Raw genomic sequence first — 110,647 nt, 5'->3', positions numbered from 1 at the left:
AGTCACTCATGGCCGGGCGCCTTTGGTAAAGGGGTGCCAGCCGAGGCGGAGGGCGTTGAGGACGACGACGACGGACGAGGCCGACATGGCGACCGCGGCAAGGAAGGGATTGACGAGGCCGGCAATGGCGATGGGCAGGGCAATGGCGTTGTAAAGCAGCGCCAGGACGAGGTTTTGCTTCACCAGTTTGCGGGCTTCGCGGGCGACCGAGATGGTCTGGGGGACGGCCATCAAGTCATTGCGCAGAAAGACGAAATCGGCGGCATTGCGGCCGATGTCGACGGCGCTGGCGGGGGCCATGGAGACATGGGCGCGGACCATGGCGGGCGTGTCGTTGAGCCCGTCGCCGACCATCAGGACGTGGTGGTTTTCGGTTTCGAGTTCGGTGATGCGATGGAGTTTTTGATCGGGCAGCAGGCCGCCGCGGCCGGAAATGCCAAGTTTTTCGGCGAGTTTTGCGACGATCTCGGGACGGTCACCGGAGAGCACTTCGAGGTGGTTATTGGTTAGCAGACTGTTAGCACTGAGCGCCGCATTGGGGCGCAAATCGTCCTCAAAGGCGAAGGCGGCGAGGATCTTGCCGTTCACCGAGAAAATCGTACCGGAATTTTCGGTTTCCGGCCCCGACCAGCCGGGGCGACCGAGGCGGTAGGTTTGGCCATTGAGATGGGCTTCAATGCCGAGGCCAGCATGTTCGACCGGATTGAGCCAAATGGGTGGAGTGTCGTTGGCGAAGGCGCGGGCAATGGCGATGGAATAGGGGTGGCGCGAGCGGGCGGCGAGACTGGCGGCGAGGGCGATGTCAGCGCTGCTGCCTGAAAGGGCGGTGGGGGTGGCGAGGCCGGTGGTGAGCGTGCCGGTCTTGTCGAAGACTACGGTGTCGACATCGGCGAGTCGTTCGAGGGCGGAGCCGTCTTTGACCATGACGCCGGCTTCGAAGAGGCGGCGGGCGGCGACGACCTGTACCATGGGCACGGCGAGGCCGAGGGCGCAGGGGCAGGTGATGATGAGAACGGCGATGGCGACGGTGGTGGCGTTGTGAAGGTCGCCGTTGAAGAGCATCCAGCCGATGAAGGCCAGGGCGGCGGCAAGGTGGACGACGGGCGAATACCAGGCGGCGGCGCGATCGGCGATGCGGCGATAGCGGTTGCGGGTGGATTCGGCGTCGTCGAGCAATTGCACGAGGCGGTGGAGGGTGGAGCCCCGTTCGTCGGCGGTGGTCTTGAGGGTCAGGGGGCCCGAAAGATTGAGGGCGCCGGCGGGGACGGTTTGGCCGGGGCCGACGGGTTCGGCAAGGCTTTCGCCGGTGAGGAGGCTCCGGTCGAGACTGCTTTCGCCGGTCAGAATATGGCCATCGAGGGGAATGCGTTCGCCTGATGCGACGGAGATGGTGCTGCCGGTGGCGATATCGGCGAGGGGCAGATAGGCGGGGCCGGTGGGGCCATCGAGCACCAGGGCGCCGGCGGGGGCGAGGCGAGCAAGGCTTTTTACGGCGGTACGGGCGCGCTCGCGCATGGCGTGGTCCAGGGTGCGGCCGATGAGGAGGAAGAAAATCAGCGAAGCGACGGCGTCGTAATAGACGCGGTCGCCGGAATAGATGGTGTCGTAGAGACTGAGGGCGAAGGCGAGGGCGATGCCCACGGTGATCGGCACGTCCATATTGGTGCGGCCGGAGCGCAGCGCCGTCCAGGCGGACTGGTAGAAGGTGCGGCCGGAATAGAGGAGCGCAGGCAGGGTGAGGCCGGCGCAAATCCAGTGCAGGAGATCGCGCGTTGCCGCATCGGCGCCGGACCAGACTGAGCCCGAGAACATCATGATGTTCATCGAGCAGAAGGCGGCGACGGCGAGGGCGCGGATGAGCGCGGAAAGGCCGGCATCCTTGCCGGCTTCTTCGAGCGAGAAGAGGTTGGGCTCGTAGCCGAGGTCCACCATGCGGCGAACCATGGGCGGGGTGGTTGCTCCATCGTCGCGCCAGCGGACGGTGACGCGCTTGCTCGAAAGATTGACGCGGGAGGAGACGACCTCCGGCATGGCGTCGAGCGCGGTTTCGATGGTGCGGATGCAGGCGCCGCAATGAATGGCGGGCACGGAAAATTCGGACTGGCGGAGATTGTCGCCAAGGGGGCGGCTGGCGAGGCGTACTTCGTTGGCGGATGGGCCGCGATTGGGGCCGCCAGCAAGGGCTTCGGCGAAAGCGGGGGGTGGGGCGCAGCAGGTCATGGGAGGACGCTTTCTGCGGGAGCGTTTTGGCGCGCGAGGGGCATCGGCCGTTGGGGGGCGGGGAGAGGGGAGAGTGTGGGGATGGCGGTGGCAGGCGCAGGGGGACGGGTGGGAGCGGAGATGGGCGTATTTACTTTGAGCTTTGCCAATCCCATCGCGTCATTCCCGCGAAGGCGGAATCGCTTCGCGCGAAAACGGAGATTCCCGGCTTCGCGGGAATGGCACCGTGTGTTTTGAGGGGTCCCAAAGGTCTGAGGTCAATAGCGCCAGCGGAGGTGGACGCAGGGGCGGAGACGGGGGTGGGCGCGTTTACCTTGAGCTTCGCTATTCCCACCGCGTCATTCCCGCGAAAGCGGGAATCTCTCTGCGCGGAAACGGAGAATCCCGCTTTCGCGGGAATGGCACCGTGTGTTTTGAGGGGCCCAAAAAGCCTGAGGTCAATAGCGCCTGCGGGGGTGGATGCAGGGGCGGAGATGGGGGTGGGCGTGTCTACATTGAGCTTTGCAATTCCCACCGCGTCATTCCCGCGAAAGCGGGAATCTCTTCGTGCGAAAGCGGAGATTCCTGTCTTCGCGGGGATGGCACCGCGTGTTTTGGGGGCCCCAAAAAGCCTGAGGTCAATAGCGCCTGCGGAGGTGGATGTGGGGGCGGGGATGGGGGTGGGCGTGTTTACCTTGAGCTTCGCTATTCCCACAGCGTCATTCCCGCGAAAGCGGGAATCTCTCTGCGCGGAAACGGAGATTCCCGCTTTCGCGGGAATGACACCGTGTGTTTTGAGGGGGCCCAAAAGCCCGAAGCCAACAGCGCCTGCGGAGGTGGATGCAGGGGCGGAGATGGGGGTGGGCGTCTTTGCTCTGAGCTTTGGTATTCCCACCGCGTCATTCCCGCGAAAGCGGGAATCTCTTCGTGCGAAAACGGAGATTCCCGCGTTCGCGGGAATGGCACCGTGTGTTCTGAGGGGGCCCAAAAGCCCGAAGCCAATAGCGCCTACGGAGGTGGATGCAGGGGCGAAGACGACGGTGCGGGCCGGCGTTGCAAAACTGCCCTTGGGCTTGACCCGAAGGCCAGCCTCCCAGCACGCGGAAGCCCCCAACACTCGCGCGTTGGCCCTCGGGGCAAGCCCAAGGGCAGTTTTGTTGTTGCTTGTGTCCGGTGTCATGCCGGCTTGGAAACGGAGGTCCTCGCTGGCGCGGGGATGACACCGTGGATGGCGGAGGCCCCAGCCGAGCTGCTCCACCTGCGCGGCCAGGGATTCCCGCTTTCGCGGGAATGACGTGGTGCGCGGGGAGAGGGTTGGGTGCCCGGTCATGGGACTATTCCCCCCTGACGGCCATGTAGGCGTGCCGGTGGCGTGGCCGAGGAGGGGGAAGATGACGATGAGCGCGAGAAAACCCGTGGCAAGGCTCAGGAGCACGAGACCGACGACGAGGGCGGCCCAGATCAGGGTGGCGGGGATGTTGTTGGTGACGAAGGAGAGCGACAGGGCCATGGCGGTGAAAGCATCGCGGTGGCGGTCGAGCACCAGCGGAATGGAGAAGGCGCCGATGGCGAAGGCGAAGGCGGCAAAGAGGCCCCCGACCGCCGTGCCTACGAGGAGCAGCGACAGGCCGGGAGCAGTGGTGAGCAGCATTTGCGGAATCTGGTCAAAGCCCGGAAAGGGGCGCCAGCCGAAGAAGAGCGCATAGAGCAGCACGGCGGCGCGAACCCAGACCAGCATGAGGGTCATGAGCACGGCGCCGACGAAGAAAAGATGCATGCCGCCGCGCGGGAAGAGCATGGCGCGGAGGGAGATTTTCTTGCCGGCCGAGAGGCTGCGGCTTTTGACATAGAGGCCGGTGGCCAGCAGCGGGCCGACGACGAGGAAGCCGGCGAGGGCGGGGAAAAGGATCTGGGCCCAGCCATAGAGGAACATGGCGTAGATGATGGCGTAGGAAACCAGGGTCACGCCGAGGCCGATGGCAAGGCTCGGGAGCGGATTGGTCCAGAGATCGCGCCAGCCGGCGGCGAGCCAGGCGAAGGGGGCGCTCGCGGGCAAGTGGCGGTTATGGTCGACGGCGCGGGGGATGGCCGGTTCGTGCGGGGGAAGGATGTCGACGGTGTGGGTCATGGCTCTTCCGATCTGGTCAGCAGCCCGATTTGGCGGCGCGAAAATGGTCTGGTGTGCCGTCGGGCGCCTTGAGGTGGGCGACGCAGGCGGGTTGGGAGGTGAAGGCGACGTAGACGAGGTGGGCGTTGGCGAGGAGCAGCACGGCCACGATGGCAAGGCCGGTGATCCAGCCCAGCGGCAGGCGCCGCCGGGTTGGGGTTTGGCTCATCGTATCGGGGCCGGACGTGCTCATGGCGTTGCGGTCCTCAGGTCGAGGACATAGAGGGCCAGCATGCGGATCTGGGCCGTCGACAGGCGGCCCTCCCAGGCGGGCATCGTGCCCTGGCGGCCGTTGTAGATCGACTGGCGGATGGTCGAGCGGTCGCCGGCATAGGTCCAGAAGGTGTCGGTGAGGTTTGGCGCGCCCGACTCGACCATGCCTGCAGCGTCTTCGCCGTGGCAGCCGGCGCAGTTGTTGAGGAAGAGGTCATTGGCGGCCAGGCGCTGGTCTTCGGGCAGGGCCGGTCCGGCGCTGATCGAAACGAGGTAGTCGGCCAGCTGCGAAATTTCTTCGCCGGCCAGCATCTGGTCCTTGCCGAAGGCGAGCATCTGCGCAAAGCGCGTTTCGGGATGGTTGGCATTGATGCCGACGCGAATGGTTTCGGCGACGGTGTCTGGATCCGAACCCCACATCATCGGGGCCTCGGCGATATTGGGATAGCCGACATTGCCGGTGGCCGAGGGGCCGTGGCAGGCGGCGCAATTGTCGACGAAGAGCGCGGGGCCGGCCGAGCGCACGACATTCATGATGGCTTCGTCGGCCTGGAGGGCGGCGAGGTCCTCGGTCGCGAGACGATCAGCCCAGACGGCGCGTTCGGCATTGGCTTCGGCCAGGGTCTGTTGCACGGCCTGATGCTGGTCGGCACCGAGCAGGCCGCGGAAATAGCCGTTGATGCCCGGCCAGGAGGGCATGAGCACGGTCCAAACGAGGCCGAACAGGGCCATGGTGATGAGGAAGGCCCAGAGCAGTTTTGGAACCGGGGTGTTGAGTTCCTTGATGCCGTTCCATTCGTGGCCGGTGGTCAGCTGGCCCGAAAATTCGTCGCGTTCCTTCAGCGCCATGGCCGATCCTCCTCTTCGAGCACGGGCATTTTTGCCGCTTCGTCAAAGCCCTTCTTGTTGGAGGGCCAATAGGTCCAGGCAAGGCAGATGGCGCTGAGGCCGAGGAGGTAGAAGAGACCGAAGGATTTGGCGAAGCCGACAACAGCTTCATGATCGAAAGGCATTATTCCACCTCTGCGGTTTCAGACGTGTGGGCGACGTCGGTGAGGGTGCCGAGCATTTGCAGGTATGCGACGAGCGCATCCATGTCGGTGAGGGGACCGGTGCGACCATCGAAGGTGCGGATATTGGTGGCCTCGCCGTAGCGTTCGGCGACGCCTGATGCTTCCGGGCTATCGGGATTGGCCTGGCCATAGGCGTCCTGGGCGGCGAACTGGATCTGCTCGTCGGTATAGGGCACCCCGACCGCCCGCATGGCGCGGAGGTGATCGCCGAGGTCTTCGGTTTTCAGTTGGTCACGCAGCAGCCAGCGATAGGCGGGCATGACGGATTCGGGGACCACGTCGCGCGGATTGTTCATGTGGGTGACGTGCCAGGCGTCGGAATATTTATTGCCGAGGCGGGCGAGGTCGGGGCCGGTGCGCTTGGAGCCCCAGAGCTGGGGGTGGTCGTAGCTCGACTCGACGGCCAGCGAATAGGGACCGTAGCGATCGACTTCGTCGCGCAGGGTCCGGATCATCTGGCTGTGGCAGGCATAGCACCCTTCGCGCAGGTAGATATTGCGGCCGGCAACTTCGAGAGGGGTGTAGACGCGCATGTCCTCGGCCTTCTCCACCGTCTCGTCGATGGTGAAGAGGGGGCGATCTCGATGAGGCCGCCGATGGAGGCGACGATGACGATGAAGGCGACGAGGCCGATGGCGCTGCGTTCGAGACGATAGTGGAAACCAAACATCGGATTACTCTCCAGCCTGCATGACGGGTTCGGCGGGCAGATCACCCCTGGCTTCGGGCGCCATGCCGATGGCGGGCATGCGGATGGTCATGATGACGTTGAAAAGGGCGGTAAGGGCGCCGAGGAGGAACAGGAGGCCACCGAAGGCGCGGGCGATGTAGTAGGGATGCATGGCTACGAGGCTGTCGATGAACGAGTAGCTCAGCGTTCCCGTCTCGTCATAGGTGCGCCACATCAGGCCCTGGATGACGCCCGAATTCCACATGGCGAAGACGTAGATGACGGTGCCGGAGAGGGCGAGCCAGAAGTGCACTTCCACCAGCTTCTGCGAGTAGATGCGCTCGCGCTTGAACATGGAGGGAACCAGCGAATAGAGCGAGCCGAAGGTGATCATGGCGACCCAGCCGAGCGCGCCGGCATGGACGTGGCCCACGGTCCAGTCGGTATAGTGGCTGAGGGAGTTCACCGCGCGGATGGCCATGAACGAGCCTTCAAACGTGGTGATGCCGTAAAAGATCGCGGCAAGGGCCATGAAGCGCAGCACGGCGTCGTCGCGCACCTTGTGCCAGGCGCCGTTGAGGGTGAGGAGGGCATTGCCGGCCGAGGCCCAGCTTGGCACCAGGAGCACGACAGAGAAGGCCATGCCGAGGGTTTGCACCCAATGGGGGAGGGCCGTGTAATGCAGGTGGTGCGAGCCCGCCCACATATACATGAAGGTGATGCCCCAGAAGGAGATGATCGACATCCGATAGGAGAAGATCGGGCGGCCGGCGCGCTTGGGGAGATAGTAGTACATCATGCCCAGGAAGCCCGCGGTGAGGAAGAAGGCCACGGCATTGTGGCCGTACCACCATTGGGTCATGGCATCCTGAACGCCGGCGAAGAGCGAGTAGGACTTGGCCGAGCCGAAGGAGACAGGGACGGCGAGGTTGTTGACGATGTGCAGGATCGCCACGACCAGGATGAAGGCCATGTAGTACCAGTTGGCCACATAGATATGCGGCTCTTTCCGGCGGGCGAGGGTGCGCATGTAGATGAAGAAGTAGACGACCCAGACGACGACCAGCCAGATATCGGCATACCATTCGGGCTCGGCATATTCCTTGGACTGGGTGAGGCCCATGAGGTAGCCGCTGGCGGCGATGATGCAGAAGAGATTGTAGCCGATCAGCACGAACCAGGGGCTCAGCGCATCGGGGAGGCGCGCGCGGGTGGTGCGCTGCAGGACGTGCAGCGAGGTGGCGATGAGGGCATTGCCGCCAAAGCCGAAGATGACGCCCGAGGTGTGGATGGGGCGCAGGCGCCCCCAGCTGAGCCAGGAGACGTCAAAGGTCATTTCGGGCCAGGCGAGGAGAGCGGCGACCCAGAAGCCGGCGCCCATGCCGACGACGCCCCAGATCAGCGTCAGGATGAGGCCGGTGCGGGTGGGGGCGTCATAATATTCGGAGAGGCGTTCGGGGGAGGGCTCGGGCAGGTCGAGCTGGCGGATGGCGCCGAAGGTCAGGGCCAAGGAGATGCCGAAGACGATCCAGCCGTGAATGCCGAGGAGGTCGTGGCGACCGGCGATGGCCATGGCGAGGCCGAGCACCACCATGGTTCCCAGAATGACGAGTGCGCCTGTGCGCTCGCCGCGAGTGAAGTCTGCCAGCATTGATTGAAACCCCCAACCGGTTTGCCGCGCGGAAAGCCGCACTCCTGTGCCTAGCGGATGGGCGCGGGGCTTCTTTGATCTGGGTCAAACAAGGGGCGGGAAATCTGCGTAAACCCACCGAGTTTGCGCGAGCGACAAACCCGGCGGAGTTTGCGCGGCGACAAAGTGCGTGTGGCAGGAGGGGGACTAGGGTCCGACCATGCCGGGGCTCGCCGTCGTCCCGGGACACTGATTTTGTCTGGCGGCGCGGAGAGGCAAATGGGCGAAGAAACCCTTCCCTTCATCGATGTGCGCGAGATCACCCCGCGCGAGCGGCATCCCAAGATCTTTTCCATGGCCAATGGCCTGGCCGTGGGCGACAGCTTTGTGATCATCAACGATCACGATCCGCGCCCGCTGCACTATCAATTGCAGGCCGAATATCCCGGTCAGTTCTCCTGGACCTATCTCGAAACCGGTCCGGAAGTCTGGCGCGTGCAGCTGGGCCGCGCCGAGGCGGCCTGAGGGTCGAATGAGCCGGTCGGTCGAGCGGCCGGCTTCGTTCTCCAGGGAGCGATCAAGATGCAGATGGCGACGATATCACGGTGGACCCTTGCCTATTTTGGCTGCGCGCTGGTGGCGCTGGTAGCCGCGCTGGCTTTGTTGGTGAGCGGGTTCGGATTTCCGAGTGATGGTCTTGCGGCGCCGCGGACGCTGATCGTGGTGCATCTGCTGGCCATTGGCTGGCTGACGCTGCTGATGCTCGGCGCGCTGTTTCAGTTTTTGCCGGTGCTGGTGGGGCGGGAACTGGCGCATGCGCGGCTGACACCGCTGGCGCTGGTTCTGGTGGTGTCGGGGCTGTTGTTTCTCCTGTCGGGATTTGCCGGGCTCGATGGGTGGGATGGTTTTGCCAGCGAAATGCTTCCCGTTGGCGGCTTGCTGCTGATTTCGGGGTTTGGGGTTGCCGCATTCGTGCTGTTTGCGACGCTGTTGCGGGCCGAGACATTGCCGCTGCCGGCGGCGTTCGTCGCGGTAGCGCTGATGAGCGTCCTGGTGACGGCGCTGATCGGGGAGACGCTGGCGGGGGCGCTTGCCGGATTGGTGGGGGGCGAATTCTCGGTGGCGCTGGTGACCCATGGGGTGTCGCTGCATGCCGGGTTCGGGCTTGGTGGCTGGCTGACGCTGGCGGCCATGGGGGTCAGCTATCGGCTGGTGTCGATGTTTCTCATTGCGCCCGAGCGCAAGGGCGCCTGGCCCATGCTGGTCTTCGGTTCGGCATTTGTGGCGCTGGCGGGGCTCTGCATGGCGCTGGGCCTCTTGCTCGCGCTCAACACTTCCTTGCCGATCGTCCTGGTGGTGGCCGGTATTGCGGCTGCGGTGACCGTGGTGGCCTATCTGGGCGATATTGCCGTTCTCTACCGGGCGCGGCGACGCAAGGCGGTGGAACTGCATATGCTCTCGGCGCTGGGGGCTTTCGGGATGCTGGCGCTGGGTGCGGTGATGCTGGGTTTTGGGCTGTGGCAGGGGACCGAGGCGGCAATCGGGGCGGCGGTCTATGTGCTGGTGCTGGGCTGGCTTTCCGGGCTCGGGCTTGCCATGCTCTACAAGATCATTCCGTTTCTCACCTGGCTTGAATGCTTTGCGCCGGTGATGGGACGAAAGCCGACGCCGCGGGTGCAGGATCTGGTGGCCGAGGGGCGGGCGCGGATCTGGTTCGGCGTCTATTTCGCGGCGATCGTCGTCGGTGCGCTGGCGCTCCTGGCGGAAATGCCGCTGGCGACGCGCGCCGCCATGGGGCTGCAATTGGTATCGGTCCTATTCTTGATCGGTCAGTTTTACCGGGCGCGGCGGCTCATCGACCTGCCTTCGCCATGGCAGGGACAGGAAAGGCCGCGCCTCTTCCTGCCCGCACGGGAACCAAGGAGATTTATATGAGCGATGCTCTCGAACTCGATGTCCGGCCGATCCTCAGAAATGGCGGGGAGCCGTTTGGCGCCATCATGGCGGCAGTCAATAGTCTGGCGCCCGGGCAGAGTTTCAAGCTGTTTGCGACCTTCAAGCCGGTACCGCTGTTTCGGGTGATGGAGACGAAGGGCTTTGGCTATGAGGCAAGCCCGCTTGAGGATGGTGACTGGCAGGTGGTTTTTACCCCTGTCGGCGAGGCCGAAAGGGCAGCCTTGTCCTCGCCCGAAAATCCCGACAGCTGGGGCGACCCGACGCACTATCTCGACTGCACCGATCTTGATGCGCCCCAGCCCATGGTCGAAATTCTGGGGCGTCTCGAAACCATGGATGAGGGGCACGTGCTGTTTGCGCTATTGGGGCGGGAGCCGGTGTTCCTGTTCCCCGAATTGCAGGCCCGCGGCCATGCATGGGTGGGGGATTTTGACGAGACGGGTGATGCCTATCGGCTGATGGTGCGGGTGGGTGTGCGGAAATGAGTTTTCCCCCGACCATGGAGCTCGAAGCCGACATAAGGGCGGCGCTGCGCACGGTGATCGATCCGGAGCTGGGCCACAATATCGTCGATCTGGGCCTGATCTATGACATCGAGATCAGGCGCGATGGCGTTGTCGAGGTGATCATGACCACGACGACGCGCTTTTGTCCCGCGACGGGGTTCATTCGCGAGGCGGTGGAGGCCTGCGTCAGCGCGGTGCCGGGGGTGAAGGAGGTGAACGTGGAGCTGACCTATGATCCGCCCTGGGGCGCAGAGCGGATGTCGCCGGAGATTGCGAGGCGGTTTTAGGGGGCAGAGGGAAGGCCCCCTCACCCGACGCTACGCGTCGACCTCTCCCCCAGAGGGGAGGTGGGAGGTTGCCAAGTCGCGGAGCGACACCTCTTCCTTGGCGGGAATGAGGGGGCCCTGAGGTTCATTCCGGCCTTGGCTTGCGCTTGGTCAGCAGGATCGGCGCGTATTCCAGCACATAGAGACCGAAGGCGAGCATCCAGCAGAGGCCGCTGAGGGAAACCAGTGTCATGTAGTGGTCTGGGGCGAGCGTTGCCAGCGGGCGCAGGATGGCGCCGAGGAGCAGGCAGAGATAGCTGAGGCCGGTCGTCATAGAGGCGGTCAACGGTGTGCCGGTGTGGCCGCGCGTAGCGCGGCTCATCACCGCCAGGGTCATGAGGCCGATGCCGCCCACGGTGAAAACGTGCAGAGCCGAGATGGGGTCGAAGAGACCAAAGGGCACGAGCGCGATGATGAAAAAGCCCAGCGGCACGAAGGCATAGGCGAAGTGGAGCACGAGGACCAGGCGCTCGGCCGATGTCTGCCAGCCCTGCCAGCGGGCGAGGCGGATGGTGTTGAGGACGCCGGCGACGAGCGCGGCTGCCGAGGTGGCGGGATGATCGGGGATGGAGACCCAAGCCGCAAGGGCGAGGCAGGCGACGACGAGGCTCAGCGTATCGAAATGATTGTAGGGCGTGGGCAGCGTCTTGGCTTCGCGCTTGGCCAGCCAGTTGCGGGTAAAACTCGGGATGATGCGGCCGCCGATAATGCCGATGAGCATGATGAAAGCGGCGACGGCCAGGCGATTGGCAAGGCCTGGATCTTCGGCCTTGAGCACGAGGACGTGGTAGCCGGCATTGGCCGAGGCCAGGGCGGCGACGGCGGCGAGAATTTTGAGGTCGCGCCATTTGCGGCCGGCGATGATTTCTCTTGCGCAGATGACGAGAAGAAGCGGCAGGAAGAGCGCATCGATCGCGACGGCGAGGGTGATGTCGATCATGTCGGGCGCAATGAGTGCGGCGCGGCCGGCGAGCCAGACGGCAAACAGCAGCGCGAGCGGCGCGCCGGAGACGGGCAGGCGCCCGGTCCAATTGGGAATGGCGGTGAGGAGAAAGCCGGCAAGGGCGGCGGTGCTGTAGCCAAAGAGCATTTCATGGGCGTGCCAGGCCGGACCACCATAAAGGCCGCCGATGGGCAGGTCGGCCATGAGGGCGAGAATCCAGAGTGCCATGGCCAGGACGGCCCAGACACCCGCCGCGAGAAAGAAGGGGCGGAAGCCGTAGGAGAGCAGGACCGGGCCGCTATGGGCGAGGCCGCGCGGCACCGGCTTGCGGCGGGGGAGCGTATCTTGGGTCATGAGGCACCTTTTGGGATTGTGCCGGGGGTAACGCGATAGCGCGAGCATGTCCTTGCGGTGGCGCAAGGAGTTTTGGCGGGCGCGACCCGTTGCGTCGCGTTTTCGACGTGATACCCGCACCCTCATTCCCTCCCCACAAGGGGAGAGAGTTCACTCCGACCACTCATATCTCCACGGTGTCAGTCCCGCGAAAGCGGGAAACTCCTTGCACAGAAACAGAGATTCCCGCTTTCGCGGGAATGACACCGTGGAGGGGGTGCGTGGTAAAGGCGATACTGGATGGCTGCCCCTAGCTCTCTCGCCCAGCCCCTTCGGCCAGGGCCTGCAGGCGTTCCTTGTCGCGGACCAGCAGTTTCTGGCGGCCGCCTTTGACGATGCCCTGGCTTTCCCAGGCGCTGAAGAGGCGCGAGACGGTGTGGAGCGTGGTGCCGGTCATTTCGGCGACGTCCTGGCGGGTCAGCGGGAAGTCTATGCGGGTGCCTTCTTCCTCGCGGCGGCCGGCCTGTTCGATGAGGCGCAGGACGGCGTGAGCGACGCGGCGTTCGACTTCTTCGGTCGACATTTCGCGGATGCGGGTATGGGCTTCCTGGAGGCGCTGGCCGATGGTGCGCATGGCATTGACGGCGAGGTGCGGGTTCTGTTCGACCACGCTCCCCCAGACATCGTTGGGCCAGGAGAGGACGACGCTTTCGGCGGCGGCAATCGGGGTGCCGGGATAGTCGTCGCGCTGCAGGGCCTGGGCGAAGCCAAAAATGTCGCCGGGATGGACGACGCGGACGATGATCTGCTGGCCCTCGGAGGTGACCTGGGTGACCTTGAGGCGGCCATGGAGGAGGAGGAAGAACTGGGTCGCCTTCTGGCCCTGTTCGAAGACGGCCTCGCCAACCGGAACGCGCCGCGTGCTGGCGCGGGCGAGGAGCTGATCGAGGTCAGTGTCGCTCATGCGCGCAAAGAGCGGCAGCGCGCGCACCAGGCTGCGGTCGACGTCGGCCAAAACCGTTACCCCAATCGTTTTTGCTAGCTTGGCTTTTAGCGCAAAAACGACGGGGTGAATATCCGCCAATCGGCCGCAGGCGGGGTTTCAAAATCCGAGCCGGCCCCAGAAATTTTCGTACCAGGCCGGCCGGCGAACCAGGCGGAAGCCGAGATTGTCGGGGGGCAGGCCGACCGAGCAGCCGCCGCTTTTGGCGTCGCGGATGAAATAGCTCATCGAGGCACGATGCTTGCCTTCGAGCACGCGGATAGTGCAGGCGGGCTGTTCGCTGAGGATTTTGCCCGCGATATCGACGTGGACGCGGCGGTGGCAGGTGTCGGTCCATTCCCAGACATTGCTGCCCATATCGGCCAGGCCATATTCGTTTTCGCCATAGGTGCCCACGGGTTTGGGCGTGGGATCGGCGGCAGCCTGGCGCTCGGCTTCCTTGCGATAGTCGGCGAGCCAGCGCAGGGCGGGGTTGCTGGCATCGTCGATATTGAGGGCGTCATCGGTAAAGCGGCTGCCGGCGGCATAGGCCCATTCGGCATCGGTGGGCAGGGTCCAGGCCTGGCCGGTCTTGTCGCTGAGCCAGGCGGCATAGGCGGTGGCGTCGCCGAAATGGACGCCGGTGACGGGGATATTGCCCTTGCCCTGATTGCGCGGTTCGGCCGCCTCGCAGGCGCCGTCGGCAACGCAGAGGGCGTAGTCGGCTGCGGTTACCTGATATTTCATCATGGTCAGGGGCGCGGGGATGGCTGTGTCGGCCAAGGGGGCGTCGACGGGATTGCCGTCGATGAAGAAGTGGCCTTCGACGCGGTAGGTGACCTGGCCCGGCGGCAGGGTGACGGTCTGTGGGGCAATGCTCGCTCCGGCCCAGGGCATGGGCGGCAGGGGCAGGGTCTGAAGGGCAATGGCGCCGAGGGCGAGTGCCAGGAGGGTGGCGGGAAGAGCGATCCCGACCGTGTCTTTGGGCTTGTGGGCGAGGGCAGTCATGTCTGCCTCCAGGAGTTATTGGCTTATGTGCCAATGTGCTGGTGGTTGTCGCACCCCCACCCTTGATCCCTCCCCACAAGGGTGGGGAGACGATGGAGCCGCGGCGACTGATGCTTGCGCATCCCTCCCCTTGATGGGGAGGGATGAGGGTGGGCGGGGCCAAGAGGCAGGCGCCAATGGCCCCATTCGATCAGATCGGGCTTGGAGCCAGCACGCCGGTCATCAGGTCGTCGTTCCATTCGCCTTCGACCACGAAGTGGCCGGCCGCGCCGAGTTCGAAGGCCTCGATCAGGTTGTGGTTCACATAGGCGTAGACGCCGGGCTGGTGGAAGGTATAGACCGCCGCGCCTGCCGTGCCGCCGGGGATGAACCACGTTTCCTGATCGACATCAGGCGGGGTGTGGAACTTGCCCGTGGGCCAGACGAAGTCGCCGTGACCGCCGATCAGGTGGGGCCGCGTGTCGCGGTTGGCCTGCGAGTGGACGATCAGCACGGTTTCCCCGACATTGGCCTTGAGGGCATTGTCGCCAGTCAAAGCTCCAACCTTGCCGTTGAAGACCACGTGGCTCGGCAGCAGGGTGCGCATGACCTCGAGCGTATCGGCATAGCCATCCCCGATGCTCTCATAGGTCTTGTAATTGCCGTCTGCGTCCCGGGGGACATAGAAATCCTGCTCGCCCACATAGTAGACCCGGTCATAGGCGATCGGGTTGCCCTTGGGGTCCTTGAGGCCCTCGCGTGGCAAGACCATGATGGCGCCGTTCATGCCCGAGGTGACGTGCCAGGGCACCATGCCTTCCGGGGCGCAGTGATAGACGAAGACGCCGGCCTTGGTGGCCTTGAAGCGCAGCACCGCCTTTTTCGCCCGGATTGACATTGGTCAGCTTGGCGCCGCCCAGAGCACCGGTTGCCGCGTGGAAGTCGATATTGTGCGGCATCAGGTTGGTGTCGGGGTTGATCAGGGTCAGTTCGACATAGTCGTCCTGATGCACCACCATCAGCGGACCGGGCACCGAGCCATTGAAGGTCATGGCCCAGATTTCGACGCCGTCTTCGACCGCGTGCTTCTTCTCCTCGATCACCATGGTGAATTCGACGATTTTCGGCGCGCCGGGGGCGGTCTGCTCATGGGCATGCACGAAAGGCGGCGTGACGAGTTCGACTTTCACGCGTTCGAGCGCGCTGAGATCGACTGGTGCCACTGCGGCTGCTGCTTCCTGGGCGGTCGCGGCGAGCATGGTCGCCAATTGCGCCGTCGCCCCGACGGTCGCTGCGCCGACAAGTAGAGCGCGCCGCGAAAGAAGGTTTGCTTGAGCCATTTTCTTCTCCTGGACCCGGCACGATTATTTCTGTGCCTTCGTGAAGGAAACTATTCTGGCCCGCGCAAGACTTCCTTGATCTAGAACAAATGGCCGTTGATTTGCAAAAGTATGACTGTTTTGTCATTGTTTGACTTGGCGCAAAGAGGGCGGCACTTGCGGCCGGGCCTTGCGCGATGCCCGGCGGGGGCGAAAAGTGCGTTTCCTTTTTTGGACGGAATTGGTCGCGCATGCCTTGGCGCGGCGCGGCTGGCGCTTTAGGAAGCGGGGCCATGAAAATTCCAGCCTTTCTCGCCCGCCTTGTGCCCCATCTCGTTGCCGTCAGTCCGGTTGAACGGTTGCGTGCGGCCGCGGGGGCCTGTCTGGGCATTCTGGTGGTCGGGATCATCGGGCGGCTGGCTCTGCCGGCTTCGGCGGCGCCGTTGCTGATTGCGCCGCTCGGAGCCTCGGCCGTGCTGCTTTTTGCGGTGCCGGCAAGTCCCCTGGCGCAGCCCTGGTCGATCATCGGGGGCAATGGGATTGCCGCGGTTGTGGGGGTCTTGGCGGCCATGCTCGTGCCGGACCAGAGCGTGGCGGCCGCATTGGCGCTGGGGGTGAGCATTGGCCTGCTGCTCACGTTCAAGTGCCTGCATCCGCCAAGCGGGGCCGTGGCGCTGACCGCCGTTCTGGGTGGGCCGGCGATTCATGACCTGGGGTTTTTCTATGTGCTCTGGCCGGTGCTGGCCGGGTCATTTGCACTGCTCGTGGCGGCCATCGGCTACAATCGGCTGACCGGCAAGGTCTATCCGCATCGGGCGCAGGTGCATGCGCCGGTCGCCTCGGCGGGGCAGGCGGGTGGGCTTGGTGTGACGGTCGATGATCTCACTATGGCCATTCGCGAGCGCGACGAGGTGGTGCCGGTTGATCCGGAAGATCTCGAAGAGGTGTTGCAGCGGGCAGAAGTGCTGGCGTTCAACCGTCGTTCGGGCGGGGTGATCGCGTCGGCCGTGATGTCGCAGAATGTCGCCAGTGTCATGCCGGGTACGTCGCTGCGGATTGCGCTCAAGCTGCTGCGGACCAATGGCGTCAAAGCGCTGCCGGTGGTGGACGCGGAGCGGCGCGTGGTGGGGATCGTCACGCAGACCGATCTCCTCGACAAGGCGGACTGGGGGCCCTCGGCGACCGGTTCGGGCCTGGGCTGGCGCCTGCGTTCCATCGGCAATTCGGACCGGCCGCTGCGCGGCAAGGTGCGCGACGTGATGACGAGCGATGTGCGCTCGGTGCCGGTGACGACGCCGATCGCGCGGGTGGTGCAGGTCATGGCCGAGACGGGGCACCATCACGTGCCGGTGGTCGATGTTGCGGGCAAGCTTGCCGGCATGGTGACGCAGTCGGACGTCGTGGCGGCGCTGTTCCATGTCAACCAGGCGGAACTGGCGCGTACGGCCTAAGTCTGGCTCTGCGACACTGCGCGCCTTGCTTCTTGGACGAGCAAGGCGTAGCTGAAACCCCATATCGGGGAGACGTCATGCCCAATCGCATGCGCCAGATCGGACGAGAAGTGGGCGCCGCCATTGCGGTTCTGGCGCTCTATATGCTCGTGCTGCTGGCGCCGCTGCATCAGTCCTCCGGACTGCAGCGCGAACTGGCACGGCTCGGCTTTGAATCGAGCGTCTCCTGGTCGGTCTGTACGTCAGTGGCCAATCCGGTTCGTGGCGACAGCGAGACGCCGACGGCGGCAAAATGCCCGCTGACGGGCGCAGGCAAAACCCAATTTGTGGCTGTGTTGCCGCCGTTGGCCCAGCCGCCGCTGGTGCGGGATGCCGATCCCGTTCAGTTTCAGGCCAATGCTCATTCCGGTCTTGCCAAGCCGATGGAGCATCCGGGGCAGCCGCGCGGGCCGCCTCGCGCCGCCTGATCCACGGATCTCCTCTTCAGGCCGCCTTGCGGCATCCATCTCCATTGCTTTTCGAGGACACGAAATGACGCTTCGTCTTTCCGCCATCGCCCTTGCCTTCACGGCACTTTTTGCTCCCGCCCTGCCAACTCTCGCGCAGGATGCCCATACCGCGCACCAGGCCGAAGTGGTCGTGCTGGGCTCGATCGAAATCACCGGCGCCTTTACCCGCGCCACTTTGCCCAACGCCCCGGTCGGCGGTGGTTTCCTGACCATCACCAACAAGGGTGCGGAAGTTGATCGGTTGGTTTCGGTCAGCACCGATATCGCCAAGGAAGCCCAGATCCATGAAATGGCCATGGAAGGCGATGTCATGAAGATGCGGCAGCTCAAGGATGGGCTCGAATTGCCGGCCGGCGAAACCGTGGCGCTGGAGCCGGGTGGCCTGCACCTGATGTTCATGGGCCTTGCCGGTGCGATCGTCGAAGGCGATGTGGTTCCAGTGACGCTGACCTTTGAAAAGGCGGGTACCGTGACCGTGGATCTCGTCGCCGGCGCGACCGCGGCCGATGCGCCGGCGCATGGTGCACATGGGGACAAGGCGAGCCATGAGTAATCTCGGACGCCTGCGTGCCGTTCTCTGGGCACTGGTTGCGGTTGCCGGGCTCGGCGCTGCCGGGCTCTATACCTATTCGGCAACGCGCCCCAGCGTGGCGCAAAACCTCGGCGACGGCGACTATCAGCTGACGACGGCCAGCGGGGAAGCGTTCACCCGGCAGAGTTTTGCCGGGGCGCCTTCCATGCTGTTCTTCGGCTTTACCCATTGCCCGGAAGTGTGCCCGACTTCCCTTGCCGAAATGACCTCATGGTACGAGGCGCTGGGCGATGAGGCCAAGGATCTGAAGGCCTATTTCGTGACGGTCGATCCCGAGCGCGATACGGCCGAGATCATTGCCGACTATGTCTCGTGGACGGGGCGCGTCACCGGGATCACCGGCACGCCGGAAGAGATCGAAAAGGCGGCAAAGGCTTGGGCGATCTACTACCAGAAGGTGGCGCTTGAAGACGGGGACTACACGATGGACCATACGGCTTCGATTTTCCTGCTCAATAGCGAGGGGAATTTTGAGGGGACGATTGCCTATCGTGAGGATAGCGCCACGGCCTTGGCCAAGCTGCGGAAGTTGCTGGCTGAGGGGTAGGGATACACCGGGTAATGGCGATGGAGGGGTGGGCCTAGTGAGTGGGGCTCCACCCCCTCCCAACCTCCCCCATCTAGGGGGAGGTGAAGGGACAGTGGGATTGGCGGGACTGTGCGAGGCGTGAAGTTCGCTCTCGTCAATCACCGGCCGTCATCCCGGCGAAGGCCGGGATCCATCTTGAGATCTCTGGATGGGCCTCGGCCTTCGCCGGGGTGACATTCGGTGAGTGGGAATGGCTCACTTCCGTTTACGGCGAAACCGCACCCACCCTCTCCTGCAGTCCTGCCTTGGCCAAGCCGCCGATGTATTTGTTCAAAAGGTCCGGATGCATGAAGCGCAGGCTGTCGCGGATGGTTGCGAGGTCAATGCCGGGGCGGCCGGCGCGGAATTTGTCGAGGGCGGCGGTGGCGGCGGTCATGTCGCCGAGGGCGGCATAGTAGCTGGCGAGATCGCGGAACGGCCAGCTGAGGCCCGGACGTTCGGCGATGGCTCGGCTCGCGAACTCGACGGCCTCCTGTGGGCGGTCTGCGGCGAAATGGGCCAGAGCCGTTCCGAACAGCATGTTGAAGGCAAAGGGGTCCATGGGGCTGAGGCGGAGCGAAGCCTGGAAGGCCTTTATCGCGTCGTCGGGCCGGCCGAGATAGACGAGGCCATAGCCCTTTCGCAGCCAGGCCCAGGCGTGGTTGGGGTCCAGCACCAGGGCGCGTTCGGCGAGGTCCTTGGCGCGGACGACATCGCCGCCGGTCTGCATGATGGCCGAGGCCAGGGCGGTCATGGCTGTGGGATTGCCGATGGCGGTTTCCGAGGCGCGTTCGATGGCCTTTTGTGCCTCGCGGCGCTCGCCGGGAATGTCGTCGGTCCAATTGTAGGCGATCTGCTGGCCGTGGGCCCAACCGACCAGCGCGGCAGCAAGGCCGTAATTGGGTTCGAGTGTGAGCGCCTGTTGCAGGAGGACTATGGCCTCGCGATTGGCCGCGGGCTGGTGGGCCCAGAGCTGGGGCATGGCGCGCATGACGAGGTCATAAGCCGCCAGCGTGTCCGGGCGCTTGGAGAGGGCTCGCTCGATCTCGGCCTGACGGATGGAGGGCTGGATGGCGCTGGCAACGAGCGCGGCCATATTGTCCTGGAGGTCGAAGAGATCTTCGACCGAGCCATTGACCTTGTCGGACCAGATGTGATTGCCGCTTTCGGTTTCGACCAATTGGGCTGTGATGCGCACCTTGTCGCCGACGCGGCGCACGCTGCCTTCGACGACGTAGCGCACGCCCAGTTCCCGCCCCACCTGACGCACGTCCAGCGCTCGGCCCTTGTAGGAAAAGGCGGAATTGCGGGCGATGACGAAGAAATCGCGGATGCGCGCCAGGGTGGCGGTGATTTCTTCGACCACGGCATCGGCGAAATAGGTCTGGTCGGCCTCGCCCGAGAGATTGTCGAAGGGAAGGACGACCACCGATGGCCGGCTCGACGGGGCGACGATGGGCGCCTCGTCTTTCTTGGGCAGGGCTTTTGTCGCCCCGCTCGGGTGCCAGACATAGAGATGCACGGTGCGGGGGATGTTCTTGAGAATGGTGGGGCCGATATCGGTGAAGATCAGATCGGTCTGACCGCCGAGATAGGCGTGCATCCATTTGGTCACGGCCATGCCGCCGGGCGGGGAAATGCCCTGCACCCGGACGGCGAGATTGACGCCATTGCCGAAGAGATCGTCGCCATGGACCAGGACGTCGGCCATGACGATGCCGGCGCGCACCTGCAGCACTTCGCCCCCCGGCACCTTGATCTGGCGCTGGTGGAGATCGCGCTGCGCGTCGGCGACCCAATCGAGTGCCGTCAGGGCGCTGCTGAACTCGGCGAGGAAGCCGTCGCCCATGGTTTTGAAGATGGTGCCGCCGCGATCGCCGATGTCCTTGGTGAAGTAGCCATAGGTCTGGCGGACTAGCCGGACGGTCTTGGGCTCATCATGCTGGACGAGCCGGGAGAAGCCGACGACGTCGACCGAGACTATGGGGACCAGACGACGCTCGGACTTCACCATGAACGTGTGCTTTCGCAGGGACGATCAAATCTAGCAGTTCCTGACGTTGAGCACGAGATCAAGCTGTTGCCCAAAGTGGTTTTTTGGCGCTCTACTTGAGATGGGCAAGTATAGGGGCGGACGGGCGGCATGGGAGCCTATATTCTGGTCATCGACCAGGGCCCGACGTCTAGCCGTGCCGTGATTTTCGATGCCGCGCAGAATATCGTGGGCATGGGGCGAATGGATTTCACCCAGCACCAGCCCGCGCCCGGCTGGGTGGAGCATGTGCCCGAGGAAATCTGGGCGACCTGTCTCTGGGCCTGCAAGACGGCCTTGCGCAAGGCGGGGATCACGGCGGCAGATCTCGCCGGGATCAGCATTACCAATCAGCGCGAGACCACCGTGGTCTGGGACCGCAAGACCGGCAAGGCCATCCATAATGCGATCGTCTGGCGGGACATACGGGCCGGTGATACCTGCCAGCGCCTGCGCGAGAAACGGCCGGAAGCGGACAAGCTGGTGCGGCGCCGGTCGGGGCTGATGCTGGCGCCCTATTTTTCGGCGCCCAAGGTCAAGTGGATCCTCGACCATGTGAAGGGCGCGCGGCAGCGGGCGCGGCGGGGCGAACTGGCCTTTGGTACGGTGGACAGCTGGCTGATCTGGCGGCTGACCGGGGGCAGGGTGCATGCGACCGATGCCACCAATGCCAGCCGGACGCTGTTTTATGATCTCAAGTCCGGCGACTGGCATGAGGATCTCATCGAGCTTTTCGACGTGCCAGCGTCGATGCTGCCGCGCGTCTTGGACAGTGCTGATGATTTCGGGCTGACGGAGCCGAGCGTGCTCGGAGCCGCTGTGCCCATCCATGGGGTCGTGGGGGACCAGCAGGCGGCCCTGATCGGGCAGGGGTGTTTTGCGCCGGGCATGGCGAAATCGACCTATGGGACGAGCTGCTTCGCCCTGCTCAATACGGGCAGTATCTGCGTCAAATCCCGGCATCGGCTGCTGACGACGGTGGCTTATCGCCTGGGCGGCAAGACCACCTATGCGCTTGAGGGGGTCATCTTCACCATTGGCGGGGCGCTGCAATGGCTGCGCGATGACCTGGAGATCATTCGGGATTGGCCGGAGGCCGATGCGCTGGCGGCTGTTTCCGATCCCGATGAAGACGTCTATCTCGTGCCGGCCTTTTCAGGGCTTGGGGCGCCGTGGTGGGACAATGAGGCGCGTGGGACGCTCGTGGGCCTGACGCGCAATAGCCGCAGGGCGGAGCTGGTGCGGGCGGCACTGGAGGCGGTGGGGTATCAATCGCGCGACATGTTCGAGGCGATGCGGCGCGATCTCAAACTGGAGCAGGCCATGGTGCTGCGCGTCGATGGCGGCATGGTGGCCTCGGATTGGACCATGCAGTTCCTGGCCGATATTTTGGACCTGCCGGTCGATTGCACACGCGTGCCCGAAGTGACGGCGCTGGGGGCGGCGTGGCTGACGGCGTGGAAGACCGGGCTCTGGCCCGAGGCGGATAGTTTTGGGGCGCGGCGGGACTTCCACCAGGAGTTTCTGCCGCGGATGGCACCGGCCCTGCGCAAGCGCAAACTCAGGGGCTGGCGCGGGGCGCTCGACAAGGCGCTTACCGGGGCGGTCGCATTCGAAAAGGCGCGGCGGCCCTTCGGCTAGGCGCCTGGGGAGGGCAACCGATTACTCGGAGGTCGTGTCCTTGCCGTAGTATTTTTCGCCCAGGACGATGCGTTCGCGGCCGGTCGAGACGCGGTGCTCGTTGGTATCGCGCAGCGAATAGACGCAGCCGCAATATTCCTGCTGATAGAATTCTTCGCGCTTGGAAATCTCGATCATGCGGGCGGAGCCGCCACCCTTGCGCCAGTTGTAGTCCCAGTAGGAGAGGCCTTCATAAGGCGCGACGGCGCGTTTGCCGCTCTCGTTGATCTGGGCCATGTTCTTCCAGCGCGAAATGCCGAGCGAGCTCGTCATCACCGGGAAACCGTGTTCATGGGCGTAGAGCGCGGTGCGCTCGAAACGCATGTCGAAGCACATGGTGCAACGGATGCCGCGCTCGGGCTCATGCTCCATGCCTTTGGCGCGCGCGAACCAGTTGTCGCGGTCGTAATCGGCGTCGATGAACGGCACATTGTTCTTCTCGGCAAAGCGGACATTCTCGTCCTTGCGCAGCAGATATTCGCGCTTGGGGTGAATGTTCGGATTGTAGAAGAAGATCGTATATTCGACGCCCGAGGCCAGCATTGCCTCCATCACCTCGCCCGAACAGGGGGCGCAGCAGGAATGGAGCAGCACTTTCTTCTCGCCGGTGGGGGGCGTCAGGACGGGACGTTCGAATTCTTCGCTCATGAGCGGGTCATTAGCAAAAGCTGGGCAGGATTTCCAGTTTTTCAGAGCGTGCTGGCGTCACTCTTGCGTTCACAAACACAGGCTGTCACCCCGGCGCAGGCCGGGGTCCAACTCGAGATCTCAGGATGGGCCCCGGCCTGCGCCGGGGTGACATCGAGGATGTGGTGAGTGTGGTGCTATCCCTCAACCGGCTCGGGCACAATCGTCGCTACAATAGACGCATCCAGTGCCTCATAGTCTGCCAGACCAATCGTGGCGTAGAGTTCGGCGCGGGTCTGCATTTCGGGGACCATGGCCTTGGTCGAACCGTCCGCCGCGATAGTGGCGTAGAGCTTTTCCTGGGCCTTGTTGGCGACGCGCAGGGATGAGACCGGCCAGATGACCATGCGGTAGCCCATGTCTTCAAACTCGGAAGCGGTGAAGAAGGGCGTCTTGCCGAATTCGGTCATGTTGGCGAGGAGCGGCACGCCGGGCATGCGGCGGGCGAATTCGCGGAACATTTCGGCCGTGTTCAGCGCTTCTGGAAAAATCGCATCCGCGCCGGCTTCCATATACATTTTCGCGCGAGCCACGGCGCCGTCCATGCCTTCGCTGGCGGCGGCATCGGTGCGAGCAACGATGTAGAGATGACGGCGGGCCTTTGCCGCAGCGTTGACCTTGGCGGCCATGTCGTGGGCCGTCGCCAGCTTTTTATCGTTGAGGTGGCCGCACTTCTTGGGCAGCAACTGGTCTTCAAGATGCACGGCACCGGCGCCGGCCTCTTCAAAGGCGCGGACCATGTGCATGACATTGAGCGCTTCGCCATAACCGGTATCGCCATCAACCAGCACCGGCAGTCCGGAGGCGCGCGCCACCTGCTTGATGAAGAAGGAAACTTCATCGACCGTGATGATGCCAAGATCCGGCAGCCCCATGGACGCGGTCATGGCAGCGCCCGAAAGATAGAGCGCTTCAAAGCCGGCCGCCTTGGCCTGTAGCGAGGCCATGCCATTGTGGGCGCCGGGCAGGCGCAAAATGCCGCCGCGCTCGATCAGCGACCGGAAGCGCAGGCCAGCGGGTTCGTTCGGCAGGTCCGAGGAGAGAAGATAGGGCATGACGAGAAATCCTTGGGTTTAGCGCTGATCGATCGGCACGAAGCTGAGATCGTCGGGGCCGGTATAGTTGGCCGAAGGGCGGATGATCTTGTTGTCCTGGCGCTGCTCGATGACATGGGCCGACCAGCCCGAAGTGCGCGCGATGACGAAGAGCGGGGTGAACATGGAAGTCGGCACGCCCATGACGTGGTAGGAGACGGCGCTGAACCAATCGAGATTGGGGAACATCTTTTTCGCATCCATCATCGTGGATTCGATGCGCTCGGCGATGTCGAACATCTTGGTCGAGCCAGCTTCTTTGGACAGCTCTTCGGAGACGGTTTTGATGACCTCGTTGCGCGGATCGGACACCGTGTAGACGGGGTGACCGAAGCCGATGATGACTTCCTTGTTTTCGACGCGCTGGCGAATGTCGGCCTCGGCTTCGTCGGGCGTTGCGTAGCGCTTCTGGATATCGAAGGCGACTTCATTGGCGCCGCCATGCTTTGGGCCGCGCAGGGCGCCGATGGCACCGGCAAGGGCGGAATAAATGTCCGAACCCGTTCCGGCGATGACGCGGGCGGTGAAGGTGGACGCGTTGAATTCGTGCTCGGCGTAAAGGATCAGCGAGACGTGCATGGCCTTTACGTGGCTCGGGCTTGGCGCCTTGCCGTGCAGCAGGTGCAGGAAGTGGCCGCCAACGGAATCGTCTTCGGTTTCGACCTCGATGCGGCGGCCGTTCTGGGAGAAATGATACCAGTAGAGCAGCATGGAGCCCTGGCTGGCGATCAGCCGATCGGCAATGTCGCGGGCGCCGGAATGGTTGTGGTCGTGGCTTTCGGGGAGGATGCAGCCGAGGGCGGAAACGCCTGAGCGCAGCACATCCATGGGATGGGTGGCGGCGGGTAAAAGTTCGAGCGACTGGCGGACGGCGGCGGGGAGGCCGCGGAGCGATTTCAGCTTGGTCTTGTAGGCGGCAAGTTCGGGGCGAGTGGGCAGCGTGCCATGGACGAGGAGATGGGCGACTTCCTCAAATTCGCAATTGCGCGCCAGGTCCAGGATATCGTAGCCGCGATAGTGCAGGTCATTGCCGCTGCGACCGACGGTACAAAGCGCCGTATTGCCGGCGACGACGCCCGACAGGGCCACGGATTTCTTGGGCTTGAATTCGGCCATGCAGAGCTCTCCCGGCAGTTTCTGTCAACAGATTTTTGTATTTTGATCTATCTGCGGGAGACTTTGCCCCAAATGGCATCAATGTGTCGACAGAAAAGTGGAGATGGTGGCTTGCCCATGATCGTAAGATTACTTTTGGTCGTCACCAGCGGGCTTGTCCCGGTGGTCCCCAGCGGAAGCGAGATGGATTGCCGGGACAAGCCCGGCAACGACGACAGGCGGGAGATCGGGGCACGCCCTCGTGCTTCGAGGCTTTGCCGTGCAAAGCACCTCAGCATGAGGGCTACTGGGCGAGAAGCTGGTTGAAACAAAAGAGGCGGCCCGGAGGCCGCCTCTGTAGTTTGGCTTGTCGCTTTAGGCCCGCAGGGCCTTGGCGGCGTTGACGAGGTTGACCAGCGAAGCTTTCACTTCCGGCCAGCCGCGGGTTTTCAGGCCGCAGTCCGGATTAACCCAGAGTTGGTCGGCCGGAATGCCTTCGGCGGCCTTGTGCATCAGGACCTCCATATCGGCCTGATCCGGCACGCGGGGGGAATGGATGTCCCAGACGCCCGGCCCGATTTCGTTGGGGTACTTGAAGTCGCGGAAGGCTTCGAGCAGTTCCATGGCCGAGCGCGAGGTTTCGATGGAGATCACGTCGGCATCCATCTCGGCGATGGCGGGCATGATGTCGTTGAATTCGGCATAGCACATATGGGTGTGGATCTGCGTGTCGTCCTCGACGCCTGAAGCGGAGAGGCGGAAGCAGTCGACGGCCCAGCGCAGGTAGGCGTCCCAATCGCGCTGGCGCAGCGGCAGGCCTTCGCGCAAAGCCGGCTCATCGATCTGGATGATGCCGATCCCGGCCTTTTCGAGGTCAACCACTTCATCGCGGATGGCTAGGCCGATCTGGCGGCAGGTTTCCGAACGCGGCTGGTCGACGCGCACAAAACTCCACTGCAGGATTGTCACCGGGCCGGTGAGCATGCCCTTCATCGGCCTGTCGGTGAGCGAGGCGGCAAAAGCCGACCAGCGCACGGTCATGGCCGAAGGACGCGACACGTCGCCGAAGATGACAGGCGGTTTGACGCAGCGCGAGCCATAAGACTGGACCCAGCCGTTTTTGGTGAAGGCAAAACCGTCGAGCTGTTCGCCAAAATATTCGACCATGTCATTGCGTTCGAATTCGCCGTGCACGAGCACGTCGAGGCCGATCTCTTCCTGGATGCGGATGGTGTTTTCCGTTTCCTTTTCGAGGAAGGCGTCATAGCCGGCGGCATCGAGCAGGCCCTTCTTATAGGCTGCGCGGGCCTCGCGGACTTCCTTGGTCTGGGGGAAGGAGCCGATGGTGGTGGTGGGGTAGGAAGGCAGGTTGAAGCGGGCGCGCTGCTTGTCGCGGCGGGCGAGGAAGCCCGAGACGCGATCGAGATTGATCGCTTCGGCCGAGCGGGCCTTTACTGCTGCCTTGTGGATGCGCGGCGAGGCCTTGTGGGCGGCAGCGGCAGCGGCCGAGGCGTCGAAGGCGAGCTTGGCGGCGCCACGGCCCTGCTTCTGGGCAAGGGTCAGGGCGGCGATTTCGTTCAGCTTCTGCTTGGCGAAGGCCAGCCAGGATTTCAGTTCGGCATCGAGATTGGTTTCGCCATCGAGATCGACGGGGCTGTGGAGCAGCGAGCAGGAGGGGGCGATTTCGAGACGATCCGGACCGAGCTTGTCCCAGGCGCGGGCGACAAAGCTGAAGGCCGTGTCGAGATTGGTGCGCCAGATATTGCGGCCATCGACGACGCCGACCGAGAGAACCTTGTCGCCGGGGAGGACGGCGAGCACGGCATCGAGCTGTTCGGGCGCGCGGACGAGGTCGATATGGAGACCGGCAACCGGCAGGGTGGCGGCGAGTTCGGTATTGTCGAGCAGGGCGCCGAAATAGGTGGTGAGCAGCAGTTTGGGGCCGGCCTTGCCGAGCGTGGCATAAGCCTTCTTGAAGGCAGATTTCTGCTTGTCGGAGAGGTCGAGGACGAGGACGGGCTCGTCGATCTGCACCCACTGGGCGCCGGCAGCGGCGAGCTGACGGAGGAGATCGGCATAGACCGGGATCAGCTGGTCGATCAGGTCGAGCGTGTCGAGGCCTTCGTCCTTGGCCTTGGCGAGGCTGAGGAAGGTAATGGGGCCGACGATAACCGGACGGGTGTCGATGCCGAGGGCCTTGGCTTCATTGTAATGGGCGAGCGGCTTTGCGGCATTGAGCGCAAAGGTCTGGCCGGCGTGCAGCTCGGGCACGATGAAGTGGTAATTGGTGTCGAACCACTTGGTCATCTCCATGGCCGGAGCTGCGGCGGTACCGCGGGCCATGCCGAAATAGAGCTGGTCGGGGTCGGTGATATCGGCGAAGCGCGGCGGAATGGCGCCGACGAGGACCGACGTGTCGAGGACGTGGTCGTAATAGGCGAAATCGTTCGAGGGGATGACTTCGATGCCGGCGTCCTGCTGCAGCTTCCAGTGGCGGGCGCGCAGGTCCTTGGCGACGGCATGGAGAGCGGCGGCGTCGATATCGCCCTTCCAATAGCTTTCCTGAGCCTTCTTGAGTTCACGGTGGAGGCCGACGCGGGGGAAACCGAGATTGGCTGAACGGGTCATGGTTTGGTCCAATGCGACAGGGGCGCGAGCCGGCGCGTGCATGCACGGCGCGGTTCAGGCGCTGGGATGAGGGATTGCGTCCGGCTTGAGTCAGTGCGGACGGATCGGTTGGTTTGGGGGAGCTGACCTCGCGGTCAGCGTCGCATTCGGAAGTGCTGCGAAAAACTCATCGACATGTCCTCTGACCGATCCACCCGATCGGCTGAAAGCGGAATATTCACGTCCATGGTAGGTCTCCTGGCTCGCGGATCGAACCGGGTATTCGCCTTCCCAACCCCTTGGGGCCAGTGGACTTTTGAACACCCGTCTCCGCCAACAGTTGCGGGGGCAGCTCCGGACTAGACCAGGGCCACACCGGATTCCCTGTTATCCCCTCGCGGGGACCATGGACAGGATGAGGATGGCGCAGCGGATGACATAAGTCAATAAGGATATAAAGATGTCTTTATATGAATTTTGCGATGTGAGGCGGAAAATTGGGATGGCTTGCTCCGGGCGCCGTGGCGGTGCCCGACCTGTCCGGAGCATGCGCAACCTTCAGGTCAGCTTCCTTGCCCGAGAGTTCATGCTGGCGCGCGTTCCTTTCACCTTGGGGCCATCTTGAGGAAAGGTGCAGGGGCCTAGCTTGTCTCTCGTCAACACAACACACGGAGACACCAAATGAAGAAGATTTTTGCTCTGATCCTCGCCACTGTCATGGTTGCCGGCGTTGCCGCCCCGTCCTTCGCCGCCACCCCCGATCACTGCTCGTTCACCGACAAGACGCTCTGCGTGACCGAGTCGCTGTCCCCCACCACTGGCGATTGATCGCAAACCTTTGGGCGCCGTCCTCCGCGGTCCCCGTGTGGTGAGTGCCCCGGGCTTCGGCCTGGGGGCTCATTACCCAGAACAAAGAAAAGGGACGCTCAACGGGCGTCCCTTTCTGTGTCTATAGGCAGCCCGTTTTCCTGCTTGTCCGCAAAGGGCGTCGCCCTTACCTGTGCCCGTGGAGGGCAAGGCATGCGGATTGCAGTGACAGGAACGCATGGCGTGGGCAAAACCACGCTGGTGGAAGATTTTGTGGCGGCGCGGCGTGATGCCCTGCTGGTGCCGGAACCCTATTGGCTGATGGCTGAGGAGGGAGTGCCATTCGCCGACGGCCCAACCAGCGCCGATCTCGAAGTTCAGTTGGAGAGAAGCTGCGCGCTGATCCTGTCGGAGGCTGAGGAGCCGGTGATCGTCTTCGATCGCAGCCCGATCGACTTCCTCGCCTATCTTGAGGTGGTCAGCGAAGCCGAGGGTTTTGAGTGGTTTCCCACCGGCAAGCTGCTTACGCGGATCGAAAGGGCCCTGGCGCGGCTCGACCTTCTGGTCTTCGTGCCGCTGATGCAGCCGGACGATATTGCGGTGGCGATCGAATATCCGGCCCTGCGCAAGAAGGTCGATGCGCGGCTCAAGGCGATTATCCGCAAGGACGAGTTGGGTCTTTTTGCAGAAGGGCCACGCGTGCTGGAAATCTCCGGCCCGCGTGACCTGCGTTTGGAGCGCCTACTGGCGCTAGTCTAGAGCGACTTAGAAATTCCAGTCTTCGTCTTCAGTGGCGATAGCCTTGCCGATGACGTAGCTCGAGCCTGAGCCCGAGAAGAAGTCGTGGTTTTCGTCGGCGTTGGGCGACAATGCGGAAAGAATGGCCGCGTTGACCTTGCAGGCTTCGGGCGGGAAGAGGGCTTCGTAGCCGAGGTTCATCAGCGCCTTGTTGGCGTTGTAGTGCAGGAATTTTTTGACGTCTTCGGCCAGGCCGACGCCGTCATAGAGGTCCTCGGTGTAGCGCGCTTCGTTGTCGTAAAGCTCGAGAAGGAGATCGAAGGCAAAGTCCTTGATTTCCTGCTTGCGGGCTTCGGGCAGGCGTTCCACCTCGCGCTGGAACTTGTAGCCGATATAATAGCCGTGCACGGCCTCGTCGCGGATGATGAGGCGGATGAGGTCGGCGGTATTGGTGAGCTTGGCGCGGCTCGACCAGTACATGGGCAGGTAGAAGCCCGAATAGAACAGGAAGCTTTCGAGGAAGACCGAGGCGATCTTTTTCTTCAGCGAATCCCCGCTGTCATATTGCTGCATGATCAGCGTCGCCTTCTGCTGCAGGAAGGTGTTTTCCTCACTCCAGCGATAGGCGTCGTCGACGTCGGGCGTCGAGCACAGGGTCGAGAAGATCGACGAATAGGAGCGGGCATGCACCGCTTCCATGAAGGAGATGTTCGACAGAACCGCTTCTTCGTGGGGCGTTGCCACATCGGCCATGAGGCGGATGGAGCCGACACCATTCTGGATGGTGTCGAGCAGGGTGAGGCCGGTGAAGACGCGGATGGTCAGCTTCTGTTCGACCGGTGTCAGCGTCGCCCAGGACGGAATGTCATTGCTGAGCGGCACCTTTTCGGGCAGCCAGAAATTTGAGGTCAGGCGGTTCCAGACCTCGAGGTCCTTGTCGTCCTGAATGCGGTTCCAGTTGATGGCGCGCACGCGGTTGAGCGGCCGGAATTGCATATTCATCGGTTTGGCAGCCTTCTTGTCAGAGCGCGCAGGAGACACAGCCCTGCACCTCCGTGCCTTCAAGCGCCAACTGACGCAGGCGGATGTAATAGATGGTCTTGATGCCCTTCTTCCAGGCGTAAATCTGCGCCTTGTTGATATCGCGGGTGGTCGCGGTATCGCGGAAGAACAGGGTCAGCGACAGGCCCTGGTCGACGTGCTGGGTGGCCGCCGCATAGGTGTCGATGATCTTTTCCGGGCCGATCTCGTAGGCATCCTGGTAGTAGTCCAGGTTGTCATTGGTCATGAAGGCAGCCGGATAGTAGACGCGGCCGATCTTGCCTTCCTTGCGGATCTCGATCTTGGACACGATCGGGTGGATCGAGGAGGTCGAGTGGTTGATGTAGGAGATCGAGCCGGTCGGCGGCACGGCCTGCAGGTTCTGGTTGTACATGCCGTGAGCCATGACCAGGTCCTTGAGCTCCAGCCAGTCTTCGCGGGTCGGGATGTGGATCCCGGCCGTTTCGAAGAGGCCCAAAACCTTCTCGGTCGCCGGCTTCCATTCTTGCTGGATGTATTTGTCGAAATATTCGCCATTGGCATATTTCGACTTTTCAAAGCCCTTGAAAGTCTCGCCGCGCTCGGTGGCGATCAGGTTCGAGGCACGGATGGCGTGATAGGTCACCGTGTAGAAGTACATATTGGTGAAATCGACGCCTTCTTCCGAACCGTAGAAGATGCGTTCGCGGGCGAGATAACCATGCAGGTTCATCGCGCCGAGGCCGATGGCATGGCTGTCGTCATTGCCCTTGGCGATCGAGGGGACGGACGAGATATTGCTCATGTCCGACACGGCGGTCAGGGCGCGGATCGAGGTCTCGATGGTCTTGCCGAAGTCGGAAGAGTCCATGGCGGCAGCGATGTTGAGCGAGCCGAGATTGCAGGAAATATCCTTGCCCATCTTGGTGTAGCTGAGATCTTCGCTGAACTCGCTGGCTTCGCTGACCTGCAGGATTTCCGAGCAGAGGTTGGACATAGTGATGCGGCCGTCGATCGGGTTGGCCTTGTTCACCGTGTCTTCGAACATGATGTAGGGATAGCCGGATTCGAACTGGATCTCGGCGATCACCTGGAAGAATTCGCGGGCCTTGATCTTCTTCTTGCGAATGCGGCCGTCTTCGACCATTTCGCGGTACTTTTCGGTGACCGAGATTTCGCTGAACGGCACGCCATAGACGTTCTGCACGTCATAGGGCGAGAACAGGTACATGTCCTCGTTGTTCTTGGCCAATTCGAAGGTGATGTCGGGGATCACGACGCCGAGCGACAGGGTCTTGATGCGGATCTTTTCGTCGGCATTTTCGCGCTTGGTATCGAGGAAGCGCATGATGTCGGGGTGGTGGGCATTGAGATAGACCGCACCCGCGCCCTGACGTGCGCCGAGCTGGTTGGCATAGGAGAAGGAGTCTTCCAGAAGCTTCATCACCGGGATGACGCCGGAAGACTGGTTCTCGATATGCTTGATGGGCGCGCCCATTTCGCGAAGGTTGGTGAGGCTGAGGGCCACGCCGCCGCCGCGCTTTGAAAGCTGCAGGGCGGAGTTAATCGAGCGGCCGATCGACTCCATATTGTCTTCGATGCGCAAGAGGAAGCACGAGACGAGCTCGCCGCGCTGGGCCTTGCCGGCATTGAGGAAGGTCGGGGTCGCAGGCTGGAAGCGGCCGGCCATGATTTCGTCGACGAGGTCGCGGGCAAGCTGTTCATTGCCGCGGGCGAGCGTCATCGCCACCATGCAGACGCGATCTTCGTAGCGCTCGAGATAGCGCTTACCGTCGAAGGTTTTCAGCGTGTAGCTGGTGTAATATTTGAACGCGCCCAAAAAGGTCGGGAAGCGGAACTTCTTGTCATAGGCGTGATCATAGAGATCGCGGATGAAATTGAACGAATACTGATCGAGCACCGTGCGCTCATAGTATCCTTCAACGCTGAGATATTCGAGCTTCTCCCGCAGGTTATGGAAGAAGACCGTGTTCTGGTTGACGTGCTGCAGGAAGTACTGGTGTGCAGCCTGCTTGTCCTTGTCGAACTGAATCTTGCCGGCCTCGTCATAGAGGTTCAGCATCGCGTTGAGCGCGTGATAGTCCAGGCTCTGGTCCTGGACCTGACCCTTGGAGGCGGGGCGATCTTCCGTGCGGTCTAGTGTGAGCGTGTCCAAAACCGTTCGAGTCCTTGTTTGACGTTTTCTACGTCCTCTTCCGTGCCGAGAAGCTCGAAGCGGTAGAGGAGAGGCACGGCGCATTTCTGGCTGACGATCGTGCCCGCCTCGCCATAAGCTGCGCCAAAATTGGTGTTTCCGGCCGCAATCACACCGCGGATGAGATTGCGATTGGCCGGATTGTTCAAAAAGTGGATGACAGGCTTGGGTACGGCACCCTTGCCGCCACCGCCGCCATAGGTGGGAACCACGAGAACGAAGGGTTCATCCACTTGCGGCGGCTCGCTGCCGGCATCAACCGGCAGCCTTACGCTTGAAAGCCCCAGTTTCTTGACGAAACGGTGGGTGTTTTCCGAGGTGCTGGAATAATAGACGATCTGGCCCATGTCCGCATCCTCATTGGTCGCGCGGGGGAACCGCGCGACGTCTTCGCTCAGGCGAGGCTGCCGATCATGTCGGGGCGGAAACCAGCCCAGTGCTGATCACCGGCGACCACGACCGGCACCTGGCGGTAGCCCATTTCCTCGACGCGCGCATAGGCGTCGGCGTCTTCGGAAATATCGACCACCGTATAATCAATGCCCTTTCGGTCGAGCGCACGCGTGGTTGCGGTGCACTGGACGCAGGCAGGCTTGGAATAGACGGTGATAGTCATCGGATCCTCACGAGGGATGGTTCTAAAAACGGGGTTCAACGCTTTAAAACTACTGCAAACGCGCGCCGGTCTGTCGCCAGATATAACGGTTTCGACCGGCCTTGGGCTCCATCCCATTCTTTCGAATCGAACAAGCCCTGAACGCTATATGTAGTATGCGGCACCAATCCTTACTGCAAGGTATATGGTTTGTGTCAGGTCTGTCATCAATGCTTGACAGACCAATTGTGATCAAAAAATGCCGGAATTTAGCGTTTTTTAAGCCTGTCAGATTCGCCCGGCTTTCCGCACGCCCTCGTTGTCAGAAATCGTTCAAATTTGCCTCTTGTGGAAAATGCTGGGGACGTTCTCAGGCCCGCAAAGGGATTCGTCGTGGAGATATAGGGGGATAGGCTGGGGCGAGGCTTTGTCCCCATCAAACACACTTTCTTAACCGCGCCCGCCGGTGCCTTCGCAACCATGCTTTTTGCAAACCATTCCTACTTGCAACTTTTTCGCGTGCCGTTACATTGAGTGAAAATGCAAATCATTCGCAACAAGGATTACTCGATGCTTTTCGGTACACGGCGTCAGGCCCTCTCGACGCTTCTGGTTATGGGCCTTTCGATCGCGCTTCCCTCTCTTCCCGCCGCTGCCCAGGACAAGTTCAAGGCCGTCACCAGTTTTACCGTCATCGCCGATATCGCGCAGAATGTTGCGGGTGACGCTGCCGTGGTTGAATCCATCACCAAGGCCGGCGCGGAGATTCACAATTACCAGCCGACCCCGGGCGATATTCAGCGCGCGCAGGGTGCCGATCTCGTTCTCTATAATGGGCTCAATCTCGAACTCTGGTTCGAGCGCTTCTTTGCCAATCTGCGCGATGTGCCGAGCGCCGTGGTTTCCGACGGCATCGACCCGATGGGGATTGCCGAGGGGCCGTATCAGGGCAAGCCCAATCCCCATGCCTGGATGTCGCCCAGCATCGCGATGATCTATGTCGACAACATCCGCGACGCTTTCGTCGAACATGATCCGGCCAATGCGGAAACCTACAAGGCCAATGCCGAGGCCTATAAAGCCAAGATTTCGGCCATGATCGAACCGATCCAGGCTGAGCTGGCCGCGGTGCCCGAGGACAAGCGCTGGCTCGTCACTTCGGAAGGCGCTTTTTCGTACCTTGCCCGCGATTTCGGCCTGAAGGAGCTTTACCTCTGGCCGATCAATGCCGACCAGCAGGGCACGCCGCAGCAAGTGCGAAAAGTGATCGACGCCATGCGCGAGAACCAGATCGGCGTCATCTTCTCGGAAAGCACCATTTCCCCCGCCCCGGCCGAACAGGTCGCCCGCGAGACCGGCGCCAAATATGGCGGCGTGCTCTATGTGGACTCCTTGACGGAGGCCGATGGCCCGGTGCCAACTTATATCGACCTGCTTCGCGTTACCTCCGAAACCATCGCCAAAGGCCTTACGGAATGAATGCCCCACTTCGCCATGCCGAGGTTGAGACCGGCACTGGCATCGCCGTGTCAGGCGCCACGGTCACCTATCGCAATGGCCTGACCGCCATTCGCGACGCGAGCTTTGCCATTCCCACTGGCACCATTGCGGCGCTGGTGGGGGTCAATGGCTCGGGCAAGTCGACCCTGTTCAAGGCCATTATGGGCTTTGTGCGCCTCGCCCGTGGCGAGATCACTGTGCTCGGCATGCCGGTGGCGCAGGCGCTCAAGAAAAACCTCGTTGCCTATGTGCCGCAATCCGAAGAGGTCGACTGGAATTTTCCGGTTCTGGTCGAAGACGTCGTGATGATGGGGCGCTATGGCCATATGGGCATGCTGCGCATCCCGAAGAAAGCCGACCACGATGCAGTTGAAGCCGCGCTGAAGCGCGTCAATATGAGCGAATTCCGCAAACGTCAGATCGGCGAACTTTCAGGCGGGCAGAAGAAGCGCGTCTTTCTTGCGCGGGCTTTGGCGCAGGATGGCCGCGTCATTCTTCTCGACGAGCCTTTTACCGGTGTCGATGTGAAGACCGAGGACCAGATCATTGCCCTTTTGCGCGAGCTGCGCGACGAGGGCAGGGTGATGCTGGTCTCCACCCACAATCTCGGCTCGGTCCCCGAATTCTGCGATCGCACCATTCTGATCAAGGGCACGGTGCTGGCCTATGGGCCGACCGAAGAGACCTTTACGCAGGACAATCTCGAAAAGGCCTTTGGCGGCGTGCTCAGGCATTTTGTGATCAATCACGCGCCCAATGGCGAGCATTCCGGCGTCGGCGTCTTCACCGATGATGAGCGTCCGCTGCTGTTCGAAGGGGGCAAGGCGCGACGCCATCCGCCAGACGAGAGACAAGAGGAGCAGCAATAATGGACCTGCTGCTCGAACCCTTTTCCTATGGCTATATGACCAATGCCATGTGGGTCTCGGCCCTTGTCGGCGGGGTCTGCGCCTTTCTCTCCTGCTATCTGATGCTCAAAGGCTGGTCGCTGATCGGCGACGCGCTGAGCCATTCCATCGTGCCGGGTGTGGCCGGCGCCTATATGCTGGGCCTGCCTTTTGCGCTCGGCGCCTTCTTCTCCGGCGGTCTCGCCGCGGCGGCCATGCTGTTTCTCAATCAGCGCACCAAATTGAAGGAAGACGCCATTATTGGGCTGATTTTTTCGGCCTTCTTCGGGCTGGGGCTGTTCATGGTGTCGGTGTCGCCGGTCTCGGTGAATATCCAGACAATCGTGTTGGGCAATATTCTCGCCATCACACCGGAAGACACGCTGCAGCTTGCCATTATCGGCTTCGTGTCGCTGGCGATCCTGCTCGCCAAGTGGAAGGACCTGATGGTCACCTTCTTTGACGAGAACCATGCGCGTTCCATCGGGTTGAAGCCCACGGTACTGCGCGCCGTGTTCTTCGTGCTGCTTTCGGCTTCGACGGTTGCCGCCATGCAGACGGTCGGCGCCTTCCTCGTCATCTGCCTCGTCGTTACCCCGGGCGCCACGGCCTATCTCCTTACGGACCGTTTTCCGCGACTGCTGACGATCGCGGTTGCCATTGGTTCGATCACGAGCTTTGTCGGCGCTTATGTCAGCTATTTCCTCGATGGCGCGACGGGCGGCATCATCGTCGTGTTGCAGACGGCGCTCTTCCTTCTCGCCTTCTTCCTTGCGCCAAAGCATGGCCTGCTGGCGGCCCGCCGTCGCGCGGCTGAAGCCCTGGAGGCAACGGAATGAACCTCTGGGATTTTCTCATTCTCCCCTTCCAGTTCGAGTTCATGAACAATGCGCTCATCATCTCGGCCTTGGTGGCCGTGCCGATGGCGCTGCTCTCATGCTTTCTGGTGCTGAAAGGCTGGTCGCTGATGGGCGACGCCATTTCCCATGCCGTGTTCCCCGGCGTGGTCATCGCCTACATGGTGGGCATTCCCCTTGCCGTGGGAGCCTTCGTCGCCGGCATGTTCTCCGCCATCGCCACCGGCTTTTTGAAGGACAATAGCCGCATCAAGCAGGATACGGTGATGGGCGTGGTGTTTTCCGGCATGTTTGGTCTGGGGCTGGTGCTTTATGTGAAGATCCAGTCGGACGTGCATCTCGACCACATCCTGTTCGGTGACATGCTCGGGGTCGGGATGGCCGATATCATGCAGGCACTGGTCATTGCGGTGGTTATCGCGGGGATTATCGGGATCAAGTGGAAGGACTTCCTGTTGCACGCCTTCGATCCCGGACAGGCGCGGGCGGTGGGGCTGCGGGTCAATCTGTTGCACTATGGGCTTCTGGCGATGATTTCCCTGACCATCGTTGGCGCCCTGCAGGCTGTGGGGATCATCCTCTCCATCGCCATGCTGATCGCCCCCGGGGCCATTGCCTTCCTCCTCACAAGGCGGTTTTCGACCATGTTGGTGCTGGCGACGGTGATTGCGCTCGTGGGCTCGCTGCTCGGGGTCTACCTGTCCTTCTTCATGGACAGTGCGCCGGCGCCCACGATTGTGCTGCTGCTGACGATCGTGTTCGTCGTGGCGTTTATCTACTCGACCGGGAAAGCCGCGCGAGTGGAGAGTCAGGAGATGGCTTAGCCAGAGGCCTCTCCGGCGCTGCACCAATAGCCCTCATGGTGAGGTGCGCCGCAGAGCGGCGCCTCGAACCACGAGGGCGTGGCACCAAAACATCAGAGCACGCCCCGTCCTTTGAGGCTTTGCTCCGCAAAGCACCTCAGGATGAGGGCTACTGATGCGGTCGTCAGTCTATCGCCTCGATGCCCAGCTTCCGCATGCGCTCCACCCCATCCTTCATCGCCTGAAGCTGCTCGGGCGGGTGGCCCACCCAGGCCTCGACCTCGCCGGCAATCCGCAATGGCTGCTGGCTGCGATAGGATTTGGTCGGATTGCCCGGAAATTTCTTGTCGGTGAGATTGGGATCGTCGACGAACTCGCCCGTTGGCTCGACGATATAGATGCGCTGCCGGCCTTCGCCCGCGGCAAGCTCGGCGCCCCAGATGGCGGCGTCGAGTGTGGCGGCAAAGTAGATCCAGGAGGCAGGCTTGCCCTGCCCGAAATTGGAGTTGTAGCCGGGCGAGAGAAGATCGCCGGTTTTGAGATCGGCGCGGGTGCCGTGGTAGTAGATCATCGCAAGCTCCCTTGGCTCGGTGGGAGTGCTGGTATAGTGCAGCGCACCGGGCTTGAAGCAAGCCCCTTGCGCTCCATATGTAAGAGGTGCGGGGCGGCCTTACTCCCCGTGGAACCTGCATTTCCCATGATCGGCCAGAATGTCGATGACCTTGCAGGTCTCGACGCGCCCATGCGAGCAGCCTTCAACCATCCGCTCCAGCTCGTGCTGCAAGGCCGTCAAGCTGGCGATCTTGAGCTTCACATCGGCAAGATGTTTGCTGGCTATGGCATCGGCATCTTCGCAGGAGACGTTGGGCTGGTCCTGCAATGAGAGTAGCGTGCGGATTTCGTCGATCTCGAAACCGAGCTCGCGCGAGTGGCGGATAAAGGTCAGCCGTTCGAGATCGCCTTCGTCATAGCTGCGGCGATTGCCCTCGGTGCGCGGTGGAGAGGGCAGGAGGCCGATCTGTTCGTAATAGCGAATGGTGGGCACCTTCACCCCGCTCGCCTGTGACACATTGCCAATGGTGATGCCCTGCTGCATTTTGTGCTTGCTCCTCTAGTCACTAGAGGATGTACGCCGGTCCCGACAAAAATCAAGGAGCCGAAAGATGAACGCCCAGGAGACAAGCACACGCTTCCGTGTCGAAGGCATGGACTGTGCAGGCTGTGCCAGCAAGATCGACACTGCCGTGCGGCGTCTGCCTGGCGTCGAGGACGTCTCTGTCTCTGTGGTCGCCGGCACCATGACCGTTGGCCACAAGGGTGCCGATCTCGCCCAGGTGCAGCAGAAGGTGACAGATCTCGGCTATCGCATCGCGCCCTTGACCAGCGGCGCGCCGAAGGCAAACGATGCGCTTGAAGGCATGCACGGACATGATCACGGTCACCATGATGGTCCCTGGTGGCAGACGGCCAAGGCGCAGCTGACCATTCTCTGCGGCCTTGCTGTTGCCGCCGCCTTCGCGCTCGAAGCTTTCATCCCGGCCTGGCACGATGAGCTCTTCATTCTCGCCATGCTGGTGGGTCTGATCCCCATCGGGCGCCGCGCCATGCAGGGCGCCAGGAACGGTAGCCCCTTTTCCATCGAAACGCTGATGACAGTGGCAGCCGTCGGCGCCGTCTTCATCAATGCGGTGGAAGAGGCTGCCATCGTGGTGTTGCTCTTCCTCATTGGCGAACTGCTCGAAGGCATCGCTACCGGCCGCGCCCGCGCCAGTATCAAGGCGCTTGCCGATCTCGTACCTCGCCGGGCGCAGCGTGAGATCGAGGGCAAGATCAGTGAGGTCGATGCGGCCGACCTTGCCGTTGGCGACATTGTGCTCGTTCGCCCCGGAGACCGGATTCCGGCCGATGGCGTGGTGCTGTCCGGCGAAGGCGCGGTGGACGAAGCGCCGGTCACCGGGGAGTCCGTGCCGAAGCACAAGGGACCGGAAGACCAGGTCTATGCTGGTACCGTCAATCAGGATGGCGCCCTGCGTGTGCGCGTCACCGCCGCTGCGGCCGACAATACTATTGCCCGCATCGTCTCGCTGGTCGAAGAGGCTCAGGAATCCAAGGCTCCGACCGAGCGCTTCATCGATCGCTTCTCAAAATACTACACGCCCGGCGTGCTGCTGGTCGGCGCTCTCGTCGCCATCCTGCCGCCACTCGTGAGCGGCGCGTCCTGGGATGAATGGATCTACAAGGGTCTCGCCATTCTCCTCATCGGCTGCCCCTGCGCGCTGGTTATTTCAACGCCGGCCGCCATTGCCGCGGCGCTTTCGGCTGGCGCTCGCCAGGGCCTGCTCATGAAGGGGGGCGTGGTTTTGGAACAGTTGGGCAAGATCAACATGGTCGCGCTCGACAAGACCGGCACGCTGACCGAGGGGCGTCCGCAGGTGACCGACATCGTTGCCGTGGACCGGAGCGAAGCCGAAGTGCTGCGTCTCGCGGCCGCGCTTGAGGTTGGCTCGAGCCATCCGCTGGCCAAGGCCATCCTCGCCAGGGCGAAAGAAGCCGGCATCGAGCCCATCGCCTCCAGCAATGCCGGCGCCCTTGGCGGCAAGGGCATTATCGGTACGCTCGATGGCACGCTGCTCTTCCTCGGCTCGCCCAAGGCTGCGGCGGCGCGGACACCGCTTGGCGAAGAGCTGACCACGCGGATCGGCGCGCTCAATGACGAAGGCAAGACCGTCTCGGTTCTCATCGCCGGCGGCAAGGTTGCTGGTGCCATCGCCATGCGCGATGAACCGCGCGACGACGCGCGAGCCGGCCTTGCTGCGCTCAAGGCGCTTGGCGCTGATATTGTCATGCTCACGGGCGACAATGTCCGCACCGCAAAGGCCATTGGCGCCGATCTCGGCATCAAGGTGAATGCCGAACTGCTGCCTGAAGACAAGCAGCGCATCGTCACCGGTCTGAAGGCCGAGGGGAAGGTGGTCGCCAAGGTTGGTGATGGCATCAATGATGCGCCGGCCCTGGCTGCGGCCGATATCGGCATTGCCATGGGCGGCGGCACGGATGTGGCGCTGGAGACGGCCGATGCGGCGGTGCTGCATGGACGGGTGATGGACGTTGCCAATCTGATCCGCATCTCGCGGGCGGCGATGTCGAACATCTGGCAGAACATCACCATCGCGCTGGGCCTGAAGGCGGTGTTTTTGGTGACGACCATTTTGGGCGTTACCGGATTGTGGCCGGCGATTCTGGCGGATACCGGGGCGACGCTGCTGGTGACGGCCAATGCGCTGCGGCTTTTGGCGTGGAAGGGGCAGCGATAACGCCCGCATACCCGCACCCTTGATCCTTCTCCCTAAGATCGCTCCACTGGAGCGATCTTGCCTCCGGCATGGCTCGAAGCCCACAAGGGGGAGGGAGACGATGGAGCTGGGAGATCGAGGCAAGCGCCTCCCTCCCCCTTGTGGGGAGGGAATGAGGGTGGGGGTTAGCCCGCCTTGTAGCGCACCTTGCCCTCGCCCGCGGGGGCTTCGACAATGGCAAAGCCGTTTGGACCCAGCGTCAGGGCCTTGCCTTCGAGATTGGCATTGTGGCTGACCGGTTCGAGTGTGGTTTCGGTCTTGCTCAGCGTGACCACCAGTTCTTCGGCCGAAAGATTGAAGACGCAGATAAGGTCCTTGTTGCCGGCCGAGCGGCGGAAGGCGAGGACGGGTTCGTCGGTCTTGAAGAAGTCGATCGAGCCGGTCAGCAGCGCCGGATGCGATTTGCGCCAGGCGATGAATTTGCGGAAGAAATTCAGCGACGATTCCGGATCGGCATTTTGCGCATCGACGCTGAGAGCGAGATGCGCGGGCTTTACCGGCAGCCAGGGCGTCGTGGTCGAGAAACCGGCATAGGGTAGATTGGCCTGCCAGGGCATGGGGGTGCGGCAGCCGTCGCGGCCCTTGTCTTCGGGCCAGAAGCGCATGCCGCGCGGGTCGGTCAGTTCTTCAAAGAGGATATCGGCTTCGGGCAGGCCCAGCTCCTCACCCTGATAGAGGCCGACCGAACCCTTTATCGTCATGACCAAAGCTGCCGCCTGACGCGAGAGATCGGCCGGCGAGGCGCTGAAGCTGGCCCAGCGGGTCATGGGGCGGATGACGTCGTGGTTGGAAAAGCTCCAGCAGGGCCAGCCGGTTTCATCTTCCGAGAAGAAGCGGGCGACCTTTGAGCGGAAATGCTCGGCGCTGAATTTGGGACCGAGGAAATCGAAGGAATAGCACATGTGCAGCAGGTCCTTGCCGGACGTGTACTGCTTCATGAGTTCGAGGCCGCGCTCGTCGTCGCCCACTTCACCAACGGTGGTGGCGCCGGGATAGGCGTCCATCATCTTGCGCACGCGCTTGAGCCAGGCCACGTTCTCCGGCTGGCTCTTGGAGAACCTGTGGCTCTGCATGTCATAGGGGTTCACCGCCGGCTTGCCCTTGAGGGATTTTAGCGGCGGGTTCGAGCGCAGTTGTGCGTCATGGAAATAGTAATTGACCGTATCGAGTCGGAAGCCATCGAGCCCACGATCGAGCCAGAAGCGCATGACCTCGAGCACGGCTTCCTGCACGGCCGGATTATGAAAATTGAGGTCCGGCTGCGAGGTGAGGAAATTGTGGAGGTAATATTGCTTGCGGGCGGTGTGCCATTCCCAGGCCGAGCCGCCGAAGACGGACAGCCAGTTGTTCGGTGGGGACCCATCGGGCTTGGCATCGGCCCAGACGTACCAATCGGCCTTGGAATTGTCGCGGGAGAAGCAGGATTCGCGGAACCAGGGATGCTGGTCGGAGGTATGGCTGACGACCTGGTCCATGATGACTTTTAGGCCCAGAGCATGGGCCCGTTCCATCAGCTGGTCAAAATCCTGCAGCGAGCCGAAGAGCGGATCGACCTGCATATAGTCGGAAACGTCATAGCCCATATCGGCCTGGGGCGACTGGGTGATGGGAGAAAGCCAGATGCAATCGACGCCGAGGCTGGCAATATGGTCGAGCCGGTCGAGGATGCCGGGCAGGTCGCCGACGCCATCGCCATTGCTGTCCTGAAACGAACGCGGATAGACCTGATAGATCACTCCGCCGCGCCACCATTCGGTCATCGTCTTGCTCCTTGCGAGGCCTGGGGGCCAAATCAATCAGAGGCTATCGGGTTCTGGTGGAACTGTTAATCGGGGTCTCATGCAGTTTGGTGCAAGGCGGACATGCCTGGAGGGATTATGAGCGTAGTTACCACTGGTCTGCTCATCGATCATGACGAAGTGCTGAGCAGTCTCGTTGATCTCTTCGAGAGCGAATGGGCCGATTGGTACAATCCGCGCGGTGCTTCGGCGCGGGCGGATCTGACCGAGCGGCTGGAGCGGAACCGGCTGCCGCTGGGGATCGTGGCTTTTGTCGATGGGACGCTGGCGGGGACGTGTGCCCTGACGGTCAGTTCGGGTGGGTTGACGGAGCGGTCGCCCTGGCTGGGCGGGCTGCTGGTGGAGCCAAAATTGCGGCGACAGGGTGTTGGATTGGCATTGCTGGAGCGGGCAAAAGTCGAGGCGCGACGGCTGGGGTTTGCGCGGCTGCATGCGCTGACGGCGGAGGCGCGGGAACTCTTTGAAAGAGATGGCTGGCGGCTGGCGGAGAATGTTGAGATGGGCGGGGTGTGGCACGGCATTTATGTGACGGCGCTCTGAGAAGTGAGGAAAGAGGTGCGGGGGCGCTTTCTCCTGTCGAACTTCCCGGTCGCCGTTCGTCGCCGTAGCAACACGAGGAGATTGTCATGACCTATGTTTTGCGCGCTGCCGATCGGCCGGTTTCGCCTAGCCGGACTATCCGCTTTGAAGGCGGCAGCTATGGTACGCCGATTTCGTTCTTTTCGGTCGACAACGAGCCGGGGCAGGGGCCGGGGCTGCATATTCATCCCTATCCCGAGACCTGGATCGTCAAGCGCGGACGGGCGCTGGTCGTAGCTGGGGAGGAGACGTTTGAGCTCGGCGCGGGCGATATCGCCATCGCGCCGGCCAATGTGCCGCACAAGTTTACCAATATGGGGCCCGATCGCCTGGAGATTGTTTGCATCCATGCCGCGGGAGAGATGGTGCAGGAGGATTTGGAGTAGGGGTGGCAGGCTGGGTGCGACACCCTGCCCTTGACGGGGAGGGAAGGGGAGGGGTGCTCACACACTCAGAAATCGTGGCTCCCGCACCCCCTCCCATCCTCCCCCGTCAAGGGGGAGGTGCCGGGCCGGTGCGTAGGCCGACGCGGGAGTTCTTAAACCACTGCCGAGATCAGCGGTTCGCCGGCAAAATGCCGTTCGAGATTGGCCACCAGCAGCGCGCCCATGGCGTCACGGGTCTGGTTGGTGGCACTGCCCTGGTGGGGGGAGAGAACGACATTGTCGAGGCCGAGCAGGGCTTCGGGAACCTGTGGTTCTTTCTCGAACACGTCCAAAGCCGCGCCGCCGAGGCCGCCGTTTTGCAGGAGTTCGACCATGGCGGGCTCGTCGACCAGGGTGCCGCGGGCGACGTTGACCAGCATGCCCTTGGGGCCGAGGGCTTCGAGGACTTTTCGCGAGACGATCCGCTCGGTGCCCTTGCCGCCGGGGGCGATGATGACGAGCCAATCGCTGTCGCGGGCCATGTCTTCGAGATTGTTGTAGTAGATATAGGGCACAGAGGGCTGCTGATGGCGGCCGTAATAGACGACGCGCATCTTCATGGCCTGGGCGCGGGTGGCGATTTCCTTGCCGATGCGGCCGAGGCCCAGAATGCCGACGGTCTTGCCGGTCAGTTCGGAGAAGAGGCCGAAATTATTGCCTGGCCATTTGCCTTGGCGCACGAACTGGTCGCCCTGCGGAATGCGGCGGGCGAGGGAAATCATCAGGCCGATGGTGATTTCGGCGACGGCATCGTTGAGCACGTCGGGCGTATTGGTGACGCGGATGTTGCGCGCCTTGGCCGTTGCCGTGTCGATATTATCGTAGCCGACACCGAAGCTGGCGATGATTTCGAGATTGGGCAGCTTCTCCATCAGCGGCTTCTGCACGCCGGAGCCGGCGTGGGCGCGGATGCGGGCGCCGTTAACGGCAAGCCAGGCATCCTTGTCGGCGATCTCGTGCAGCTTGTGGACGGTGTAGCGCTCGGCAAGGGCTTTTTCGCAGGAGGCCAGAAGCGGGCCGGTCTGCAGAATCTCGATGGTCATGGGAATTTCCTCTCTCGGGCTTGAGACTAGCCGCTGAGGCGGGAGAGGCAAGGCGGGATGAGCACAAATCGTCCCGCGCGAATGAGAGCATTTTGTGCGGGCCCAGCGCAAGGCTGACCTGCACTAAAAAGCGGCACCTCATGGCTTTGATCGTCTGGACGGCAGCGACCAATTGTGTAGCAATGGTTTGGCGATGGGAAAGCCGTATCAAACCTGCGAAGAGTAATGGGCGAAAACACGCCGTTTGACGAAATGTACAATGCGGATGGATCTGTCCGCGAACCTTACCGCGCCCTCAGCGAATGGCTGGGTGAACAGCCCGAAAAGGGGCTGGCGCTGATGCAGGCCGACGCGGAGGCGATCTTCCGAAAACTCGGCATCACCTTTGCCGTCTATGGTTCGGAAGAGGGCACCGAGAAGGTCATTCCCTTCGATGTCATTCCGCGCATCATTGCCGCCAACGAATGGCGCAAGCTGTCGCGGGGTATCGAGCAGCGGGTCAAGGCGCTCAATGCTTTCCTCTATGACATCTATCACCGCCAGGAGATTTTGAAGGCCGGGCGGATTCCGGAAAAGCTCATCCTCAACAATGCGGCCTTCTGTCCGCAGATGATGGGGCTGGAGCCGGCGCGGGGTGTTTATGCGCATATCATCGGCGTCGATATCGTGCGGGTGGGGCCGGACGAATTCTATGTGCTGGAGGACAACCTCCGTACCCCTTCGGGCGTCTCCTATATGCTGGAGGACCGCGAGGCGATGATGATGCTGGCGCCGGACCTGTTCCAGCGGAGCAAGGTCGCGCCCGTAGAAACTTATCCCGAAAACCTGCGGCGGACGCTCGAAAGCGTGGCGCCGGCAGGGGCGGGGCGCAATCCGGTGATCGCAGTGCTGACGCCGGGTATTTATAACTCCGCCTACTTTGAGCACTCGTTCCTGGCCGACCAGATGGGTGCGCAGCTTTGCGAGGGGCAGGATCTCTTCGTCGATGGCGGCAAGGTCTATATGCGGACGACGACGGGGCCGGAGCGGGTCGATGTCATCTATCGCCGCATCGATGATGATTATCTCGATCCACTGACTTTCAAGCCCGATTCCATGCTGGGCGTGCCGGGCATTTTCGATGCCTATCGGGCGGGGAACGTCACCCTCGTCAACGCGCCGGGTACCGGGATTGCCGACGACAAGGCGGTCTACACCTATGTGCCCGAGATCATCGAATTCTATCTCGGCGAGAAGGCGCTGCTGAATAACGTGCCGACTTATAACTGTACTGATGTAGACCAGCGCGCCTGGGTGCTCGAAAACATCGCGGAACTCGTGGTCAAGGAAGTCCACGGTTCGGGCGGCTATGGCATGATGGTCGGGCCGACCTCGACCAAGGCGCAGCACGAGGAATTCAAGAAGAAGATCATCGCGCGGCCGGACAATTACATCGTGCAGCCGACGCTGGCGCTCTCGACCTGCCCCACGCATATCAACAATGATGTCGCGCCGCGCCACGTGGATTTGCGGCCCTATGTGCTGGTGGGGGATGAGGTGCGGATCACGCCCGGCGGGCTGACGCGCGTGGCGTTGAAGAAGGGGTCTTTGGTGGTGAACTCGTCGCAGGGCGGCGGGACCAAGGATACCTGGGTGCTGGAAGACTAGTCATGAGAATGCTGGGACGTACCGCACAAAACCTTTTCTGGCTTTCACGCTATGTGGAGCGCGCCGAGAACATGGCGCGCCTCTTGGAGGTTGGCTACCGCATGTCGCTCACCAGCCGCCGCGAGGGCGGGGCGAGCGAGCATCTGATTTCCATGCTGCAGGCAGCGGAAATGGATGAGGCCTTCGCCGAAAGGCACGAGGTCGCCGATGTCGACACCGTCGCCTATTTCATGATGTTTGATCCGGCCAATCCGTCATCGGTCTATTCGTGCCTGCAGGCGGCGCGTACCAATGCGCGTTCGGTCCGCACCGCGATCACCACGGACATGTGGGAGAGCATGAACGGGGCCTGGCTCGAATTTTCGCAGATCAAGCCACGCGATGTGCGCGGGGCGAAACTGCTCGGGCTCCTGCAATGGGTGCGGCAGCGCAGTCATGAATTCCGCGGGGCGCTGCTCGGCACCATTTTGCGCGACGACGGCTTTGCGTTTTTGCAGGCGGGCAATTTTGTCGAGCGGGCCGACAATACGGCGCGTATTCTCGACATGAAATATTACGTGCTGCTGCCGCGATCGAGCCTCGTTGGTGGGGAAATCGACATCCAGCAGTGGACGCTAATTTTGAGGGCGGCTTCGGCGCATCGGTCTTACGGGCACGTCTATCACGACCGCTACAAGGCCCATAACATTGCCGATTTCCTGATCCTTCGGACGGAAATGCCGCGCTCGCTGATCTATTGCGCGCATTTCGTGCGCGACAATCTCAACCTGCTCGCCAAGCTTTATGGGCGGCGCGAGGCGTGTCACGACGCGATGGATGATCTCCTCAAGCTCGTCGAGGGGACGAACATGGATCAGATTTTTACCCATGGCCTCCACGAATTTCTCAACGACTTCATTGACGGCAACAACCGGGTGACCGACACGTTGTCGGCCAGCTACAATTTCTACTGAGCTCACTCCATGCGGATTGCCATTGACCATCGACTGAGCCTGACCCTGCCGGAAGGCACGGGGCGAGGCTGTTTTCCACCTGCTGCTGACCCCGCCGAGCGGGCCGACGCAGACGGTGGAAAGCTGGAGTGTCGAGGGGCCGGGAATCGGCAATGCGGGGCGCTTCACCGATGGTTTTGGCAATGCGGCGCATCTCGTCAATCAGTTGCGGCCTGAAGGCGAGATCAACATCCATGTGCGCGGCGAGGTGACGACGCGCGATAGTCATGGTGTGCTGGGGCGTCCCAGTGGCGAGCCGGTGCCGGCGCTCTATCGGCGGCTCACGGAAGCGGCCAAGGCGCCGGAGGCGCTTTATGAGCCGTTTCGCAACGCCAAGGAAAACCGCCTGAGCATTTGTCATGCTCTGATGGCGCGCGTCGGAGAAGAGCTGGGGCTGCCCGAAGAGCCGAAGGCGCCGCAGCAGATGCAGGCGAATGGCGGGCAGGCGCAGGTGCAGGAGGTTGCCGAAGCAGGCGAGCCACGGCCGCCCGCGGCGGACTATGCGCACCTCTTCATTGGTGCGGCGCGGGCGCTTGATATTCCGGCGCGCTACGTTGTCGGCTATCGGCTTGTGGATGGAGAAGATGGGCTCCACGCCTGGGCGGAGGCTCTCGATGAAGGCCTTGGATGGGTGGGCTTTGATCCCCACGCGCAGATCTGTCCGACAGAGAGCTATGTGCGCCTCGCTATTGGGCTCGATGCGGAGACCGCCCCGACGCTGCGTACGGTGCCGCTGGCCGAGGTCGTGCAGGTGGCAAAGGTTTCGGCCGTCTAGCGCGCAAATCTGCAGCGGTTCGCGTGCGAAAAATGTAGTAGCGTGTTTTTGCTACATTTTGGACCGATCTGCATCATGGCCGAGAACGCTGCTTCGCCTCCCTTGGACAGGCTCTCCGCGCGCCTGCGCAGCAGGGCGACGAAGCTGTCGCCGAAGCTGCGCAAGGCGGCGGCCCTCTTCGATGAAAATCGTGGGGATGTGCTGGAGCTGAGCGCGCTGAAGATCGGCGGGCTGATCGGCGTTTCGGACGCGACGGTGGTGCGCGCGGCAAGGGCGCTCGGCTTTTCGGGCCTGACTGAACTCAAGAAGGCGATTGCCGGAACGCTGGGTGCGGCACCGACGCATGTTCGGAACCTGCAGCGCGCTCTGGCATCGGTCGATCAGGATGTCGATGGCGCCATCGATCTTGTTCTGGATCACGAGGCACAATTGATCGCGAACCTGGCGGAAGGCGATGCACGCCGGGCCATTCCTGTTGCGGTTGATCTCCTCCACAAGGCCCAGCGCGTCGTGGTGTTTGGCACCGGCACATCGGGTCTGATTGCGGCCTATGCCGTGCGCATGTTGGCCCGCCATGGCAAGCCGGTTCTGCTGCTCGATGCCACCGGCTTCGACCTTGCCGAACAGATGCTGACCCTGCGCGAGGGCGATGCTGTGCTCATGCTGTTTTTCGGCCGCGCCTATCCCGAAGTGGAAGTGCTGATGGAGGAGGCGCGTAACCGGGGCCTGCCCATGGTCGTTGTGACCGAGAGTGCGGAAAAGCCAATCCTCAAGGCAGCCAGTGCGGTGCTCGAAATCCGGCGCAGTGGTCCGGATGGGGCCCCGCTGCATGGTGCGACGCTGGTCTGTCTTGAGGCGATCATCATGGGTGTCGCCGCCATGGAACAACAGGCTTCGCTCGATAGTCTGGAGCGGCTGCAATTGCTGCGCGCCCGCATCGTGCAGCGTCGAACCAGCGGGCGGCGGGCTCGTCGGGACAGCTGATCAGATAATTTGACTACTACATTCATGTTTTATAGCGCCTATGGCAGAAGATCACTGCCCATCCGCGAGGACATGATGAAAAAGACCAGACCAATCCTTCCCGCCCTTGTCTTAGCCACGTTGATTGCTACGGGGGCGGCGCAGGCCCGTGACGTCACCCATGCCATGGGCGTGACGAGCGTGCCCGACGCGCCGCAGCGGGTCGTGATCCTCACCAATGAAGGCACCGAGGCCCTTCTCGATCTGGGGGTGACGCCAATCGCGGCGGTGCGCTCGACAGTCGGAGAGCCCTGGTATCCACATATCGCTGACGCGATGGTCGAGGTGACCGAGATCGGCGCCGAGGACGCGCCGAACCTTGAAGCCATTGCCGCGCTCGAACCGGACCTGATCCTTGGCATCAAGGTGCGTCACGAAGGCATTTACGAGCAGCTTTCCGCCATGTCGCCAACCGTGATGGCCGACGTCTTCGACGGCAAATGGCTCGAAAACTATCAGCTCTATGCCGAAGCGCTTGGCCTTGAGGCTGAGGGCGAGGCTGGGGTGAAGGCGTTTGAAGAGCGCATTGCCGCGTTGAAGGTCGCTCTGGGCGACAAGGTCTCCGAAGAGATTTCGCTGGTCCGCTTCCGCGGCGGCGGGCGCACGAGCCTGCGTGCTCCCGATACATTTGCCGGCGATATCCTGCGACGCATCGGTTTTGCCCGACCGGCCATACAGGCGGCACTGACCGACAATCAGGAAATCACCATGGAGCGCATTCCGGAAATGGATGGCGATCGCATCTTCTATTTTACGCGCGATAGTGGTGACGGCGAGGGGTTGGCGGTCGAAACCGAATGGACGGCGAGCCCGCTTTGGCTTGGCCTCGGTGCGGTCAAGGCTGGTGCAATCCACCGGGTCGACGACGCCGTGTGGAACATTGCCGGGGGGATATTGGCGGCCAATCTCGTGCTCGATGACATCGCCCAGGCCTATGGCGTGGAGGCGCCGCGCCAGTAGCAAGCGCGGCCAGGAAAGCGAAATAAGATGCGCGCCTTTGCGCGGTGCGATAAGCCGAAGCCTGTTGGTGTCAATCGGCCGATCAACGGCGCGCGTCGAAGTTTACAATGGCGAAATTGCAGAAATTGCCGCCGCTCAATGCGCTTGTCGTCTTCGAAGCGGCATCGCGCCTCGGCAGTTTTTCGCGCGCGGGCCTCGAACTGGGGCTGACGCAGAGTGCGGTCAGCCGGCAGATCGGCAAGCTCGAGGCCTTTATCGGCTCAAAACTCTTCACCCGCGCCGTGCATGGCGTGCATCTGACACATGTCGGCGAGGCCTATGCTGCCGATATTTCGCGCGTGCTCGGCGAAGTTGCGGCGGTCACCGAGGGTGTGCGCAGTTGGGCCGGGCCGCGCCAGGTCACCATTGCCTGTTCGCGCGGTATTGCCGATCAGTGGTTCATGCCGCTGCTCAAGCGCATGCAGCTTGAAATTCCGGGGCTTGAGCTGCGGCTCAAGGTGACTGACGACATCGTGCATCTGCGCCTCGATGAATTCGATCTCGCGGTTTTCTATCGCAGCGAACGTCCGGCCGGGGTCAACCTGATCGTGCTGGGGCGCGAGGAAATCGTGCCAGTGGCCGCGCCGGGCCTGCCGCCTCTCATGGACGTGCCAGATCCGGTGATCATCGGCATCGAGGACACGATGCGCGAATGGCAGGACTGGCCGCAATGGTGGCAGAGCGCAGGGCTGACGCCGCCGGAAGGACAGCGCCGGTGGCTTTTGGGTGACTACGGGCTCTGCGTCGCAGCGGCGATGCAGGGCGGGGGCTATGTGCTGGGCTGGACCTGGTTGATCCGCGAGCAGCTCGAAGCCGGCACGCTGGTGCCCGTGCATGATCACATGATGCAGTCCGAGGGGCGCTTCTATCTCATGCGTCCCGCCGATCGGCATCAACGCCGGATCGTGCGCGAAGTCAGCGACTGGCTGATCGCGCACAATGCCAACAATGACAGCTGATTAGGCCTACTGGTTGGCGGCACCCGCCTTGCGGCGCCGGTGGCGGCTATGGACATAGCCGACGACCGTGAAGATCAACCAGGCGACCTGGGTCAGGAAGGAGCCAAGGTTGAAATTCCAGAGCAGGGAATAGATCAGGGCCAGGCCACCGAGGACGTTCAGTGCCGCATAGCGGCCGTCATCGATGGTGAGCACGCGCATCTGGATCAAGGCGTAGCCGGCCAGATAGGCCACTGCGCCGATGAGCCCTATGGCAGTCGCAAGCTCCATCTCAAATGCTCCCGAACGCGCCGCGGGGGCGCTGCAATATAGTCAAGAAACGGGGCAGTCGCGCAGCTCTGGGGATGCGCTGTTCCACCCAATAAGCGCCATCTATTCATGGTAGCGACGAAATCCTGCACGATGGATTCTGATAGGGGTATGAGAATAAATCATGCCGGGCATCGCCATTTGCCCACTAGTATTTCGGCCATGGGGACACCTCCTCCTGTGCGTGCGCAGACGGCGGTAAGTCAAAAAACAAGGTAGGAATATGTCGCAGAACAAGTCGTCATTCGACCTGAGCCGCCGCCAGTTCATCGCTGGTGCAGCAGGGCTCGGTCTCACCACTCTCGCCAGCGGCCTTATCGTGCCGTCCGCCTTCGCGCAGGAAGCAACGCCCAAGCGTGGTGGTGTCCTCAAGCTCGGTATCGGCGGCGGTTCCACCACCGACAATTTCGATATTCGCGTCTTGCAGGACTGGGTGCCGGTCAACCAGGCTTACATGACCTTCAACGGCCTCGTCGAAATCGACAAGGACAACATGGTCCAGCCCGAGCTGTTCGAAAGCTGGGAACCTTCGGCCGATGCCAAGGAATGGACCTTCAAGATCCGTCAGGGCGTTACCTTCCACAATGGCAAGACGCTGACTGCCGAAGACATCCTTTATTCGCTGAATCTGCACCGCGGCGAGGCTTCGACCTCGGCAGCGCGTTCGACGGCCGGCCAGTTCACCGACGTGGTCAAGGTTTCGGATACCGAGATCAAGATCGTGCTCGACAGCGGCAATGCCGATCTTCCCTATATTCTTTCCGATTATCACTTCCTCATCGTGCCGGAAGGCTTTGAGGACTGGACCAAGCCGATCGGCACCGGTCCTTTCGTGCTCGAAAGCTATGAACCGGGCGTGCGTGCGCGCTTTATCCGCAACGAAAGCTACTGGAAGCCGAATACGGCTTGGGTCGATGCGGTCGAAGTCATCGTCATCAACGATATCGCGGCCCGTACCAATGCGATGATGAGCGGCCAGGTGCACGCCATCAACCAGCTCGACTTCAAGACCGTTGATCTGCTCAAGCGCAATCCCAACCTTGAAGTCGTGCAGTCGGCCGGTGGCCAGCACTTCACCTTCCTGATGGATTGCACGCAGGGCGTCTATGCCGACAACAATGTCCGCATGGCCATCAAGTACGCGATCGATCGCGAGCAGCTGCTCACCACGGCCCTCCGCGGTTACGGCAAGCTTGGCAACGACCACCCGATCCCGGTCACCGACCCGTTCTATGCCGCCGACCTGCCGCAGCGTGCTTACGATCCCGAAAAGTCCAAGTTCTATTTGAAGGAAGCCGGTCTCGACTCTCTCAACATCGAGCTCTCGGCTTCGGATGCGGCCTTCTCGGGTGCTGTTGACGCTGCCGCCATCTTCCAGGGCACGGCTGCCGCCTCGGGCATTACGCTTTCGATCAAGCGTGAGCCGAGCGATGGCTACTGGTCCAATGTCTGGATGAAGGCGCCGTTCTCGATGGGTTACTGGGGTGGTCGTCCGACGGCCGACCAGATGCTCACCATCGCCTATTCCTCGACCTCTGCACAGAACGACACGCACTGGAAGAACGAGGCGTTCGACGCCAAGCTCATCGAAGCCCGTGCGCTACTCGACAATGCCAAGCGCAAGGAAATCTACGCGGAACTGCAGCAGATGATTTCCGACGACGGTGGTGCGATGATCCCGATGTTCGGCGACTATCTCGACGCTGTGTCGACAAAACTCGGCGGCGTGACCACCCATCCGATGTTCAACTTCATGGGCGCACGCCTGGCCGAAAAGGTCTGGCTGGAAGCATAATGATCAAACTCATCCTTAAGCGTGTCGCGCTTGGGATCCTGACGCTCCTGCTGGTGTCCGCGTTGATTTTCGCGGGCACCCAGCTCCTGCCGGGCGACGTCGCCTCGGCAATTCTCGGACAGAATGCAACGCCGGAATCGCTGGCTGCTCTCCGACAGGATCTCGGCCTCGATCTTCCCGCCTGGCAGCGTTACCTGACCTGGCTCCATGGTTTCGTGACCGGCGATCTCGGCATGTCGCTCGCCAATCGCCAGCCCGTCGCAGACCTCCTCTGGCCGCGTTTCGGCAATACCATGGCGCTCGCCGCCTATGCCGCATTGGTCTCGGTGCCGATCGCCGTGCTGCTGGGCCTCGCCGCAGCCGTGCGTCGCGGTGGCATGTTCGACCGCGGCATCAATATCGTGGCGCTGGCCTTTGTGTCCTTGCCCGAATATTTCCTCGGGCTGCTGCTGATCCTCTTCCTTTCGGTGCAGTTCAACCTGCTGCCGAGCCTTGCCGATACCTATTCTGGCATGAGCTTTGGTGATTGGCTGCGCGCGACGACCCTGCCGGCTTTGACCCTGGTGCTCGTCACCGTGGCGCAGATGATGCGCATGACGCGCACCGCCGTGCTTTCGGTCATGGACCAGGCCTATGTGGAAACGGCGTTTTTGAAGGGTCTGCGGACCAAGCGTGTCGTCTTGCGTCATGCGCTGCCCAATGCTGCCGCGCCCATCGTCAATGTGGTGGCATTCAATATCGCCTACCTCATTACCGGTGTCGTGCTGGTGGAAGCCATCTTCAACTATAACGGGCTCGGGCGCTTCATGGTCGATGCCGTCGCCAAGCGCGACCTGCCGCTGGTGCAGGCAGCGGCCATGGTTTTCGGGGCGGCTTACGTCATCCTCAATTCCATTGCCGATATCGCCGCCATCGCCCTCAATCCCCGTCTGAGGCATCCGCGATGAGAGCCAAGCTCAAAGCCATCCCCATTTCCGCCTGGCTCGGGCTCACCATCGTGACGCTCAACCTCCTCGTCTTCGTCTTCGGGCCGATGCTCGCGCCATATGGCATGAACGAGATCGTTGGCGCGCCCTTCGATCCTCCATCGGCGCAGTTCTGGTTCGGTCTCGACCAGAACGGCCGCGACATGTTTTCTCGCCTGCTTGCCGGGGCGCAGATGTCGATCGGCGTGTCGCTGGCGGCTTCGTTGATTTCGTTCTCGATCGGTATTCCGCTGGGGTTCGTGGCGGCGCTGTTTGGCGGCTGGGTCGACACGGTGCTCTCGCGTATCGTCGATACCGTCATGTGCATTCCAGTGCTGATTTCAGCGCTGGTGGTTTTGCAGGCGCTAGGCTCCTCAGTGCCGGTGCTGATCTTCACCATCGCGCTGCTCGACAGCACCCGTGTGTTCCGATTGGCTCGTGTCGTGGCGCAGGGTATTTCGGTGCTCGAATATGCCGAAACCGCCCGTTTGCGCGGCGAAAGCCTTGGCTGGTTGATCACCCGCGAAATCCTGCCCAATGCGCTGCCGCCGCTGATCGCGGAATTCGGCATGCGCTTCTGCTTCACCTTCCTCTTTGTTGCCGGCCTTTCCTTCCTTGGCCTCGGCATCCAGCCGCCGTTCGCGGATTGGGGTGGCATGGTGAAGGACAACCAGCAGGCCATTTTGTACGGCCTCTACGCGCCGCTCTTCCCGGCTGCCGCGATTGCGCTTCTTACGATCGGGGTCAATCTCGTGGTCGACTGGCTGCTCAATTCCGGTGCCGCAGTGCAGGGAGCCGATCGATGAGCAATGTTCTTACTATTCGCGGTCTCAAAGTCGCGGCGCCCAATGGCAATCTGCTGGTTGATGGGATCGATCTCGATCTCGCGCCCGGCGAAGTGCTGGGGCTGATCGGCGAATCCGGTGCGGGCAAGTCGACCATTGGGCTTGCGGCCATGGGCTATGGCCGTGGTGGTTGCCGCATTGTTGGCGGCACTATCGACATCGGCGGTGTCTCGCTGATGGAAGGCAATCGCGCCGCCCGCGAAAACATGCGCGGGGCCCGGATTGCCTATGTGGCGCAATCGGCCGCGGCGGCGTTCAATCCGGCCATCCGCATCGGCGAGCAGATCGTCGAAGGCGCGCTTTATCATGGCAAGATGACACGGCCCGAAGCCGAGGCGTGGAAGCTGGAACTGCTGAAGACTCTGCAGCTGCCGAACCCCGAAACCTTTGGGGAGCGCTATCCGCATCAGGTTTCCGGTGGGCAGCTGCAGCGCGCCATGGTGGCCATGGCCATGTCCTGCCGCCCCGACATCATCGTTCTCGACGAGCCGACCACAGCGCTCGACGTGACGACGCAGATCGAGGTTTTGGCGCTGCTGCGTAGCCTCATCCAGCGCTACAATACTTCGGCCCTTTACATCACCCATGACCTTGCAGTCGTGGCGCAGATCGCCAATCGCATCATGGTGCTGCGCCATGGCAAGATGGTGGAAGAGGGGACGGCGGAGCAGGTGCTCGAAGCGCCGCGCCAGGAATATACCCGCATGCTCGTTGCCGAGCGGCAGGGCAATCTCTCGGGTGCTGTCGAGAAGCATAAGGTCGGCGATGTGCTGCTCGATGTCAGTGGCGTGCACGCCTATTACGGCAAGACGCCAGTGCTCGACGACATCTCGTGCAATCTGCGCCGGGGCGAAACGCTGGCGGTGGTGGGTGAATCCGGTTCGGGCAAGTCGACCCTTGCCCGCGCCATTGCCGGTCTTCTGCCAACGTCGGCGGGCATGATCAGCTTTGACGGGCGCCGGCTTGATCGCTCCTACAAGAACCGCAGCCGCGAGGAATTGCGGCGTATTCAGCTCGTTTATCAGCTGCCTGACGTTGCATTGAACCCGCGCCAGACGGTTGGAGAAATTATCGGGCGTCCGATGAAATTCTACTTCGGCATGCATGACGTGCCCAAGGAGAAGGAAGTCGCGCGCCTCCTCGATCTCATCGGCCTGCCGCAGGATTTTGCGACGCGTCTGCCGGGTGCCCTTTCGGGTGGCCAGAAGCAGCGCGTCTGCATTGCTCGTGCGCTGGCGGCAAAGCCTGATCTCATCATCTGTGACGAGGTCACGTCGGCGCTCGATCCGCTGGTGGCGGAAGACATCTTGAAGCTGCTCAAAAGCCTGCAGCAGGAGCTGGGTCTATCCTACCTCTTCATCACCCATGATCTCGGCGTCGTTCGGCGCCTGGCCGACCGTACGCTTGTGATGCAGCGCGGCAAGATCGTGGAGCAGGGGCCGACGGCGGAAATCTTCCAGCCGCCATTCCACCCCTATACCGAAGAGCTGGTGACCTCGGTGCCCGAGCTGCGCCGCGACTGGCTCGATACCGTGCTGGCCAAGCGCCAGCAGGCGACTGCTTAAAACTGGACTATCCCATGTCGATCCGTATCACCGAACATATCTGGATACCCATGAGCAACGGCACGCGCCTCGGCGCGCGGCTGTTCCTGCCCGAGGGCGACGCGAAAGTCCCGGCCGTGCTCGAATACATCCCCTATCGCAAGCGCGACGGGACGCGCGGCCGCGACGAACCCATGCACGGCTTCTTCGCCCAGAATGGCTATGCCGCCATTCGCGTCGACATGCGCGGCACGGGCGAGAGCGATGGCCATATGGCCGACGAATATCTCAAGCAGGAACAGGACGATGCTCTCGAAGTCATCGCTTGGATTGCCGCCCAGCCCTGGTGCGACGGCAATGTCGGCATGATGGGCAAGAGCTGGGGCGGTTTCAATGGCTTGCAGGTTGCGGCTCGCCGCCCGCCTGCCCTCAAGGCCATCATCACGGCCTATTCGACCGACAATCGCTATACCGACGACATCCACTATATGGGCGGGTTGCTGCTCAACGATAATCTCTGGTGGGGTACGATCATGCTGGCCTATCAGAGCCGGCCGCTCGATCCCGAGATTGTCGGCGAAGGCTGGCGCGAGGCCTGGCTCAAGCGCGTGGAGAACATGCCGTTCTTTCCCGCGCTCTGGCTCGAACACCAGCGCTATGACAGCTACTGGAAGCACGGTTCGGTCTGCGAGGATTTCTCCGATATCGAAGTGCCCGTGCTCGCCATTGGCGGCTGGGCTGACAGCTATACCAATGCCGTGCCGCGTCTGCTCGAAGGGCTGAAGACGCCGCGCAAGGCAATCATTGGCCCCTGGGGCCATGTCTATCCGCAGGACGGTGTTCCCGGTCCGGCCATCGGTTTCCTCCAGGAAGCGGTGCGCTGGTGGGACCATTGGCTCAAGGGCAAGGACACCGGCGTCATGAACGAGCCGGATCTTCGCGCCTATATCAATGACAGTGTCGCCCCCACCGGCACCCGCACCGATGCACCCGGTCGCTGGGTCGGCGAGGCGAACTGGCCGTCTGCGTCCATTGCCCCGAAACTTTTCCAGCTCGGCGGTGACCATGGCCTTTATATCGGTAGCGCTCCTGCCGGCATGCTCGTCATTTGCTCACCGCAGAGCCACGGCAAGGCCGGCGGCGAATGGATGGGCACCGGCTGTGTCGGCGAACACCCGACCGACCAGCGTCTCGATGACGGCGGCGCTCTCGTCTTTGACTCCCTTGTGCAGACTGAGAGCTTTGACGTCCTTGGCGCGCCGGTGCTGAAACTCCGTGTGGCTTCGGACAAGCCAGTGGCGCAGGTCTCGGTGCGTCTCTCGGACGTGCGGCCCGATGGCACGGTGACCCGGGTCAGCTACCAGGTGCTCAACCTGACGCATCGCGACAGCCATGAGCATCCGGAAGCGCTCGTGCCCGGCCAGTTCTACGACGTAACCGTAAAACTCAACGATTGCGGCCATCGCTTTGCCGCGGGTCACGCTATCCGCGTTGCAATAGGCACGTCCTATTGGCCGATGGTCTGGCCGTCGCCGGAACTGGCAACGCTGACGGTGGACACGGCGAACAGCTCGCTGTCGCTGCCGGTGCGCAAGGCTGATGCCGGTGAAGTGAAACTGCCGCCGCCGGCCCATGGCCCGGCGACGCCGATCACCCAGCTTGATCCCGGCACGGTGCGCCGCTGGACCAGCCAGGATCATGTCGCGGGAACCACAACCTATGTCACCGAAGGCATTGGCGGTCTCTTCGGCGAAGGCATTTTGCGCTTCGACGATATCGGCACGGAGCTCAGCCACAGCCTCAAGCGCGAACTGACCATTGCCGATAATGATCCGACCTCGGCTGAGTACGTGCTGACGCAGAGCTATGAGATGGGCCGCGAGGGCTGGCGCATTCGGATCGACACGGTCACCAAGATGCGGTCTGACCGGGATACGTTCTACCTGACGGGCGAACTGTCGGTGGAAGAGAACGGCCTCGTCCGTGCCGAGCGGAACTGGGACCAGTCCTTCCCGCGCGACCTGATGTAAGCAAACGACTTTCGGCCTCGCCCGTTCTGGCGAGGCCGAAACTGGACGGCCAATTATTCGGCGGCAACTGGCTGCGGGTCGATCCTGAGGGTCAGGCGCGTCAGGACGAAGGCGATGGCGGCGCAGGCGGCGATGCCGATGACCATGGGCTGGGCCGTGCCATCGAAGAAACTGCCGACGACGCCCATGACCACAGCTGCAGTGACAAGTTGCAAGGTGCCCATCAGGGCCGAGGCGGTGCCGGCGATTTCGCCGTGACCATCGAGCGCCAGTACGGCGGTCGTGGGGATGACGAGGCCGAGGAAGCCGTAGCCGACAAAGAGCAGGGTCGCGAGCACGGGCAACTGGTTGAAGCCGGCGAGGTAGATCACGACCAGAGCCAGCATGGTGACGACATAGCCAGTTACCGCCGTGCGCACGATGGCGTTGAGGCCATAGCGTCGGGTGAGGACGCCGGTGAGCTGGGAGACGCCGATGAAGGACACGGCATTGATCGAGAACATCACGCTATAGAGCGTGGGGTTGAGCCCATAGTGCTCGATCAGCACGAAGGAGGAATTGGCGAGATAGGCCATGAAGCTCGACATGCCGAAGGCGCCGATCATCGAGAGGCCGATGAAATTCCAGTCGCGCAGCAGGAGGCCATAGCCGCGCAGGGCCGAGCCAACGCTGCTATCGAGCCGCAAATGCCTGGGGCGGGTTTCCTTGAGGCTGAAGCCGACCAGCAGCAGGCCCAGGACGCCGATGCCGGCAATGGCCCAAAAAATGTCGCGCCAGCCGCCGAATTCGACGATCAAGCTGCCGGCGAGCGGGGCCAAAATCGGGGACACCGAAAAGACCAGCATGAGGAGGCTCTGCAGCTGGGCGGCATCGGCTCCGGTATAGCCGTCGCGCACAATGGCGCGGGGCAGGGCCATGGCGGCGCAGGCGCCGACGCCCTGGAGGAAGCGGGCGGCAACCAGCCATTCGATGGACGGAGCGAAGGCGCAGCCGACGGCGCCGATGGCAAAAAGCGCCATGCCGAAATAGAGCGGCGGCTTGCGGCCGACCATGTCGCTGATGGGACCGTAAAAGAGCTGGCAAACGGCGATGGCGGCCATGAAGGCCATGAGGCTCATCTGGACGCCGGCCGTGTCGGCGCCGAGATCGGCGCCAATGGCGGGCAGAGCCGGCAGATACATATCGATGGCGAAGGGGCCGATGGCCGATAGCAGGCCGAGCACCAGCGCGGCGCGCAGGATGGTGGGGTTCATTTGGCAATACCTCTCCGACCCGCGTCAAGGGCGGGCGGTCAGCGTGTTTTCGAGCAAGATTTGGGGCGGCAGGGAGGTGCCGCGACACTTGGATTTGGACACAAGTGTAAAAGTTGGTCAAGATGTCGTGTCCAATATTTTGGACGCAGTTGTCTAATTTTCTCGAATGGGCTATGGTTTCTGCATGTCCACGATCGACCTCGCCCCGCCGCCTTTTGCCCCGCAGGCTACCGGAAAGCTGCGTGCCATTCTCGACGCGGCCAAGCGCGCCGTGGTGCGCGACGGGCTCAATGCCATCAGCATCGACGCCATTGCGGCCGATGCGGGCGTTTCCCGCCAGACGGTCTACAACCATCTGGGCGACAAGGAACAATTGGTCATCGCCGTTATCCGCGATGTGACGGCGCGCTCGAGCGCCTCATTGATGGCGGCGGTGGCGACGTTTCCCGATCGGCCGGATGATGTCGAGGCGGCGCTGACCGAATTTGCGGTGCGGCTCCTGGATCCGTGCATGTGCGATATCGATGGCCGCGCGCTGCGCTGGCTGCTCGAACGCGAATCGGGGCGGTATCCGGAATTGTTGCAGACCTGGCAGGCCTATGGGCCGGGGCAGGACTGGCCCATTATTGCGGGCTGTTTTGCCCGTCTTGCGGCCAATGGCTATCTTGAGATCGATGACGCGAGTGTCGCGGCCCGGCATTTTGTGGCGCTGATTTCTGCGGATCTGCCGACGGCCCCCTGCACGCGTCCGCCGCGAGAAGCCGTGCAAAAGGCGGCCGCGACTGGTGTTCGCACCTTTTTGCGGGCCTTTGCTTCAAGGCAGAGATAGACACTCACGACGCAAGAGTTGGAAAAGCCGCCCTTTGGGGGCGGCTTTGTTTTGTCAGCGCTTGGGCTTGGGCTGGACTAGGGCCAGGACCAGCGTGAGTCCGGCCAGAAGTGCTGTGACCATGAGATTGGCAACTGCCGAATAGGTGTCGACGATATAGCCGCCCACCAGGGCGCCGGTCATGATGGCGACCTGGAAGGAGACCACCATTAGGCTGCCTGAGCTTTCCAGCGCATCGGTGGCCGAGCGCGAAAGGTTGGCCTGGAGGGCGACAGGCGCCATGCCGAAGGCAAAACCCCAGAGCGCGGCGAAGGTGAAGGCGGCGGCGATCTGATTACCCCAAAGGACGAGGGCGAGCGCGGCCAGGGCCATGATGCCGCCCGTCGTTGCCAGCGCGCGGCTGGCGTCGATGTCGGCGAGCTTGCCGCCGGCAATCGTGCCCAGCACCGCGGCGGCGCCGAAGCCGGCGAGCACGAGGGCGATCATGCCGGTTTCAAGGCCCGTCACCTGTTCGAGGAAGGGGCGCACATAGACCGAACCGGTCATGTGGCCAGCCATGAGCAGGATGATGGCGAGCATCCCCAGCTGCACGCCGCGGCGTTTTAGCAGGCGCACCATGTCGCCCATGCTGTTGCCGGCCGAGGCGGGCATGCTGGGAAGGCCGACGAGTTGCAGGATGAGGGCCAGGCCGGAGAGGGCGGCGGTGAGACCCATGGCGCTGCGCCAGCCGAGCCAATCGCCGATCAGGGCGCCCATGGACGGGGCGGCGATGGTAGCGAGGGACACGCCGAGGCTGACCATGGCCGTGCCACGGCCGATGGCGCCGGTGCCAACGAGTCGTGCGACCACGGCAACGGAAAGGGCCCAGAAGGCGCTGAGCGCGATGCCGAGACCCGCGCGACCAATCAGCAGCACCCAGAAATCGGTGGCGAAGGTGGCCAGCAGATTGGAGGCAATGGCAAGGGCGCTAAGGCCGACCAGCACCGTCTTGCGGTTGATCCGGCCGATGAGGACATTGCTGAAGAGGGCGGCGAGGGCGCCGACCATGGCGGTCACCGTGACCACCTGGCCCGCCATGCCTTCGCTGATACCGAGGTCGCGGGCCATGGGGGTGAGAAGCCCTGCTGGCAGGAATTCGGCCGATACCAGCGCGAAGCTCGTGGCAAGCATGCCGAGCATGGCGAGCCAGGTCTTGGCGCTCCAGCCGGTTGAGGCGGAAGTGTCGGTGGCGAGGCCCGCGGAAATTGAAGTGTCAGTCATGAAAAGGTCTCCAGATCGGGAGACGTTCATAGACAGGATCCAAAAGACGATATGTGTCCTAAAATCCGAATTCCATATCAATTCGTCCGGAAGCGCTGCGGCGAACCGCGCCGGGGGAAGCGCTGGTGACGCGCTTGAAGGCGCGGGCAAAGCTGGCTTCGGATTCGTAGCCGAGTTTGGACGCCACTTCGGCGACCGGCATGCCGCTCTGCCCCAGCCATTCCTGCGCCAATTGCATGCGGAGGCGGGTCAGGTAGCGCGCGGCGCCTTCTCCTAAAATGGCGCTGAAACGTTCCGCGAAGATCGAGCGCGATTGCCCGGCGGTTCCCGCAAGGCTTTCCAGTGTCCAATTGGCGCCGGGGTCGCGGTGCATGGCGACGAGGGCTCGGCCGATGTGGGGGTCGCGGATGGCGGCGAGCCAGCCAGTGGCGGAGGTGTCGTGGCTCTTTACCCAGCAGCGGATCAGCCGGGCGGTGAGCAGATCGGCCATGCGCGACAGGATCGTGGCGCTGCCCATGCGCGGTTGGCTGGCTTCAATAGCCATGGCTTCGAGCAGCGGATTGACCATGGGGTCGTGGGTTGCGACATCGCAGCCCCGGATGATGGACGGCATGAGGCTGATCAGCGGATGCAGAGCATAGGCGCCGAGCGCCATGGAGCCGCAGAAAATCATGCTGACATCGCCATCGCCCTGCTGCACCACTTCGCAGACATTGCCGCCATGCCCGGTTACCTGACAGGCCGAGAGGGAGTTTTCGGTGACGCTGGGGGAGCTCGCGAGGCGATGTTCCACGCCCTGTGGTAAGAGGATCAGGTCGCCCGCACCCAGCTCCTGCCAGCCCTCGGCCTCCGTATGCACCCAGCAGGGGCCTTTGCTGACGAAATGAAAGCGCAGCAGTGGCTGCTTGGGAAAACTGATGCTCCAGGGATGGCGCAGCTCGCAGCGGCCATAATTGACGCCGCTCAAGCGAAAATCCTGCAGGACTTCGCTCAGCGCATCGGTGGTGGCGGACGAATTGTGATTCATGCGCAACGTTTACAGTCAATTCGTCCGGCGAGCAAGCCGCGGAGCTACTCCGCGGCCTCGGCTTTTGCTGCGCGCAAGGCGAGCAGGCGACGCGCATTGCCGCCCGCGACCAGGCGCTGTTCGGCATCGTTGAGCCCGGCTTCGGCAAGGCTCGTGGCAAGACTCTCGGCCTGCAGCGCCGGCAGGATCGGCCAGTCGGTGCCGGCCAGCACGCGGTCGGCGCCGAAAAAGCCGGTCAGCGTGCGGACGATGGCGGGATCGGCGCCCATGGTGTCGAAATAGATGTTCGGTCGGGGCCGTTTTTGGCGTTCAGTGCGACCGTAAATGCCGCCGCGCGCTGCCTGTACGATGCCGCCAAGGCCGAGCGTTGCAAAGATCAGGTGCAGGTCCGGCAGCTCATCGAGAATGCTCGACTGGATGATGGAGAGGAAAGCCACGCCATTCATCAGGCCGCGGCCAAGCGAGTTCCCCAGCATTCCGGCGCCTGAGATCAGCACCTCGGAATTGGGATGGGCGACCGGATGGACAAAGACCGGGACGCGGTGACGCGCAGCGACTTCGAGCGTCGGCCGGGCCGATGGATCGGCGAGGAATTTGCCATTTCGCGAGGAGTCGATGACGAGGCCTGAAAGGCCGAGGTCCACGATGGCGCGTTCGGCTTCCGCCGCGCCTTCCTCACCCGCAAAAACATCGGTGACCGCGAAGGCGGCCAGTGATGGCTCGGCGGCGACAAGGCTTGCCAGCCAATCATTGGCTTCGGCAATGCCGGCAAAATCGACCGGACCTTCGGCGCCAAAGAGGCTTTCAACGGTGGCGGTGACGACAGCGAGCGAGACGCCGGCGGATTTGAACTCATCGACCAGCGCTGATGGGGTCGTGATCTTGCGGTAGATTTCGGGCGAGAACCCACCGGCAGGTTTGGCGAATTTGCCGCCCGGACCCCAGGCGGGCGGCCAGAGATGGGTATGGATGTCGACGATATCGAAGGGAGCGCTCATTCTGCTGCAACCTTGCGGGCTTCGCGTTCGGCAATGCCGGCCTTGACCAGCGGTACGACATCGCGGCCATAGGTGACGGTATCAGCGGTGGGGTAGAAGCCGCGGACGAGGAAGTTGGAAATGCCGGCGTCGTAGTAGTCGAGAATGGCTTCGGCGACCTGCTCGGGCGTGCCGACCAGTGCGGTGGAATTGCCCCCGGCGCCACTGGCTTCGGCGACTTCCGTCCAGAGCCGTTTATCGAGCACCTTGCCGCGCTTGGCGGCTTCGCGCAGACGCACCGAGCCGACATTGCTCGGCAGCTTTTCGCCATTGCCGCCAGCCTGTCGCGCCACGCCAGCCTTCACCTTTTCAAGGATTTCGGCGGCGTTGGACCAAGCTTGGTCCTCGGTATCCGCGACGATGGTGCGGAAGGCGAGGGTGAAGCGGATTTCGGATGGATCGCGGCCATTGGCAACGGCAGCGGCACGCACCTTGGCAATGGTTTCGCGCGTGCCATCAAGCGGTTCGCCCCAGAGCGCGTAGATATCGGCATGCTTGCCAGCCACCGCGATCGCTGCATCCGACGAACCACCGAAGGAGATGGGAATGCGCGGTTTCTGGAATGGCTTTACCTGGCTGAAGGCGCCCTTGAACTTGTAGAAGCGTCCCTCATGGTCGAAAGGCGCGTCGCTTTCCCAGACCTTTTTGAGCACTTCGATATATTCGTCGGTGCGGGCATAGCGGGTGTCGTGATCCTCGAAATCGCCATCGCGGGCCTGGTCGGCATCGGAGCCGCCGGTGATGATATGGACCCAGACGCGGCCTTCGGAAAACTGGTCGAGCGTCGCCAATTGCCGCGCGCCGAGGGTCGGCGCCATCAGGCCGGGGCGATGGGCAAGGAGAGCGCCAATGCGTTCGGGCTGGCCGAAGACATAGGCGGCGATCTGGTTATTGTCCGGCCACTGCGCGAACTGGCCGATCAGCAGGCGGTCGATGCCCGCGGCTTCGGCTGCCTGCACGTGGTTGCGAATATAGGTCTTGTCGATGACGGGACCCGTCGTGGGGACGATGTCGGACCCTTCCCTATTGGAGGTGTGACCGATGAATTCCGCTGCCATCCAAAACTCCTGGAGACTGGCTCAGCCGCTGATGAGGCCGAAGGCGATGCCGAGTGAAAACAGGAACGCCACGCTCGCAGCCGCGAGCACGAGCCACTCGACCGCGCGCCGATGAAAGGCAGAGCGGGCGCTGGTGAGAATTCGGGGATTACCGGTCTGGAAGGCAGCCATGGGATCACCTCGGTTTGAGAGATGAAAACCTAGTCAATTTATAGACATTGTCGATTGCGTTTTCAGCGCGGAATCCGCAGCAGCTTTTCTGCAATGAAGGAGGATGGAGAAAATCCTTCGCCATCCTCCGATAGCAAGCTCGCGCTAGTGGGAGGGGTGCATGGCGTCGTTGAGATACATGCAGGTGAGAAGCGTGAAGACATAGGCCTGGATCACCGACATCAGCAGTTCCAGCGCGGTAATGGCCACGGTCATGATCATTGGAGCGACGGCCAGGGCAATGCCGAAGGGGCCAAGGGCCGACAGGTCGACGACGAAGCCAGCGAACACTTTTAGCGTGATGTGGCCGGCCAGCATGACAGCGAAAAGACGCACGGAATGGCTGATGGGGCGGGAGATATAGGAAATGATCTCGATGGGGACGATGACGGGCGCCAGATAGAGGGGTAGGCCGCTGGGCATGAAGAGGCCGAAGAATTTTGGGCCATGCTTCACGAGACCGTAGAGGGTGACGACAGCGAAGACCAAGAGAGCCAGGGCGGCCGTCACCACGATCTGTGCGGTGACGGTGAAGGCATAGGGGAACATGCCGATCATGTTGGCGACGAGGATGAAGCTGAAGAGCGAGAAGACCAGCGGGAAAAACCGCATTCCCTCCTTGCCGATGATCGAGATGACGAGACTTTCGATGGCCTTGTAAAGCATCTCGCCGGCTACCTGCAGGCGGCCGGGCAGCAATGCCTTCTTGTACCCCGCCTGCACCATGAAGCCGCCGGCGACTGCTACGGTGAGCAGCATATAGGCAGACGCATTGGTGAAGCTGAAATCGTGCCCGGCGATCGGGCTCAGCGGGAAGATCGGTTCGACGACGAACTGATGGATGGGGTCATTGGCCATGGCATATCCTCGGATAGTGGTTATTTGGTCAGCCGCAGCGCCACGAGGCCCACGGCGAGGCCGAAGGCGGAGGGCAGGAGGCTGGTGATGATTGAACCGGCTGTGCCTTGGGCGGCGCCCATGCCGGTAAGAATGTCGGCGGCGAGATAGCCGATGAGGCAGCCGATAAGCACGATGACGTTGAGCGGGTTTGACATGGGACACCTCAAAAGGGGTCGTCCCCGCTTAGCCCCATGCCATCAGGTCGTCCTGATGGCGGGCGTCGGCTCTACTAGGTCAGGAACAGCAGCACGCCGTAGACGGCAAAAAGCGTCAGGTGCAGCGTGCCCTGCAAGGCCGAGGCGCGCTGGCCGAGAAAGGTCAGGGTGGTGAGCCCAATGGTGAGCAGCAGCAAAACGGTTTCGGTCGGCGTCACGCCCATGATCACCGTCTTGCCGGTGAAAAGGCCGACAAAGAGCACGGCAGGCACGGTGAGCCCGACCGTCGAGACAAAGGCGCCGAGGCAGAGATTGATGGAGCGCTGCAACTGATTGTCGACGGCAGCCCGGATGGCGGTGATCGATTCTGGCGTGAAGACGATGATGGCGATCAGCACGCCGCCAAGGGCGACCGGGGCGCCGACGGCCCCGATGCCGAAATCGATGACCAGAGCCAGATCATGGGCCAGCAGCACGATGGGCAGCATCAGCGCGACCAGCAGGATCGAGCGAATGACGATGGCGCGCTTGTCGAGACTTGGCACCGCCCCCGCTGGAGCGCTGGTACCGGTCGAACGAAGCGGAACAACCAGTTGCCCGATGTCGGGCTGAATAAAGTAGCGCTTGTAGCCGCGCGTCTGCATCAGCAGGAACGCGCCATAGAGCACGGTCGTGAGAATGGCAAAGGCAGCGGCCTGCATTGGCCAGAAGGTGCCATTTCCCGTGCTGAGCGTATTGGGAAGGATGAGGCCGATACCGGCCAGAAGCAGGGTCATGGAGACATAGGCCATGGCGCCTTGCGAATTATATTCCTGCTCGCCGAAGCGGCGTCCGCCCAGGATCAGGCAGATGCCCATGACGAGATTGAGAATGATCATCATCACCGCGAAAATGGAATCACGGCCGATGGTCGGGTTCTCGCCCGGCCCCAGCAGCACCGCGGCGATGAGGATGACCTCGATCATGACGATGGACAGGGTCAGGATGAGCGTGCCGTAGGGTTCGCCCAATTGATGGGCGAGGTAGTCCGCCTCATGCACCACGCCGAAGGCGGCAAGCAGGATGGTTGAAAAGATCACGACGAAGCAGACTACGGCGATCCATGGTTCGATCGGTTCGTGCAGCCAGGTCGGGCCGAAGATGAAGAAGACGATCACGACGCCCCAAGCGACAAGCAGCTTGGCGATGGTGCCGTTGGGGATGTGTTCGCGGAGCGTGGACACGGTTGCTATCTCCTCAGGGTCGTCCCCGATCAATAGAACCGATTTTCAGGGCCGTCCCCGTCGGTGACGGTTCCACAACCGTCGATACCGCATTTAGACGATCCGGTTTTCGTTGTCCATGGCCGCAAATCCCGTCCAGAAACTTAGCCATTGCGCTAAGCTTTGTGGTGTGATACTTAGCCTTATGGATCAGTATTCACTCGATACGCTCTTTCAGGCACTGGCCGATCCGACGCGCCGGGCCGTCATTGGCCGGCTGGGCAAAGGCGCTGCAAGCGTGGGGGATCTGGCGGCGCCGTTCGATATGGCGCTGCCCTCGTTCATGAAACATGTGCGCGTGCTCGAAGCGGCGGGGCTGATCCACACGCGCAAGGAAGGCCGGGTGCGCTATTGCGAAATCGACGAGGCACGGCTGGCTGCGGTCGGCTCGTGGCTCGATGAGCAGCGGGCGATCTGGGAGAGCCGCACCGATCGGCTCGAGCGATTTGTTGCTGAAAGACAGAAGGAACAGGAACGATGAATTTTCGTCCCGAAACGGACCTGGAAATCACCCGCGTCATCAAGGCGCCGCGCAGTGCCGTCTGGCAGGCCTGGACCAGTCCGGACCAGTTTGCGCAGTGGTGGATCCCAGCGCCGGCCTTGTGCCGCGTCGTCCAAATGGATGTGCGGCCGGGCGGCGCGCTGCTCACGGAAATGAGCGAAGACGGCGGCGCTTTCGGGCCGCATATGGATGCCTGCTACCTTGCAGTGGAGGAGGGGCGGAAAATCGTCCTCACCAATGCGCTGAGCGGCGGCTGGCGGCCGGCCGCCAGCCCGTTCATGACCGCCGTCATCTCGCTCGACGACCACGACCAAGGCACGGCCTATCGAGCCCATGTGCTGCACAAGGACGCGGAAACGCGCGCCTGGCACGAAGAAATGGGCTTTTTTGACGGCTGGGGCACCGTCGCCGCACAATTGGCGAAGCTGGTCGAGCGCTAGAAGACCGGGCGGTAGGTGCCGGGTTCGAAGAACTGCATTTCTTCGCCGCCCCCGGGCTTACGAACGAAGGCGCGGATGCACCCGTTCCAGCGTTCGACACGGGTCGCATCGACGCCCATGCGGCGCAGCTCCATCATGTCGAAGTCATTGCGCTCCTGCTCGGTATACTTGCCGCCGATCGAGAAGCCGAAGGTCACGCGTCCGCTGTCGAAGGCGCCGTCACAAAATGGCGCCGCGACGCTGCTTCCAGTCAGCAGAGCAATAAAGCCGAGGGCGGGCATCAAGTGGCGGGTCATTTCAGATCTCCAGAGTCAGGGGACTATCTAGGCCTCAATTGTGGCGTTGCTGCGCCGAGCGGCGCTCCTGCCAGCGAATTATCACCACGACAGCCGGGATGGCAAAACTGAGCATGAGCAGGCGTATAACATGATGCGCCGCAATGAAGGCAGTGTCATAGCCAAGGGCAATGCCGAGGGCGCCCATGCCCTCAAGAGCACCGGGTGAGAGACCGAGCCAGATCTGGCCAAAACGCATGTCGACCAGCTGCGCGACAGCCAGCGTCATCAGCGTGACGATGCCGACGGTCATGGCAGTCGCAATGAGCCCGCCCTTGGCAGCGGCCATGAATTCCTGGCGGGTGATGCCGACGAAACGGGCGCCGATCATGGCACCGGTCAGGACGAAGGTGATGATCACAAGCGGTGTCGGCATGGCTTCGGAATAGAGACCGCCGAGTTTGGCGGCGGTGGCCGCGGCCATGGCGCCGAGCACCATGCCCGCCGGAATGCGCAGCCGGTCGAAAATCCAGCCGACCGCGACGCAGCCGAGCGCCAGAAGGATCAGTTGCAGGGGCGAGAGGAAGGCGCTCGCCGTTGCCACCTCGAAGTGATCGATGGGCAGGAAGGTCGCGCCAATGGGCACGGCGATGGTGAGCATCAGGATGCGGATGACCTGGATGATGACGATCTGCCGGGAGTTGCCGACCCCGGTCGCGGCTATGCCCATGACGAAGGAGAGATGGCCGGGAAAGGAGCTGAGATAGGCCGTGCCCGCATCGAGCCCGAAGACGCGGCTCAGCATCCAGCCTGTGGTGGCGACGATGATGACCAGTTCGATGGCAAGGGCGGCAAGGCTGATCGGCCAACTGGCGAGAAGCGCAAGACTGTCCGGCGCCACGCTGGCGCCCATGGACATGCCGATGAGAACAAAAATCACGTTGCGCAGCCAATCGGGCAGCACCACCGGAACGCCGGCCATGGCGGCAATGGTGACGGCCAGGGCGCCGCCCATCAGCCAGCCGGCCGGGAGCCCCAGCAGCGTGGCGAGCCCTCCACCCGCAGCAGAAATGGCCAGCGTCAGGAACAGGACGAAAAAATTCTTCGGCTGGGGCAGGGGCATAGCGGAAGGGAAAGCGGGCGGGAAGGATGTTACCCGCCTATAGGTTCCGCACCGCTTTGTCACCCGCCTCGGCGCCTGGAGCGATCACATCATTGGGCCGCCGAGCGCCAGACCTCGCCAAAAGTCTTCCAGACGATTTTTGCATCCAGCCAGAGCGAGAAATTCTGCACATAGGCAAAGTCGTGACCGATGCGCTTCAGCGCCTTGATCTGATCGGTGGTGGGGCCACGCAGGCCCTGGCATTGGGCCCAGCCCGTCAGGCCCGGCCGCATGGACTGGCGAAAGGCATAGTGTGGCACGAGGTCGTCGTAGTCCATGCCCGCCGCCTGCATGCCCGGTACATGGGGGCGCGGGCCGACGAGCGACATCTCCCCGACAAGGACATTGAGCAATTGGGGTAGTTCATCCACGCTGGTCCGGCGGATGAAGGCGCCGATACGGGTGACGCGATTGTCGTTGGCGGTGGCCTGGCGGATGCCCGCCGCATCGCAGCGATCGGCATACATCGAGCGGAATTTGAGAAGCGCGAAAACCTTTCCGTCGCGGCCGAGACGCCATTGCCGGAAGAAGACCGGCCCATTGTCGGTTCGCTTGATCCAGAGGGCAATCAGCAGGAAGAGCGGCGAGAGGAGGAGCAGGCCGAACGCAGAAGCGAGAATATCGATGGATCGCTTGACCGTCAGCGAGATCGACCGAGAGAGGGTGGCCTCGGGCGGTACCGCGCGGCCGTTGTGCCAGTGCACGGCAAGGCCGCTCTGGGGGCGGGTCAGCGTGCGGGGGACATAGGCGGTTCGGACGAAGTCATGACGGGCCGACGTGCGGAGAAACTTCGCCGCTACCGTCCGGCTGGTCTTGCGATCAACTCGATTGGCTGTCCGCTTCATTGAAGCCGCCCAGTGTTATTGATCTGCTTAACGTCTCATTAACCATGATCAACAGTTGGCCGGCATTCTGTCCAGCGCCAAAGACTGGTTATGCGCAGGGATTTGGTGGTGATGCCCCTTCGAATGGCGATTGCCAAGGTTTGATAAATGTAATTCTATTTTCGGAGGGCTGGGGAGGTTGTTCTGATCATTCCGCGCGCCGAGGCCGAGGCCTTTCTTGGTGTATTGGTGCGCCATGGCCGGCTCATCGTTTTTGTCGTTTTGGTCACGATACTGGGTGCGCTGTTTGCCGTGAGCGTGCTGCGACCCATTTACACGGCGACCGCGCTGCTTGTCGTTGAACCTGCTGGCAATCTGCTCAGCCCCGGTGGCACGCCGCGGGCGGATGCGCCAAACAATGGCGCGATCGATGGCATCGTCGAGATCATGCGTTCCGATCCGGTGCTGACGCGCGCCATGGAACTGGTCGATCCCTTCGCGCTGGCCGATTTTTCCTCGGGTTTCGATCTGCAGCCGATGTTTCTGGGCTTTTTTCGCATCGATGCCGAGCCGTTGGCGGCGGGAGAGGCGGGACGGGCGCAGGTGCTCAAGTTGATGCACAATTCCGTCTCCATCAATCGCCGTGGCCTGACCCCGGTGATTGCCATCCGTGCCAGTGCGACCTCGCCAGAATTTGCGGCCCGCCTCGCCAATTCGGTCGGCGAGGCACATATAGAACTCGAGGTGACGGCCAAGTCCGATGGCCTACGAAAGGCAAGCGCCCTGATTGAAGAACAGGTCGATGGCGCGCGCCGACAGGTGCTGGCGCTGGGCGAGACCTTGGCAAGCCTGAAAGCCGCAAGCGCAGCCGAACCGAACGGGCTATCGGCGAGCTTTCAGCCGCAGATCGCCTCCACCGTGCATAGCCTCGATCTGGCGCGGGACCAGTATCAGCGTCTGTTGCGGCGGTCGGCAGAGCTTGAAGAGCAGGCCCAGCTGCAACTGCCCGACGCACGTCTGGTGGCACCGGCTTCTCCACCGTCGGATGCGGGATTTCCCGATATCAGGACGACGCTGGCCGTCGCCGCTCTCCTGGGGCTCGCCGTCGCCCTCGCCTTGGCCTTCACCTTCGATGGGCTGGCGAGCGGGGTGCGCAGCACGGACGAACTGGCCGAGGCCATTGGCGTGCCTGCGGCCGTCGCCATGCCACGGCTCCATGAGAGTCGCTTCGATGGCACCAGCCATGCCGATCAGGTGATTACCGCACCGCTCTCGGCATTCTCGGAAGGCATGCGGACGTTGCAGGTCAATCTGCAGCGAAGCCTGCTATCGGGGGTAGGCGGGCAGGTGGTTTTCGTGCTCTCGCCCGGCGACGGAGAAGGCAAGACGACGACCGCGCTCGGTCTGGCCCGCGCCTTCGATGCGGCGGGGCGGCGCGTCTTGCTGCTCGATGCCGATGTGCGTTCGGCAGCGCTGCATCGGCATGTCGATGTGCCCCTGGCGGGCGGGTTTGAACAGGTTCTGGCCGGAGACGTGGACATTCGCCAGCTTGCGAGCATGGTGCGCAAAGATCCGCTCTCAAAGCTCTCCGTGCTGGTCAATTCCGGCCGTAGCGTGGTGCCGGCGGAAGTGCTTTTTGGCAGCCCTACCTTTGCCAATGTGCTGAGGGGTGTGAGGGCCAGCTACGACATCACCATTGTGGACATGCCCTCGCTCCACTGGTCGGCGGAAGCGGCCTATATCCTGCCGCATGCCGATGCCGTGGTCCTTGTGGCGAGTTGGGGGCGGACAGAGCGGGCCAAGCTGCGCGAGGCGCTTGTTGCCATAAGGCAGGCCCATCCCCTGCCGGTGCCGCTCGTTCCGGTTCTGGCGCTGCAGCCAAAGGTTATCAGATGGCCCACCCCGCGCTACGAGCCGGGCTATTCGTCGCGCTAGGATCGTCAGTAATAGTCAAAATACCAGTCGATGAAGGCGGAGACGCCGGCTTTGACACTGGTCTTGGGCGCAAAGCCGGTGAGGGCCTTGAGCAAGGCCGGCGCGGCATGGGTTTGCTGAACATCGCCCTGTTGCATGGGCAGCAGGTTTCGCCGGGCTTTTTTGCCCAAAGCTGCCTCGACCGTGTCGATGAACGGCAAGAGGCCGACGGGTTGCCCGCCGCCGATATTGACGCTGCGCCATGGCGCGACCGGGGAGAGGGAATCCATGCCGCCCGGCACCTCGATGGGCTGACCTCTTGCCGGCGGCAGCGGGATCAGCCGGACAAGCGCTTCGACGAGATCGTCGATATAGGTGAAATCGCGCTGCATATGGCCTTCGCCATAGACATCGATCGGCTCGTCGCGCCCGATGGCCGAGACGAACTTGAAGAGCGCCATGTCCGGCCGGCCCCAGGGGCCATAAACGGTGAAGAAGCGGAAGCAGGTGGTCGGCAGGCCGAAGAGATGGGCATAGGCGTGGCTCATCGCCTCGCCCGCCTTCTTGGTCGCGGCATAGAGCGAGATGGGGAAATCGGTGCGGTCGGTTTCGCCGAAGGGCACGGTCTCGTTGCCGCCATAGACCGAGGAGGTCGAGGCAAAGAGCAGGTGCTGCGTGCCGGTCTGGCGCAACACTTCGAGAAGGTTGAAGGTGCCGGTGAGATTGGAGTCGTGATAGGTCCGCGGCGCCTCGATGCTGTATCGGACCCCTGCCTGGGCCGCGAGGTGGATGACGACATCGGGAGCAAAATCGGCGATGGCCGTTTCGAGGGCAGCGCGATCTTCGAGCATTGCCTCGGTGAAGGAAAAGCTGTTCGACGGCGTCAGAAGCGCGAGACGCGCCCGCTTGAGCGAGACGTCGTAATAGGCCGTCATCCCATCATAGCCGTGCACGCGATGACCATCTTCGAGCAGACGACGAGCTAGGTGATAGCCGATGAATCCGGCCGAGCCGGTTATGAAGATCTTCATTCTATCCCCGCGCGTACTTGCCATCCGATAGCGCAAAACTCCTGAAAATGCCGTTATTTATCCCGGTCGGCTATTTGCCGCGGCCGATTTGTCCCCGCTCTCTGTCGCGCGCCTAGACTTGAGGCTCCTCTCTCAGCGGAGCCGATCATGGCCGACATATTCTCTTCGCATAATATCGACGTGGCGGCACCAGCTGCCGGCGCCTTCGCCATCACGCCCAGCGACGGCACCATTTTCGACCAGCCAACGCGCGCCCTCTATGTCGGCGCCGCCGGCACCGTCCAGGTCGAAATGCTCTGGGGCGGTACTGTCACCTTCGAAGGCGTACCCGGCGGCTCCATGCTACCGATCCGCGTGCGCCGCGTGCTTAGCGGCACCTCGGCCGGCTTTCTCGTCGGGCTTTACTAATGAGCGGCCGTGCGGGGCCCGCGCTCGGGCTTGGTTATTTTCCGGGTGCCACACCGGTTGAAGCGGGCGGCGCATGGCTCGATGCCGACTTTGCCCATGGCCGCTTTCGCTTTGCCGGCCGGACGCTGGCCAATGAGAGCCAGTTCCGGCTGGCGGTCGGCGGAACCGTGCCGGCCAGCGGCCAATTGGTCATCGGGCCGCATGTCGCCGAGACAGCGCCGGAGCTTTTGTCCGACGGCAATTTTGCCGGCGGTAGCGCCGGCGATTGGTCCAGCGTCGGCAGCGCGGTGGCTGTCGCGTCCGGGGCGCTACGGGTGACAGGCAGCGGTGGCAATGGCTCAGGTGCCTATCGCACCATTGCCGGGCTGGTCCAGAGTGCCGGCCGGGCCTATCGCCTTGTCGGCGAGGTGTGGCGCGAAACCTCGTCCAATGTGACGCTGGGTTTTGGTGCCGGGGGCGGAGGCACGGCCAACTATGCGCAGACGGCTAATCTCACCGTCACGACGCCGAGCCAGTCGGTGCTTTATTGCGGCGGGTTCAACCCCTCCACCGCTTCAATTGCGCTGCGCAACCTGACCAATCCCTCCACGGGCATCTATTGGGCAGACAATCTTTCATTGCGGGAAGCTCTGCCCTGCGCCGGGTTTCGGCCAGGCGCCTTGTGCGGATTGGTTGAGGCGACGACGCCTGCCAGCGGTGGCGCCGGCGGTGTGGTGTTCCAGGCCGATGACAATGCCGATTTCAACGGCAACTGGTTCGAGCGCAATTTCATCCGCCTCATCTGGGATGCGAGCCAACGCCTGCGTTTCATCGTGTCCTTCGGTGGCAGCGGTACGCAGGTGGAACAGGCCAATCTCGATCTTGGCGTGGTCCCGGCCGGTAGTGCCTTCGCCGTGGGATTTTCGGCGAGGGATGGCGAATATCGTGCGGCCCTTATGGGGCAGCCGGTGCAGCAAACGCTTTCGGGCACCTTTCCGGGCCTGGCGGCGCTGCGGCTTGGCCGTGGGCGCTCGAGCGTTTCCGGTCTCTGGACCGGCAGCATCGAGCGGGTCCGGCTCTTTTCCGAGCCCATGGGCGAAGAGCAGTTCGCGGCGCTCGTGGCCGGCACCGGCATTGTCGCCTGGGGCGATAGCCTGACGGCCAGCGCAGGAGCAACCGGCGGGAGCACCGGCAGCGCGACCTATCCGGCGGTGGCGCAGACCCTGTTTTCGCCGCGCCGGGCCGTTGTGCGGCAGGGCGCCGGCGGGCAGACCTCGACGCAGATTGCGGCGCGGATGAATGCCGTGCCCATTCTTGTCACCGTGTCTGGCGGCGCCATTCCGGCGTCCGGCTCTGTGGCCGTCACCGACAAATCGGTCAATGTGCTGGTCGGCACGGGCGGCTATGCCGGGAGCTTGAAGGGCTGGCTGGCGGGCGTTGAAGGCACGATGTCGACGGACGGCTCGGGCAATTGGAGTTTTGCCCGGAGTGGTACGGGCGCAAGCGTGCCGGTGGGCGCCAATGCACGCTTCACCTGTGCCTGGGGGCAATATCTGCGTGGCCATACGGCCTGGCTATGGCTGGGGCGCAACGGCGCGCAGGCCGGGCATAGCGTGCTGGGCGATATTGCGGCGGCAGTCGCCTCGCTCGGTCATGGCCGCTATCTCATCGGCGGCATCCTGCCGAGCACGGCCGACAGCGGGGCCGGACTGACGCAATTGGCCGCACTCAATGGACAATTGGCCAGCACCTATGGAGCCCGCTTTGTGAACCTGCTTTCCGTCCTCTCGGCGGCAGCGAATGGAACTGCGGAAGATATCAGCGATGTAGCGGCTGGCTTCGTGCCGCGTTCCCTGCGGTCCGACCATCTGCATCTCAACGATGCCGGCTATGCCATTGTGGCGCAGGCATTTCATGCGGCGCATATGGCGAAGGGTTTTTGAGACCCGACTGACGCATACGCAGAAAGCGGGCGGGGTTGCCGATGTGGATGGCCCAATCGGGTATGTCTGAAAAAGCAACTGCGCCCGCGCCCAGAACTGCACCTCTGCCCAGTGTTACGCCCGGGCCGACAATGGCCCGGGCGGCGACCCAGCTTCCGGCCCGATATGGATGGGCCGGGCTACAAGCGCAAAGTCCGGCGCATCGACATCGTGTGTGCCGGCTAGCAGATAGGCATATTGGGAGACGATGGCATTTTGGCCCAGGTGTATCGGGGCCTGGCAGTAGATCACGGTCTGCCAGCCGATGACCGCGCCATCTTCGAGCGTGAGATGGGGCGGGTACCAGATTTTGGTGCTGCCATAGACACGTACACCACGCCCCACCCTGGCGCCGAAAAGGCGCAGAATGGCGCAGCGCCAGCCATGCAAAGGTGGCGGCGTCCAGGCGGCGAACAGTGTCCAGCAAACGCTCCACAGCGCGCGGTATAGGCGATTGCCCAGGGAAAAATGCCGAGCTGCGAGGCGCGTCATGGTCGTGGCCCATCGAGAATGCGCGCATAGTGGTCGAGCATCGAACGGGCGATATCGGGCCAGAAGAACGGCCGGGCCGCCTCTCGGGCGCGGGCGGAGCGTGCAGTCTTCTCCGCGTCGCTCATGCCTTCCATTCGGACGAGGAGGGCAGGGAAGTCGGAAAAGTCCGGCTCCATACGGAGCGCCACGTCGGCCGCGAAAAGCTGCGGCAGGTGGCAGGCTTCCGTCAGGATCGGAATGCAGCCATGGCTGAGAGCTTCCAGTGCCGCCATGGGCAGACCCTCGCTCAGCGAGGGGAGAACGAAAAAGCTGGCCGCCGACAAAGCCTGGGCCTTGCTCTCGCCACCAAGCGCGCCGACAAAACGAACGCGCTTTTGCCCTTTGCAGCGGGCCGCGACCTCGGATTCGTATTCGGGCTCGCCCCAGCCTGCTACGGTCAGCACCGTGCGCTTCGAGTGCTGCTCCCAGGCGTCAACAAGCGGAAGAACCTGCTTCTTCTCATGCAGTCGGCCGAGATAGAGCGCGCCGGAGCGGTTTTGCGGTTCGGTCGCTAGGGCTGGTTCGACGCCATTGGGCAAAGTGAAAATGCGGTCGGCAAGACTGGGCATATAGGCAAGCGCGGCTGCGGCCTCGTGCTCGGAGAGAGCATGAACGTGGGCGCGACCGAGCATGGGGCGTTCGAACAGTGCCGCATGGGGCCGCTTGAGCCATGGTTTTCGCGCCAATATCCAGGGATCGAGCATGCCGCGCGGCGATACGACGACCTTGGTTCCGCTCGGGGCGAACCGGCCATGAATGGAGCCGGCCGACCAGATGCCATGGACATGGAGAATATCGGGCTTTAGCTGCGCGATCTCGGCCTGCATGGAGAGGGAAAAGCCATAGCGGCTGTGCCCAAGAGGGTGAGTAAGAAGCGGTAGCTTGCCCCAGACATGCTTTTCATCCGCAGAACCATTTTCGTGGCCGCCGGCTACCATTACCTCCGCGCCGAGATTGGCCATGGCCCGGGCCAGGCCCGAGACCGAGTGATAGAGCCCACCGGCAGAGCGCCCGAGACGTGTCGAATAGTGGACGATCCTCATGGACGACCGCCTGCCTTGGGTGCGTGACTGTCCTGGTTGGCCTGGAGCCAGAGCAGCAAGACAGCGCCATAGCCGAGCGTTTCAAAGGCAACAAATACAAGCGGAGATGCCTGGGCCAAAGCCAGCGCCAGCCCCGCGACGCCGAGAACGCAGACATTCACCAGGCCTGCCAGCGCGAGGCGGTGCCGGCCCTGAAGCTGGAAGGCATAAATGCCGGTGGACGAGAGCTTTTCGAGACTCTGCCAGGCAATGACTACCAGAACCAGGCCGTGTGAAACTCCCAGCCCTGGGGCAGCCAGTGCCACCAGAATGCCAGCCACCAGCGCAACGGCGGCTTGGCCGGTCAGGCTGAGCCCCATGCTCGTCCGGTGCCGCGCCAGCTCGACCCGTCGCAGGTAGGTGACAAGCAGGCCGGCTGCGTTAAAAGCCTGCTTGGCATAGATGATCAGCGCCGGCAGGGGCCCGGAAAAACTTGCGCCGAGCACGAAGAGAACGGCGCGACCATAGAGTTGGCCAATGCCCTGCGCACCCATGATGGTGACGATTTCCATCAGCGCCGGGCCAAAGTCCGCCTTTGCCGAGAAACGATCGGCGCGTACGAGGAGCACATGCGCGGCCGCCAGGATGGCAGTGCTCCAGAGCGCCGCATGCCCCGCCATCTCGGCCGTGATGTCGCCGCTTAGGGCAGCGCCGAGGCAAAGCGGCAGCATCCAGCCGTTTTGCAGCAGCATGGCCCAGTGCTGCAACCCGCGCCGGTCGAGATCGGTGTCGAGGACAGAAAATCGCAGCAGCAGCGCGATGGCCAGGAAGGGTAGGAGTGCTGCGGTATCCTCCGGCGCAAAATGCCAAAGGAGCGGAAGCGTCGCACCGAGCAGTGCCGCGACGCCCGCGCGATAGACGAGATAGGCTGTTCGTACCGCGGCATCGCTGTGCCGCAGCCGCAGCATGGCCGGGATAAGCCCGGAACTGCCATCGAAGGCGAAGAAGACGAGCCCCAAAAGCCCGCCATACTTGGCGAGGGACAGGATGGCGTCAGTTTGTCCTGTGGCGACAAGCCAGGTCTGGCCAAGAAAAATGGCGCCGGGTGGCACCGCGGCCAATGCGAGACCCGCCATGTGCCGTGAGGCCGTCATGGCAATGTCCTTTGGATGCGGGCGGGGGTGCCGAAGGCGACGGCGCGCGCGGGGATGTCGTGATTGACCAGACTATGTGCGCCAATCACCGCGCCATCGCCGATGGTCACCCCCGGCAGGATGGTGGCGTGGCGGCCGATCCAGACATTGTTCCCGATACTCACGGGCCGGATGACGAAACCGCTTTCGAGAACCGGCACGGCCGGATCGATCCTGTGATCGCTGTCGCGGATGGAGCAGTTCTCTCCGATGCGCGTGCCGTCGCCAATCGCAACGGCTTCGCGTGCGGAGAGGATCGTACCCTGATTGACCGACACCTCGCGACCAAGCCGCAAGCTGCCGCCTCCTGCTACGGCAAGGCTGATATTAGGCCCGAGGAAAGTGCTGTCGCCGACCTCTATCGTGCCGGTAACGCCGGCGCAGCGGATCGGCCCGGCAAAGGTGACATGCCGACCAAAATCGACCCAGGCGAGGTAGACATAACGATACCAGAGGCTACGCGCCGCGCGTGCCGTGAGGTCGATGGCCCTGGTGAGGTAGCGCGAAGCGCTGTGGCGGGTCATGACGCCACCCTTGGGAGACGCGGCACGTGGGTGGCGCGCCAAAGGCCGCCAATGGCTGCGGCGAGGAGGAGAATGGCCAGCCGGAAGATCGCCGTGTCGAAGCCGCCGCGCAGTGCAAAAATGGCGAGCAGAGGGATCAGGCTGACGATGAGCGCCTGCATAAGCGGTTGCAGTCGGGTGAGGGCGCGATAGGCATTGTCGAGCAGGGCCAGCGCACCGCCGAAGACGATGCCAATTGCCGCGACGCAGATGAGGCCGCCCGCAGCAAAAGCCTCGCCGGCAAGACCCGGTGTCAGGCCGCCGAGCCCGTCGCGCGCTTCCATCAGGCGCAGTGCGCGGCTCAGCTGCATCGGCTTTTCGGGAAACAAGGCGCGCGGAAACAGCTGTTGCAGCACCTGCCAATAGTGCGCGCCTTGATAACCGGCTTCTTCGACAAAGCGAGCCGCCAGGGCATAGCTTTCGAGCAGCGAGAGTTGCGACAGGGTCAACCGGATTGATGCCGCGAAGTCGGTTACTTCGCCCTGCAAAGTGAGGCGGAAGCTGAGCGTGAGCGTGACCAACAAAGTCGCGACCACAGCGGGCAACAAAAGACTGCGCAGCCGAACGCGCCGATGGGCGAGGAAGACGAGGCCAAAGGCCATGGCGGTGATGACAAACTGGGTGCGGCCACCAAGGAGCCAGAAGACGAGCAGCACCACACCCGTCGAAAACCATGGCGGTGCCGACCGGCTTGCGGCTGCGTAGACGCAGAGAATGGCCGTGGTGAACGCAGCGAGGCAGGCAAAGGCATAGGTCAGCGAAAACAGTGCACTGTCGACGGGCAGGCGCAGGAAGCCGGTCTGGGCGAAGCCGAAAAGGCCTCCGGGCGCAGCGGCGATCAGGCCAAGTAGTGCAATCAGCACCAGAGCGTGGAACCGTCTTGGTGCCGCGGAGACGGCCACTTCTGCCAGCGAAACGCTTGCGGCTGGAGACCGCGCAAACAGCCAATAGCCGGTGTACCACGCGAGGCTTGTGAGCCCGGCAATGACGGTCGCGGTACCGATCTGCGCCCGCAAGGTTGCGGAGATGGTGTCGGGGTCGAGCCAAACCAGCGGCAGGGCGTGGAACAGCAGGATGGCCAGGCTCAGAAGCATCAGGCCGGGCCGCCCATGGCTCAGCGCAAGAAGCAGGCCCACGCTGCCGGCTGTGATGAGTGCGAGCGTCATTGGCGCAGGCTTTCGGCAGCACGGGCGCGATCGCCGCTCTCGTGCGCGGCCTCAATCGCAAAAGCGAAGTGCCCCAAAATGATTTCGCGGTGCCAGCGCCGCTCCGCCCGGCGCCGCGCCGCCTCGCCAAGGCTTTTAGATAGCGCCGGATCATCGCAGAGCCGCTCGATCACCGCGCCAAGCGCTACTGCGTCGCCCGGCTCGACGGTGAGGCCGCAACCTTCGATCTCTTCGAAAATGCCGGTGCCCTTTGCCGCTGTCGCAATGACGGGGCGACCGGAGGCCAGCATGTTGGCGAGCTTGCTGGGCAGGACGAGATCGGCCGCGCCGGCAATTTGCGGCAGCAGGTGCACGGTCGCGAGCCCCAAAAGCTCTCCCAGTTGTTCGCGCGGTTGCAGATCGAAGAAGCGTACATTGCCGAGATCTGCCGCCATGGTTTCCAATTCGGCCCTATACGGACCGTTGCCGCAGATGACGAAGGTGATGTCGTCGCGGTGTGCAAGGCAGCGTGCGGCCTTCATGACAAGATCGAGCCCCTGCTTGCGCCCCAAAGCGCCGGAATAGAGCGCGACATGGGGTGTCGTGATCCCAAATTTCTGCCGAAAAAGAGACGGCGGGGCGAGAGGCGACACCTCGGCGAGATCACCCCAATTCCGGTGTTCGGCCACGTGTTCGCGCAAAACCCCTTTCTCGGCGAGCCGGCGGCACATGGCGGGGGAGATGGTGCTGACCCGCCCAAATCCCCGCAATATCCACCGTTCCACTGCGCCGAGCAGTTTTGCGATTCCGCGATTTTTTGAAACAAGGCCGGTCGCCACAGCCGCTTCGAACTCAAAATCCTGCAGATGCAACCAGGCGCTTGCGCCGGAAAGCCGGGCGGCAAGCAGCGCCAAGGGGGCGGCCATGAGGCTCGGAGCAATCGCGATCACCCGGTCTGGCCGCCAGAATATCGCCTCGCTGAGCAAAATGGGTGCGGCAGCAAGGGCAAAGCTGAATTGATGCAGCAGGCGCATCGCGCCACTGGGGCGAGCCGGGATGAAGTGCGGCACGCGGCAGATGCGAACGCTGCCCAAATCTTCCAGGCTCCAGCCGCGATGGCCGGGGCGTGGACGCCACTCGGGATAGTACGGTTGGCCAACGACCGCGCGCACCTCGTGGCCGCGCTCGGCCAGGGCTTGGACGAGCCCTGCCGTATAGGGGCCAGTGCCGATGAGTTCGGGCGCATAATTGAGGCCCAGCAGCAGGATTTTCATGCCGCTGCCTCGCGCGCCAATTGCGCCTGGTACCAAGCGTAGGTGTCGGCCAACCCCTCCGCGAGCGCAATCTTGGGTCGCCACCCCATCTGCCGCAGGCGGCTGGTATCGAGCAGTTTTCGCGGCGTGCCGTCGGGCTTGCTGGGGTCGAGCGCAATGGCGCCGTCATAACCCACCGTCCGGCAGACCAAATGCGCAAGATCGATCAGCGCGATGTCCTCGCCATAGCCGACGTTCACCGGGTCGGCGCCGGAATAGGTTTTGAGCAGCAGCACCAGCGCATCGGCGCAGTCGTCGACATTCAGAAATTCCCGCCTTGCCGTGCCGGTACCCCACAGTTCGAGTTGTCGCGCGCCGCGGCTTTTGGCTTCATGCGCCTTGCGCAGCAGGGCGGGGAGCACGTGTCCCGCCTCAAGGTCAAAATTGTCGCCAGGGCCATAAAGATTGGTCGGCATGGCGGTGATGTAGTTGCGGCCGAACTGCTGGCGATAGGCCTCCGCCAGTTTCAGCGCCGCAATCTTGGCGAGGGCGTACCATTGGTTGGTCGGTTCGAGCGGCCCTGTAAGAAGGGCCGCTTCGCTCATCGGCTGCGGCGCCGATTTGGGATAGATGCAGCTTGAGCCAAGGAACAGCGCGCGGTCGATGTCGGCCTGATGCGCCGCCCTGGCGATGTTGAGATTGATGGCGAGATTGTCGGTCAGGAAACCGACCGGGTCCTGCATATTGGCCAGAATACCGCCGACCCTTGCAGCAGCGATGACGATGGCATCGGGTCGTGCTTCCCCGACAAAACCCTCAACCTCTGCCTGACGGGTCAGGTCCAGTTCGCGCCGGTCGACAGTCAGCAGCGTACAGGCCTCGCCCTTGAGGCGCCGCAGCAGGGCCTGCCCGACCATGCCTCTGTGGCCGGCAATCCAGATGGTTTTGCCTGCGAGCGAGAAGCCCGGTTTTGCCGTTTCTGCCGTGTGGTGGTCCGGGTGCGCCTGTGCCAAAGGCAAGGCTTCGCCCTCATGCTCTTCCGACATTTTCGTGGCCCCCGTAGCCTGAAGAGAGCTCAAGTCTTCGGCCGAACCGGCTTGGGGTCAATGCGGATTAATTAACGTGTTGCAGGGGTATTTACGGATTTTTTACGATAGGCCCGCCGGATTTCGGGGCGTAGGGTTGCACAGCACCAGAGTGTGCCTTTGCTGGCCTTCCAAATGTCCATCCAGACAAGAAAACGGCGCCACTCGGGTGAGGGCGCCGTCTTGTCTTGCGGTTTTTATTGGTCGAAACGATCAGAACTCGTCCCAGTCGTTCGCCACGGCAGCACTGCCTTGGCTCATATATTGGCTTTGGGCCGGTTTGGTCCTGATGGACGACGCCGGCGCCGCACGGCGCGGCTGCGGCTTTTCGATGACCTGCAGGCCCTGGGCGATGTGGAAGACGTCGACAATGGTGTCGAGCTCGTTGGCGCGGGCCTCGGTCTGCTCGATGGCCGCGTTGGTTTCTTCCACCAGCGCCGCATTGTGCTGGGTCATTTCGTCCATCTGGCGCACGGCGACATTGATCTCGTCGATCGCCTGGGCCTGCTGGCTGCTCTCGCGGGCAATCTCGGCCATCATGGCGCTGTTGCCGCGCATGGCTTCCAGCATGGAGCCGAGTTTTCCGGCCGCGTCGGATACGAGCTTGGCGCCGCCATCGACTTCCCTGGCGCTTTCCTCGATCAGTGCCTTGACGTCCGAAGAGGCTTCCGCCGCCGATTGAGCGAGACGCCGTACTTCCACGGCAACCACGGCAAAGCCCTTGCCTGCTTCGCCAGCCCGCGCCGCTTCCACCGAAGCGTTGAGGGCGAGAAGGTTGGTCTGGAAAGCGATGTCGTCGATCATGCCGATGATGTTGGAGATCTTTTCCGAGGCCGTGGTGATGCGGCCCATGGCGGCCGTCGCCTGGTCCATCACGGCGCCGCTTTGTACGGCCGATTGCGTCACCGCTTCCGCAGTGGCGCTACCGCGCTGGGCGCGCTTGGCGTTTTCGGTCACGGCGGCGGCGAGCTGTTCCATCGTGGCGGAGGTTTCCTCGATGGTTGCGGCCTGCCGGGTCGTGCGTTCGCTGAGGTCATTGGCGCCCGCGAGGATTTCGCCGGTCGCGACCTTGACGCCGCGCGAGGTGGTGCGCAGCCGCGTGACCACGTCGGTCAGCGTATCGGCCACCCGGTTCATGTCGGTCTGCAGCTCAAGGAAGGCACCCTGATGCGAACCGGTCATGCGCTGGGTCAGGTCGGTATCGGCTAGGGCGGCGAGCACCGAGCCGGCATCGGCAAGGCCCACGCGGACGCTCGACACCATGGCGTTGAAATTGCGGGCAATGCGGGTGATGTCATCGTCGTCGAACTGGGTGGTGATCGCACGGCTGAAGTCGCCGGCCATGGCGGCTTCGACCACGTCGTCGAATTCGCCCTGGAAGGTTTCCATGGTCCGCGTTCGCGCGGCTGCGCGCAGGGTGGCGGCCTGTTCTTCGGCCGTCATGGAGGCCATCTTGATGCCGTTGTCCTTGAAGACCTGCACAGCTTCGGCCATTTCGCCGATTTCGTCGGCGCGATTGAGCCCCGGCACTTCGGTTTCGAACTTGCCTTCGGACAGGTCGCGCATGGCCAGGGTCAGGTTGCCGATCGGGCGGCCGAGCTGGGCGGTGCCAAGGTAGATTGCTGCGGCCGTGCCAGCCAGAATGCCGAGACCGGCGGTAACCAGCAGCAGGGTCCGCATCGTGCCCTGAAAGCCGACGATTTCGGCCTGGATAACCTTGTAGCCCTCAAGGTCGGCGGCGACGATCGTGTCGATCTCGGCCTGGAAAGCCTTGCGATTGGCGCGGTTGGTGTCGTTATTGCCCTGCACATTGGCCTCTGCCGGGTCGACATCGCGACCAAGGCGGGCGATTTCGGTGCGGAAGTCTTTGAACTCCGCAGCACGGGCCACCATGGTGTCGAAGGTGGCAAGCTCGCTGGCTTCAACGAGCGGACGCCAGGTGGCGATGACTTCGTCGATCCGGCCGAGCTGGGTGATGATGCCTTCGGCGAAAGGGGCGGCCTTTTTCGGTATTGGCGGCGGCATAGATGCCGCGCGATTCCATGACCACGGCCGTAACCAGCCGGTTCATGGTTTCACCATAGAGGGCGCGTTTGGAGGAGTCGTCGAGCCGTTGGATCTGATGATCATATTCGGCCACGACGTAGAGGCCGATGCCGGTGATCAAAGCGGCGACGACGCCCATGATGCCGACGATAGACAATACCTTGCCGCGAATGCGCATGCGACAATACCTTTTCAGTCTACGCCGTGGGGGCACGGCCGGGGTTTCGCCGCCGCTTTATTTCATTTCCGTGACAATGCACGTTCTGATCGCGAAGCTGGCGGTCTATTCCGGCAATGTAATTGTTTTCCTCTTAATGTATGGTGAAGCACTTATGAATTGCCCAAATCATAGGCAGCTCAAAGACTTGCAGAAGCGGCTTTTGCTTGGCGAACAGCAGTTTTGAGGGCAGTCACGCTGGTGCCGTCGGTCTGCCGTCGGCCGGGACTGACAAAACCGAGCCGTTTTGCCGGGGCGCTGTCGCCCTCGATCGGGGCCGAACAGGAGCCGTGAATGGCCCCCAGCGGCGCCGCAGCAAGGATGGTGCCGACATTGCCGGCATTGATCCCGGCGCCAGCCATGATGGTGATACGTCCTGCCGCAACGCGCTGGGTCAGAACCAGGTCATCGAGCCCGGCCAGAGCGGAGGCGGCACGGCCCGAGGTCAGGATCGTATCAAAACCAAGGGCCACGGCCTGTTCGACCGCTTCAGTGATATCGGGGACGAGATCGAAGGCGCGGTGCAGCGTCTTCTTGAGCCCTTGGCTTTCCGCTACCAGGACCCTGAGCATATCCAGATCGAGGCTGCCATCGGGCCGACTGGCGCCGAGCACGACGCCCTCAAGGCCGAGGGCGCGAACCGCGCGGATGTCGGCGCGCATCATGTCGAGATCGTCGCCCGCAAAGACGAAATCGCCGGCGCGCGGGCGGATCATGACGCGGGCGGTGACGCCCATTTCCGCCGCCAGTGCCATCAGGCCGGCCGTGGGGGTCGTTCCGCCCAGTTCAAGGGCCGCGCAGAGTTCGATGCGATCGGCGCCGCCCGCATGAGCGGCGCGCAAACCCGCGGCAGTGTCGACGCAGATTTCGAGGAGAGTCATGCCGCGCCTCCCGCCAAGCCAAGCGCCGCCGCGCCGATCAGCCCGGCATCGGCGGTCAGTTGCGCCGGCACGACCAGCGGTCGATCGATTTTACGCAGGATGCGCGGGCGCACCGCAGCATCGAGCCGGGCGATCAGTTCGTGACTGTTCCCGAGCCCGCCGCCCACGGCGATGACGTCGGGGCCGACGATGTTCACCACCAGCGCCAGAGGCTGGGCCACAAGTTCGATAAAGAGATCGACCGTGGCCGATGCCTTGGCGTCACCCGCTAGCCATGCCGAGACAATGGCAGTGCTGGCAAGATCGACGCCATGCAAATGCCGGTGCAGCTTTTCGATACCGCGTGCTCCGCCGACGGTGTCGAGACAGCCCGAAAGCCCGCAGCCGCAGGGAAAATGCGGAAGATCATAGGGCGGCACGCTGACTTTGGTCGCGACGATCGTGCCGTGGCCCCATTCGCCACCGAGCCCGGCTGCGCCGGGATGGAGGCGTTTGTCGACTACGATACCGCCACCCACGCCGGTGCCCATGATGGCCCCAAACACCACGCGATGCTCGCGTCCCGCGCCGGCTGTCGCCTCGGCGAGCACGAAACAATCTGCGTCATTGGCAACGAAGACTTTCCGGCCCAAATGGCCCTCAAGCTCCTGCGCCAGATGGCGCCCGTCGATACACGGAATATTGGCGCAGGTGACATGGCCGCTCGCCGGATCGACCACCCCGGTCACCGAGATGGCCACCGGGGTGCCATCGGGAGCACCGCCCTTTGCAACAAGGCCGGCGATGGCCTCGACGAAGGCGGGAAAATCGTCCCGCGGCGTCGGTACGCGGCCGAGCGGGGTCAGGTTATCGGGCGCGGTGGCGGTGGCGCCCTTGATCGTCGTGCCGCCAATATCGAAGCAGGTGATCATGGAAGGTCTTGTTCTCTAAAGTTGGGCCGACACTAGCCGCTCGCTCGGGGCGGTACCAGCGGCGGGCTGCGGCTTTCCCCCATGCGCTCACCTTGCGCCGGCCCGACGAAACTGGCTAAGGATCGCCCTTCTTATCTGGAAGGACAAAGCGTGAGCCAGGTGGCGATCATTGGCGGCGGACCCGCCGGCCTGATGGCAGCGGAAGTGCTGGCCGATGCCGGCCTCTCCGTTACGCTCTTCGAAGCCATGCCGACCGTGGGGCGAAAGCTGCTGATGGCCGGCAAATCCGGCCTCAACATCACTCACGCCGAGGATCACGCGAGCCTCCTCACGCGCTACGGCGCGGCGCTTCCGCGTCTCCAAAAGGCGCTTGATGCTTTTACGAGCGAAGATCTGAGGAACTGGTGCTCCAGCCTTGGCATCGAAACCTTTGTCGGTTCCTCCAACCGCGTCTTTCCCAAGACCATGAAGGCTTCGCCTTTGCTCCGGGCCTGGCTTGGCCGGCTGAATGAGAAGGGTGTTGCCATCCATACCCGCCATCGCTGGGCTGGGTTCGACGGGAAAAAACTGCGCTTCGAAACACCCGGCGGCGAAAAGCTCCTCGCCTTTGACGCTGTCCTCCTCGCCCTCGGCGGCGCTAGCTGGCCCAAGCTCGGCTCCGACGCAGCCTGGGTACCATGGCTGGTGGAGAAGGGCGTGGCGGTCGAACCATTCCAGCCCGCCAATTGCGGTTTTGAGGTCGAGTGGAGCGCCGGCTTCATCGAACGCTTTGCCGGCTCACCTCTCAAGTCCGTCACCGCCACCAGCCCCGCCGGCACAATTCCCGGCGAGTTCGTGGTCAACCGCTGGGGCATTGAAGGCAGCCTCGTCTACGCCCATTCCGCTGCTTTGCGCGATGCGCTTCTCGCCGGAGAGCCCGCGGTGCTGGATGTGGACCTGATGCCTGGCCGCTCACGCGAGCGCCTCGCGAAAGATCTTGCCCGGCAGCCTACGAAGCTGAGCTTTTCCAATCGCCTGCGCAAAGGCGCGGGGCTCGATCCGGTCAAGGCCGCGCTCCTGCGAGAATGTCTGCCTCAGGCGAACACCCTCGATCCCGATGCACTGGCTGCCGCGATCAAATCCGTGCCGATCCGGCCGCAACGTCCCCGGCCCATTGCCGAAGTCATTTCCTCGGCCGGCGGCGTCGCCTTCTCCGGCCTCGACGAACACTTCATGCTCAACGCTTTGCCCGGCGTCTTCGCCGCGGGCGAGATGCTCGATTGGGAAGCACCCACGGGCGGCTATCTGCTCACCGCGTCGCTCGCCACTGGCCGGGCCGCCGCCGAGGGCCTGCTGGACTATGTCAAAGTTCAGCGATAGCCGGCCGCCTGTAGCTCAAAGAGCTCCGCATAGCGCCCGCCCTTGGCCAGCAACTCCTCATGTGTGCCAGCTTCGAGAATGGCGCCGTGCTCCAGCACCAGAATGCGGTCGGCCATGCGCACGGTCGAAAAGCGGTGCGAGATGATCACGGCGGTCTTGCCGCTCGCGAGCCCCTTGAAGCGCGCAAAAACCTCGGCCTCCGCCTTGGCGTCGAGCGCCGCCGTGGGTTCGTCGAGAATGATTAGTTCGGCGTCCCGCATATAGGAGCGGGCAATGGCGACCTTCTGCCATTCGCCGCCAGAGAGATCCCGCCCCTGCTTGAACAGCCGCCCAAGTTGCTGATCGTAACCCTTGGGCAATTTGGCGATCACCGCATCGGCCAGACTCTGTTCGGCCGCCTGGTCGATGCGGAACTGATTGCTCTTCTCCTCGACCCGACCGACTCCGATATTGTCGCGCGCCGTAAAACTGTAGCGGATGAAATCCTGAAAAATGACGCCCAGATGCGCGTGGATTTCAGCCGGCGCCATGTCCTTCAAGTCCACGCCATCGACGCTGATGCGGCCTTCGCTGGGGTCATAAAGCCGGGCCAGCAGCTTGACGATCGTCGTCTTGCCCGCCCCATTCTCGCCCACCAGCGCCAGCGTTTCGCCAGCACGTAGCGTGAAGGAAAGGTTTCGGATCACCCAGTTCTCGGTTTCAGGATAGCGGAAACCAACATTCTCGAACCGAATGCCCTCGCGGATCGGCACCGGAAAGGCCTTTGGATGGGCCGGCGGCAGCACGGTCGGCTCGATCTCGAAGAAGGAAAAGAGATCGTCGAGGAACATGGATTGCCCGGCAATCTGGGTAAAGCCGAGCAGGATTTTTTGAAACAATCCATTGAGCCGCAGGAACGAGCCCGAGAGAAAGGCGAGATCGCCGATGGAAAAGTCCCCGATAATGGTGCGCCAGACGATGAAGGCATAAGCGGCATAATAGGCGAGGGTGGATATGGTGGCGAATACAGTGCCCCAGCCGGCGCGCAGGATGGAAATGCGGCGATTTTCGAGAAAAATGCCGTGCGCGAGCATCTTGAACCGTTCGATGAGGAAGCCACCAAGGCCAAAGAGTTTGATCTCCTTGGCGGTCTCGGCGCTGGCCCCGATATAGCGCAGATATTCCAGCTCCCGCCGTTCCGGCGTGCGCCAGCGGCTCACCATATAGGCCATGGTGTTGAAGCGCGTTTCGCCCCAGATCGAGGGGATGAAACTCAGCGGCAGCAGCAGGATCAGCCAGGGCGCAAAGACGAAGAGACCCGCAGCCAGCGTCAGGACAGTGATGATATCCTGCGCCTGCCCAAAAAGCTGGCTGAGGAGCGCATTGCGCCCCGCTGCCTGGCGCCGGGCGCGCTCCAGCCGGTCCTGATACTCCGCCGATTCAAAATGCATCAGGTCGAGCCGGGCGGCATGCGCCATCAGTTCGGTGCTGACCTGGTTGGAATGAAGTTCGGAAAGAATGGAATCGACAAGGCCTGTCGCCCGGCCGATCGCGTCATTGGCCAGAACCAGCGCCATTTCCAGCAGCAGATAGAAAAGCACGGGCGTCAGCAGCCCGGCATTCCACCAGTCCATGGGGCTGGGGCCGGGCGCGGCAACGGAGGTGAGATGCACCACTTCGTCGACAATCAGCTTTGCCGCATAGAGCACGGCAATGGGCTGCAGCGCCGCAATGAGCCGCAGGCCGATACTTGCTGCGGTCATGGGGCGGCTGGTGCGCCATATCTGCGCAATCAGCCGGCCAAGGTGACGGAGATTGTCGAGCCGTTGCTTGAGACTGGGGGCTTGTTCGGAAATGGGCGGGGGCCGCCGCCCTGGAAGGTCGGTCATGCGCTAAGCATAACGCTGCCGAAGCGCGCCGCAAATATAAGACTTGGTAATGTTTTGGCTCTGACCGCTCAGTCTTCGCCGGCGATTGCCCGTGCCACATCGGGCGGCGCCCAGCCTTCGGGCTTCAGCACCTTGCCATCGGCGCGCTTGACCACCTTGCCGGTCGCCGGATCGACCTTGGCCATGTTCGAGCGATGCACTTCGGCCCAGACGCGCTCAAGCGGAATGCCGAATTCGAGTGCGGTGCCCACGGCAACATAGATCACGTCGGCAAGGCCATCGGCGATCTTCTCCATGTCGCCCCTTTCGAGGGCTTCCACAGTCTCCTGGCACTCTTCGGCCAATAGCGCCGCGCGGAGGGCTGCACGCTCCGGCACGAATTGGGGTTTTGGGAGAACGGGAAGATCACAAGCCCGATGGAAGCCGGCGACGTCGTCGAGGAGGGTTTTCATGGTGGTTTCCGAAAGTCTGGCGGGATGGAATCTTACACTCGATTGTCACCCCGGCCTTCGCCGGGGTGACATCGGTGAGTGAACATGCGGCCGGTGGAATCACCGCAAGCCGCGCAAAAATCCCGCGAGATCACCCGTCACATGGTGCACATGCGGCCCCGTCGATTGCCCCAATTCCCAGGCCTCCACCTGGTCATGGGCAAAACCCTCTCCGGCCACGACCTGCACCGTCGACATGCCGATCTCGTGCGGCACGACGAGGTTCTTTTCGAGATCGTCGAACATCACCGCCTTTTGCGGATCGATGCCGTGGCGGTTGAGAAAACCGTCATAGGCCTCGCGATGCGGCTTTGGCACATAGGTCATGGCGCGGATGTCATAGACGTCTTCAAACAGATCGGCGTCGCCGAGCCGGCCGAGCACCGATCTTGCGTGGCCAACATCGCCATTGGTCAGAATGAACTTCCGGCCGGGCAGGGCGCGAATGGTGTCGATCAACACTGGATGCGGATCGACAGGCGTATAGTCGATGGCATGCACGGTATTGAGAAAGTGGTCGGGGTCGATCGCGTGGCGATTCATCAGCCCGTTCAGCGTGGTGCCGAAATCGCGATAATAGCTCTTCTGCAGCGTGCGGGCCGCTTCGAAATCGAGCTGGGTGACATCCATCACATAGTGGGTGATGCGCACATCGATCTGCGCGAAGAGATTGCACTCGCGCGGATAGAGCGTGTTGTCGAGGTCAAAAACCCAGTCGGTGATGTGGTTGAGGTCTTTTGGGGCAGCGGAGGTCATTGCTGCAGTGTGCCACAGAGTGATTGAAACTTCATGTGGGATGCGAGCCTCCCGGGGGAGGCTCGCAAAAGCGTGTTATTCGGCAGCCGGCTGATTGGCCGTCACGGCCAGGCCAAGAGCCGAGATCAGGCCGGCCGGATTGGCGGCAGCGGCGCTGAGCACGAGGAGCGTGGTCGGCGTTGCCGGACGCACAGCGACTTCGAGGCTCTTGGGATCGTCGAGGAAGGCATTGGCGGCGGGGACGACCAGATCGGTCAGGGCCGGAATGCCGGCCTGGCCGACGAGCTGGGGCACCATGGCCTTGAGGCCTTCGACGAAGGTGGCGCGATCGGCACCAGACTGGGCGGCGAACATTTCGAGCAGTTTCGGTGCAAGGCCGGCATCGTCATAGCGCAGGCTCGAACCGGTGAGGGTCAGCGCCTGGAGCAGTTCCATGCCAACCATCATCTGCTGGGCCTGGGCTTCTTCCGGCGTTGCGTCGGTCGAGGCGGCGTCCATGGCGTAGATCTTTTCGAGCACGGCCGGGGTCAGGCCGGAAATGTCGGCCTTGAAGTTGATGGCGCCGATATCGGCGAAGTCGAAGAGGAAGTCGTCGATCACCAGGTGGCCATCGGTCATGCCCCAGGTCATGGACTGGCTGATATTGCCGTTGATCTCGGTCAGGCCAAGAGCCGCGATCACCGCACCGGCTTCCGCATCTTCTTCGGAAACGGTCGAGAGATCGGCCCAGATGCCATTGACGGAGAAGGTCGAGGCAATGTCGGTCAGCGCATTGGCATCGTCATAGGAGAATTCGTTCACGGCCTCGATGGACTCGTAGGAAATCACCTCGGTGCCATCGCGGGTCACCGACAGCGGGCCAGTGGTCAGGCTGCCGACGGATTCGAGCAGGGCGGTGACATTCACCTTGTCTTCGGGCGGCAGGTAGAGGTCGGTGGCCGAGATATCGACCAGCGACACGCGACCGACCGGGTCCTGGGCGAATTCGGTGTCGATATCGGGAATGGTCAGGGCATCGGCGGTGAAGCTGCCATCGTCGCCTTCGACAACGCCGGTAAAGGTCAGGGTCGTGTCGATGGTCCAGGGTTCCTCGACCCCGGTCACACCAACGGTCGCACCATCGACGGTGATGGTATCGCCATCGAGCGTCGCAGCGCCGAACTGGATGTCATAGCCGCCAATCTTGTAGACCGCAGCGATACGATCGACGAACGTCTGTGCGTCGAGCGCCATGGCCGGCTGCATCAGCGCAAGCGTGGCCATGCCAGATGCCAGCATCAGGCCCTGGATCTTGTTGATTTTCATCATGGTCTGCGTCTTCCTCGATGTTGTGAAGGGCGCGGTGGTAACTGTCCAACCCCCGCGCTGTCCCCCGGTTTGATTGCCCCTTGGGCAGTGAATTGCAGTCGATGTGCGGCGGAATTGCGTCAACGCTTATAGTGACGCTTTATTTCGCCTGCATGTCGAACTCGTCTTACGGAAATCGGTTCAATTTGTTTCAAGAAATTGCCGGTAGGCCGGATTTTCTGTTTCGTTCCAATAGGGAAAGCCGATCGCGTCGATATGGGCATAAAAGTCCTCGCGCGTGTCGACGGGTACCTGAACCCCCACCAGCACCCTGCCATAATCGGCGCCATGATTGCGGTAGTGGAAGAGGGAAATGTTCCAGGCGTCATTGAGCCCTTCAAGGAAGGTCAGGAGCGCGCCGGGCCGCTCGGGGAACTGGAAGCGGAACAGCATTTCATCGCTGAGCCCCGCCACGCGCCCACCCACCATGTAGCGTACGTGGAGCTTTGCCACCTCATTGTCGGTCATGTCGGTGACGCCAAGCCCGTCGGCGGTGAGAAGATCGATGATCTCGCGCTTTTCCTTGTCCCCCTGCGACAGCTTTACGCCGACAAAGATGTGCGCGGCGCTGGCATGGGCATAGCGATAGTTGAACTCGGTGATGGCGCGACGGCCGAGGAGGCGCATGAAGGCGCGATAGCTGCCCGGCACTTCGGGAATGGTCACCGCAAGCAGGGCCTCGCCCCGCTCGCCAATCTCGGCGCGTTCGGAGACGTAGCGCAGCCGGTCGAAATTGACATTGGCACCCGAATTGATGGCGATCAGCGCCCCCTTGGGCGTAGCGCCCATTTCGATATGGCGGCGTAGACCCGCAAGTGCCAAAGCGCCCGCCGGCTCGGCAATAGCGCGCATGTCGTCAAAGATGTCCTTGATGGCAGCGCAGATTTCGTCATTGCTCACGGTGATGATGTCATCGAGCAGATCCCGGCAGAGCCGGAACGTCTCGTCGCCCACCTGCCGCACCGCAACGCCGTCGGCAAAGAGACCCACCTCGTTGAGCACAACTGGCTTGCCCGCCGCAATCGCCGCCTTCATGCTGGCTGCTTCTTCCGGCTCGACACCGATCACCTTGATCTCGGGCCGCAGGAATTTGACGAAGGCGGCAATGCCCGCCGCCAGTCCGCCCCCGCCGATGGGCACGTAGATAGCGCCGATTTCGCCCGGATGCTGGCGCAGCAATTCCATGCCGATCGTGCCCTGGCCGGCAATCACATCGGGATCGTCAAACGGATGCACGAAGACATAGCCATGCCGCTCGGCCAGTCCCGAGGCATGGGCCCGCGCCGCGTCAAATCCATCGCCGAACAGCACAACCTCGCCACCCAGCCGGCGCACGGCGTCGATCTTGATCCCCGGCGTCGTCGTCGGCATGACGATGATCGCGCGCACGCCAAGCCGCGTCGCCGACAGCGCCACGCCCTGTGCATGATTGCCGGCCGACGCACAGATCACGCCCCGAGCGCGCTCCTCTGTCGTCAGTTGGCTCATGCGGTTATGCGCGCCGCGGATCTTGAACGAAAAGACCGGCTGCAGGTCCTCGCGCTTGAGCAAAATCTCCTGGCCGAGCCTGGTCGAGAGCAGGCGCATCGGATCGAGCGCGGTCTGCTCGGCAACCTCGTAAACCGCTGAAGTCAGGATTTTTCGCACATAGTCGGTCATGGCACGGCCTTCCAGAATATGGGGCTGAAGGACGCCTGCTGACAGCAAATGTCAACGTCCGGTCATAGCAATGCTGCATGCGTTTCGGGCATGGCACATTTTCTCAATCAAATGATTGATTGATGATTTGGCCGGGTGTAGTGAAGCGCCGTCCAATCCAGAATCCGAACCTCCCATGTGTCCCGAACCGGCCCATATCCCCAAGCGCGAAAGCGGCGATGAACGACGCATCGCCATTGCCCGCGCTGCCCGCGCCCTCATCATCGAGAAGGGTCTTGAGGGGCTGCGCACGCGCGACATCGCCGAGCGCGTCGGCATCAATATCGCGACGCTCCACTATCACGTGCCGAGCAAGGAGGCGCTGGTGGCGCTGGTCGCGGCGTCCCTCCGCGACGATTTCAAGGCCCAGGCCCTGCGCCACCCCAAGGAAGGGCTCGATGCCGGCGCCCAGCTCCGCCAGGAGTTCAACGAGTTCCGCGAAATCGTCGCCGAAATGCCCGAGCTGATCGGCGTTCTCAGCGAACTCGTCGATCTCTCCCGTCGCGATCCGACCATCGCTGAGATCATCCTGCCTATGCAGGCGTTCTGGACCGGGCAGTTCACCAAGATCTTCCGCACCGGCATCGACGACGGCTCATTCCGTCCCAACATCGACCCCGCCGCCGCGGCCATCATCGTCACCGCCGCCCTGTCCGATTGCTGGCGTCCCCATCGCCGCGCCTCGCTTGAACCCGTCATTGCCGAGCTCGAGCGCGCCTTCCTTCTCCCCGTTTCCAATCAAGGCTAGACCTCATGTCCTCTCCTCACGCCCATGCGGCAGATGCACCACCCGATCCGCGCCGCTGGATTGGCCTCTTCGTGCTGCTGATCGCCAATTTCATGAATCTGATCGACGTCACCATCGTCAACGTCGCTCTCCCCTCAATGCGCGAAAACCTCGGCGCTACCGACAACCAGATCGAATGGGTCGTCGCCGCCTATGTGCTCGCCTTTGCGCTCGGGCTCCTGCCCTTCGGCCGCCTCGGCGACATCTTGGGGCGCACCCGCCTCTTCCTCTGGGGCGTTGCTGCCTTCACGGCCGCCTCGGCGCTCTGCGGTATGTCGACATCAATCGAAATGCTGATCGGGGCTCGCATCATCCAGGGTCTCGCCGGCGCCATGATGACCCCGCAGGTCCTCGCCATCGCCACCGTCACCTTCCCGCCGCATGAGCGCGGCCAGGCCTTTTCGCTGTTCGGCCTCACCGCGGGCCTCGCTTCGGTCTGCGGCCCGATCCTCGGTGGCCTTCTCATCGAAGCCCACATCTTCGGCCTCGATTGGGAACCGATCTTCCTCGTCAACGTGCCCATCGGCATTGCCGCCGTGGTCGCCGGCTGGTTCCTCATTCCGCGCCTGCCGGGCCATCCGGACCTCAAGAACGATTTCATCGGCATTGGCCTCTTCGGCCTTGGCATCATCGCCGTGGTCTTCCCCATCGTCGAAGGCCGCGCCTATGGCTGGCCGCTCTGGGCCTTTGGGCTCATCGCGGTGGGTCTGGTGCTGATTGCTCTCTTCACGCTCTGGACCAAGCGGCGCGCCGATGCGGGCCTGCCGCAGCTCCTCAACTACGATCTCCTCAAGAACCGCGACTTCATGTTCGGCGCCCTGGTGGTGACCATCTATGCCTCAGGCATTCCGGGCATGTTCATGATCATCTCGCTGCTGCTGCAGAGCGGCTTTGGCATGACGCCGCTGGAGTCGGGCCTCACCAATACGCCCTTCTCGGTGGGCGTGCTGATCGCCTCGCTGATCGCCGGCCGCTTCGGCTCGAACTATCTGCGGGCTCGGCTCGGCGTTGCCGGTCTCATGCTGGCCGGTGGTATCGGTTCGCTGCATTTCATCATCGGCGCTGCTGGCGACACCATCAGCAGCTGGAGCTTCTTCGTGCCCCTGCTGATCGCCGGCATTGGCCTTGGCACCGGCTTCTCCTCGCTGTTCCAGCTCGTGCTGCGCAATGTGCCGCCGCGCGATGCCGGTGCCGGCTCGGGTGCTCTGCAGGCCTTCCAGCAGGTCGGTGGTGCGCTTGGTGTGGCGCTGATCGGTGAAATCTTCTTCACCCATCTTGGTGGCGCCTTTGCCAGCGGCAGCACCGCGGCTGCTGCCTTTGGCAGCGCGGCCTCGCTGGCGCTCTGGTATCAGGTGATTAGCTTTGGCCTCGTCTTCTTCCTCGCCTTCGCCTTCCGGCCTTCGAGTGGCCAGAAGCCGGGCGGGGCGCCTCAGCCGGTGCTGGTGGAAGCCTAAAATCGAAGGGGCCGCGCATTGCGCGGCCCTTTTTCATGCCGCCTTGAAGAGCAATTCCCAGGTCTGGTAGCCGGCAAGCGCAATGACCAGCGTGCCCACCAGCAGCATCAGCCGCTTGGCCGGCAATATGCGAACCACGAAGCCTGCCAAGGGCGCGGCGAGGATGCCGCCGGCCACCAGCCCCGCAACCGACCATAGGTGCTGGTCGATCCCCTCGGCGTCGGCCCAGTGCCCCGTCAGCAGCGCGGTGATGAAGGCGATGGAAACGGCGGTCGTGACAAAGAATTCCACCGTATTGACCGTGCCCACCACATAGCGCGGTGCGCCGCCCGAGCCGATCAGGCTCGAGGTCACGATGGGACCCCAGCCGCCGCCACCAACGGAATCGACGAAGCCGCCGGCAACGCCGAGCGGCAGCACGACCTGGGTCTTGGGTTCGTGATAGGGCCCGCGCGCCCGCAAGGCGCGGTAGAGAATGTAGACCCCCAATAGCCCAAGATAGAGCGTGACGAAGGGGCGGAGCATGGAGCCGTCTATGGCCGTCAGCACATAGGTGCCGAGCACCCCGCCTACGATCCCCGCTGGCGCCAGCCGCCAGAACAGGCGCCAGTTCACATTGTGGTTGCGCACATGGCTCGTCGCCGAGGCTGCGGTGGTGAACATCTCGGCGGCATGAACGCTGGCCGATGCGGCGGCCGGTGGTACGCCGAAGGAGAGCAGCATGGTGGAGCTGACGACGCCATAGGCCATGCCAAGGGCACCATCGACGATCTGAGCCAGAAAACCCACGACCAGAAAGATAAAAAACTCAGAGCCCAAAACGCCTCACAGCCAAAACACAAAAGGCCGAAACACCGTTCGCTATGAACGGGTTCCGGCCTTCAGACAGAGTAGGGCGCTGCCGATCAGCGAACGATCAGCGTGCCGGCACCGAATTCGGTGAAGAGCTCGACCAGCACCACATGCGGCATCTTGCCGTTGAGGATCACGACGCCTTCGACACCGCTGTCGAGAGCTTCGAGGCAGGTCTCGACCTTGGGGATCATCCCGCCCGAAATCGTGCCATCGGCGATCAGTGCCTTGGCGTCGGATACGCTGAGTTCGGGAATGAGCTTGCCGTTCTTGTCGAGCACGCCCGGCACGTCGGTCAGGAACAGGAGGCGCTTGGCGCCGAGCGAACCGGCAATGGCGCCGGCAAAGGTATCGGCGTTGATATTGTAGGTATTGCCGTCGCGACCCGGAGCGACCGGGGCGATGACCGGAATCATTTCCGAGCGGGCAAGGAGGTCGAGCAGGGTGCGGTCGACTTCAACGGGCTCGCCGACAAAGCCGAGATCGAGCACGCGCTCGATATTGGAGCCGGGATCCTTGACCTTCTTTTCCGCCTTGCGGGCGAAAACCATGTTGCCGTCCTTGCCGCAGAGGCCGATGGCCCATTCGCCTTCGGCATTGATCAGCGCGACGATTTCCTTGTTGATCGAGCCGGCCAGAACCATCTCGACCACTTCCATGGTCCGCGCATCGGTGACGCGAAGGCCGCCTTCGAACTTGGATTCGATGCCGAGGTTCTTCAGCATCGAGGCAATCTGCGGCCCGCCGCCATGCACGACGATGGGGTTGACCTTGGACTGCTTCAAAAGCGCGATGTCGCGGGCAAAGGCCTGGCCGAGCTTGAGATCGCCCATGGCGTGGCCACCGTATTTCACGACGACGGTCTTGCCTTCATAGCGCTGCATATAGGGCAGGGCCTGGGCGAGGATGCCGGCATCGTGGCTGAAGCGGTCGGTCGTCGTTTCTTGGTCAGACATGGGCGGTGTGGTTTCCTCAAGAAGACCTGCGGACGGGCAAAGGGTCTAGTCCATTTTGCGCCGTCTATAAATGACCTGCGGCGACAAAATCATGGCCGTTGATCCGTTTCTCCCCGATTTGCGTAGCAGGAATGGCGGACATAGGGGAATATGTCGGCAAGAGGGGGTACTAGACCCATGTCAATGCAAGCGGACACAGCCGAAATTGCGGACCTGATCGCCCGTTGCGCCCTGCGTGACCGCGGCGCCTTTCGGCAGCTCTACACAAGGACCAGCGCGAAACTTTTCGGAGTGGCCCTCCGTATCTTGAGGGACAGAGCCGAAACCGAGGAAGCGATCCAGGAAATCTACATCAAGATCTGGCAGAAAGCCGACCGCTATGTGGCCGGTCAGTACAGCCCGATCAGTTGGCTTGTTGCGGTGGCCCGCAATCATGCACTCGACAGGGTGCGGGTTAGAAGGCCCATCAGCGAAGACATCGATGCAGCCCTCGATATTGCCGATCTGGGTCCCAGTCCCGAGCGACAGGTCGAAGCCGCCGAAGACAGCGCACGGATCGCGAATTGTCTCGGCACGCTGGAGCCTGATCGTGCCGAGGCGGTGCGCGGGGCCTATCTCGACGGTTTCAGCTACGAAGAATTGGCCCAGCGCCATGCCGTCCCGCTCAATACCATGCGGACCTGGCTGCGGCGGAGCCTGATGAAGTTGAAAGAGTGCCTGACGTCATGAGCGAGCAAGACAAACACGAGGGGGATGACGGCCGCGCGACAGTTGCGGAATATGTCCTCGGCCTGCTCGATGCCTCTGCGCACGAGGCGGTTGGCCGGCGCATTGCCGATGATCCGCAACTGCAGCGCGAACATGATTTCTGGGCCAGCCACTTTGCCGGGCTCGATGAACAGTTCGAACCGGTGGCGCCGCCTGCTTACATCCTGCCAAGAATCGAAACTCGGTTGTTCGGCGAAGAAAAGCGCACCTCCTGGTGGGATAGTCTTGCTCTCTGGCGCTCGGTGGCGGCTGGGGCTCTCGCTGTTGCCGCCGTCGCAGTCGGCTTCTCGGTTCTGCAGCCGCGGCCCGACTCATCGGCGCTCGCCGATCAGCTGGTGGCAGCACTACGGGCCGAAGGCAGCGATGTGCAGTTCCTCGCGCTTTACGATGGCTCGGGTGCGGTTCGCCTGACCGCTCTTTCGGGCGAGGCGCTACCGAACAATGACTATGAGCTCTGGGCCATCCAGGGAGGCGGCTCTCCCATTTCCATGGGCGTCGTGCCGATCAATGCGCGCAGTACGGTGGAACTCTCGGACGCGGTGCGCGCCGGCTGGGGCGAGGGCTCGGTCCTGGCCATCACCCTCGAACCCAAGGGTGGTGCACCCGCGGGCGTACCAACCGGCCCCGTCGTGGCGCAGGGCGCGGTCACGAAGATATAGGTCTGCTCTCGGCCTCTACGAAGCGCCTGCCGTCACCGCACAGGTCGTCACCCTCGGGCTTGACCTGAGGGCCCTCTACTTTTGCCGTGCATCGCGAAGTGTCCTCGGGGCAAGCCCGAGGATGTTGTTCGGTGGTTGAGAGCGTTACCGCCCGCGCATACGAAACTTCCCCCCAAACAGTTTCAGAATCCGCGAAAAATATACCGCCCAAAATCCTGAAACTCCCCCGGCTACCCGTCCGTACCTCCCTGTGACCCGCAAGTGATCGGGCAAGAAATAAAACAGGAAGGAACTCCCAAATGACCATTTCCCTGCGCGCCGTATCCGTCGCGGCAATTCTGTCCTTTGGCGCTCTCAGCGGCTCCGTCTTTGCCCAGGACAATCCGATGGTCGGCGGCGCTGCCATGTTCGCCGACAAGAACATCGTCGAAAACGCCGTCAATTCGGCTGATCACACGACGCTGGTTGCTGCCGTCCAGGCTGCCGGCCTTGTCGAAACGCTTTCGGGCCCGGGCCCCTTCACCGTTCTCGCCCCGACCAATGAGGCTTTCGCCGCTCTGCCCGCCGGCACCGTCGAAAATCTGCTGAAGCCGGAAAACAAGGACATGCTGACCAAGATCCTGACCTGTCATGTCATCGCGGCCAAGGCGCTGTCGACCGACATCGTCGGCATGGTCGAAGCCGATGGTGGCGAGCATATCGCCGACACCGTCGGTGGCTGCAAGCTGACCCTCAAGGCTGCTGACGGCAAGGTGACGATCACCGATGAAAACGGCACCGTGGCCAATGTCACCATTGCCGACGTGATCCAGTCCAATGGCGTCATCCACGTCATCGACGCGGTGCTCACCCCGAAGATGTAACCTTCTTCGGCATCCCGCCGAATGAGGTCATGAGGCTCCGCTTCCCCCGGCGGGGCCTCTCGCTTTCTTGAGGAAAATTCACTCCGGATTGGTCTATGCTGGGGGCAGGGAGACAATGAAAATGCAGCTTACCCGACGCGCAGTTCTCTTGGGCGGTACGGCCGTGGCCGCGCTCTCGGTCTTCTCGCTCTGGCGCTCGGCAGGCCAGCCGCGTGCTGCCGAGGGTGACTTCCCGTTCAAGCTCACCGACGAAGAGTGGAAGGCAAAGCTCGATCCGGCGGCCTATGACGTCCTTCGTCACGAAGCCACCGAACGCCCCTTCACCTCGCCGCTCAATGACGAGCATCGGCCCGGCAAATTCCATTGCGCCGGCTGCGACCAGATCCTGTTCGAATCCGAAAAGAAGTTCGACAGCGGCACCGGCTGGCCCAGCTTCTGGGATTTCGTTCCCGGCGCCATCGGCTCGACTGAGGACAACACTCTGGGCATGGTTCGCACCGAGGTTCATTGCAGCAATTGCGGTGGCCATCAGGGGCATGTCTTCAACGACGGACCGGCCCCGACCGGGCTTCGGTACTGCATCAATGGCCTGGCGCTGCGTTTTGAGCCGACCGCCTGAAGGGGCGGCATGGCTGGGTTGAGGTGATACGGTGTTGATCTCCAGCCCCGAACCTCGCTAGGTGTGGCCAAGCTCCAAAACACCAAAAATCCAGATGCGCCTCACCATCATCCAGACCGGGGATGTCCCCGAACCGCTTCGCAATAATTTCGGTCCTTACCACTCCATGTTCGAACGCATGTTCGACAGCACCGAAAATGGCTTTAGCTACGAGGTGGTGACGGCATATGACAACAGTCTGCTACCCGATCCCTCACGCATAGAGGGCATTGTCATCACCGGTTCGCCGGCCGGTGTCTATGAGGATCACGACTGGCTGCCGCCGCTGCGCGAATTCATCCGCCGTGCCTATTCGGCCAAAACGCCCATGCTTGGCATCTGCTTCGGCCACCAGATCATGGCCGATGCGCTGGGCGGAGATGTCCGAAAGTCCGAGAAAGGCTGGGGTCTCGGCCGCCACTCCTATCGCGTCGCGAGCCGCCCCGATTTCATGGCCGGCGCCCCGGAAACCTTGGCCATCGCCTGTTCGCACCAGGACCAGGTGATCGTGCCGCCGGCCGAAGCCGAGGTGATCCTGGCATCCGACTTTACGCCCAATGCCGGCCTTTTCTACAAGTCCGGCAAGGCTTTAAGTTTTCAGCCGCACCCTGAATTCCTCGACGACTATGCCCTGGCTTTGGTCGAACTGCGCCGTGGCCGCGCGCCCGACGAGGTTGTCGAGCAGGGCGTCGCATCTTTTGCGCAAAGCTCGGACAGTGCTCGAACGGCCGACTATATCGGCAAGTTCTTTCGCGGAAACGCTGTGTAAGCTGCGGGAATCAAGGCGGCATTAACCAAGATCGGTGAGGCTGGGGGCAATAAATCCTGCCCCAGGTCTCATCCAATGTTCCGCTTCAGCCGGTTCTCGATCACCAAAAAACTTGTCATCGTCTTTCTCGGTTTCGGTGTCGTCGTCGCGGCACTCGGCGGCCTCGCGCTGCTCGCCGCCAAATCCCTCGGGGATCGCGGCAACGAGGTCGGCGCGCTCCTCTCGCCGCACGTCAAGGCGGCCATGGAGATCAAGCTCAACGCGACGTCTGCCCATCTCTATTTCGAAGAAATCATGATGGGTGATGCCGGCGAAGACGTCGCCAATGTCTGGGCCTATCTCGACACGGCCGAAGCCTATCTCGCAGCGATCGAACAGGGCGACGATATTGCCGGCGCCGTTTACTTCGCTTCGGAAGATCCCGCCGTCCAGGCGGCCGGTCCCAAGGTCTTGCAATCGCTCGTTGATTTCAGAACGGCCGCCGAACAGCGCTATGCCAATCTCGGCAAGGGCGACGAGGGCGCAGGGTCTGCTGCCGACGCCGCGTTCGACGCTGCTTATGACAGCGTTATCGTCGAAGCGACGGCGCTCGAAAAGTCGGTCTTTGAAGATATGCAGGAAGGGCTCACGCGGTTGGCGGGTGCCCAGAGCTTTGCCATCATCACGCTGATCTTCGCCGGCGTGGGCGCGGCGTCAGGTTGCCTCACCGTATTCCTCTTCTTCCGCAAGGTGGTTTCGGCGCGCCTCGACCAACTGGTTACGATCACCGGCGAATTGGCCAAGGGTAATACCGAGGTCGATATTCCGGTCCAGAAGGTGCAGGACGAACTCACCGTCATGTTCGACGCCTTCACCAGCTTCCGTGGCGCGCTGATCGAACAGGCGGCGCTTGAAAACGCCGACAAGCAGCGTAATGCCGAGAGCGGCCAGCGCCGCCGTGCATCGGATCGGCTGACCGACGACCTCAAGGACACGATCCACGCCGTCATGGCTGGTGAACTGAGCCGCCGCGTCGCGGCTGACTATTCTCAGGAAGAACTCAAGAGCCTCGCTGCCGAGGTCAACGCGCTGCTCGACGCCGTCGACAAGGGGCTGACGGGTACCGGGCACGTGCTTTCAGCCTTGGCCAAGGCCGATCTCAGCCAGCGTGTGACCGGCAAATTCCAGGGTGCCTTTGCCGAGTTGCAGGACAATACCAACGCAGTGGCCGATCGGCTGACTGATGTGATGGGGCGCCTGCAGGAAACCTCGCATCGCCTCAAGACCGCCACCGGCGAAATCCTCGCCGGCTCCAACGATCTCGCCGAACGCACCAGCCGCCAGGCGGCCATGGTGCAGCAGACGACCTCGACGGTTTCGAGCCTTTCCAGCACCGTCACCGAGAATGCTCATCGCGCCCAGGAAGCCGACCGTTCGGTGGGCAATGCCTCGCGTATTGCCGTCGAGAGCGGCTCGGCGATGGAGGCGGCCAACAAGGCCATGGAACAGATTTCCACGTCCTCGTCGAAGATTTCCAATATCATCGGCATGATCGACGACATCGCCTTCCAGACGAACCTGCTTGCCCTCAACGCTTCGGTGGAAGCAGCGCGGGCCGGGGAGGCCGGCAAGGGCTTTGCCGTGGTCGCGGTTGAAGTGCGGCGTCTCGCCCAGTCGGCCGCCGAAGCCTCGGCCGAGATCAAGCAGCTCATCGAGATCTCGGCTGGCGAAGTGCATGCCGGCACGCAGGTCGTCATGCAGATCGCGGGGCAAATTTCGACGCTTAATCTCTCAGTGCGCGAGAGTGCGAAACTGATCGGCGAGATCGCTGAGGCCAGCCGTTCGCAGGCTATCGCCATTGGGGAAGTCAGCACCGCCGTACGGCAGATGGACGAGATCACCCAGCACAATGCGGCGCTGGTGGAAGAAACCAATGCCGCCATCGAGCAGACGGAAAACCAGGCCGCTGAGCTCGATGAGATTGTTGCGGTGTTCGAATTGGGCGCCGCCCGAGTGCAGGCGCGTTACGCGGCCTGACCGGAACGAACAGAAACAAAAAGGCGCATCCGAAACGGTGCGCCTTTTTCTTACCCTATACCCCGCTGCTGGCGAGCAGCATGGCGATTTCGGTCCGCAGGTCCTTGATGCCCGTGCCCTTCTCGCTGGAGGTGAGGAGGACATGCGGGTGGGAGGCGGGGCGCTTGGCAATGGCCCAGCGGGTGGCCGCCAATGCCTTTTCGACATCCTCCGAATTTGGCTTGTCGGCCTTGGTCAGCACGACCTGATAGCTCACGGCTGCGTGGTCTAGCTCGTTCATGACGCTGATGTCATTGTCCTTGGGGCCGTGGCGGCTGTCGATGAGGACATAGACGCGGCGCAGGGTAGCGCGGCCCACCAGGTACTGATGGACCAGCTTGGTCCAGGCTTTCACCTTCGGCTCCGGCGCCTTGGCATAGCCATAGCCGGGCATGTCGACGATGCGCAGGTTTTCGCTCTGGCTCTCAAAAATGTTGAGTTCCTGCGTACGGCCCGGCGTGTTGGAGGTGCGCGCCAGATTGGACGTGCCGCAGAGCGCGTTGATCAGGCTCGACTTGCCGACGTTGGAGCGGCCGGCAAAGGCGATTTCAACGCGATCCATGGGCGGCAGGTCGGCCAGGCTGACGCAACCCTTGGTGAACAGAATCGGGCGCGCAAACATCAGGCGGCCGCGTTCGATGAGGTCGGTGGGATAATTGATTTCTGTCATGTGGTCCTCGGCCTCAAAGACAAGGCCCGCTGGGTTTTCCAGCGGGCCCCGAATGGTGCGGGAATGTCGTCAGCTCTTTGAATTTTCTGCCGGCTTGGGCTTCTTGCGGAAGCTGTCCAGAATATTGCCGAACAGGTTCACCTCGGCGCCGTGGCGCTTCATGATGAACCACTGCTGGGTCACCGACAGCGTATTGTTCCAGGCCCAGTAGATCACGAGGCCGGCCGGGAAGGCGCCGAGCATGAAGGTGAAGATGATCGGCATCCAGTTGAAGATCATCGCCTGGGTCGGATCCGGCGGCGGCGGGTTGAGCTTCATCTGCACCCACATGGTGATGCCCATGATCACCGGCCAGATGCCGAGATGCAGGAACGAGCCGATGAAGGGCAGGGCAGTCGGGGTCCACGGGATCAGGCCGAACAGGGTGAAGATGTTGGTCGGATCGGGCGCGGCAAGATCCTGAATCCAGCCAAAGAACGGCGCGTGGCGCATCTCGATGGAGATGAAGATAACAGTATAGAGCGCGAAGAAGACCGGGATCTGAATAAGGATCGGCCAGCAACCCGAGAGCGGATTGATCTTTTCCTTCTTGTACAGCTCCATCATGGCCTGCTGCTGGGCCGGACGATCGTCCTTGAGACGTTCCTGGATCGCCTTCATTTCCGGCTGCACGCGGCGCATGGCGGCCATGGACGCATAGGAGCGGTTGGCGAGCGGGAAGAAGAGCGCCTTGACGATCACGGTCACCGCAAGGATGGCGAGACCGAAATTGCCCAGAAGGCCATAGAGCGTCACCAGCAGCCAGTGCATCGGCTTGGTGAGGAAGTGGAACCAGCCCCAGTCGATCAGCAGTTCGAGACGGTCAAAACCATGCTCGGTCTGGTAGGCGGAGATGACGGCATCTTCCTTGGCGCCGGCAAAAACATAGCTTTCGCTCGTCGCCGTGCCTCCGGCCGGAACGACAACCGGCTGGGTCTCGACATAGTTGGACTGGTAGATGGGCAGGGTGCCTTGGCTCGAATAGGCAAAGCGCGCATTGATGGCGGCATCGGGCTTGGGCAGCACGGCGGTCGCCCAATATTTGTCGGCAATGCCAAGCCAGCCGGTGGTCGAGGAGAAGTCGACCTGACGCTCGTTCTGGAGGTCGTGGTATTTGCGCGCGACGTAGTTATAGGTGCCGAGAACGCCGATAGGGCCTTCATGCTGGATGAAGAAGTTCTGCACGGCGGGCGTGCCCTGGCGCACGACGCGGGCATAGGGGAAGAGCGCAACATCGCCCGTGCCGGCATTCTCAACCGACTGGGTGATGGTGAAGAGGTAGCGATCATCGACCGCAATAGTGCGGCGGAAAATCAGGCCCTGACCATTGTCGTAGCGCAGCGTCACCGGGGTGGCTGCGGTCAGCGTGGTGGCGTCGCCTTCCAGGGTCCATACGGTGTTGGCGTCGGGCAGGGTGACCGTGGCGCCGGCGGCCGGAGCCCAGCCGTGCTCGATATAGTATCCGCCCGGCGCGCCCGAGGGGCTCAGGAGCGTGATGATCGGAGAATCGGGGTCGACGGTTTCGCGATATTTTTCAAGGCGCAGATCGTCGATGCGGGCACCGGTCAGGTTGATCGAGCCTGAAAGGTCCTCGGTGTCGATCGCGACGCGCGTGGAGGCGGCGATGGCACTCTGGCGGTCGGCAAAGGTCTGCGAGGAAAGCGGCTGGTCGGTCGCGGCCACCTGCGTACCATCGGCGCTGGTCGCAGGCACAGCGAGAGCGGCCTGTTCAGCCTGCTGCTGAGCGGCAATTTCATTTTGCCGCTGCTGGCGTTCCATCTGCGGTCCGGCAACGAAGAACTGCCAGCCGAACAGCACGAGCATGCTCAGCACGACGGCAAGAATCACATTGCGATTATCAGAATTCATGGTGTCGCGTTCCGTGGGCCACGCCCGGTCCCTGTCCGATTATCATCCGCCTTTGTGTCACGCACATTTGTGTCATGGACTTTGGCGATGAGACCGTTGAGGTCTTTGATCATTTTGGCAAAGGGCGAGCTCAGGGCCTCGCGCCTTGCCAACAGCACATAGTCATGGCCGGGCCGAAAGTCATCGGCACACGCTGCCGCAGCCGCTCGTAAACGGCGCTTCATGCGATTGCGCTCCGGCGAATTGCCCACCTTCTTGGTGACGGTGAAGCCCACGCCGGGCAATTCGTCTTCGGCTGCAATGACCTGCAGCCCAAACGCAGAGCGCCCGGCGCGATTGCCCCGGGCTGCCCTCAAAAACTGCGAGCGCCGCCGGAGACGGCGCAATGTCGCGACCTTTTGCGCGTCGGCCGTCATCCGGCCAACAGCCTTAGGCCGAGAGCTTCTTGCGGCCGTCGCGACGACGACGGTTCAGAATCGCACGACCGTCCTTGGTGGCCATACGGGCGCGGAAACCGTGACGACGAGCACGCACGAGCTTGCTGGGCTGATAAGTACGCTTCATGACTTTCAACCGCGCTTAAGCACGGTTCCTCTATATCTGGCGCATATGCGCATAAACTTGTCCGGCCGACGGGCAGGGCGCGCCAGCTTTGTTCGTGGCGTCTATAGGGAAAAGCATAGGCCAAGTCAACGCGCGATGGGCCCAAACCTTGTGCTTTCCAGCCTGTTGTCAGGCTCCTTATATGACCGCATAAGTGGGCCATTGTTTAGCCCGCCGCGGAATCTGGCTCGTGTCCACATCTCCTGACCTTTGCATAATCGGTGCCGGGACGCTCGGTGTCGATCTGGCCCTCTATGCGCGGCGTCTTGGCGCCAGCGTTGTTCTTGCCGATAGGGACCGGCCGGAGCAGGGCGATGCTGCGCAGCAGGCGCTGCGCATGGCTTCGCTCGTGCAAAGCGCCAAGCGGGCTCAGGACATGCGGCGCGCGCCGGAATTGGGCGTGGGTGCTTCCGAATTCAAGCTTTCTGCCAAGCAGGTGGCCGAGCGCGCGACGCGGCTGGTCGAGAATCGCATCCGGGCGACCTCGCCCGAGATTCTTACCGCGCAGGGCGTCACGGTGATGCGGGGCTCGGTCAGTTTCGTCGATGGGCGATCGGTGCTTGTGGGTGATATCACCATCAAGCCGGGCAAGATCGTTATCGCGATCGGCGGAGCGCCTGCCATTCCCGATATTCCGGGGCTTGGCGATATTGACGTCTTCACGCTGGATTCGATCCTCGAAAACCAGCGCAAGCTCACGCACCTCGTCGTAATCGGTTCGGACGTCGCCGCGGTCGAGCAGGCTCAACTACAGCGCCGGTTTGGCGCGGCAGTGACGCTTGTGCCGCATGGGCCGTTTTTGTCCGACTTCGATCCCGAAGCGGTTTCGTTACTGCTGGCGGCATTTGTCGATGAAGGCATATCGGTTCGGACGGGCGCGCGCGTCGTAGCGATCAACAAGCGCTCGCAGGGGATCGGCATCGAGATCGAGGCCGAAGGCGGCGTTCGCGAAATGCTCGATGCCTCCCATGTGCTGGTATCGGCGGGCCGGAAGATTGACCTCGACGAACTCGATATCGCCAAGGCGCGGTTGAGACCGGGCGCCAATTCGTCCCGGACCATTCGGCCCGTCGGCATTGTTGCTGGCCAGGAAGGCTGGAGTGCAGCGCGTGCGCATGGGCGCGCCGTAGTCGACGCCCTGCTGGGCCGGCGTCGGGCCAATGCGGATTTCCCTGTTCCGCGCCTGGTCGAAACCGAACCTGGCATCGCCCAGATCGGGCTGCTCACGCCGCGGGCCGACAAGGCTCGCGCCGGAGACACGATCCTGCGGGAAAACATGACGGAAAACGATCGCGCGGCGGCCATGGGCAATGACCGCGGTCTCGTCAAGCTGACGCTCGACGGCAAGGGCCAGATCCAGCGCGCCTGCGTGGTCGATCCCTTTGCGGCTGAATTGGCCGGAACTCTGGCTCTGGCCATGAGCCGCAAGATCGGGCTTGCCGACCTGGCCGATCTACCGCTGCCGCGTCCCAGTCTTTTCGAGGTTTTTTCGCGTCTTGGAGAGAACTATCTCGCCGCCCGAAACGTATCGACTAAAGGGCAGGGCGGTCGGACGCTGCGGCGTTGGCTGGGGCTTTAGGCCGAGGGGCTGACGCCCGGGCCTGTCATCTCCTATGATCGAGTCGCGATGACAGACGAATCCAATGTCACACCGGGCCGGTTTTCCGGTCTTTCGAACAAGCTGATCGCCGCCATCATCGCGGTGATTCTGCTCGTCGAAGTCATCGTCTATCTGCCGTCGCTAGCCACCTTTCGCGCCTCCTGGCTCGATGACCGGCTGCGTGTCGGCATCGTGGCGGCGCGGGTGCTCGATGCCGTGCCTGACGTCATGGCCTTGCCGCGCAGCCTGACAGACCGCCTGCTGACCTCCGCCGGCGCCTACGCGATCGTCTATCGTCGCGCGGGCCAAAGCCAGCTCATCGAGCTTGCCGAGCCGGTGACGCCGGAAAGTGTCGTTACCGCCGACATGCGCCAGCGTGACTTGCCGAGCCTGATCATCGGCGCGCTTGATACGCTCTTTGCGGGGCCGGGGCGAACCCTGCGCATCGTGGGTGAGGGCGACCTCGACGAGAGCCTTGTTGAAATCCTCATGTCCGAGCAGCCGCTACGCCGCGACATGATCAACTACTCTCGAAATATCGTCCTGGCTTCGCTTGGCATTGCCGCGGTTACGGCTTTTGCCCTCTATATGCTGGTGAGCCGGCTCTTCATCCTGCCGGTGCAAAGGCTCACCACCAATATCCTCAAATTCCGCAAGGCGCCTGAGAACGCCACGCTGATTCTAGCGCCGACGCAGCGCGCCGACGAGATCGGAACGCTTGAGCGCGAGCTTTCGGCCATGGAAAGCGAGCTGTTCGCCATGCTGCGCCAGCAGCGGCATCTGGCCGATCTCGGGCTTGCGGTCGCCAAAATCAATCATGACCTGAGAAACACGCTGACCTCGGCGCAATTGCTCTCCGACCAGGTGGCGACGCTCGATGACCCAAAAGTGCAGCGCCTGGCGCCACGCCTCGTGACGACGCTCGACCGGGCCATCGGCTTTGCCCAATCCGTGCTCGACTATGGGCGCGAGGCCGCCAGCGTACCGCAGCCCACGCCGGTCAGCCTCAAGTCACTCGTCGAGGATGCCGCTTTTGAAGCCCATATCGCGGGCCATCCGACGATCACCTTTTCGAGCGCGGTACCCGATGATCTCGTCGTCTTTGTCGATGCGGGGCAAATGACGCGCGTTTTTGTCAATCTGCTCAAGAATGCCCGCGAAGCGCTGGAGGCAAGCCAGAAGCCAGGCGAATATCGCATCGATGTGGTCGCAGATGCGGAGGACGCCGTTGCGACCGTCAGCGTGAGCGACAATGGCCCAGGCTTGCCGCCGCGTGCGCGGGAGAATCTTTTCGTTGCTTTTGAAGGGTCTGCCCGAGCCGGCGGTACGGGTCTTGGGCTCGCCATTGCCCGCGAATTGACCGAGGCCAATGGCGGCACGCTGCAACATGTGGATATGGACGAGCCGGGCACGCGCTTTGTGCTGACGTTGCCGAAAGATATTCACAGCCTTTGAGTGCAAACGCAAAAAGCTTTTGTCACACGCTTGCAATGCGCGGAACACCGCTATATGGGTTGCCTCGCTTCGGAAGAGCGAGCCGCTCAACACCGAATGCCCGCCGCGTTTTAGCGGTATGCGCGCCCGTAGCTCAGCTGGATAGAGCACCAGACTACGAATCTGGGGGTCAGGAGTTCGAATCTCTTCGGGCGCGCCATTCCATCTCATTGATGGTGCTAACAATCTGAGTTTGCTGGACTTTTACCTGCCGAGGTTGCGATCTCGGCGGTGGTCATCTGCAATATCACTATGCTGGGCTCGGACGTTCCGTTTGTGCGGCCACCCGATGGACGTCGCTCGCCATCGCTTCGGCTTGTTGCAACCATGCGGCCCTTTGATCGGGAGAACTGGTCGCCACGACGCCGAACAGGGCACGGCTGACCTCTTGGACGCCGCAAAAGTCCAAGATGCAGCGGCGCCAGATCCGGTCAAGTGGGTCGCCAAAATGGTTCTGCTCTCGTTCCAGAACGGTGTTGCCGGTGTTAAGCACAAGTGCAGCGCGCATTTTCAGCAGCCCGATCGACTCGTCTCCTTGGTCAGCACCTTTGGCA

106 protein-coding genes, 1 tRNA gene, 2 pseudogenes and 1 riboswitch (2 of these 110 cut by a window edge) are annotated in these 110,647 nt (G+C 62.7%); of the genes and pseudogenes, 47 read left to right on the top strand and 62 right to left on the bottom strand.

Annotated elements, in window-relative coordinates; translation table 11 throughout:
* The 8 genes and pseudogenes from ccoS to ccoN form a co-directional block, all read right to left on the bottom strand.
* Nucleotides 1-10: the 5' end (the start) of a cbb3-type cytochrome oxidase assembly protein CcoS gene (gene ccoS, locus NVV77_RS18655; protein ID WP_295415445.1), read on the bottom strand. 155 nt of this gene lie to the left of the window's left edge; only the first 10 of its 165 coding nucleotides appear in the window; its start codon is at nt 8-10; its stop codon lies off the left edge, out of view.
* Entirely contained in the window at nt 7-2,220 is a 2,214-nt protein-coding gene (locus tag NVV77_RS18650; protein WP_295415444.1) for a heavy metal translocating P-type ATPase, read from the bottom strand. The genes ccoS and NVV77_RS18650 overlap by 4 nt, the downstream gene beginning before the upstream one ends.
* 130 nt (nt 2,221-2,350) lie before the next feature.
* The gene (locus tag NVV77_RS18645; RefSeq protein ID WP_295415443.1) at nt 2,351-4,327 is read right to left on the bottom strand and encodes a DUF2189 domain-containing protein; all 1,977 of its coding nucleotides are present in this window, start codon (nt 4,325-4,327) and stop codon (nt 2,351-2,353) included.
* Nucleotides 4,328-4,343: 16 nt separating this feature from the next.
* Entirely contained in the window at nt 4,344-4,535 is a 192-nt protein-coding gene (locus NVV77_RS18640; protein ID WP_295416222.1) for a hypothetical protein, read from the bottom strand.
* Between the two features lie 20 nt (nt 4,536-4,555).
* On the bottom strand, nt 4,556-5,428 hold the full coding sequence (gene ccoP / locus NVV77_RS18635) for a cytochrome-c oxidase, cbb3-type subunit III (protein ID WP_295415442.1): 873 nt from the start codon (nt 5,426-5,428) through the stop codon (nt 4,556-4,558).
* Nucleotides 5,419-5,592, bottom strand: coding sequence for a cbb3-type cytochrome c oxidase subunit 3 (locus NVV77_RS18630; protein ID WP_295415441.1), 174 nt, complete (start codon nt 5,590-5,592; stop codon nt 5,419-5,421). Before NVV77_RS18630 ends, ccoP begins: the two co-directional genes overlap by 10 nt.
* Nucleotides 5,592-6,322, bottom strand: a pseudogene (ccoO, locus tag NVV77_RS18625) (cytochrome-c oxidase, cbb3-type subunit II). Before ccoO ends, NVV77_RS18630 begins: the two are co-directional and overlap by 1 nt.
* Before the next feature lie 4 nt (nt 6,323-6,326).
* The gene (gene ccoN, locus NVV77_RS18620; protein ID WP_295415440.1) at nt 6,327-7,973 is read right to left on the bottom strand and encodes a cytochrome-c oxidase, cbb3-type subunit I; all 1,647 of its coding nucleotides are present in this window, start codon (nt 7,971-7,973) and stop codon (nt 6,327-6,329) included.
* A gap of 258 nt (nt 7,974-8,231) precedes the next feature.
* Between ccoN and NVV77_RS18615 the strand changes: the two genes are divergently transcribed.
* The 4 genes from NVV77_RS18615 to NVV77_RS18600 are packed head-to-tail and all read left to right on the top strand — an operon-like array spanning nt 8,232 to nt 10,701.
* Complete coding sequence (locus NVV77_RS18615) at nt 8,232-8,477, top strand: DUF2249 domain-containing protein (RefSeq protein ID WP_295415439.1); 246 nt, start codon at nt 8,232-8,234, stop codon at nt 8,475-8,477.
* 57 nt (nt 8,478-8,534) lie between these two features.
* Nucleotides 8,535-9,887 (top strand): hypothetical protein, encoded by a 1,353-nt coding sequence (locus tag NVV77_RS18610; protein ID WP_295415438.1) that lies wholly within the window; start codon nt 8,535-8,537, stop codon nt 9,885-9,887.
* Entirely contained in the window at nt 9,884-10,393 is a 510-nt protein-coding gene (locus NVV77_RS18605) for a DUF2249 domain-containing protein (RefSeq protein ID WP_295415437.1), read from the top strand. The genes NVV77_RS18610 and NVV77_RS18605 overlap by 4 nt, the downstream gene beginning before the upstream one ends.
* Nucleotides 10,390-10,701 carry a metal-sulfur cluster assembly factor gene (locus NVV77_RS18600; protein WP_295415436.1) on the top strand — a complete coding sequence of 104 codons (312 nt, stop codon included), beginning with the start codon at nt 10,390-10,392 and terminating at the stop codon, nt 10,699-10,701. The genes NVV77_RS18605 and NVV77_RS18600 overlap by 4 nt, the downstream gene beginning before the upstream one ends.
* Nucleotides 10,702-10,825: 124 nt before the next feature.
* On the opposite strand, the gene NVV77_RS18595 is transcribed toward NVV77_RS18600, so the two are convergent.
* From NVV77_RS18595 to nirK, 4 genes and pseudogenes are all read right to left on the bottom strand, one after another.
* Nucleotides 10,826-12,037, bottom strand: a complete 1,212-nt coding sequence (locus NVV77_RS18595; RefSeq protein WP_295415435.1) for an NnrS family protein — start codon at nt 12,035-12,037, stop codon at nt 10,826-10,828.
* Between the two features lie 289 nt (nt 12,038-12,326).
* Complete coding sequence (locus NVV77_RS18590) at nt 12,327-12,980, bottom strand: Crp/Fnr family transcriptional regulator (RefSeq protein WP_295416218.1); 654 nt, start codon at nt 12,978-12,980, stop codon at nt 12,327-12,329.
* Nucleotides 12,981-13,118: 138 nt separating this feature from the next.
* Nucleotides 13,119-14,006, bottom strand: a complete 888-nt coding sequence (locus NVV77_RS18585) for an SUMF1/EgtB/PvdO family nonheme iron enzyme (RefSeq protein ID WP_295415434.1) — start codon at nt 14,004-14,006, stop codon at nt 13,119-13,121.
* Between the two features lie 190 nt (nt 14,007-14,196).
* Nucleotides 14,197-15,325: pseudogene (nirK, locus tag NVV77_RS18580) on the bottom strand (copper-containing nitrite reductase).
* Between the two features lie 272 nt (nt 15,326-15,597).
* Here nirK and NVV77_RS18575 point away from each other — a divergent pair.
* The 4 genes from NVV77_RS18575 (at nt 15,598) to NVV77_RS18560 (ending at nt 18,403) form a co-directional block, all read left to right on the top strand.
* A complete protein-coding gene (locus tag NVV77_RS18575) occupies nt 15,598-16,755 on the top strand; it encodes an HPP family protein (RefSeq protein WP_295415433.1) in 1,158 nt (385 codons plus the stop codon).
* Nucleotides 16,756-16,832: 77 nt separating this feature from the next.
* A complete protein-coding gene (locus tag NVV77_RS18570) occupies nt 16,833-17,222 on the top strand; it encodes a hypothetical protein (protein ID WP_295415432.1) in 390 nt (129 codons plus the stop codon).
* Nucleotides 17,223-17,286: 64 nt separating this feature from the next.
* On the top strand, nt 17,287-17,817 hold the full coding sequence (locus tag NVV77_RS18565) for a copper chaperone PCu(A)C (RefSeq protein WP_295415431.1): 531 nt from the start codon (nt 17,287-17,289) through the stop codon (nt 17,815-17,817).
* Nucleotides 17,810-18,403, top strand: coding sequence for an SCO family protein (locus tag NVV77_RS18560; protein WP_295415430.1), 594 nt, complete (start codon nt 17,810-17,812; stop codon nt 18,401-18,403). The genes NVV77_RS18565 and NVV77_RS18560 overlap by 8 nt, the downstream gene beginning before the upstream one ends.
* Nucleotides 18,404-18,650: 247 nt before the next feature.
* On the opposite strand, the gene NVV77_RS18555 is transcribed toward NVV77_RS18560, so the two are convergent.
* Entirely contained in the window at nt 18,651-20,438 is a 1,788-nt protein-coding gene (locus NVV77_RS18555; RefSeq protein WP_295415429.1) for an adenylate/guanylate cyclase domain-containing protein, read from the bottom strand.
* A 129-nt stretch (nt 20,439-20,567) separates the two neighbouring features.
* On the opposite strand from NVV77_RS18555, the gene glpK reads away from it, so the two are divergent.
* Entirely contained in the window at nt 20,568-22,097 is a 1,530-nt protein-coding gene (gene glpK, locus NVV77_RS18550; RefSeq protein WP_295415428.1) for a glycerol kinase GlpK, read from the top strand.
* A 21-nt stretch (nt 22,098-22,118) separates the two neighbouring features.
* On the opposite strand, the gene NVV77_RS18545 is transcribed toward glpK, so the two are convergent.
* The 4 genes from NVV77_RS18545 to metE all read right to left on the bottom strand — a co-directional run bounded on the left by NVV77_RS18545 (nt 22,119) and on the right by metE (nt 27,640).
* Nucleotides 22,119-22,784: an epoxyqueuosine reductase QueH gene (locus NVV77_RS18545; RefSeq protein WP_295415427.1), complete on the bottom strand. Its 666-nt coding sequence runs from the start codon at nt 22,782-22,784 to the stop codon at nt 22,119-22,121.
* A 176-nt stretch (nt 22,785-22,960) separates the two neighbouring features.
* The gene (gene prpB, locus NVV77_RS18540; protein ID WP_295415426.1) at nt 22,961-23,878 is read right to left on the bottom strand and encodes a methylisocitrate lyase; all 918 of its coding nucleotides are present in this window, start codon (nt 23,876-23,878) and stop codon (nt 22,961-22,963) included.
* Between the two features lie 18 nt (nt 23,879-23,896).
* Nucleotides 23,897-25,033: a 2-methylcitrate synthase gene (gene prpC / locus NVV77_RS18535; protein ID WP_295415425.1), complete on the bottom strand. Its 1,137-nt coding sequence runs from the start codon at nt 25,031-25,033 to the stop codon at nt 23,897-23,899.
* A 354-nt stretch (nt 25,034-25,387) separates the two neighbouring features.
* Entirely contained in the window at nt 25,388-27,640 is a 2,253-nt protein-coding gene (gene metE, locus NVV77_RS18530) for a 5-methyltetrahydropteroyltriglutamate--homocysteine S-methyltransferase (protein ID WP_295415424.1), read from the bottom strand.
* A gap of 209 nt (nt 27,641-27,849) precedes the next feature.
* Nucleotides 27,850-28,043, bottom strand: a riboswitch (cobalamin riboswitch).
* A gap of 257 nt (nt 28,044-28,300) precedes the next feature.
* Here metE and NVV77_RS18525 point away from each other — a divergent pair.
* Together NVV77_RS18525 and NVV77_RS18520 are read left to right on the top strand one after the other, a co-directional pair.
* The gene (locus NVV77_RS18525; protein ID WP_295415423.1) at nt 28,301-28,447 is read left to right on the top strand and encodes a hypothetical protein; all 147 of its coding nucleotides are present in this window, start codon (nt 28,301-28,303) and stop codon (nt 28,445-28,447) included.
* Between the two features lie 192 nt (nt 28,448-28,639).
* Nucleotides 28,640-29,185 (top strand): AAA family ATPase, encoded by a 546-nt coding sequence (locus NVV77_RS18520; protein WP_295415422.1) that lies wholly within the window; start codon nt 28,640-28,642, stop codon nt 29,183-29,185.
* 6 nt (nt 29,186-29,191) lie between these two features.
* On the opposite strand, the gene nrdF is transcribed toward NVV77_RS18520, so the two are convergent.
* Genes nrdF through nrdH form a run of 4 tightly spaced genes read right to left on the bottom strand, consistent with a single transcriptional unit; the run spans nt 29,192 to nt 33,015 of the window.
* Nucleotides 29,192-30,166, bottom strand: a complete 975-nt coding sequence (nrdF, locus tag NVV77_RS18515; RefSeq protein WP_295415421.1) for a class 1b ribonucleoside-diphosphate reductase subunit beta — start codon at nt 30,164-30,166, stop codon at nt 29,192-29,194.
* 19 nt (nt 30,167-30,185) lie between these two features.
* The gene (gene nrdE, locus NVV77_RS18510) at nt 30,186-32,360 is read right to left on the bottom strand and encodes a class 1b ribonucleoside-diphosphate reductase subunit alpha (RefSeq protein ID WP_295415420.1); all 2,175 of its coding nucleotides are present in this window, start codon (nt 32,358-32,360) and stop codon (nt 30,186-30,188) included.
* Nucleotides 32,342-32,746 carry a class Ib ribonucleoside-diphosphate reductase assembly flavoprotein NrdI gene (gene nrdI / locus NVV77_RS18505; RefSeq protein ID WP_295415419.1) on the bottom strand — a complete coding sequence of 135 codons (405 nt, stop codon included), beginning with the start codon at nt 32,744-32,746 and terminating at the stop codon, nt 32,342-32,344. Before nrdI ends, nrdE begins: the two co-directional genes overlap by 19 nt.
* A gap of 47 nt (nt 32,747-32,793) precedes the next feature.
* Entirely contained in the window at nt 32,794-33,015 is a 222-nt protein-coding gene (nrdH, locus tag NVV77_RS18500) for a glutaredoxin-like protein NrdH (RefSeq protein ID WP_035078144.1), read from the bottom strand.
* A 549-nt stretch (nt 33,016-33,564) separates the two neighbouring features.
* Between nrdH and NVV77_RS18495 the strand changes: the two genes are divergently transcribed.
* Genes NVV77_RS18495 through NVV77_RS18480 form a run of 4 tightly spaced genes read left to right on the top strand, consistent with a single transcriptional unit; the run spans nt 33,565 to nt 37,062 of the window.
* Nucleotides 33,565-34,473, top strand: a complete 909-nt coding sequence (locus NVV77_RS18495; protein ID WP_295416215.1) for a metal ABC transporter substrate-binding protein — start codon at nt 33,565-33,567, stop codon at nt 34,471-34,473.
* A complete protein-coding gene (locus tag NVV77_RS18490) occupies nt 34,470-35,363 on the top strand; it encodes a manganese/iron ABC transporter ATP-binding protein (protein ID WP_295415418.1) in 894 nt (297 codons plus the stop codon). Before NVV77_RS18495 ends, NVV77_RS18490 begins: the two co-directional genes overlap by 4 nt.
* A complete protein-coding gene (gene sitC, locus NVV77_RS18485) occupies nt 35,363-36,220 on the top strand; it encodes an iron/manganese ABC transporter permease subunit SitC (protein ID WP_295415417.1) in 858 nt (285 codons plus the stop codon). Before NVV77_RS18490 ends, sitC begins: the two co-directional genes overlap by 1 nt.
* Complete coding sequence (locus tag NVV77_RS18480; RefSeq protein ID WP_295415416.1) at nt 36,217-37,062, top strand: metal ABC transporter permease; 846 nt, start codon at nt 36,217-36,219, stop codon at nt 37,060-37,062. The genes sitC and NVV77_RS18480 overlap by 4 nt, the downstream gene beginning before the upstream one ends.
* Nucleotides 37,063-37,225: 163 nt before the next feature.
* Here the strand turns inward: NVV77_RS18480 and arr are convergent, their stop codons facing one another.
* Together arr and NVV77_RS18470 are read right to left on the bottom strand one after the other, a co-directional pair.
* Nucleotides 37,226-37,612 (bottom strand): NAD(+)--rifampin ADP-ribosyltransferase, encoded by a 387-nt coding sequence (gene arr, locus NVV77_RS18475; RefSeq protein WP_295415415.1) that lies wholly within the window; start codon nt 37,610-37,612, stop codon nt 37,226-37,228.
* A gap of 99 nt (nt 37,613-37,711) precedes the next feature.
* A complete protein-coding gene (locus NVV77_RS18470) occupies nt 37,712-38,137 on the bottom strand; it encodes a helix-turn-helix domain-containing protein (RefSeq protein ID WP_295415414.1) in 426 nt (141 codons plus the stop codon).
* 67 nt (nt 38,138-38,204) lie between these two features.
* On the opposite strand from NVV77_RS18470, the gene NVV77_RS18465 reads away from it, so the two are divergent.
* Nucleotides 38,205-40,355 (top strand): heavy metal translocating P-type ATPase, encoded by a 2,151-nt coding sequence (locus NVV77_RS18465; protein ID WP_295415413.1) that lies wholly within the window; start codon nt 38,205-38,207, stop codon nt 40,353-40,355.
* Nucleotides 40,356-40,519: 164 nt separating this feature from the next.
* Here NVV77_RS18465 and NVV77_RS18460 read toward each other — a convergent pair whose 3' ends face one another.
* The gene (locus NVV77_RS18460; protein ID WP_295415412.1) at nt 40,520-42,154 is read right to left on the bottom strand and encodes an alpha-glucosidase family protein; all 1,635 of its coding nucleotides are present in this window, start codon (nt 42,152-42,154) and stop codon (nt 40,520-40,522) included.
* A gap of 117 nt (nt 42,155-42,271) precedes the next feature.
* Between NVV77_RS18460 and NVV77_RS18455 the strand changes: the two genes are divergently transcribed.
* Both NVV77_RS18455 and NVV77_RS18450 read left to right on the top strand, forming a co-directional pair.
* Nucleotides 42,272-42,733, top strand: coding sequence for a GNAT family N-acetyltransferase (locus tag NVV77_RS18455; RefSeq protein WP_295415411.1), 462 nt, complete (start codon nt 42,272-42,274; stop codon nt 42,731-42,733).
* Nucleotides 42,734-42,819: 86 nt separating this feature from the next.
* Nucleotides 42,820-43,158: a cupin domain-containing protein gene (locus NVV77_RS18450; protein WP_295415410.1), complete on the top strand. Its 339-nt coding sequence runs from the start codon at nt 42,820-42,822 to the stop codon at nt 43,156-43,158.
* Nucleotides 43,159-43,310: 152 nt separating this feature from the next.
* Here NVV77_RS18450 and NVV77_RS18445 read toward each other — a convergent pair whose 3' ends face one another.
* On the bottom strand, nt 43,311-44,240 hold the full coding sequence (locus NVV77_RS18445) for a 2-hydroxyacid dehydrogenase (RefSeq protein WP_295415409.1): 930 nt from the start codon (nt 44,238-44,240) through the stop codon (nt 43,311-43,313).
* A 225-nt stretch (nt 44,241-44,465) separates the two neighbouring features.
* On the opposite strand from NVV77_RS18445, the gene NVV77_RS18440 reads away from it, so the two are divergent.
* The 6 genes from NVV77_RS18440 to NVV77_RS18415 all read left to right on the top strand — a co-directional run bounded on the left by NVV77_RS18440 (nt 44,466) and on the right by NVV77_RS18415 (nt 50,635).
* Nucleotides 44,466-45,887, top strand: a complete 1,422-nt coding sequence (locus NVV77_RS18440; protein ID WP_295415408.1) for a circularly permuted type 2 ATP-grasp protein — start codon at nt 44,466-44,468, stop codon at nt 45,885-45,887.
* 8 nt (nt 45,888-45,895) lie between these two features.
* Nucleotides 45,896-46,840, top strand: a complete 945-nt coding sequence (locus NVV77_RS18435) for an alpha-E domain-containing protein (RefSeq protein WP_295415407.1) — start codon at nt 45,896-45,898, stop codon at nt 46,838-46,840.
* 79 nt (nt 46,841-46,919) lie between these two features.
* The gene (locus tag NVV77_RS18430; RefSeq protein ID WP_295416212.1) at nt 46,920-47,654 is read left to right on the top strand and encodes a transglutaminase domain-containing protein; all 735 of its coding nucleotides are present in this window, start codon (nt 46,920-46,922) and stop codon (nt 47,652-47,654) included.
* A 75-nt stretch (nt 47,655-47,729) separates the two neighbouring features.
* Nucleotides 47,730-48,638 (top strand): MurR/RpiR family transcriptional regulator, encoded by a 909-nt coding sequence (locus tag NVV77_RS18425; RefSeq protein ID WP_295415406.1) that lies wholly within the window; start codon nt 47,730-47,732, stop codon nt 48,636-48,638.
* 75 nt (nt 48,639-48,713) lie between these two features.
* Nucleotides 48,714-49,637, top strand: coding sequence for an ABC transporter substrate-binding protein (locus NVV77_RS18420; protein ID WP_295415405.1), 924 nt, complete (start codon nt 48,714-48,716; stop codon nt 49,635-49,637).
* A gap of 107 nt (nt 49,638-49,744) precedes the next feature.
* Entirely contained in the window at nt 49,745-50,635 is an 891-nt protein-coding gene (locus NVV77_RS18415) for a LysR substrate-binding domain-containing protein (RefSeq protein WP_295415404.1), read from the top strand.
* 6 nt (nt 50,636-50,641) lie between these two features.
* Here the strand turns inward: NVV77_RS18415 and NVV77_RS18410 are convergent, their stop codons facing one another.
* On the bottom strand, nt 50,642-50,905 hold the full coding sequence (locus tag NVV77_RS18410) for a cyclic nucleotide-binding protein (RefSeq protein ID WP_295415403.1): 264 nt from the start codon (nt 50,903-50,905) through the stop codon (nt 50,642-50,644).
* A gap of 262 nt (nt 50,906-51,167) precedes the next feature.
* Here NVV77_RS18410 and NVV77_RS18405 point away from each other — a divergent pair, with 262 nt between their 5' ends.
* Genes NVV77_RS18405 through NVV77_RS18385 form a run of 5 tightly spaced genes read left to right on the top strand, consistent with a single transcriptional unit; the run spans nt 51,168 to nt 58,123 of the window.
* A complete protein-coding gene (locus tag NVV77_RS18405; RefSeq protein WP_295415402.1) occupies nt 51,168-52,739 on the top strand; it encodes an ABC transporter substrate-binding protein in 1,572 nt (523 codons plus the stop codon).
* Complete coding sequence (locus NVV77_RS18400; RefSeq protein WP_295415401.1) at nt 52,739-53,686, top strand: ABC transporter permease; 948 nt, start codon at nt 52,739-52,741, stop codon at nt 53,684-53,686. The genes NVV77_RS18405 and NVV77_RS18400 overlap by 1 nt, the downstream gene beginning before the upstream one ends.
* The gene (locus NVV77_RS18395; RefSeq protein WP_295415400.1) at nt 53,683-54,510 is read left to right on the top strand and encodes an ABC transporter permease; all 828 of its coding nucleotides are present in this window, start codon (nt 53,683-53,685) and stop codon (nt 54,508-54,510) included. The genes NVV77_RS18400 and NVV77_RS18395 overlap by 4 nt, the downstream gene beginning before the upstream one ends.
* Nucleotides 54,507-56,114 carry an ABC transporter ATP-binding protein gene (locus NVV77_RS18390; protein ID WP_295415399.1) on the top strand — a complete coding sequence of 536 codons (1,608 nt, stop codon included), beginning with the start codon at nt 54,507-54,509 and terminating at the stop codon, nt 56,112-56,114. The genes NVV77_RS18395 and NVV77_RS18390 overlap by 4 nt, the downstream gene beginning before the upstream one ends.
* A gap of 14 nt (nt 56,115-56,128) precedes the next feature.
* Nucleotides 56,129-58,123 (top strand): CocE/NonD family hydrolase, encoded by a 1,995-nt coding sequence (locus tag NVV77_RS18385; protein ID WP_295415398.1) that lies wholly within the window; start codon nt 56,129-56,131, stop codon nt 58,121-58,123.
* A 53-nt stretch (nt 58,124-58,176) separates the two neighbouring features.
* Here the strand turns inward: NVV77_RS18385 and NVV77_RS18380 are convergent, their stop codons facing one another.
* Nucleotides 58,177-59,376 carry a multidrug effflux MFS transporter gene (locus tag NVV77_RS18380; protein WP_295415397.1) on the bottom strand — a complete coding sequence of 400 codons (1,200 nt, stop codon included), beginning with the start codon at nt 59,374-59,376 and terminating at the stop codon, nt 58,177-58,179.
* A 184-nt stretch (nt 59,377-59,560) separates the two neighbouring features.
* Here NVV77_RS18380 and NVV77_RS18375 point away from each other — a divergent pair, with 184 nt between their 5' ends.
* Nucleotides 59,561-60,205 (top strand): TetR/AcrR family transcriptional regulator, encoded by a 645-nt coding sequence (locus tag NVV77_RS18375; RefSeq protein ID WP_295415396.1) that lies wholly within the window; start codon nt 59,561-59,563, stop codon nt 60,203-60,205.
* 54 nt (nt 60,206-60,259) lie between these two features.
* Here NVV77_RS18375 and NVV77_RS18370 read toward each other — a convergent pair whose 3' ends face one another.
* The 8 genes from NVV77_RS18370 to NVV77_RS18335 all read right to left on the bottom strand — a co-directional run bounded on the left by NVV77_RS18370 (nt 60,260) and on the right by NVV77_RS18335 (nt 67,075).
* Complete coding sequence (locus tag NVV77_RS18370; protein ID WP_295415395.1) at nt 60,260-61,465, bottom strand: MFS transporter; 1,206 nt, start codon at nt 61,463-61,465, stop codon at nt 60,260-60,262.
* Between the two features lie 58 nt (nt 61,466-61,523).
* A complete protein-coding gene (locus NVV77_RS18365; protein WP_295415394.1) occupies nt 61,524-62,492 on the bottom strand; it encodes an AraC family transcriptional regulator in 969 nt (322 codons plus the stop codon).
* Nucleotides 62,493-62,536: 44 nt separating this feature from the next.
* Nucleotides 62,537-63,490 carry an amidohydrolase family protein gene (locus NVV77_RS18360; protein WP_295415393.1) on the bottom strand — a complete coding sequence of 318 codons (954 nt, stop codon included), beginning with the start codon at nt 63,488-63,490 and terminating at the stop codon, nt 62,537-62,539.
* On the bottom strand, nt 63,487-64,587 hold the full coding sequence (locus NVV77_RS18355) for an LLM class flavin-dependent oxidoreductase (RefSeq protein ID WP_295415392.1): 1,101 nt from the start codon (nt 64,585-64,587) through the stop codon (nt 63,487-63,489). The genes NVV77_RS18360 and NVV77_RS18355 overlap by 4 nt, the downstream gene beginning before the upstream one ends.
* A gap of 21 nt (nt 64,588-64,608) precedes the next feature.
* Nucleotides 64,609-64,758: a hypothetical protein gene (locus tag NVV77_RS18350; RefSeq protein ID WP_295415391.1), complete on the bottom strand. Its 150-nt coding sequence runs from the start codon at nt 64,756-64,758 to the stop codon at nt 64,609-64,611.
* A gap of 144 nt (nt 64,759-64,902) precedes the next feature.
* Nucleotides 64,903-65,655 (bottom strand): F0F1 ATP synthase subunit A, encoded by a 753-nt coding sequence (locus tag NVV77_RS18345; protein WP_295415390.1) that lies wholly within the window; start codon nt 65,653-65,655, stop codon nt 64,903-64,905.
* A 20-nt stretch (nt 65,656-65,675) separates the two neighbouring features.
* Nucleotides 65,676-65,852 (bottom strand): hypothetical protein, encoded by a 177-nt coding sequence (locus NVV77_RS18340; RefSeq protein WP_295415389.1) that lies wholly within the window; start codon nt 65,850-65,852, stop codon nt 65,676-65,678.
* A 74-nt stretch (nt 65,853-65,926) separates the two neighbouring features.
* The gene (locus tag NVV77_RS18335; protein ID WP_295415388.1) at nt 65,927-67,075 is read right to left on the bottom strand and encodes a calcium:proton antiporter; all 1,149 of its coding nucleotides are present in this window, start codon (nt 67,073-67,075) and stop codon (nt 65,927-65,929) included.
* Between the two features lie 184 nt (nt 67,076-67,259).
* Between NVV77_RS18335 and NVV77_RS18330 the strand changes: the two genes are divergently transcribed.
* Nucleotides 67,260-67,595: a helix-turn-helix transcriptional regulator gene (locus NVV77_RS18330; protein WP_295415387.1), complete on the top strand. Its 336-nt coding sequence runs from the start codon at nt 67,260-67,262 to the stop codon at nt 67,593-67,595.
* Entirely contained in the window at nt 67,592-68,056 is a 465-nt protein-coding gene (locus NVV77_RS18325) for an SRPBCC family protein (protein WP_295415386.1), read from the top strand. The genes NVV77_RS18330 and NVV77_RS18325 overlap by 4 nt, the downstream gene beginning before the upstream one ends.
* On the opposite strand, the gene NVV77_RS18320 is transcribed toward NVV77_RS18325, so the two are convergent.
* The 3 genes from NVV77_RS18320 to NVV77_RS18310 all read right to left on the bottom strand — a co-directional run bounded on the left by NVV77_RS18320 (nt 68,053) and on the right by NVV77_RS18310 (nt 70,338).
* On the bottom strand, nt 68,053-68,352 hold the full coding sequence (locus tag NVV77_RS18320) for a hypothetical protein (protein WP_295415385.1): 300 nt from the start codon (nt 68,350-68,352) through the stop codon (nt 68,053-68,055). The genes NVV77_RS18325 and NVV77_RS18320 overlap by 4 nt on opposite strands.
* A 34-nt stretch (nt 68,353-68,386) precedes the next feature.
* Nucleotides 68,387-69,454, bottom strand: coding sequence for an AbrB family transcriptional regulator (locus tag NVV77_RS18315; protein WP_295415384.1), 1,068 nt, complete (start codon nt 69,452-69,454; stop codon nt 68,387-68,389).
* Nucleotides 69,455-69,543: 89 nt separating this feature from the next.
* Nucleotides 69,544-70,338, bottom strand: a complete 795-nt coding sequence (locus NVV77_RS18310; RefSeq protein ID WP_295415383.1) for a sugar transferase — start codon at nt 70,336-70,338, stop codon at nt 69,544-69,546.
* Nucleotides 70,339-70,566: 228 nt separating this feature from the next.
* On the opposite strand from NVV77_RS18310, the gene NVV77_RS18305 reads away from it, so the two are divergent.
* Nucleotides 70,567-72,252 (top strand): tyrosine-protein kinase domain-containing protein, encoded by a 1,686-nt coding sequence (locus tag NVV77_RS18305; protein WP_295415382.1) that lies wholly within the window; start codon nt 70,567-70,569, stop codon nt 72,250-72,252.
* A gap of 5 nt (nt 72,253-72,257) precedes the next feature.
* On the opposite strand, the gene NVV77_RS18300 is transcribed toward NVV77_RS18305, so the two are convergent.
* Complete coding sequence (locus NVV77_RS18300; RefSeq protein ID WP_295415381.1) at nt 72,258-73,262, bottom strand: NAD-dependent epimerase/dehydratase family protein; 1,005 nt, start codon at nt 73,260-73,262, stop codon at nt 72,258-72,260.
* A gap of 147 nt (nt 73,263-73,409) precedes the next feature.
* Between NVV77_RS18300 and NVV77_RS18295 the strand changes: the two genes are divergently transcribed.
* Together NVV77_RS18295 and NVV77_RS18290 are read left to right on the top strand one after the other, a co-directional pair.
* Nucleotides 73,410-73,670 carry a hypothetical protein gene (locus NVV77_RS18295; RefSeq protein ID WP_295415380.1) on the top strand — a complete coding sequence of 87 codons (261 nt, stop codon included), beginning with the start codon at nt 73,410-73,412 and terminating at the stop codon, nt 73,668-73,670.
* On the top strand, nt 73,670-75,592 hold the full coding sequence (locus tag NVV77_RS18290) for a hypothetical protein (protein ID WP_295415379.1): 1,923 nt from the start codon (nt 73,670-73,672) through the stop codon (nt 75,590-75,592). Before NVV77_RS18295 ends, NVV77_RS18290 begins: the two co-directional genes overlap by 1 nt.
* A 114-nt stretch (nt 75,593-75,706) precedes the next feature.
* Here the strand turns inward: NVV77_RS18290 and NVV77_RS18280 are convergent, their stop codons facing one another.
* The 11 genes from NVV77_RS18280 to NVV77_RS18230 all read right to left on the bottom strand — a co-directional run bounded on the left by NVV77_RS18280 (nt 75,707) and on the right by NVV77_RS18230 (nt 86,478).
* Nucleotides 75,707-76,123, bottom strand: a complete 417-nt coding sequence (locus NVV77_RS18280; protein WP_295416258.1) for a hypothetical protein — start codon at nt 76,121-76,123, stop codon at nt 75,707-75,709.
* Nucleotides 76,120-77,205 carry a glycosyltransferase gene (locus NVV77_RS18275; protein WP_295415378.1) on the bottom strand — a complete coding sequence of 362 codons (1,086 nt, stop codon included), beginning with the start codon at nt 77,203-77,205 and terminating at the stop codon, nt 76,120-76,122. The genes NVV77_RS18280 and NVV77_RS18275 overlap by 4 nt, the downstream gene beginning before the upstream one ends.
* Nucleotides 77,202-78,338, bottom strand: coding sequence for a hypothetical protein (locus NVV77_RS18270; protein ID WP_295415377.1), 1,137 nt, complete (start codon nt 78,336-78,338; stop codon nt 77,202-77,204). Before NVV77_RS18270 ends, NVV77_RS18275 begins: the two co-directional genes overlap by 4 nt.
* Entirely contained in the window at nt 78,335-78,901 is a 567-nt protein-coding gene (locus NVV77_RS18265) for an acyltransferase (RefSeq protein ID WP_295415376.1), read from the bottom strand. Before NVV77_RS18265 ends, NVV77_RS18270 begins: the two co-directional genes overlap by 4 nt.
* Nucleotides 78,898-80,106 (bottom strand): hypothetical protein, encoded by a 1,209-nt coding sequence (locus NVV77_RS18260; RefSeq protein ID WP_295415375.1) that lies wholly within the window; start codon nt 80,104-80,106, stop codon nt 78,898-78,900. Before NVV77_RS18260 ends, NVV77_RS18265 begins: the two co-directional genes overlap by 4 nt.
* Nucleotides 80,103-81,359, bottom strand: coding sequence for a WcaI family glycosyltransferase (locus NVV77_RS18255; RefSeq protein ID WP_295415374.1), 1,257 nt, complete (start codon nt 81,357-81,359; stop codon nt 80,103-80,105). The genes NVV77_RS18260 and NVV77_RS18255 overlap by 4 nt, the downstream gene beginning before the upstream one ends.
* Nucleotides 81,356-82,384, bottom strand: coding sequence for a GDP-L-fucose synthase (locus NVV77_RS18250; protein ID WP_295415373.1), 1,029 nt, complete (start codon nt 82,382-82,384; stop codon nt 81,356-81,358). Before NVV77_RS18250 ends, NVV77_RS18255 begins: the two co-directional genes overlap by 4 nt.
* A 252-nt stretch (nt 82,385-82,636) precedes the next feature.
* Nucleotides 82,637-84,448: a methyl-accepting chemotaxis protein gene (locus NVV77_RS18245; protein WP_295415372.1), complete on the bottom strand. Its 1,812-nt coding sequence runs from the start codon at nt 84,446-84,448 to the stop codon at nt 82,637-82,639.
* Entirely contained in the window at nt 84,345-84,647 is a 303-nt protein-coding gene (locus NVV77_RS18240) for a hypothetical protein (protein ID WP_295415371.1), read from the bottom strand. The genes NVV77_RS18245 and NVV77_RS18240 overlap by 104 nt, the downstream gene beginning before the upstream one ends.
* Before the next feature lie 179 nt (nt 84,648-84,826).
* On the bottom strand, nt 84,827-85,567 hold the full coding sequence (locus tag NVV77_RS18235; RefSeq protein WP_295415370.1) for a copper homeostasis protein CutC: 741 nt from the start codon (nt 85,565-85,567) through the stop codon (nt 84,827-84,829).
* Nucleotides 85,564-86,478, bottom strand: coding sequence for an ROK family protein (locus NVV77_RS18230; protein ID WP_295415369.1), 915 nt, complete (start codon nt 86,476-86,478; stop codon nt 85,564-85,566). The genes NVV77_RS18235 and NVV77_RS18230 overlap by 4 nt, the downstream gene beginning before the upstream one ends.
* 150 nt (nt 86,479-86,628) lie before the next feature.
* On the opposite strand from NVV77_RS18230, the gene NVV77_RS18225 reads away from it, so the two are divergent.
* Complete coding sequence (locus NVV77_RS18225) at nt 86,629-87,837, top strand: TIGR03862 family flavoprotein (protein WP_295415368.1); 1,209 nt, start codon at nt 86,629-86,631, stop codon at nt 87,835-87,837.
* Here the strand turns inward: NVV77_RS18225 and NVV77_RS18220 are convergent.
* The 5 genes from NVV77_RS18220 to ilvA all read right to left on the bottom strand — a co-directional run bounded on the left by NVV77_RS18220 (nt 87,828) and on the right by ilvA (nt 93,958).
* The gene (locus NVV77_RS18220) at nt 87,828-89,705 is read right to left on the bottom strand and encodes an ABC transporter ATP-binding protein (protein WP_295415367.1); all 1,878 of its coding nucleotides are present in this window, start codon (nt 89,703-89,705) and stop codon (nt 87,828-87,830) included. The genes NVV77_RS18225 and NVV77_RS18220 overlap by 10 nt on opposite strands.
* A 68-nt stretch (nt 89,706-89,773) precedes the next feature.
* Complete coding sequence (locus NVV77_RS18215; protein WP_295415366.1) at nt 89,774-90,157, bottom strand: MazG nucleotide pyrophosphohydrolase domain-containing protein; 384 nt, start codon at nt 90,155-90,157, stop codon at nt 89,774-89,776.
* Between the two features lie 99 nt (nt 90,158-90,256).
* Complete coding sequence (locus NVV77_RS18210) at nt 90,257-90,952, bottom strand: pyrimidine 5'-nucleotidase (RefSeq protein WP_295415365.1); 696 nt, start codon at nt 90,950-90,952, stop codon at nt 90,257-90,259.
* Nucleotides 90,953-91,027: 75 nt separating this feature from the next.
* Nucleotides 91,028-92,260 (bottom strand): hypothetical protein, encoded by a 1,233-nt coding sequence (locus NVV77_RS18205; protein ID WP_295415364.1) that lies wholly within the window; start codon nt 92,258-92,260, stop codon nt 91,028-91,030.
* Between the two features lie 180 nt (nt 92,261-92,440).
* A complete protein-coding gene (gene ilvA / locus NVV77_RS18200; RefSeq protein WP_295415363.1) occupies nt 92,441-93,958 on the bottom strand; it encodes a threonine ammonia-lyase, biosynthetic in 1,518 nt (505 codons plus the stop codon).
* Nucleotides 93,959-94,133: 175 nt separating this feature from the next.
* Between ilvA and NVV77_RS18195 the strand changes: the two genes are divergently transcribed.
* Nucleotides 94,134-94,745, top strand: a complete 612-nt coding sequence (locus tag NVV77_RS18195; protein WP_295415362.1) for a TetR/AcrR family transcriptional regulator — start codon at nt 94,134-94,136, stop codon at nt 94,743-94,745.
* 5 nt (nt 94,746-94,750) lie between these two features.
* Nucleotides 94,751-96,238, top strand: coding sequence for a DHA2 family efflux MFS transporter permease subunit (locus tag NVV77_RS18190; RefSeq protein ID WP_295415361.1), 1,488 nt, complete (start codon nt 94,751-94,753; stop codon nt 96,236-96,238).
* Between the two features lie 33 nt (nt 96,239-96,271).
* Here NVV77_RS18190 and NVV77_RS18185 read toward each other — a convergent pair whose 3' ends face one another.
* On the bottom strand, nt 96,272-97,057 hold the full coding sequence (locus tag NVV77_RS18185) for a sulfite exporter TauE/SafE family protein (protein WP_295415360.1): 786 nt from the start codon (nt 97,055-97,057) through the stop codon (nt 96,272-96,274).
* Between the two features lie 86 nt (nt 97,058-97,143).
* Nucleotides 97,144-98,046: an acetylglutamate kinase gene (gene argB, locus NVV77_RS18180; RefSeq protein ID WP_295415359.1), complete on the bottom strand. Its 903-nt coding sequence runs from the start codon at nt 98,044-98,046 to the stop codon at nt 97,144-97,146.
* A gap of 183 nt (nt 98,047-98,229) precedes the next feature.
* Between argB and NVV77_RS18175 the strand changes: the two genes are divergently transcribed.
* The 6 genes from NVV77_RS18175 (at nt 98,230) to NVV77_RS18150 (ending at nt 103,779) form a co-directional block, all read left to right on the top strand.
* A complete protein-coding gene (locus NVV77_RS18175; RefSeq protein WP_295416207.1) occupies nt 98,230-98,775 on the top strand; it encodes a sigma-70 family RNA polymerase sigma factor in 546 nt (181 codons plus the stop codon).
* On the top strand, nt 98,772-99,473 hold the full coding sequence (locus tag NVV77_RS18170) for an anti-sigma factor (protein ID WP_295415358.1): 702 nt from the start codon (nt 98,772-98,774) through the stop codon (nt 99,471-99,473). Before NVV77_RS18175 ends, NVV77_RS18170 begins: the two co-directional genes overlap by 4 nt.
* 299 nt (nt 99,474-99,772) lie before the next feature.
* On the top strand, nt 99,773-100,336 hold the full coding sequence (locus NVV77_RS18165; protein WP_295415357.1) for a fasciclin domain-containing protein: 564 nt from the start codon (nt 99,773-99,775) through the stop codon (nt 100,334-100,336).
* Between the two features lie 121 nt (nt 100,337-100,457).
* A complete protein-coding gene (msrB, locus tag NVV77_RS18160; RefSeq protein ID WP_295415356.1) occupies nt 100,458-100,955 on the top strand; it encodes a peptide-methionine (R)-S-oxide reductase MsrB in 498 nt (165 codons plus the stop codon).
* Nucleotides 100,956-101,049: 94 nt separating this feature from the next.
* Nucleotides 101,050-101,763: a type 1 glutamine amidotransferase gene (locus tag NVV77_RS18155; protein WP_295415355.1), complete on the top strand. Its 714-nt coding sequence runs from the start codon at nt 101,050-101,052 to the stop codon at nt 101,761-101,763.
* 75 nt (nt 101,764-101,838) lie between these two features.
* A complete protein-coding gene (locus tag NVV77_RS18150; RefSeq protein ID WP_295415354.1) occupies nt 101,839-103,779 on the top strand; it encodes a methyl-accepting chemotaxis protein in 1,941 nt (646 codons plus the stop codon).
* Nucleotides 103,780-103,834: 55 nt separating this feature from the next.
* On the opposite strand, the gene yihA is transcribed toward NVV77_RS18150, so the two are convergent.
* The 4 genes from yihA to rpmH form a co-directional block, all read right to left on the bottom strand.
* Nucleotides 103,835-104,488, bottom strand: coding sequence for a ribosome biogenesis GTP-binding protein YihA/YsxC (gene yihA / locus NVV77_RS18145; RefSeq protein ID WP_295415353.1), 654 nt, complete (start codon nt 104,486-104,488; stop codon nt 103,835-103,837).
* A gap of 69 nt (nt 104,489-104,557) precedes the next feature.
* Nucleotides 104,558-106,396, bottom strand: coding sequence for a membrane protein insertase YidC (gene yidC / locus NVV77_RS18140; protein WP_295415352.1), 1,839 nt, complete (start codon nt 106,394-106,396; stop codon nt 104,558-104,560).
* A complete protein-coding gene (gene rnpA / locus NVV77_RS18135; protein ID WP_295415351.1) occupies nt 106,393-106,812 on the bottom strand; it encodes a ribonuclease P protein component in 420 nt (139 codons plus the stop codon). The genes yidC and rnpA overlap by 4 nt, the downstream gene beginning before the upstream one ends.
* A 13-nt stretch (nt 106,813-106,825) precedes the next feature.
* A complete protein-coding gene (gene rpmH, locus NVV77_RS18130; protein ID WP_035077916.1) occupies nt 106,826-106,960 on the bottom strand; it encodes a 50S ribosomal protein L34 in 135 nt (44 codons plus the stop codon).
* A gap of 229 nt (nt 106,961-107,189) precedes the next feature.
* On the opposite strand from rpmH, the gene NVV77_RS18125 reads away from it, so the two are divergent.
* The 3 genes from NVV77_RS18125 to NVV77_RS18115 all read left to right on the top strand — a co-directional run bounded on the left by NVV77_RS18125 (nt 107,190) and on the right by NVV77_RS18115 (nt 110,253).
* Nucleotides 107,190-108,578, top strand: coding sequence for an FAD-dependent oxidoreductase (locus NVV77_RS18125; RefSeq protein WP_295415350.1), 1,389 nt, complete (start codon nt 107,190-107,192; stop codon nt 108,576-108,578).
* A 48-nt stretch (nt 108,579-108,626) separates the two neighbouring features.
* Nucleotides 108,627-110,054: a HAMP domain-containing sensor histidine kinase gene (locus NVV77_RS18120; protein WP_295415349.1), complete on the top strand. Its 1,428-nt coding sequence runs from the start codon at nt 108,627-108,629 to the stop codon at nt 110,052-110,054.
* A 122-nt stretch (nt 110,055-110,176) separates the two neighbouring features.
* Nucleotides 110,177-110,253, top strand: a tRNA-Arg gene (locus NVV77_RS18115).
* A gap of 90 nt (nt 110,254-110,343) precedes the next feature.
* On the opposite strand, the gene NVV77_RS18110 is transcribed toward NVV77_RS18115, so the two are convergent.
* Nucleotides 110,344-110,647: the 3' portion of an NAD(P)H-dependent oxidoreductase gene (locus NVV77_RS18110; protein WP_295415348.1), read on the bottom strand. It continues 320 nt past the right edge of the window; 304 of the gene's 624 nt are visible here — the last part of the coding sequence; its start codon lies off the right edge, out of view — the gene reads right to left on this strand; the stop codon is at nt 110,344-110,346.

It is taken from the genome of Devosia sp. (assembly GCF_024707125.1).
Taxonomy (GTDB): domain Bacteria; phylum Pseudomonadota; class Alphaproteobacteria; order Rhizobiales; family Devosiaceae; genus Devosia.
This window is presented reverse-complemented; position numbering and strand designations above follow the sequence as displayed.

Excerpts from the sequence above, each read along its gene's own strand:
- yidC (WP_295415352.1), bottom strand. The coding sequence starts at position 106,396 with ATGAATTCTGATAATCGCAATGTGATTCTTGCCGTCGTGCTGAGCATG.
- msrB (WP_295415356.1), top strand. The coding sequence starts at position 100,458 with ATGCAGCTTACCCGACGCGCAGTTCTCTTGGGCGGTACGGCCGTGGCC.
- NVV77_RS18390 (WP_295415399.1), top strand. The coding sequence starts at position 54,507 with ATGAGCAATGTTCTTACTATTCGCGGTCTCAAAGTCGCGGCGCCCAAT.
- NVV77_RS18585 (WP_295415434.1), bottom strand. The coding sequence starts at position 14,006 with ATGACTGCCCTCGCCCACAAGCCCAAAGACACGGTCGGGATCGCTCTT.
- NVV77_RS18645 (WP_295415443.1), bottom strand. The coding sequence starts at position 4,327 with ATGACCCACACCGTCGACATCCTTCCCCCGCACGAACCGGCCATCCCC.
- NVV77_RS18230 (WP_295415369.1), bottom strand. The coding sequence starts at position 86,478 with ATGATCACCTGCTTCGATATTGGCGGCACGACGATCAAGGGCGCCACC.
- NVV77_RS18630 (WP_295415441.1), bottom strand. The coding sequence starts at position 5,592 with ATGCCTTTCGATCATGAAGCTGTTGTCGGCTTCGCCAAATCCTTCGGT.
- NVV77_RS18360 (WP_295415393.1), bottom strand. The coding sequence starts at position 63,490 with ATGAGCGCTCCCTTCGATATCGTCGACATCCATACCCATCTCTGGCCG.
- rpmH (WP_035077916.1), bottom strand. The coding sequence starts at position 106,960 with ATGAAGCGTACTTATCAGCCCAGCAAGCTCGTGCGTGCTCGTCGTCAC.
- NVV77_RS18235 (WP_295415370.1), bottom strand. The coding sequence starts at position 85,567 with ATGACTCTCCTCGAAATCTGCGTCGACACTGCCGCGGGTTTGCGCGCC.
- NVV77_RS18295 (WP_295415380.1), top strand. The coding sequence starts at position 73,410 with ATGGCCGACATATTCTCTTCGCATAATATCGACGTGGCGGCACCAGCT.
- NVV77_RS18380 (WP_295415397.1), bottom strand. The coding sequence starts at position 59,376 with ATGAACCCCACCATCCTGCGCGCCGCGCTGGTGCTCGGCCTGCTATCG.
- NVV77_RS18150 (WP_295415354.1), top strand. The coding sequence starts at position 101,839 with ATGTTCCGCTTCAGCCGGTTCTCGATCACCAAAAAACTTGTCATCGTC.
- NVV77_RS18455 (WP_295415411.1), top strand. The coding sequence starts at position 42,272 with ATGAGCGTAGTTACCACTGGTCTGCTCATCGATCATGACGAAGTGCTG.
- NVV77_RS18565 (WP_295415431.1), top strand. The coding sequence starts at position 17,287 with ATGACGCTTCGTCTTTCCGCCATCGCCCTTGCCTTCACGGCACTTTTT.
- NVV77_RS18340 (WP_295415389.1), bottom strand. The coding sequence starts at position 65,852 with ATGTCAAACCCGCTCAACGTCATCGTGCTTATCGGCTGCCTCATCGGC.
- NVV77_RS18570 (WP_295415432.1), top strand. The coding sequence starts at position 16,833 with ATGCCCAATCGCATGCGCCAGATCGGACGAGAAGTGGGCGCCGCCATT.
- ccoP (WP_295415442.1), bottom strand. The coding sequence starts at position 5,428 with ATGGCGCTGAAGGAACGCGACGAATTTTCGGGCCAGCTGACCACCGGC.
- prpC (WP_295415425.1), bottom strand. The coding sequence starts at position 25,033 with ATGGCCGAATTCAAGCCCAAGAAATCCGTGGCCCTGTCGGGCGTCGTC.
- NVV77_RS18460 (WP_295415412.1), bottom strand. The coding sequence starts at position 42,154 with ATGACCGAATGGTGGCGCGGCGGAGTGATCTATCAGGTCTATCCGCGT.
- NVV77_RS18300 (WP_295415381.1), bottom strand. The coding sequence starts at position 73,262 with ATGAAGATCTTCATAACCGGCTCGGCCGGATTCATCGGCTATCACCTA.
- NVV77_RS18175 (WP_295416207.1), top strand. The coding sequence starts at position 98,230 with ATGCAAGCGGACACAGCCGAAATTGCGGACCTGATCGCCCGTTGCGCC.
- NVV77_RS18610 (WP_295415438.1), top strand. The coding sequence starts at position 8,535 with ATGCAGATGGCGACGATATCACGGTGGACCCTTGCCTATTTTGGCTGC.
- NVV77_RS18605 (WP_295415437.1), top strand. The coding sequence starts at position 9,884 with ATGAGCGATGCTCTCGAACTCGATGTCCGGCCGATCCTCAGAAATGGC.
- rnpA (WP_295415351.1), bottom strand. The coding sequence starts at position 106,812 with ATGACGGCCGACGCGCAAAAGGTCGCGACATTGCGCCGTCTCCGGCGG.
- NVV77_RS18440 (WP_295415408.1), top strand. The coding sequence starts at position 44,466 with ATGGGCGAAAACACGCCGTTTGACGAAATGTACAATGCGGATGGATCT.
- NVV77_RS18400 (WP_295415401.1), top strand. The coding sequence starts at position 52,739 with ATGATCAAACTCATCCTTAAGCGTGTCGCGCTTGGGATCCTGACGCTC.
- NVV77_RS18490 (WP_295415418.1), top strand. The coding sequence starts at position 34,470 with ATGAATGCCCCACTTCGCCATGCCGAGGTTGAGACCGGCACTGGCATC.
- metE (WP_295415424.1), bottom strand. The coding sequence starts at position 27,640 with ATGACCCGTTCAGCCAATCTCGGTTTCCCCCGCGTCGGCCTCCACCGT.
- NVV77_RS18520 (WP_295415422.1), top strand. The coding sequence starts at position 28,640 with ATGCGGATTGCAGTGACAGGAACGCATGGCGTGGGCAAAACCACGCTG.
- NVV77_RS18260 (WP_295415375.1), bottom strand. The coding sequence starts at position 80,106 with ATGACGCTCGCACTCATCACAGCCGGCAGCGTGGGCCTGCTTCTTGCG.
- NVV77_RS18495 (WP_295416215.1), top strand. The coding sequence starts at position 33,565 with ATGCTTTTCGGTACACGGCGTCAGGCCCTCTCGACGCTTCTGGTTATG.
- NVV77_RS18365 (WP_295415394.1), bottom strand. The coding sequence starts at position 62,492 with ATGAATCACAATTCGTCCGCCACCACCGATGCGCTGAGCGAAGTCCTG.
- NVV77_RS18545 (WP_295415427.1), bottom strand. The coding sequence starts at position 22,784 with ATGAGCGAAGAATTCGAACGTCCCGTCCTGACGCCCCCCACCGGCGAG.
- NVV77_RS18120 (WP_295415349.1), top strand. The coding sequence starts at position 108,627 with ATGACAGACGAATCCAATGTCACACCGGGCCGGTTTTCCGGTCTTTCG.
- glpK (WP_295415428.1), top strand. The coding sequence starts at position 20,568 with ATGGGAGCCTATATTCTGGTCATCGACCAGGGCCCGACGTCTAGCCGT.
- NVV77_RS18575 (WP_295415433.1), top strand. The coding sequence starts at position 15,598 with ATGAAAATTCCAGCCTTTCTCGCCCGCCTTGTGCCCCATCTCGTTGCC.
- NVV77_RS18345 (WP_295415390.1), bottom strand. The coding sequence starts at position 65,655 with ATGGCCAATGACCCCATCCATCAGTTCGTCGTCGAACCGATCTTCCCG.
- NVV77_RS18600 (WP_295415436.1), top strand. The coding sequence starts at position 10,390 with ATGAGTTTTCCCCCGACCATGGAGCTCGAAGCCGACATAAGGGCGGCG.
- NVV77_RS18320 (WP_295415385.1), bottom strand. The coding sequence starts at position 68,352 with ATGACCCGCCACTTGATGCCCGCCCTCGGCTTTATTGCTCTGCTGACT.
- NVV77_RS18650 (WP_295415444.1), bottom strand. The coding sequence starts at position 2,220 with ATGACCTGCTGCGCCCCACCCCCCGCTTTCGCCGAAGCCCTTGCTGGC.
- argB (WP_295415359.1), bottom strand. The coding sequence starts at position 98,046 with ATGTCTGACCAAGAAACGACGACCGACCGCTTCAGCCACGATGCCGGC.
- NVV77_RS18165 (WP_295415357.1), top strand. The coding sequence starts at position 99,773 with ATGACCATTTCCCTGCGCGCCGTATCCGTCGCGGCAATTCTGTCCTTT.
- NVV77_RS18220 (WP_295415367.1), bottom strand. The coding sequence starts at position 89,705 with ATGACCGACCTTCCAGGGCGGCGGCCCCCGCCCATTTCCGAACAAGCC.
- NVV77_RS18195 (WP_295415362.1), top strand. The coding sequence starts at position 94,134 with ATGTGTCCCGAACCGGCCCATATCCCCAAGCGCGAAAGCGGCGATGAA.
- NVV77_RS18465 (WP_295415413.1), top strand. The coding sequence starts at position 38,205 with ATGAACGCCCAGGAGACAAGCACACGCTTCCGTGTCGAAGGCATGGAC.
- NVV77_RS18560 (WP_295415430.1), top strand. The coding sequence starts at position 17,810 with ATGAGTAATCTCGGACGCCTGCGTGCCGTTCTCTGGGCACTGGTTGCG.
- NVV77_RS18370 (WP_295415395.1), bottom strand. The coding sequence starts at position 61,465 with ATGACTGACACTTCAATTTCCGCGGGCCTCGCCACCGACACTTCCGCC.
- NVV77_RS18425 (WP_295415406.1), top strand. The coding sequence starts at position 47,730 with ATGGCCGAGAACGCTGCTTCGCCTCCCTTGGACAGGCTCTCCGCGCGC.
- NVV77_RS18555 (WP_295415429.1), bottom strand. The coding sequence starts at position 20,438 with ATGGTGAAGTCCGAGCGTCGTCTGGTCCCCATAGTCTCGGTCGACGTC.
- NVV77_RS18410 (WP_295415403.1), bottom strand. The coding sequence starts at position 50,905 with ATGGAGCTTGCGACTGCCATAGGGCTCATCGGCGCAGTGGCCTATCTG.
- yihA (WP_295415353.1), bottom strand. The coding sequence starts at position 104,488 with ATGACAGAAATCAATTATCCCACCGACCTCATCGAACGCGGCCGCCTG.
- sitC (WP_295415417.1), top strand. The coding sequence starts at position 35,363 with ATGGACCTGCTGCTCGAACCCTTTTCCTATGGCTATATGACCAATGCC.
- NVV77_RS18355 (WP_295415392.1), bottom strand. The coding sequence starts at position 64,587 with ATGGCAGCGGAATTCATCGGTCACACCTCCAATAGGGAAGGGTCCGAC.
- NVV77_RS18595 (WP_295415435.1), bottom strand. The coding sequence starts at position 12,037 with ATGACCCAAGATACGCTCCCCCGCCGCAAGCCGGTGCCGCGCGGCCTC.
- NVV77_RS18190 (WP_295415361.1), top strand. The coding sequence starts at position 94,751 with ATGTCCTCTCCTCACGCCCATGCGGCAGATGCACCACCCGATCCGCGC.
- NVV77_RS18590 (WP_295416218.1), bottom strand. The coding sequence starts at position 12,980 with ATGAGCGACACTGACCTCGATCAGCTCCTCGCCCGCGCCAGCACGCGG.
- NVV77_RS18350 (WP_295415391.1), bottom strand. The coding sequence starts at position 64,758 with ATGGCTGCCTTCCAGACCGGTAATCCCCGAATTCTCACCAGCGCCCGC.
- NVV77_RS18615 (WP_295415439.1), top strand. The coding sequence starts at position 8,232 with ATGGGCGAAGAAACCCTTCCCTTCATCGATGTGCGCGAGATCACCCCG.
- NVV77_RS18435 (WP_295415407.1), top strand. The coding sequence starts at position 45,896 with ATGCTGGGACGTACCGCACAAAACCTTTTCTGGCTTTCACGCTATGTG.
- NVV77_RS18480 (WP_295415416.1), top strand. The coding sequence starts at position 36,217 with ATGAACCTCTGGGATTTTCTCATTCTCCCCTTCCAGTTCGAGTTCATG.
- NVV77_RS18155 (WP_295415355.1), top strand. The coding sequence starts at position 101,050 with ATGCGCCTCACCATCATCCAGACCGGGGATGTCCCCGAACCGCTTCGC.
- NVV77_RS18525 (WP_295415423.1), top strand. The coding sequence starts at position 28,301 with ATGAAGAAGATTTTTGCTCTGATCCTCGCCACTGTCATGGTTGCCGGC.
- ilvA (WP_295415363.1), bottom strand. The coding sequence starts at position 93,958 with ATGACCGACTATGTGCGAAAAATCCTGACTTCAGCGGTTTACGAGGTT.
- NVV77_RS18280 (WP_295416258.1), bottom strand. The coding sequence starts at position 76,123 with ATGACGCGCCTCGCAGCTCGGCATTTTTCCCTGGGCAATCGCCTATAC.
- NVV77_RS18470 (WP_295415414.1), bottom strand. The coding sequence starts at position 38,137 with ATGCAGCAGGGCATCACCATTGGCAATGTGTCACAGGCGAGCGGGGTG.
- NVV77_RS18265 (WP_295415376.1), bottom strand. The coding sequence starts at position 78,901 with ATGACCCGCCACAGCGCTTCGCGCTACCTCACCAGGGCCATCGACCTC.
- prpB (WP_295415426.1), bottom strand. The coding sequence starts at position 23,878 with ATGCCCTATCTTCTCTCCTCGGACCTGCCGAACGAACCCGCTGGCCTG.
- NVV77_RS18240 (WP_295415371.1), bottom strand. The coding sequence starts at position 84,647 with ATGCGCATTCGCGGCAAGGTATTGTCTATCGTCGGCATCATGGGCGTC.
- NVV77_RS18385 (WP_295415398.1), top strand. The coding sequence starts at position 56,129 with ATGTCGATCCGTATCACCGAACATATCTGGATACCCATGAGCAACGGC.
- NVV77_RS18450 (WP_295415410.1), top strand. The coding sequence starts at position 42,820 with ATGACCTATGTTTTGCGCGCTGCCGATCGGCCGGTTTCGCCTAGCCGG.
- NVV77_RS18270 (WP_295415377.1), bottom strand. The coding sequence starts at position 78,338 with ATGACGGCCTCACGGCACATGGCGGGTCTCGCATTGGCCGCGGTGCCA.
- NVV77_RS18375 (WP_295415396.1), top strand. The coding sequence starts at position 59,561 with ATGTCCACGATCGACCTCGCCCCGCCGCCTTTTGCCCCGCAGGCTACC.
- NVV77_RS18445 (WP_295415409.1), bottom strand. The coding sequence starts at position 44,240 with ATGACCATCGAGATTCTGCAGACCGGCCCGCTTCTGGCCTCCTGCGAA.
- nrdH (WP_035078144.1), bottom strand. The coding sequence starts at position 33,015 with ATGACTATCACCGTCTATTCCAAGCCTGCCTGCGTCCAGTGCACCGCA.
- NVV77_RS18315 (WP_295415384.1), bottom strand. The coding sequence starts at position 69,454 with ATGCCCCTGCCCCAGCCGAAGAATTTTTTCGTCCTGTTCCTGACGCTG.
- NVV77_RS18325 (WP_295415386.1), top strand. The coding sequence starts at position 67,592 with ATGAATTTTCGTCCCGAAACGGACCTGGAAATCACCCGCGTCATCAAG.
- NVV77_RS18210 (WP_295415365.1), bottom strand. The coding sequence starts at position 90,952 with ATGACCTCCGCTGCCCCAAAAGACCTCAACCACATCACCGACTGGGTT.
- nrdI (WP_295415419.1), bottom strand. The coding sequence starts at position 32,746 with ATGGGCCAGATCGTCTATTATTCCAGCACCTCGGAAAACACCCACCGT.
- NVV77_RS18205 (WP_295415364.1), bottom strand. The coding sequence starts at position 92,260 with ATGATGAAAATCAACAAGATCCAGGGCCTGATGCTGGCATCTGGCATG.
- NVV77_RS18640 (WP_295416222.1), bottom strand. The coding sequence starts at position 4,535 with ATGAGCCAAACCCCAACCCGGCGGCGCCTGCCGCTGGGCTGGATCACC.
- NVV77_RS18420 (WP_295415405.1), top strand. The coding sequence starts at position 48,714 with ATGAAAAAGACCAGACCAATCCTTCCCGCCCTTGTCTTAGCCACGTTG.
- arr (WP_295415415.1), bottom strand. The coding sequence starts at position 37,612 with ATGATCTACTACCACGGCACCCGCGCCGATCTCAAAACCGGCGATCTT.
- NVV77_RS18250 (WP_295415373.1), bottom strand. The coding sequence starts at position 82,384 with ATGTCGGAAGAGCATGAGGGCGAAGCCTTGCCTTTGGCACAGGCGCAC.
- NVV77_RS18275 (WP_295415378.1), bottom strand. The coding sequence starts at position 77,205 with ATGAGGATCGTCCACTATTCGACACGTCTCGGGCGCTCTGCCGGTGGG.
- NVV77_RS18290 (WP_295415379.1), top strand. The coding sequence starts at position 73,670 with ATGAGCGGCCGTGCGGGGCCCGCGCTCGGGCTTGGTTATTTTCCGGGT.
- NVV77_RS18255 (WP_295415374.1), bottom strand. The coding sequence starts at position 81,359 with ATGAAAATCCTGCTGCTGGGCCTCAATTATGCGCCCGAACTCATCGGC.
- NVV77_RS18395 (WP_295415400.1), top strand. The coding sequence starts at position 53,683 with ATGAGAGCCAAGCTCAAAGCCATCCCCATTTCCGCCTGGCTCGGGCTC.
- ccoN (WP_295415440.1), bottom strand. The coding sequence starts at position 7,973 with ATGCTGGCAGACTTCACTCGCGGCGAGCGCACAGGCGCACTCGTCATT.
- NVV77_RS18170 (WP_295415358.1), top strand. The coding sequence starts at position 98,772 with ATGAGCGAGCAAGACAAACACGAGGGGGATGACGGCCGCGCGACAGTT.
- NVV77_RS18415 (WP_295415404.1), top strand. The coding sequence starts at position 49,745 with ATGGCGAAATTGCAGAAATTGCCGCCGCTCAATGCGCTTGTCGTCTTC.
- NVV77_RS18330 (WP_295415387.1), top strand. The coding sequence starts at position 67,260 with ATGGATCAGTATTCACTCGATACGCTCTTTCAGGCACTGGCCGATCCG.
- NVV77_RS18310 (WP_295415383.1), bottom strand. The coding sequence starts at position 70,338 with ATGAAGCGGACAGCCAATCGAGTTGATCGCAAGACCAGCCGGACGGTA.
- nrdF (WP_295415421.1), bottom strand. The coding sequence starts at position 30,166 with ATGAATATGCAATTCCGGCCGCTCAACCGCGTGCGCGCCATCAACTGG.
- NVV77_RS18215 (WP_295415366.1), bottom strand. The coding sequence starts at position 90,157 with ATGAAAACCCTCCTCGACGACGTCGCCGGCTTCCATCGGGCTTGTGAT.
- NVV77_RS18245 (WP_295415372.1), bottom strand. The coding sequence starts at position 84,448 with ATGCCGCCGCCAATACCGAAAAAGGCCGCCCCTTTCGCCGAAGGCATC.
- NVV77_RS18405 (WP_295415402.1), top strand. The coding sequence starts at position 51,168 with ATGTCGCAGAACAAGTCGTCATTCGACCTGAGCCGCCGCCAGTTCATC.